This is a genomic window from Aquibacillus sediminis, assembly GCF_005870085.1.
GTDB lineage: Bacteria > Bacillota > Bacilli > Bacillales > Amphibacillaceae > Aquibacillus_E > Aquibacillus_E sediminis.
On the sequence record NZ_SZNM01000002.1, the window covers coordinates 173015 to 288357 of the forward strand.

Here is a 115343-nt window from a genome sequence, read left to right on the forward strand (position 1 = left end):
AACTGGTAGTAAGGTCCCCGCTTCAATTTACGATAAAACCAAAGATGGTAAGTTGGTCAAGGCCTGTCAGTCTCCCTCTTTGCGTTACTAACAATCAGTGGGGGAGGATAGAAAAACCTCACTGATTGAATCATTACTTTATTTTATTTAATCGACTATAAGCATCATACATACTAGTACACTACTTAACCATAGGTTTTTTTTATGATATAGTAAAAAAGGAATAAAAATGAAAAAAAGTAAGCTTAGAGAGGAGAATGTCCGATGGCTGGTCATTCTAAATGGAAGAATATTCAACGACGCAAAAACGCACAGGATGCAAAACGCGGTAAAATATTCATGCGCTTAGCAAAAGAGATTTTCGTTGCCGCGAAGGAAGGTGGCGGAGATCCAGACATGAACCCTTCGTTGCGACTTGCGATTGATAAAGCAAAATCAAACAATATGCCTAATGATAATATCGATCGAGCAATTAAAAAGGCAACAGGGGACTTAGATGGAGTCAATTATGAAGAATTAACATATGAAGGATACGGTCCTGGTGGGGTAGCCGTTATGGTGCAAGTACTGACTGATAACAAAAATAGGATCGCGTCAGAACTACGCTATGCATTTAATAAAAATGGTGGAAATTTAGGGGAAAACGGTTGTGTGGCGTTTATGTTTGATCGCAAAGGTTACATTGTCATCAATAAAGATGCAACAGAACTTGATGAAGATGATTTGATGCTTGAGGTAATCGAAGCGGGTGCAGATGAAATGGAAACAACCGAAGATAGTTATGAGATTTATACTGATCCAGATAATTTTACAGAGGTAAGAGACCAATTACGTGATAATGGGGTGTCCCTAGATACAGCAGAAATTACAATGGTACCTCAAACATATTCTCCACTAGAAGAAAATGATGTGAAGAAAATGATGAAACTAATTGATATGCTTGAGGATAATGAAGACGTACAGGATGTATATCATAATCTAGATGCAGATGAAGAGGTATTAGAGCAATTATAATGATAAGCAGTTCCTTATAAGGAACTGCTTATTGTTTTTATCCCGGATCATACTGGTAGTAACCCCTCTGATTGAAGTTTACTTTGTATTGTCTGTGGATCACGTTTCAGTAAGATGGTTGTTGCTACGACACCACTGAATCATATGAAATACCTAGACACTGTTTGTATGTGCTTACGAATCACTTCCCCCCAAGTCTTTATTCATTTTAGACAATTTTTTTATGTAGCTTATGGATAATCCTGTTATTTTTGGTCAAACTTTTAATAGGCGTTATTTTGATTATTGTTTAAAGTGAATTTCAAAATGGGGTGAATAAAATGAAACAACATCTTTTTTTAATTGTTTTATCAGCAATCTTAGTTGTCGTAGGATCTATGATTGGTGGTATCGTGCAGGCAGACGACAATGATATAAATACAGGTGATGAAGGTACTAATAAGGAGAAGAGCTCGAAACGCGATCCATTAGAGGTAGAGGTAACGTTGCAAAAAAGATATATGGACGGTGAAGTGGTCGAGGAAACACGAGAGGAAACGATTGCTTCCATGCAAGATTTTTGGGCATATTATGAAGATTGGCAATTGGTGAATCAACAAGAAGGAGAGGTAGTTTTCCGTAAGCAGATTTCTGATATTTCTCCATATCTTAAGGAAAATGGTTACTTTGGTCTTGACGACAATATTTTAACAATATTCGATGGAAAGCCAGGTGAGCAACAAGCAATACAGTCATTCTATCAAATTGAAACGAGCGAATTAGAAACATTCCAGGAAAAACAATTGCAAGATGGGATAAAAATTGAGTCAAAAGAAGTATATCAGACTGTGTTAGAAGCATATCGAGACATGGCACCAACAGAATCAGTGAATGGCTAACAACAAGTAAGCGTACCTAAGGGAATTAGGTACGTTTTTTTACGACCTCACTTATGATTATTGTTGTCAAAGTTGCTTTTTCCTAAGCTATGTTCCTAGTCTTGCAGATAATGTGACATATCAACATTGTCGAAAATTTGTTGGAAAATAACTGATGATCAACAAATTGTTTTTCCTACAACACCAGCACGTTGAATTGATAAGATTATAGAGGTATATAACTAGATAAACTGAGTTTATCTGAAATCTGTATATCTAGTTGACGTTATTTGACTAGATCCATTCAGTTGACATTAACGTCGTCAAGTCAGTTGCCTTGGTCAACTAGGTGGACAAGTGGCTGTCAACTCAGCTGATCGTACTTAAAGAATTAGAAGAAGAGAAGGAAGAAGATACATACGTCGTTAAGTTAATAAAATTATGCGAACATACGCTTGTATGGTAAAATGATAATCATGAGGATGTCGTTAAGGGAGAGAAAAAGCAAATGATAGCATATATAAAAGGAATTTTAGCAACAGTAAACGAAACGGCGGTAATTGTAGAGGCGAATGGAGTAGGGTATGAAATTTTTTGTGCCAATCCATTTGCATTTGAAGAGGATCTAGGAAAACAAGTAAGCATCCATACGTATCATTATGTTCGCGAGGATACCCAAGTGTTATATGGATTTAAAAAAACAGAAGATAAACAATTATTTTCTAAATTGTTAAATGTGTCAGGGATTGGTCCTAAAGGTGCATTAGCGATCTTATCTTCGGCAGGGGCAAATGACTTTGCTACTGCGATTGAAACAGAAGACGAGAAATTTTTGACGAGTTTTCCTGGTGTTGGAAAGAAAACAGCACGTCAAATGATTTTGGATTTGAAAGGAAAACTACCTGTAGAATTGGCACAGGTCCCAACAGAAACAGAACAAACAGGTGCGATAGGATCTCCTGAAACGAAGAAGGCACTTGAGGAAGCATTTGAAGCGATGAAAGCTTTAGGCTACTCTGATAAAGAAATAAAAGCCATTACACCAACATTGAAACAAGAAGAACATACAAATGTTGATGAATATATTCGAAAAGGCTTAGCGCTCATGATGCAAAAATAAAAAGGGAGGGATGCAGTGGTGGAAGATCGAATGATATCAAGTGAATTACAACAAGAAGATGAAACGATCGAACTGAGTTTACGTCCTACCACGTTGAAACAATATATTGGTCAGCATAAAGCAAAACAAAATCTAAGTATTTTTATCGAAGCGGCAAAATTACGGGATGAACCGTTAGACCATGTATTACTTTATGGACCACCGGGATTAGGTAAAACGACGTTAGCTTCGATTATCGCAAATGAGATGGGAGTGCAGTTTCGAACAACAGCAGGTCCTGCAATCGAACGTGCTGGTGACTTGGCCGCGATACTGTCTTCATTAGAAGCAGGCGATGTGTTATTTATTGATGAAATTCACCGTCTGCCAAGGTCTGTGGAGGAAATTTTATATCCAGCAATGGAGGACTTTTGCTTAGATATTGTGATTGGGCAAGGTTCAAGTGCGAGGTCTGTTCGGTTGGACTTACCACCTTTTACGTTAGTAGGGGCAACAACACGTGCAGGACTATTAACCGCTCCGTTACGTGATCGCTTCGGTGTTCTTAGTCGATTAGAATTTTATGAAACAAAAGATTTATGTAATATTGTGGAACGAACCTCTGAGATTTTTAATGTTTCGATTCATAAAGATGCCGCAACCGAAATTGCGCGGAGATCCAGAGGGACGCCAAGGATCGCCAATCGTTTACTAAAACGAGTGCGTGACATATCGCAAGTGAAAGGGGAAAATGAAATTTCAATTGAAACCACGCAAGAAGCGCTCGAAATGTTACAAGTAGACCCGGCTGGCTTGGACCATATTGACCACAAATTATTGTTGGGTATCATGGATGGTTTTAGTGGTGGACCTGTTGGATTGGATACGATTGCTGCTACCATTGGTGAGGAATCACAAACGATTGAGGATGTCTATGAACCTTTCTTATTACAAATGGGGTTTATTCAACGGACACCAAGGGGAAGACTAGTAACACGGAAAGCGTATGAACACTTTCATAGAGAGGTGCCAGAAGCTTGACTGGAATAGGAAAAATCTTTATTGTTATAGGAGTCGTTTTTATCATTATTGGGCTTATTTGGGGAATAGTTGGTAAGTTACCAGGTGATATTAGTTTTAAGAAGGGAAATGTTTCGTTTCACTTTCCAATCATGACTTCGATTGTGGTAAGTATCATTTTATCGCTGATTTTTTATTTGATTGGAAGGTTTCGCTAATAAAAAGGTAGGAGATAGTAGTTATGGATATAAACGATTTTGATTTTCATTTACCTGAAGAATTAATTGCACAAACGCCATTGAAGGATCGAACATCATCACGCTTATTAGTAATGAATCGTGATCAACAAACAATTGATCATAAACAATTTTCGGATGTGATTGATTATTTTCGGCCTGGAGACTGTCTTGTCTTAAATGATACACGCGTATTACCAGCAAGGTTGTATGGAAGTAAACAAGATACGGGTGGAAAAGTAGAAGTGTTGTTGCTTCATCAACAAGATGATGACCAGTGGGAAGTACTCGTGAAACCAGCGAAAAAGGTGAAACAAGGGACGGTTATTTCATTTGGTGAAGGTAAACTAACCGCGACATGTTTGGAAGAAAAAGAGCATGGAGGACGAATTTTACGATTTGATTATCAAGGGATTTTTCTTGAAGTGTTAGAGGATCTTGGAGAAATGCCGTTGCCACCTTACATAAAAGAACAGCTAGATGATCGAGAAAGGTACCAAACGGTATATGCGAAAGAAGAAGGATCTGCCGCAGCACCAACTGCTGGCCTTCATTTTACTGAACAATTGTTAGAGGAAATCAAGCAAAAAGGTGTAGAAATCGCTTTTATTACCCTTCATGTCGGTTTAGGTACATTCCGTCCTGTTAGTGTGGATTCAATTGAAGACCATGATATGCATGCGGAATTTTATCATATGTCCCAAGAGACAGCGGATCAACTTAACCGAATTAAACAAGAAAATGGTCGCATTATTTCAGTTGGAACGACGTCTACGCGAACATTAGAAACAATTGCAAGGGACCATGATGTGTTTGCGCAAACAAGTGGTTGGACAGATATTTTTATTTATCCACCATATGAATTCAAAGCTATCGATGGCCTGATTACGAATTTTCATTTACCTAAATCAACGCTTATTATGTTAGTTAGTGCTTTTGCAGGACGGTCATTTGTGTTAGAGGCGTACAAAAAAGCAATTGAAGAAAGATATCGTTTTTTTAGTTTTGGAGACGCAATGTTGATTTTGTAAAATAATAAAAATTACGGAAGAAAGGTATGGAATCTATGCCACCAATCACCTATGAATTAATAAAAACATGTAAACAAACCGGTGCTCGTTTAGGGAAAGTACATACACCACACGGTTCATTTGAAACCCCAATCTTTATGCCTGTGGGAACATTGGCTACCGTGAAGACAATGAGCCCCGAAGAGTTGGAAGAAATGGGAGCAAATATTATTTTATCTAATACGTATCACCTATGGCTTCGTCCCGGAGAAGATATTGTCCAAGAAGCTGGGGGACTTCATTCGTTTATGAATTGGGATGGATCGATCCTAACCGATTCAGGTGGGTTTCAAGTGTTCAGTTTAAGTGATCTGAGACAAATCGAAGAAGAGGGTGTTCACTTTAGAAACCATATTAGTGGTGAAAAACTGTTCCTATCACCAGAAAAAGCGATGCACATTCAAAACGCACTTGGGTCTGACATAATGATGGCCTTTGACGAATGTCCGCCATATCCTGCAGACCATAAATATATGAAAGCATCTGTCGAACGGACAAGCAGGTGGGCTGAGCGCTGTTTAGAAGCGCATGGTCGAAAAGATGTGCAAGGGTTATTTGGAATTGTCCAAGGTGGAGAATATGAAGATTTGCGTAGACAAAGTGCCAAAGATTTAACGTCAATGGACTTCGCTGGTTATGCTGTCGGTGGATTGTCAGTTGGGGAGCCGAAAGATGTTATGAATAACGTGTTGGATTTTACAACTCCATTATTACCGGATAATAAAGCCCGCTATTTAATGGGGGTTGGTTCACCTGATTCATTAATCGATGGGGCAATTAGAGGAATTGATATGTTTGATTGTGTGTTGCCAACTCGAATTGCAAGAAATGGTACATGTATGACATCAAACGGACGATTGGTAGCTCGAAACGCAAAATATGCCCGTGACTTTAGTCCGATCGATCCAAATTGTGATTGCCATACGTGTCGTAATTACTCAAGAGCGTACATTCGACACTTAGTAAAAGCAAATGAAACGTTCGGATTTAGATTAACTACTTATCATAACCTTTATTTTCTGTTAAAATTAATGAAGCAAGTACGCGAAGCGATTAGAGAAGATCGTCTTGGCGATTTCAGAGAAGAATTCTTTGAACAATACGGTTTCAATAAACCGAATGCTAAAAACTTCTAAAATAAAGGGAAAGGAGTGAAAATAGATGGAAACATTAGTAAGCTTATTACCTATTATTTTAATGTTTGTAATCTTCTATTTCCTATTGATCCGTCCACAGCAAAAGAAACAAAAGCAAGTGCGTCAAATGCAAGCGGACTTACAAAAGGGAGATAAGGTCATTACCATTGGTGGTTTACATGCAAAAGTGCATGCAATTGATGAAAACACGCTTGTACTAATCGTTGATGATGGAACTAAACTTACATACGACCGTTCCGCTGTACGAGAAGTAGTGAATCAAGATTAATCAAAATAAAAGGATTGACCCCTACAAGGTCAATCCTTTTATTTTTGTCTTTTTTAATTTGTTGTTTCATTCGAGCTAAGGTTAACCCCAACCATTCCACCAACAAGTGCTGCGATCAAAAAACCGGCATGATAAATGATTTGAGTAGTTGATAACCCAGTGTTATAACCTAAATATTGATACAATAAAACGAAAAGGGTAAAACCTATTCCAGTCCCAGCACCAAGAATCCAGCCATTTTCTTTTCCTTTAAGTCCAGCAATGAGTCCACCTATAAATAAGGCAAGTAAACTAATTACAATCGTTGAGCCATTTAAAGCAGAAGTTCCTAGTGAAGTGAAACGTAGTAATAATGAAAGGATAAAACTGGTAACTAACATAATAGCTAATACGGCAATCCATCCATATAAAAGAGCGGTAAAACGTGACTTCGCCATATAGTTCTCCTCCCTTGTTTGTCCATTTGTAACTAGCTTATTCCCTGTCTGTCCAAAATAGAATAAAATATTTTGTCCATTACTGAATATATTTATAGAGTGGTTGACTTTGTTTTTGTCAAAGCTAATTTTTCGTTTTAATGCTAAGTACTACACATAAGCTATATTATGTAACATAACCTTCGTATTTTTCTTTTTTCTGATTAAAATAAGTGTTATGCCATCGCTACGGCAGAATACTCCGCTCTCCATGGGCACGGCCTCAGGCCAACAGGATGTTGGTCACGCAGGTGTTGTCACAGGACGTGACGACCTTAGCCTACGTCCCTTTACCAAGTGGATCTTCGGCTCGTGCTGTTCCCATAGGACAAGGAAGGCTACGGTAGCGATACATCGCACGAAGAAAATTGATTTTTATATTCGAGGAGTCTCCGTATTCTGCCTTCGCTGGTATCACAATTCTCATTAATAGTAGTGTTTGGCGTGAAAGTAAACAATTTATGTCGTTCTCGGCCATGAGCAAAAAGCTTATACGTTGTTCTGAAACGCTTTAGTTATGTGTATAAAGCTTAAAAAAGCTTTATTAATAATATGCTTATTTAGATAAAGTAAAAATAACACAAAATACAATGCACTCAAGAAGCGGAGGAAATACACGGAGACTCCTACGGGAGGAAAGGCCTAGGTGAGACCCCGCAGCGAGGGACGAGTGAGGAGGCTCATCAGCCGCCCGTGGAAAGCGTAGTGTATTTCCGTAGCGTTAGTTTAGTACACATCCTATAAAGTACAGGTGAAAATAAAGTTATGTCGTATAATACAGCTTATGTGACAAAAGGAATAATCTAATATAAGCCAGACTTTATAAATGGATGGTTGCATATGTATAAAGTAGACAAGTTATTACGAGGGAAGGGGACAAGGTATGTCTGCTACCATTGCTGTTATTATTTTTATAGTTAGTTATATTTTTATCATGACTGAAAAAATTAATCGTGCGTTGGTTGCACTAAGTGGAGGGATCTTGCTTTTATTAACTGGAATCTATCAATGGAAAGATGCCTATACGAATTACATAGATTGGAATACGGTCACTTTATTATTTTCAATGATGGTTCTTGTCTCGATTACTAAGAAAACAGGGTTATTTGAATTTATTGCAATCAGCTTTGCACAAAAAGTAAAGGGAGAGCCTGTTCCTCTTTTGGTTGGTGCAGCGGTATTGACAGCTATTGGATCAGCCTTGCTTGATAATGTCACGACCGTTCTATTATTTGTGCCAATTATTTTAACGTTAACTAAACTATTAAAACTGCCTTCCTTTCCATATTTATTAACGATTGTTTTTAGTGCAAATATAGGGGGGACGGCGACCTTAATCGGTGATCCACCAAATATTATGATAGGGCAAGCTGTCGACCATTTATCTTTTCTTTCCTTTATTATCCATATGGCACCAGTTGCCATACTCCTATTTATCATTATGATTCTAGCAGTTGTATTTTTATTTCGGAATCAACTCGCCATTAAGGACAAAAATTTTGTACATGGTTTAATGGAAATGCAAGCTGATACGTATCTGAAACGAACACCGATGCTATACCAATCCATCACAGTGTTAACTTTAACCATTTTAGGCTTTTTATTGCATCCAATTGTCCATGTAGAATTAACAACAGTCGCTGCCTGTGGAGCGTTATTACTATTATTATTAACAGAAAACGAAGCAGGAACAGAGCGGGTATTTGAAGATGTGGAATGGGTCACATTATTTTTCTTTATCGGTTTGTTTATGCTTGTTGGAGGTCTTGAAAAAGTTGGTGTGATCGATGAATTAGCAAGAGGGATTATGTGGTTAACGCAAGGTGACTTGACATATACAGCTTTATTAATCTTATGGACATCTGGTATTTTTTCTGGAATCGTTGATAATATTCCATTTGTAGCCGCGATGATTCCGGTTATTCAAGAATTTCAAGCCTATGGAATGGCAAATTTAGATCCGTTATGGTGGGCGTTGGCATTAGGAGCCTGTTTGGGTGGAAATGGAACACTAATTGGTGCTTCAGCAAATGTCGTTGTTGCTGGCTTAGCGGAGGGTGCGAATCAACGGATCCCATTTATTAAGTTTTTATTATATGGGATTCCACTTGTGCTCGTTTCTTTAATTGTTGCAACAATTTATATTTATTTACGTTATTTACTTCCTTTTCAACAAACTTTATAAAGCATAGTCCCCTTCACAGTGGTCATAATAACAAATAGTATCTTGTGAAGGAAGTGACTGGCTTGGATTTGGAAGTTGGGACAATTATTTTTCGAACGATTTTAACTTATGCAGTTATTGTGATTATCTTCCGCTTAATGGGCAAACGGGAAATCGGAGAATTAAGCCTTCTAGATATTGTTGTGTTTATCATGGTTGCTGAAATGGCGGTGTTTACAATAGAAGACACAAATAATAAAATTTTGCATGCCATCATTCCAATGGTGACCTTATTACTTATACAAAAATTCACGGCGTGGCTTTCCTTGAAAAACCGAGTGTTTCGCGATTGGTTTGAAGGGAAGCCTTCTGTCATTATTTCACGTGGAAAAATAGATGAACATGAAATGAGGAAACAACGTTACAATTTCAACGATTTAATGCAACAACTAAGAGAAAATGGTACGAAAAGCATACAAGATGTTGAATTTGCCATTCTTGAATCATCTGGTAAATTATCTATATTTGAAAAGTCATCTAGTGGTGATAATGCAATCTCTCCAGACGGTTACGTGGTGCCTTTAGTTATTGACGGAAGAGTACAAAAAGGTTCCTTGCAAAACATTAATAAATCAGAAGACTGGTTACTAGCGCAATTAAAACATAAAGGGTATCCCTCGGTAAAAGAGATTTCATTTTGTTCGTTAGATAGTAAGAATCAATGGTTTATTGATAAGAAAGATGAAAAAAAATAGAGTGGTCCCAGTTCGTTTAGTATAGGGAAGGATGAAAAAAGTAATTTCTATTGACTCTTTTTATAATGATTGTTGTTACTCACTCCTTAACATAAGCTATATTATGCGCAATATCTAAACTCGAAATTACTTTGTAACATTCTGATTTGTAATAAGTGAAAAAAACAGCCGTTCCGGCAGAAAACTACGCTTTCCATGGGCACGGCCTCAGCTAACTTGGTAAAGAAAACCACTTTACCAAGTGGATCTTCGGCTCGTGCTGTTCCCATAGGACAAGGAAGGCTTCGGAAGCGATACATCGCACGAAGAAAATTGTACTTTATTTTCGAGGAGTCTCCGTCTTCTGCCTCCACTGTTGTAGCTTACTGATTAGTGATAAGTGTATATTCATAATCATTTCAGAGATTAGAGAAAACAGTATTAATTAATAAAAATAACCAACCCTAATAAAAGTTCAATGCGCACAATCAGCGGAGGAGACTCCTAAGTCCCAACGAGGCTCACCAGTTTCCACCGGAAAGCGTAGTGTATTTCCGTAGCGATCTAATAGCTTTCAACTTAAAAGGACAGTAAAAGCTAATGCGCATAATATAGCTTTTGCGTCATAAGTAACCATCTTTTAGAAAACAGCATTTCTATTAGGAAAGTTGGGCGGACATCTGATCCGTTAATGAACCAAGAAGCGTTTTTGGCTTAAAAGCGTAACAGAATGGAGATAGCGGAATAAATGTCTGTATCATATTCAAAAATACCATTACTTGAACCACTTTTAACCTAAAAAGGCTCGGATACCAAATATCCGAGCCTTTACTATACTAATTAGAACGTCATTTACAAAATTCGATTAATAAACGGCACTTGTTGAAGTTCTTCCTTGGTGATAAATCGGAATACAAATAAAAGGACAACATAAATCAATACTAGACATGTTAGCAAGCTAATGAATAGTGGTAAACTGGTTTCATATCCTGGAAAGATCCCTTTTAAATAGTTTCCGACCCAGAACGTGCTGACTAACAAGAGCCCCATTTTAACAAAATCAAGCCACGGCAATTTTAGAGAAATGACCTTTATTAAAGCACCTAAATGTAATAATGTCCCTAAGACAACGCCGACAACCATGGCGATGGCAACCCCCATGATCCCAAAGTTTTCATTCGTTGCCAGTACTATTAGGACAATGAACTTAACCCCTGTACTAATAATACTATTCCACATTGCAACTTTGGCATAATTTAATGCCTGCAGTGTTGCGTTTAGTGGATACTGGACATACAACAATAGGAAAAAAGGAGCCATTAAGACTAAGAATCGACTTGCATTACTTGTCCCATACATAAACGAAAGAATTGGAGCAGAAAATAGTGTTAAGGCGATCGTAGCAATAGCGCCAGACGCAAACGAAATTCGGATTGCTTGATGAATCCGATAATGAATTAGCTTTTTATTATTTTTTGCATCTGCTTCACTAATGTTAGGGACTAATGCTACTGCTAATGAATGCGTAATGAATGTTGGTAGAAACAATAATGGGAACGCAAACCCAGTTAATTCACCGTATTGCTTGGTTGCAACGGCGGTTTGCACGCCAGCAATTGCGAGACTCTGTGAAACAAGTATAGGTTCGAGAAAATTAGAAAAGGAACCAACTAACTTACTTCCTGTGCCAGGCAGTGCAATTTGCATTAGTTCTCTAAACGTATTTTTACTATTTTGTAAATACTGAAAAACTTTACTTCTTAATTTTAGTCGTTTCTTAATTTTAAACATATGCAACATAAATAATAGAGAGCATAGCTCACCGATAATCACAGAAATCATCGCACCTGCAGCAGCGAATTCCACCCCGTATGGAAGAAGTAATTTGACGAGAAAAGCGACACAAGAAATTCGCACAACCTGTTCAATAACTTGTGCATAGCTTTGCGGTTTCATATTTTGTCTACCTTGGAAATATCCCCGAAGTACAGATGAAATTGCACTAATCGGGACCATTGGTGTAATGGCAAGCAATGGATATAACACTCGTTCATCAGTTAGAAAATGTTGCGCAACAATTGGGGCAACTAAAATCATCCCAATTGTGAAAACGACACTGAGTGTTCCAGTTATTGCCAAAGAGATAATAAGTATTCTTTTAATTTTACGGAGATCCCCATGTGCTTCTGCTTCCGCTACTCGTTTTGAGATTGCGATCGGTAGTCCAATTTGAGTCAATGTATAGACTAAAAAAAGTGTTGGGAGTGCCATCATATAAAGGCCGACACCTTCTTCACCCATCAGCCGAGCAACAATTATCCGATTGACGAAACCTAAAAAACGTGTCACCATGCTAGCTACAATTAAAATTAATGCTCCTTGCAAAAAAGTTTGCTTGGCCATCTAGACCGACCTGCCTTCTCAAATATTTAAAAGTAATATACAATGAATGTATATGCACGAACATTGGCCAAGCATGACAAGCTTTCAAAAAAATAATGATTGAACTGCTAAGGGGGATAATACAATGGCGATAGAAAAACCAGTAAGTGAGTGGAAAAATGAAATGACACCAATATTAGAAAGTAAGGTGGATGAATTTAAATTACTAGGATATTCTAGAGCTACGTCTGATGATATATGGAATTGCTTGGTGAAAAAAGTGTGGCACGGGGATCCAAACAAACGGTTATTTGAAATTGTTGAGGACATTTTCCATTTGAGTTCGAATATTTATATGAGTTATTTAACCGTTCAAGCTTATCAAGATGACGACTTGCTAGCATCCATTGCCGCACTGACGGAAACAGAAGACGACTAAGCGTGCTGAAATAGATTGACCTCACAATTAAATGTTTCTATAATGTTTTTAGGTTCTTTTTTGTAATAAAAATTTTTTGCTCGGTCTACGATATGTATATAATAAATTAGTTGACTATAGCTTTATTACGTATGTACATAATGATGTAATGGTAGGTAGATAGAGATTAGGAGGCGCAAGACAACATGGCGAAACGAGGCAGAATCGTTGCCTTTTTTCTAATCGTACTAGTCTTTGCTGGAATGATTGGAACAACGATTACAGGAATTACGAAAGATATTAACTTAGGCCTTGATCTTCAAGGTGGCTTTGAAATTTTATACGAAGTAGAAACAGTCGATGAAGATCAAGAATTAACAACAGATGTGTTAGAAGCAACCACCGAAGCATTGCGTAAACGTGTCGATGTGTTAGGAGTTAGTGAGCCGAATTTTGACATTGAAGGTGATGATCGAATTCGAGTCCAATTGGCTGGGATTAGTGATCAAACAGAAGCAAGAGAATTAATGTCGACATCTGCTCGCTTATCATTCCGTGATGTCAATGATGTGGAATATATGGATGGTTCAGATATTAAAGAAGGGACTGCCCAACAAAATTTTAATGCAACAACGAATGAACCGGTTGTTACCTTGCAATTTAAAGATTCATCCATGTTTGGTGATGTCACACGAGAAATTATGAACAAAGACATCCAAAATCAGTTAGTTATTTGGATGGATTATGAAGAAGGGGATTCATTCGAAGAGGAAAGATTGAAAGAGAATCCTAAATTCATATCAGCACCAACATTTGACGAAGTACTTGATACACCTAATATTGAAATCAGAGGGAATTTCACCGTTGATTCAGCTCAAAATTTAGCTGATATTCTAAATGCAGGTTCATTACCGGTTAATCTGACGGAGATGTATTCTACTTCTGTCAGTGCTCAATTTGGTGAACAAGCATTAGATAAAACCATATTAGCAGGTTTTATTGGTATTGCATTGATTTTCATTTATATCATTGCAGCTTATCGATTCCCTGGTATTATTGCAACTATTACGTTAGCCATCTATATTTACTTGATTTTATTAGTATTTGAGTTAATCAATGGTGTCTTAACATTACCAGGTATTGCGGCGTTAGTATTAGGGGTTGGTATGGCGGTTGATGCCAATATTATCACCTATGAACGGATTAAAGAGGAACTCAAGCAAGGGAAGTCCGTGATGGCAGCCTTTAAAGCAGGGAATAAAAATTCACTGTCAACCATTTTAGATGCCAATATAACCACTATGATTGCAGCTGCAGTCTTGTTTATCTTTGGTACAAGCTCTGTCAAAGGGTTTGCGACCATGTTAATCATTAGTATTGTGTTAAGTTTTGTCACAGCCGTATTTGGCTCAAGATTGTTCCTATCACTTTGGGTCAAAAGTAAAATCCTAAACAAACGTCCAGGTTGGTTTGGTGTGAAGCAACAAGATATTAAAGATATTGCAGATCCTACAGAAGTTGAACCAAAGGTGTTTGGTCGTCAGTTTGATTTTGTCAGCCATCGTAAAAAATTCTTTACGATTGCGATTGTGTTAGTAACTGCAGGTGTTCTATTTTTAGGAATATTCCAATTGAATTTAGGAATTGATTTTACTGATGGTTCCCGTGTCGAAATTGGAGCTGAAAACAGTCTAACCGCTGAACAAATTGAGGAAGATTTCGAATCATTAAAGCTAACACCTGAAAATATCGTGCTATCAGGTGATAATAATGACCGAGCAGTGGCTAGATTTGATAAAGAACTAAGTCAAGATACGGTCACAGAAGTTCGAACCTATTTTAATGATGAATATGGTCAAAATCCTAATGTTAGTACGGTTTCACCTGTGATCGCCCAAGAATTAGCTAAAAATGCTGCACTTTCTGTTTTATATGCATCGATTTTTATTATTATTTACGTCACCATTCGTTTTGAGTTCTATTTTGCAATGACAGCCATCATTGCGCTGTTACATGATGCATTCTTTATCCTTGCATTGTTTAGTATTACAAGGTTAGAATTTAGTGTTACCGTCATTGCGGCGATTCTGACAATTGTTGGTTACTCGGTTAACGATACGATTGTGACATTTGATAGGATTAGAGAAAACTTAAAACAGAGGAAACGTGTGAAAAACTTCGCTGAATTAGCTAAAATTGTTAATAAAAGTTTAATGCAAACATTACGAAGAAGTATTAACACAACGATCAGTACTGTCTTAGCGGCCGTCTGCTTACTAGTATTTGGTGCATCAGCGATTACTACCTTTGCATTCGCCCTTGTCGTCGGGTTGCTAGCAGGTACTTATTCGTCCTTATTTATTGCTGCACAAATATGGTTAGTATGGCGTGGCAAGAAAATAAAAGAAAAACCGATTGTTTACGAAGAAAAGAAACAAATGGATGGACCGCAAGTTTAAACTAGCGTAGTGAAAAAGGGTCTGTTGTCCTTTCAAGTTTAATGAAAGGGTAACAGTCCCTTTTTGTCACAAGAAATATAAACTCCGAATTTGAATTAGGTATTATATAATCGCTACGGATACTCAGCTTTCCATTGGCAAGACCTTAGTTAAAATCCTTGGTAAAGAAAATCCCTTTACCAAATGGAGCTTCGGCTCGCGCTGTTCCCATAGGACAAGGAATGCTTCGTTAGCGATACATTGGACGAAGAAAATTGGGCTTTATTTTCGAGAAGTCTCCGTATTCTCCTACGCTGTTGATGCTGTTCTGATTTACGTCAGATAAAATACTTATACTTATAGCAATAACTGAATCTGAGTGCATTGTTATACATGAGAAGAGGGATTTTTGCACGTATAATTAGCAATAAGCTATAAAATTACGATGCACATAACAAGAGCGGAAATACATGGAGATATCCTGCGGGAGGAAAAGGCCTAGGTGAGACCTCTCGTGCTGTGGACGAGTGAGGAGGCTCATCAGCCGCCCAAGGAAAGTGTAGTGTATTTCCGCACCGCTATACTACCACTCATTTGGACAAAGAATGAGCGAGAAAATAAGCACATCGGAGTTTCTATCACCCCCGAACAAAAACGAATGAACCAACCTTTGTTTTTTTACAAACAATCTGGGGAAACATACACCTAGGATGAACAAGTAGGATCTTATACATTATTACTAAAGCTTGATGAAGGAGAGATGAGCATTGAAAGGACAAACCTATACGATTTTAGCCCTTGTTTTTGCGATAATTATTGCAATATTTGCTGTGATCAATGTGGAACCTGTTGAAGTGAATTATTTATTTGGAACTGGTAGCTGGCCGTTAATTCTGGTGATTTTAATCTCTGTTTTAATGGGGGGGATCATAACTGCTTCGGTAGGTGTCGTTCGTTTAATTCGACTTCAACGGGAAAATCGTTCCCTAAGAACCAAGAACCAACAATTAGAGGAACAATTAGACAGTGAACCAGTCGAAACAGAATTAATCACGGTGAACGAAGAGTTACCAGACACTGAACAATTCGAGGGAGAAACTAACAAAAAATAGTATTTGCTACCCCTGATTGACTCTAGTATAATAAGTGAGTCAGGGGTGAAATTATGTTAAAAAGTCAAGCGAACTGGAAATTTACATATACAGAACGGATTGAACAGAATGAAGGTTTGAAACGACTTTCTTTGTCCACACAAACAGAACGCTTGTTGTTGCAAAGAGGTATAAATACGCCCGAGAAAGCAGAGTTGTTTTTAAAACCTCAACTGGAACAGTTACATGCCCCTTCACTTCTAAAGGATATTGATAAAGCGTGTCAGAGGATTTTACAAGCCATTGAACAAGGTGAAAGTATTCTCGTATTTGGAGATTATGATGCGGATGGCGTGAGTTCAACAACCGTAATGGTAGAAGCACTAAGGGAGGTTGGGGCTATTTGTGACTATTATATCCCTAACCGTTTCACAGAAGGATACGGTCCAAATGAACAAGCGTTTACAGAAGCCTATAAACAAGGATATCAAGTCATTATTACAGTTGATACAGGTATTGCCGCCGTCCATGAGGCAGAGGTTGCCAAACAATTAGGAATAGATTTGATTATAACGGATCACCACGAAGTACAAGAAACCTTACCTAATGCTTATGCAATTGTCCATCCAAAATGCTCGGAAAACTATCCATTTAAGGAGTTAGCAGGGGTAGGCGTTGCATTTAAATTAGCACAACATTTATTAGGCTATTTTCCTAGTCAATTATTAGATCTAGTCGTTATTGGTACTATTGCTGACCTAGTACCGTTATTGGACGAGAATAGAGTACTTGCTTCTCATGGTTTACAAGCTATTTCCAATTCAAAGCGACCAGGAATTAAAGCATTAAGGAAACTATGTAATATTGAAGGGTCTGTTACAGAAGAACATATTGGTTTTCAAATAGGTCCTAGAATCAATGCGGTAGGACGACTACAAGACGCATCTGCTGCTGTGGAGTTGCTTTTAACAGAAGACCCTGAGGAAGCAACCGAACTAGCGCAAATGATTCAGCAATTGAACCAAGAAAGACAGAAAATTGTTGCGGACATTGCCAAAGAAGCGGAAGCGATGGTGGAGGAAGACGATACTGGTAGTAATGATCATGTAATCGTAGTAGCGAAAGAAGGTTGGAATCAAGGTGTGTTAGGAATTGTTGCTTCCAAACTTGTTCGTACTTATGATCGACCAGCAATCGTCCTCACGATTCAACCGGAAAAACAACAAGCCAAAGGTTCCGCTAGAAGTATTCCAGCCTTTGATCTTTTTAGTAATTGTATGGAGTTCCGTGATACGTTCATCCACTTTGGTGGACATGCACAGGCTGCAGGTATGACATTAACAGAAGAAAATATTGACTTATTGCGAATGAAGCTAAACCAAGCTGCCGCGTCGCAACTTACAGAGGAAGATTATAAACAAGAGTTAACAATTGATGCTACTGTTGAGGTGAATGAATTAGACTTGACAATGATTCAAGAAATTCAGCAGCTAGCTCCATTTGGAATGGGGAATCCTAAACCACTCTTCCATGTACAGGCAGTTCCATCAGAAGTACGTCAAATTGGCAGTCAAAAGAATCATTTAAAACTAAACTTCCATCAAGATGGATCATCACTAGATTGTATAGGTTTTGGTATGGGAGGTCTTTACGATTACCTGTCCCCTCAGTCTACATTTGATGCAGTTGGCGAATTAGGAATCAATGAATGGAATGGAAAGAAAAAAATCCAGTTAATGCTTAAAGATTTAGCGGTCAATGATTGGCAATTGTTTGATCATCGTGGGTCAAGACATTGGCATAAAAGTTTTCCGGTGGAACAAGTAGAGAATACATTGGCTATCCATTTTCAAGCCTTGAACGATAACACAGTTCTACCTAATGGAATTCCTTTATTGGAATATACTAGGGACAATAGGACAATGATCGAGGATAGTGAAACAAAAACATTAGTTATATTGGATTTACCAACATCATTAGATCACTTGATAGATGTATTACAAGCTCACAAACCTGAAAAAATATATGCATGTTATCGTTTGGCAGAAGGTCAATTTTTCAATTCGATTCCAACAAGGGAAGACTTTAAATGGTTTTATGCAATGGTATTGAAGCGAAAGAAATTTGATCTTTCAAGTGAAATCCAACAGTTAGCTAAACATAAAGGATGGAAACCTGGTAAAATCAAATTTATGGCACAAGTATTTTATGAATTGGGATTTGTAACAATGGATAATACTTGCATTTACCCAAGTTCCAATCCAGCTAAAAAGGATTTACAAGAAGCTCCAATTTATCAAACAAAATTAAAACAAATGGAAATTGAGGCAATCCTTTATTATTCAACTTACCAAGAATTAAAAGCCTGGTATACAGAACAAATGCAACAAGTTGGATTGCCTAAGGAGGAAGTAATTCATGGATTATAAAAAGTATGTTACAGTTGTAGAAGATTGGCCTAAACAAGGCGTTCAATTTAAAGATATTACTACATTAATGGATAATGGCAAAGCTTTCCGTTCTGCTGTTGATGAAATTGTTGCCTACTCCAAACAACGGGATATCGATATCGTTGTAGGACCTGAGGCAAGAGGTTTTATTGTTGGATGTCCTGTTTCCTATGCATTGGAAATAGGCTTCGCTCCAGTAAGAAAAGAAGGAAAACTACCACGAGAAGTCATTAAAGTAGACTATGGTTTAGAATACGGTGAAAATGTACTGACGATTCATAAAGATGCGATTAAACCTGGTCAGCGCGTGTTGATTACAGACGATTTACTAGCAACAGGTGGAACGATTGAGGCTACCATCAAGCTTGTTGAACAATTAGGTGGAATTGTCGTTGGTTGTGCATTTCTAATCGAATTAACCTATTTAAATGGTAGAGAAAAGCTAGAAGGCTATGATGTCTTAACTTTAATGCAATATTAATGGGAAAAGGAGTGCTCATCTAAAGAGTACTCCTTCTTACATGCATACCATTTGGAAAGGTATGTTTTACTTTACATCTGGCTATATTTTATTGATACTGTATAATAACATAATAACAATATGAAACTTCTTTACTATAAAAATTGGTGAAAAACACTTATAATGAAAAAAACTGATCATTTGTAAATGAGCAGTAGTAAAAGGGACAAAGGTGATTAGATGTCGAAAGAAAATATTTTGACAGCAGAAGATGTGATCAAGCAGGCCGCTCATTACTTGTCAAAGAAAGATCTTGATTTTATTAGTCATGCTTATCAATATGCAGAAGAGGCCCATAAGGATCAGTTCCGAAAGTCGGGGGAACCCTATATCATTCACCCAATTCAAGTGGCAGGCATCTTAGTGCATCTTGAATTAGATCCAGAAACCATTGCTGGTGGATTCTTGCATGATGTCGTAGAAGACACAGAGGTGACGGTGGAACAGCTGGAACATGAGTTTAATCATGAAGTAGCCATGTTGGTGGATGGCGTTACCAAATTAGGGAAAATAAAATATAAATCCAAACAAGAACAACAAGCGGAAAATCATCGAAAAATGTTCATCGCCATGGCGAAGGATTTACGCGTGATTTTGATTAAATTAGCGGACAGGCTTCATAACATGCGAACGCTTAAGCATTTACCTCCAGAAAAGCAACGGAGGATCTCCAATGAAACATTAGAAATCTTTTCACCATTAGCTCATCGATTAGGGATTTCAACCATAAAGTGGGAGTTGGAAGATACGGCTTTACGTTATTTAAATCCGCAACAATATTATCGTATTGTTCATTTGATGAAGCAAAAAAGAGCCGAGCGAGAGTATTATATCGATGAAGTCATGGGAGAAGTGCAGAAACAGTTGCAAGAGGTGAACATCAAAGCTGACTTTTCTGGACGGCCCAAACATCTTTATAGCATTTATAGAAAAATGGTATTGCAAAATAAACAGTTTAATGAGATATATGACCTATTAGCTGTTCGTATTATCGTGGATAGTATTAAAGATTGTTATGCTGTGTTAGGTATTATTCATACATGTTGGAAGCCTATGCCAGGAAGGTTTAAGGATTATATCGCGATGCCTAAACCAAACCTATATCAGTCCTTGCATACTACTGTGATTGGACCAAAAGGAGCTCCATTAGAAGTTCAAATTAGAACACAAGAAATGCATGATATTGCTGAATATGGGGTTGCTGCCCATTGGGCTTATAAAGAAGGAAAACAATTAGATCAATACAATAGCAATTCAGAAGAGAAATTAACATGGTTTAGAGAAATTCTTGAATGGCAACAAGAAACACATGACGCAGAAGAATTTATGGAATCACTCAAAGTGGATTTATTCTCCGATATGGTCTATGTGTTTACACCAAAAGGAGATGTAATTGAATTACCTGCAGGTTCTGTACCATTAGATTTTGCCTATAAAATTCATACAGAGGTTGGGAACCAAACGATTGGTGCAAGAGTCAATGGGAAGATGGAATCACTTGATTACAAGCTGAAAACAGGTGACATAGTCGAAGTAATGACATCCAAACATTCTTATGGACCATCTCAAGATTGGTTGAAAATCACGCAAACATCTCAGGCCAAAAATAAAATTAAGCAATTCTTTAAGAAACAACGACGGGATGAAAATATCGTCAAAGGGAAAGAATTAGTTGAAAAAGAAGTCCGAGCGACTGGTTTTGATCCAAAAGACGTATTAACAACGGACAATATAGAAAGAATTATGGAAAAATTCAGTTTTACTAGTGAAGAAGATCTGTATGCGGCTGTCGGTTATCAAGGAATTACAGCAGCGCAAATTGCAACAAGGTTAACAGAGAAGCTCAGAAAACAGCAACAAAAAGGTCAAGAGCTGGAACAAACATTAGAAGACGTAAAAAGTACACAATTCACACCGAAAAAGGTAAACCGAAAAGATTCAGGCGTACGTGTAGAAGGGGTCGATAATTTATTAGTTCGATTATCGAAATGTTGCAATCCTGTGCCAGGTGATGAAATTGTTGGTTATATTACTAAAGGTCGCGGGGTTTCTGTCCATCGTGCAGATTGTCCGAATATGAAAGCGGACGATGCGCAAGAACGAAAAATGAATGTAGAATGGGAAAATACGAATACGCAGACAAAACAATACCATGTTGATTTAGAGATCTCCGGTTATGATCGTCAAGGCTTATTAAATGATGTCTTACAAGCTGTCAATGAAACGAAAACCAATATCATTGCTGTTAATGGCAAATCAGATCGTAACAAAATTGCACTTATACACATCACAATTCTAATTCATAATGTTAACCATTTGCGTAAAATTGTGGAACGGTTGAAACAAATACACGAAGTATATACCGTGAAAAGAATGCTGCAATAAACCAGGTAAGGGGATATTTACAATGAAAGCTGTAATTCAAAAAGCTAAACAAGCAAGTGTAGCGGTTGAAGGTGAAACCGTTGGTGAAATTGATAAAGGGTTAGTTATATTACTTGGTGTTACTCATGAAGATACAGAAGAAGATGCCAACTATTTAGTTAATAAAATTATCAATTTAAGGATCTTTGAGGATGACGCTGGAAAAATGAACTTGTCACTAAAGGACGTGGCGGGTAGTTTGTTGTCGATTTCGCAATTCACGTTATATGGTGATTGTCGCAAGGGAAGAAGACCAAATTTTATGGCAGCAGCGAAACCGGAACCTGCCAAAACGTTGTATGAAACATTTAATCGTTTAGTGAGCGAACAAGGCGTTCATGTTGAAACAGGTCAATTTGGAGAAATGATGGATGTTAACTTGACAAATGACGGTCCTGTTACACTAATCATTGATAGTTCGGATAGATAAAAGTATAAATAAAATCAGAGTGGTTTATTTAAAGTTAACAAAAAAAGCAGTCCATAACGCATGGGCTGCCTTTTTTTATGTCATTAATAACGTTAGACTCATTACTGTATCGAGTTATTAGAACAATGCTTATTCACGAAAATATTTGTTTAATCCACTAATAATCCCTTTGGCAAGTTTCTGTTGGTAGACAGTCGATTGAATATGATTTTCCTCTGTTTCATTAGATATGAATCCTAGCTCAATTAACACAGCGGGTCGACGGTTTTCTCTTAATACTTGATAATTTTCTTGATGTGTCCCTCTATCTCTTGCGCTAGTTGTTTTAATTAACTCAGCTTGTATGTTTCGGGCTAACTGTTGGTCGTGTTCCGCATAGTAATAGGTATTCACGCCAGACGCAGTAGGTATTTCTGGTGTGCTATTGTAATGAAGACTAATAAATGCATCAGCTACTGCAGCATTAGCAACACTGGCTCGTCCACTCAAAGACATGTAATAATCTGTAGGACGTGTTTGGATGACTTCTGCACCAAGCATGTCAAGATAAGAGGCAAGTTTCTCTGCAGTTACCGTAGTATAGTGTTTTTCGTAATTTCCACTACTTCCTATCGCTCCTGCATCGACACCTCCATGCCCAGCATCAATAATAATTTTCTTATTGGTTAAACTGTTATTCTCGATTTGAGTAAATTGATGACTTCCAGGATCTACTAACCATTTAGCTATAAATGCTTGTTGGTCCTCTGATTGAATTTCATACCAATCATCCTTCAGTTGAATCACGTCAAATATTTCCCCACGGTTTGTTGAACCAACAATATCATAGCTGGTTGAAGGACCACTACGTATATTTGTGTCATCATAAAGAACGGTAATGGTTTGGGTATCCGTCTGTTCAAGTGCCTCTTGGTCTTTGGAAGAGGTGTCTTCTTGCGTCTCGTCAAAGGTAGTGTATTCGTTTGTCACCCACCCTGGACCATTTTCCAGTTGTATCTCAGTCCAGTCCCCCTGCTCGGATAAGGCTTGATAGGATTCATCTTCATGAACTTGCCCAATTACATCATAATCAAGTCCTGGACCTGAACGTACATTTAGATTATTAACATTGATGAAGACTTCCTTCGCATAAACCACAGTAGAAATGACCATACTGAAGCTAATTATCATTAAACATATTAAGACTGCTTTTCTATATTTTCTTAACAAACTCATATTTCCTCCTGTATTTGTTACATAGTATTGCACAATTTGTTCCATACTTAAAAAAAGATAATTAAATTAGATTGTGATCTTCTTTATAGTAATAAAATCAACGTTAAAAAGTCAAAGGATAAAGGAGTTGTACTAGTGAGGTTTCACCAAAAGCAAGCAAATGCCCAAATGATCTCGGATACAACTGGTGTACATGTACACAGAGCGATGGATCTAGAAGGGAAAAGCAATAGTTTGGAAATAGCAGAAGAACTTGGTGTTACAAAAAATGATATAAAAAAAATAAAAGAAAAAATGAATCGTTCTTGACAACTTGCGCATCAAACATTATGATTATAAACAATTAAAACATAAATATGTAATTTAGTATAACAAAATAGATTCACTACTGATGACGGAAAAAGTAGTCAAGAATCCACAGGAACAGAGAAAGGATACCGTGGCTGGAAGTATGCTTACCTGATGACTTGACGAAAGACATTCCTAAGGTTCTGTATCAAACCAAAGTACAGACGTCTTGCAGGCGTTAACTGTGAAAGAGGAAGTGTAATAACTTCAACTAGGGTGGCAACGCGGGTAAACTCTCGTCCCTTTATTTATAAGGGACGAGAGTTTATTTTTTTGTATCTTTAGAAGTGTGCTACTACTAGACTTGATAGATAAAATTTGATACATAATCGCAATGATTCGTTGAATATGGAGGGATACTACATGAAAGCACCTAGAGGGACGCAAGACTTATTGCCAGGTACAACAGAAAAATGGCAGTATGTAGAAGAAAAATTAGTCGAACTAAGTCGGAAATATCATTATAAAGAAATTCGCACTCCTATCTTTGAACATACAGAATTGTTTCAAAGAGGGGTAGGAGATAGTACAGATATTGTCCAAAAAGAGATGTACACCTTTACAGATCGAGGGGATCGAAGTCTGACACTAAGACCGGAAGGAACAGCTTCGGTTGTTCGCGCATTTGTGCAAAATAAACTATTTGGTTCGCCAAATCAACCAACAAAGTTATTTTACTTTGGACCGATGTTTCGCTATGAACGACCACAACAAGGAAGAATGAGGCAATTTGTACAGTTCGGTGTGGAAGCATTAGGAAGTGCGGATCCAGCTATTGATGCGGAAGTATTAGCACTAGCGATGAGTTGTTATCAAGAACTCGGTTTGAAATCATTAAAACTTGTCATCAATAGTTTAGGCGATATGGAAAGCCGAACGAATCACCGAAATGCATTGATTAACCATTTTGAACCACATAAAGAAGAGTTATGTAGTGATTGTCAAACACGCCTGCAACAAAATCCTTTACGCGTGTTGGATTGTAAAAAAGATCGAAATCATCCAGCAATGGAAACTGCACCATCGATTTTAGATTATTTAAATGACGAATCGAAGCAATACTTTGAACAAGTCAAACAGCACTTAGATCACATGGGGATTGACTATGTTGTTGATGCAAATTTAGTTCGAGGATTAGATTATTATAACCATACAGCATTTGAAATTATGAGTGATGCAGATGGATTTGGAGCTATTACAACCCTTTCAGGTGGTGGCAGGTATAATGGCCTTGTCGAGGAATTAGACGGTCCTGAAACACCTGGTATAGGCTTTGCATTAAGTGTAGAGCGTTTATTAATGGCGCTTGAAGCAGAAGGAATTGAGCTACCTATTGATGACTCGTTAGACTGTTATTTTGCCAGTTTAGGCGAAAGAGCCAGTCAAGAAGCTGTCAGCCTGATGTTTCAATTAAGACAAGCGGGTATTCAAGTAGATAAAGATTATCAAGGAAAGAAATTCAAAGCGCAGTTTAAAGCAGCTGATCGCTTACAAGCAAAATATGTGATTGTCCTTGGTGATGAGGAATTAGACCAAGGTATTGTTAACGTGAAAAAAATGGAAACTGGCGAACAAACAGAAGTTGCCATTGACCAACTTGTGTCACATATACAGAATGAATTGCAGGGAGGAAACTAACATGGAGAAAAGAACATTATCAGGTACATTGAGAAAGGAACACGTTGGTCAACAAGTAAAATTGGCTGGTTGGGTTCAAAAACGACGTGACCTAGGCGGATTAATTTTTATTGATCTTAGAGATCGTTCAGGCTTAGTTCAAATTGTTTTTAATCCAGAGATGTCTGAAGAAGCATTAAACAAAGCGGATGCTGTCCGAAGTGAATATGTGCTTGAGGTCACTGGTGAAGTTGTTGAACGTGATCCATCGACAGTTAATCCAAAGATGGGTACCGGTGAAATTGAAGTGGTTGGCCAACAAGTAGTTATTTTAAATGAAGCAAAGAACCCACCGTTTCAAATTGAGGATAATTCCGATGTTGCAGAGGACTTGCGTTTAAAATATCGTTATTTAGATTTACGTCGTGACCCAATGCAACAGACATTTAAAATGCGTCATCAAACTACACAGGTGATTCGTAATTTCTTAAATGATGAAGGCTTTTATGATATGGAAACCCCAATGCTAACGAAGAGTACGCCAGAAGGGGCGAGAGACTATCTGGTTCCAAGTCGCGTCCACCCTGGTCACTTTTATGCATTACCACAGTCGCCACAATTGTTTAAACAGTTGTTAATGGTAAGTGGGTTTGAAAAGTATTACCAGTTTGCCCGTTGTTTTAGGGATGAAGACCTGCGAGCAGATCGTCAACCCGAATTCACCCAAATTGATATTGAAACATCGTTTATGTCAGCAGATGAAATCATGGCAATGACAGAACGAATGATGAAAAAAGTCATGGCGGAAGTAAAAGGATTAGAAATCGAAACACCTTTCCCGCGTATGGAATATGCTGAGGCGATGGAACGCTTTGGTTCCGATAAACCTGATACAAGGTTTGCGATGGAACTAAACAACGTATCTGAATTAGTAAAAGATTCTGGTTTTAAAGTGTTTAGTGATGCGGTTGCATCAGGTGGGGCTGTAAGTGCACTTAATGTCAAAGGACAAGCTGCTAACTTCTCACGTAAAGATATTGATCAACTAACAGAGTTTGTCAAAATCTATGGTGCCAAAGGATTAGCATGGTTAAAAGCAGAAGGGGATGACCTAAAAGGACCTATTTCTAAATTCTTTACTGAGGCAGAGGTAGATGGTCTGAAGAGTCAGTTAGACGTTCATGATGGTGACTTATTATTATTTGTAGCCGATAAAACAAGTGTTGTGTATGACAGTCTTGGTGCATTAAGAATTAAACTTGGAAAAGAGTTAAACTTAATTGATGAGTCGAAGTTTAATTTCTTGTGGGTGACAGATTGGCCGTTGTTCGAGTACGACGAAGATGAAGGTAGATACCAAGCGGCACACCATCCATTTACAATGCCATTTACAGATGATATCGATAAACTAAAGACAAGCCCGCAAGATGTGAAAGCACAAGCATATGACCTTGTCTTAAATGGCTTTGAACTTGGCGGTGGTTCTCTACGTATTTATCAAAAAGAACTGCAGGATCAAATGTTTGAAGTCTTAGGCTTCACAAAAGAAGAAGCAGACTCACAGTTTGGTTTCTTACTGGAAGCTTTAGAATATGGTACCCCCCCTCATGGAGGAATTGCATTAGGCTTTGACCGATTTATTATGTTGCTTGCAGGAAGATCTAACCTTAGAGACACGATTCTATTTCCGAAAACAGCATCCGCATCTGATTTGCTTACAGAAGCCCCAGGAGGCGTAAGTGACAGCCAATTGGATGAGTTGCAACTAATAACAAAAAACGAATCGGAATAATGGAATAAAATGGAATGCAATTGTTGGACGTTCACTACTTGAAAACGTTCTCTATATATGCTATCCTTTCTATATAATCAAATGAACAGCCAATCCTAATGTGTTCGTCTCATTATTGACGTTTTGACCGAACATCAATAATATTGGGAGTCTGAGGTTTTCATGTGGCGTGCATGCCTCGTATATTCATTCATTGAATGAAGAGGACGCATAAAATATGGAACAGGACACCCACCTGCGAAGAGCGGGATCAAAACTCAAAGTAGAAGGGACGGCACGATTGGGATTGGCGTACTTACAAAAACCTTAGGTGATGCACCTAAGGTTTTTTATTGAGGTTTAATAGATTCCTGAAACCTGTGGCTTTGCATAAGCAAATAATAAAATAACAAAGAACTCCAACATGTACATATAAGCTATTTTATATGCATTAGTTACGTTGGCACTAATGGAAAAAAGTGGTATGAGATCGCTACGACAGAATACTCCGCTTTCCATGGGCGCGGCCTCAGCTAACTTGGTAAAGAACCCCACTTTACCAAGTGGGTCTTCGGCTCGCGCTTTTCCCATAGGAGTCTCCGTATTCTGCCTTCGCTGTTATAGTTCTCTGATTAGTGATAGATGTTTACTATAAAAACCCAAAAACTACAAATTTACTACAGGTTTGCATAACAATATGGCAATTATTAAGCAATGCACTACAAAACTTCAGAGTACTGTAAAAAGCGGAGGAAATACACGGAGACTCCCGAGGCCCGGCAAGGGTTATGCAGGCGTTGTCCGACAAGGACGGTTTTAGCCTGTGATCCTTAATTTGGCATCGGTGAGACCCCGCAGTGCGACAGCGCGAGGAGGCTCACCAGCCCCCCACAGGAAAGCGTAGTGTATTTCCGTAGCGTCTTTTTAGCACTCATAATTATTAAGGGAGGAGAAGGAGGCAATTTAGATAGTTAATGCATAAAAAATAGCTTATACGCATTACTGTTACATAGAGTATATGTTAACATGAAAAAACACGAATTCGCGCTGAACTCGTGTTTTTTTAGTTATGTGTATTTATTTAGCAACTTGCTCTAGGTTTCCGTTTTTCTCCATTCGGAAGGCTGGTGTTGATACACTATCCTCATCATCAAAGACTACCATTTTTCTTGCTCGATCCATAATTTGAATTAACACTTGATAATCTTCTTGAATCGTATTTAATTGTTCTTGTAGTTTCGTTATTTTCTTTTGTAGAGATTGATTTTCTTCTTTTAATTGTTCGTTTTCAGATTGAACCATTTCCAATGTATTTTTAGATTGGTTCGACAGCTCGTGTTCTTGTTTTAGTGTTGATAAATAATCAATCACATAATCTAAATTAATAGAACCAGCTTGTACTTGTTGTTGCTTCATTGCCGGTGTGTCCTGTCCTGATTGCTTATCAACTTGTTGGGTATCATTGTCCTCTACCTGATTTTCATTCAGCTCTTCTTTCATAGAGGAAGCAAATGACACAGGACTAGGTTGAGGGATTCTTTGTTTTTCAGCTTTTTGTTCTCTTGCTTGCGCTCGTTTCTTTTCTTTACGTTGCCTTTTTGCGATGGCAACGGCTTGTTCATAGCGTTGTCGAACTTCAGCATTCCAACGAAACCCGCAAGCGGCAGAGGTTCGATTTAGTTTATCTCCAACTTCTTCAAATGCATTCAATTGTGTACTACCTTCTCGAATATGACGTAGTACTGTTTCTGCTAAAAGTAAATCATCTTCGTGAGACCAAGCATCTTGTCTTACTTTTACCATTCTATATTCCACTCCTTTTCATTTCGCTATCACTATATGGATATAAATTCATAGAACTAGTTTGTTAAATTTTGTTACTAGTTTTAACGAATCGAAAAGGAAATATACTTAAATAATGAAATTAACTGTCATGATTTGATAATTTTTCATAAATTTGTTTGAGAGATTTTTCAAACTTACTAGATGCCTTTGGTTCATAATATCTTTTATGTTTAATCACATCTGGTAAGTATTGCTGTTTGACCCATCCACTGTCATAATTGTGTGGATATTTATAATCTATTCCGCGACCAAGTTTACTAGCTCCTTGATAGTGTGCATCTTTGAGATGTGGAGGAATGTCTCCTGTATTTCCAGAGCGAATATCACTGAGGGCATGGTCCAATGCTTTATATGCTGTATTCGATTTGGGGGATAAACATAGTTCTACAATCGCAACAGATAGTGGTATTCTTGCTTCAGGAAATCCGACTCGTTCTGCCGCTTCGACTGCAGCTAATGCTCGTGGACCTGCTTGAGGATTGGCGATTCCAATATCCTCGTATGCACAAACAACCATCCGTCTGGCAATACTATCTAAATCACCTGCTTCTATTAATCTTCCCAAATAATGTAGTGCTGCATTTACATCACTACCACGAATTGATTTTTGAAAAGCAGAAAGGACATCATAATGAGCATCGCCATTCTTATCATGTGAAAAACTTTTCTTTTGCATACATTGTTCAGCAATGTCTAAATCAATTTCAATCGTCTCAGTTTGATTGGCAGGTGTTGAGAATGCTGCTAATTCTAATCCATTTAAGGCTGCACGTAGGTCTCCATTTGCAGCATTTGCAAAATGATCCAATGCATCTTCCGTTAAAGCAAGAGATAGATTTCCTAGTCCATGCTCCGTATCGGTTAGCGCACGTGCGATAGCTTGTTTGATGGCTGTCTCATCCAATTTATATAGTTCAAAAAGATGGCAACGACTACGTATTGCTGGGTTGATAGAGTGATATGGATTGCTGGTGGTACATCCAATTAACGTAATTAAATTACTCTCTACATGAGGTAGTAAGAAATCTTGTTTTGCTTTATCAAGACGATGTACTTCGTCAAGAATGAGGACAAGTTGCCCAGACATTTTTGCTTCTTCCACAACAATTTCCATATCTTTTTTCTTGTCGACAACGGCATTTAGTATTTTATAAGGTAGTTGTAAACTTTTGGCTAACGCCATTGCCATTGATGTTTTTCCAGTGCCAGGCGGTCCGAATAAAATCATCGAGGCTAGTCGATTGGCATCAACCATTCTTCTCACCATTTTACCTTGGCCTACTAAATGATCTTGTCCAATAATATCGTCAATATCGCTCGGTCGCATGCGAAATGCGAGTGGTTTTTGACTCATCAATATATGCTCCTTTAGTCAATTAGATTTAATAAAAACTAGACGTCACTTATTGTAAGTTTGTTGTTGTCAAGTGCACATAAGCTGTATTATACGACATAATTGCCCATGACTGCCTTCCATTCTTAGTAAAGTGAGTGCTGAACGGCGCTGCGGCAATACACTACGCGCATCCTAAGGCGGCTGATGAGCCTCCTTGAAAATACAAACCAATTTTCTGCGTGCGATGTAATGCTGCCGAAGCCTTCCTTGTCCTCGCTCGTCCCTCGCTGCGGGGTCTCACCTAGGCCTTTCCTCCCGTAGGAGTCTCCGTGTATTGCCTTCGCTACTTGAGTGCATTGTATTTTGTGCAATTTGCTTACTATGTCCAAGTAAGCAAATTGTCATTTATTATAAAAAATGATTTTAAGCTTAATACACATTGCTAAAGTGTTCCAGAACACCTTATAAGCTTTTTGTTCATGACGGAGAACGCCGCAAAGTGTTGATTTTAACAGCTAACACTCACTATTAATCAGAATTGTGTTACCAGCGAAGGCAGAATACGGAGGCTCCTCGAAAATAAAAACCAATTTTCTTCGTGCGATGTATCGCTACCGTAGCCTTCCTTGTCCTATGGGGAAAGCGCGAGATGAAGATCCACTTGGTAAAGGAACGTAGCCTAAGATCGGACAACATCCTGTTGGCCCGAGGCTGTGCCCATGGAAAGCGTAGTATTCTGCCGCAGCGATGGTATATCACTTATTTCAATCAGAATAGTAGAGAGCACAATTACGAAGGTTATGTCGTATAATACAGCTTGTATGCAGGTAACAACAATCTAATAGAAAATTGAAAGAATTTGTATACTATAATTGAACTTGATTTAAGCGTACGTTTAACGTGTCAAAAATGCAAGAAACATGCTAACATGCTATAATAGCGTGTGGTAAACAAGGTAGAAAAACGAGAATTCATATTGAAACAGATAATATTTTACAAAAATATATTATAAAGTTGAATTGGATAAAACATTCGAAGTTTCAATTAAATAAGTTGATTTTATCATAAAGAGAGGTGTTAAGGTTGAAGATTTCAACCAAGGGACGGTATGGTTTGACCATTATGATTGACTTAGCTAAAAGCTATGGAGAAGGTCCTATTTCTTTAAAGACAATTGCAAAACACAATGATTTATCAGAGCATTATTTAGAACAATTAGTTGCTCCATTACGAAATGCATCCCTAGTGAAAAGTGTCCGTGGTGCCTATGGGGGCTATATGTTAGCAAAGCCTCCGACAAATATTACAGCAGGAGATATCATCCGTATATTGGAAGGGCCAATAACGCCTGTGGAGGGGATTGAAGATGAAGAACCTGTCAAACAAGCGTTATGGATAAGAATACGGGATGCGGTCAAGAATGTATTAGACACAACCACATTAAATGACTTAACTCATTTTGGTGATGATGATATCCAAGAACCTTACATGTTCTATATTTAAAATTTGACTACCCCAAAAAGGTAAACTAGAAATGAAGGAAGGATAAAAATGGATTCAATTTACTTAGATCATGCAGCAACCGCCCCTGTAAATCCGGAAGTCATTCACGCGATGGTACCAGTTCTGGAGAATACGTTTGGCAATCCTTCTAGTGTGCATCACTTTGGTCGCCAAGCACGTAGACTACTAGATAGGGCGAGAGAAACGATGGCGGCTAGTATTCATGCGAACGAAAAAGAAATAGTTTTTACAAGCGGCGGCACAGAAGCAGATAATTTAGCATTAATTGGCACTGCTTTAGCCAATCAGCATAAAGGGAAGCATATCATTACAACCGAAATCGAACATCATGCGATTCTTCATGCGGCAAATTATTTAGAAAAACGTGGGTTCAATGTAACGTATCTTCCAGTTTCTGAAACAGGTGCGATTTCTGTTGAATCGTTAGAACAGGCCTTAACAGAAGAAACCATACTCGTTTCGGTTATGATGGTCAATAATGAAACAGGTGTGATTCAACCGGTTAAACAGATAGCTGAGCTACTAAAAGAACATCAATCCTATTTTCACACGGATGCTGTACAAGCATATGGCACTTTACCAATTGATGTGAAGGATTTAGGGGTTGATTTACTAACCGTATCTTCCCATAAAATTAATGGTCCCAAAGGTGTTGGTTTTCTCTACAGTAAGGAGTCAGTGATGATGGAAGCTAGGCAGCATGGAGGCGAGCAAGAACGAAAACGACGCCCAGGGACGGAAAACGTAGCAAGTATTGTTGGATTTCAACGTGCTGTGGAATTAATGATGGAAAATAGAGAAACAATGGTGCAAACCTATGAAACGTATAAACAAACTTTTTTACAGATATTAACAGATGAGCAAGTAAAATTTTCGGTTAATGGTGAACGGGATAATGCAGTATCAACAATCATTAATCTTAGTTTCCCTGGTGCAAATGTAGAATCATTACTAACGAATTTTGATCTGTCTGGTGTTGCTGCATCAAGTGGTAGTGCATGTACAGCCGGTTCCGTTGAGCCTTCCCATGTATTAGCAGCAATGTACGGATCAGAAGATGCCAGATGTGTAAATTCGATTCGTTTTAGTTTTGGTATGGCCAATACAAACGAAAATGTGATCGAAGCTGCAAGGCGAGTTGCTATAATTGTAAAACGATTGACAACATTGTAGTATTACTAGATAATTATTAATTTGTATTCTATCTGAAAAAGGTGGGTGAACAACATGAAAGACAAAAAAGATACAAGAGTTGTAGTGGGTATGAGTGGTGGCGTAGATTCCTCTGTCACGGCCTTATTGTTAAAAGAACAGGGGTATGATGTTGTTGGGATATTCATGAAAAATTGGGACGATACCGATGAAAATGGTGTTTGTACGGCAACAGAGGATTTTGATGATGTCGTTCGCGTTTGTAACCAACTAGATATTCCTTACTACGCCGTTAACTTTGAAAAACAATATTGGGATAAAGTATTCACTTATTTCCTTGATGAGTATAAAGCAGGCCGAACACCAAATCCTGATGTAATGTGTAATAAAGAGATCAAATTCAAAGCTTTTCTAGACCATGCGTTATCGCTTGGAGCAGATTATTTAGCTACAGGACACTATGCACAGGTTCGTAAGGTCGGTGACCGCTATAAAATGTTGCGTGGAGTAGACGATAACAAGGATCAAACCTATTTCTTGAATCAACTTTCACAATCTGTTTTATCAAGGGTCATGTTTCCATTAGGGGAATTACCGAAAAAAGAAGTACGTCGAATTGCTGCAGAAAATAATCTTGCAACAGCACATAAAAAAGACAGTACAGGAATTTGTTTTATCGGTGAGCGTAATTTCAAAGAGTTCTTAAGTGAGTACCTACCTGCACAACCTGGAAAAATGGCCACATTAGATGGTGTGGAAAAAGGAAAACATGAGGGCTTGATGTATTATACAATTGGTCAACGTCAAGGATTAGGGATCGGTGGACCTGGTGATCCGTGGTTTGTTGTTGGAAAAAATTTAAAAGATAACATTCTTTATGTCGAGCAAGGTTTTGAACATGATGCACTATATTCTGACGGATTAATTGCTACCGACCTAAATTGGATTGATGGTCAACCTTTAACAGAACCGTTAGAGTGTACGGCGAAGTTTAGGTATCGTCAAAATGATAGTAAAGTAACAGTTTATCCGATAGAGAACAATAAAGTGCACGTCGTATTTGATGAAAATGAACGAGCGATCACACCCGGTCAAGCCGTTGTCTTTTATCATAATGAGGTCTGTCTTGGTGGCGGCACGATTGATGAAATTATAAAAGACGAAAAACCGTTGGATTATGTTGGATAAATCCTTCCAAGTTAATTGTGAATGTAAGGAATAACAAGAAGAGGACAGCCTTACAAACAAATCTTTTGTAGGTCTGTCCTTCCATTTTATTCACAATGTATTCAATAGATGAGGTAATACCCTAGAGGCTGAGTGGGAAGGTCCTGTGAGTCTCTACTTGCAGTAATAACAATGAATTAGTAGGGTTGAAAGAACACCCTTACTACTTGAAGTTTCGTTTTATACTTATATTAGAAAAAATTTTAATTCGGCAATGAGGTGTACAAATGGATAAAATGAAACAAGCAATGCATTTGATGCAGGAGCAAAAATTAGAAGAAGCAGCAAAGCTTTTTAATGAGGCAATTGAAGAAAATCCTGACGAACCAGTTGGGTATATTAACTTTGGTAATCTACTATTACATATGAATGATCTAACAAGGGCAGAACGTTTTTTTAATAAAGCGATTGAATTAGATGAAAGTGTCGCAACTGCTTTCTATGGTCTTGGCAATGTTTATTTTGAACAAGAAAACTATCCGAAAGCACAAGAGCATTTCCAACGAGCTATTGACCTTGGATTAAATCAGGCAGATGTCTATTTCATGCTAGGTTTAAGCTTGCAAAATCAAGACTTACAAAAATTAGCATTACCTTATTTACAGCGGGCTTACGAATTGAATGGAGAAGATGAAGCCATTGTGTTTCAATATGGCTTATCATTGGCTCAGACCGAACAGATTGAACAGGCGCAAGGAATTTTTAATAAAGTACTAGAAATGAACGATCAACATGCAGATGCCCACTACAATATTGGGGTGACATATATTTTTCAAGATAAAATCGATCTTGCCTTAAAACACTTTAATCAAGCCTTATCGATCCAATCCGACCATTTACTTGCTGCAAATGGGAAAAAGATGATTGAAGAATTAAATAAGCAAGACAATCCTGATGCATAGGGATTAAAGGAGAATTATGGAGATGGAAGATAATAACACAGTTCGTCATGATGGTTATATCAAAGGAGAGCTCATTCAAACGATTTTTATGAACGAGGATGAGCATTTTTGTATTGCCAAAATTAACATCTCCGAAACAAATGAACAATTAAAAGGTAAAGAAATTGTCGTAAAAGGTTACTTTTCTAGATTAGAACCTGGTGAAACCTATGTGTTTAAAGGGCAGTTTGAAAACCATAAGAAATTTGGTCAACAATACCAAGTCCATCAGTATCATCGTTATATTCCAACCGATGAGGAAGGGTTGGTTGCTTATTTATCTAGTGATCTTTTTTATGGAATTGGCAAGAAAACTGCAAAGAAAATTATCGAACAACTAGGTTTAAATGCTATATCTAAAATATTACAAGATGCCGATGTTTTAACAGAAGTGCGAGGATTATCACGTGAAAAAGCTGAACAACTACACAAGGATTTAAAAGAACATCAAGGGTTTGAACATGCAGTTGTTGGACTATCTAAATATGGATTTGGTTTGAAAATGGCACAAAAAATTTATCAATTCTATAAAGATGAGGCACTTGATGTATTAGAGAGAGATCCGTATCAATATGTTTTTGATATTGAAGGCTTCGGCTTTCAGCGGGCTGACGAAGTTGCCAAGCAAAATAACTTACCGATGAATCATTCAAGTCGAATTCAAGCAGCTTGTGTCTATGTTCTCCAGCAAAGTATTCAAGATGGTCACGTATTCCTTCCATTAGAAAAACATCTTCCACTAGCTGAACAGTTGCTACAAGGTCAGAAAATGGGGATAAGTTTCGATAATATTTCCCAAGAAATACTCCAACTTAACACAGAAAAAAAGGTAATTGTAGAAGATTCTAACATCTACTTACCTTCTTTATACTATGCGGAGAGCGGCTTTTGTACACAGTTGCAGCGGATTTTCGCGCATGATATGGACGAAGAAATACCTGCGGCAGAATTGTTGAAAATTGTCGGATTGATTGAAGAAGAAGAGACGTTAAGTTATGGAAAAGAACAATATGAAGCGATTGAACGGGCGCTCCGTTCGAAAGTGATGATTTTAACTGGTGGTCCTGGTACTGGGAAAACAACAGTTATTAAAGGAATTATTAAAGCCTATGCCCAAATCCATGATCAATCATTAGACCCCGGTGACTATGATGACGATCAAGTGTTCCCGTTTGTGTTGACAGCACCAACTGGTCGGGCTGCTAAACGAATGAACGAATCGACAGGTCTTCCAGCGGTAACGATTCATCGATTATTAGGGTGGAACGGGCATGAATCATTTGAAAAAGACAGTGAGAACCAGTTATCAGGCAAATTATTAGTAATTGATGAGTTTTCAATGGTAGATATATGGCTAGCGAATCAACTATTCAAAGCTATCCCGAATGATATGCAAGTTTTAATTGTTGGCGATGAGGATCAACTACCATCTGTTGGACCTGGTCAAGTACTAGCAGATTTGATGGCAAGTGGTGAAATTCCTTCGGTAAAGTTAGAAGAGGTCTATCGTCAAAAAGAAGGATCAAAAATTATTCAACTAGCACATGAAATAAAAAATAACGAATGTGGCAATCATTCACTAGAAAAAGAACATGATTTTAATTTTATTGCCTGCCAAGAAGGTCAAGTAGTAGATGTAATCAAACAAATTGTAGAACGTGCACATTCAAGAGGGATTGATTTACGTGACTTACAAGTGTTGGCACCAATGTATAAGTCAACAGCGGGAATCCACCGTATTAATGAAGAAATTCAACGATTAGTAAACCCAAAAACAAAAACAAAGCGTGAAATCCGTTTTCGTGACACGATTTATCGTACTGGTGATAAAGTGATTCAGTTAGTTAATCAGCCGGAAGATGGTGTGTTTAATGGAGACATTGGTGAGATTGTAGCTATTTATGAAGAAGATGAAGCCGGTGAGCAGAAACAGCAAATCGTCGTGTTGTTTGATGAAAAAGAAATTGCTTTTGAAAAAAAAGATTTAAATAATTTAATGCATGCCTACTGTACTTCTATTCATAAATCGCAAGGTAGTGAGTTTCCAATTGTCATTTTGCCTGTAGTACCAGGATATCGGAGAATGTTACGAAAAAATCTAATATATACTGCGATTACAAGATGTAAAAAATCGTTAATTTTATGTGGTAATAAACAGGCGTTTTTAAATGGCGTAAGAGAAGAAGATACCAATCAAAGATACACCAACTTAGATCAAAAAGTATCTGAGATGTTCACAGCAACAATCGGTTCACCAACTACCAATGGTGAGGAAGAAGAACAGTTAAACTCTTTAGAAGAGGAAGAAATTGAAAGTGAAGAGGAAGGGGAAGAGTTATCCCCTTATGACTTTCTTTAAAAACAGTTTTCGATTATCGAAAACTGTTTTTTTAGTAAGATTTGATGCTTTAAAATCGTTATTGTTAATAGGATTTCTGATGTAACCTTTGCTGTGAATTGAGACGGTTCCACATTTCGTTATTTAGCAAAATCACCCCATTTTAGCGGTAGAAGTGGATTCTCATTCCGCTATTCTTCCCCTTCCTGTTAAGACGAATGGTATAGTTTTCTGACAAAAGCATTTTCAAAAAAACAAGTTTCCTAGATATGTATAATTCTAGCTTGGTTAGGGCATCCTTTTAGTAAAATTACGAAACGGTAAGGAGTTGCTTTATCTATGCATTGCCCTAATTGTAAGGGAAAGAATATTGGGAAAATAGGGAATCAACAATTTTATTGTTGGAACTGTTTTATTGAACTTTCTTTATTCAATGGCGTACTAAACGTCCATCAAGTTGAATTGGATGGATCATTAAGTTCACTAAATGATTTATTTTCAGAGGATGAACGAACACCGCAATGGGAGCAATTTGGGAGTTGAATAAAGGAAGCAAGCGCTTTTTATATCATAATTCTATATTTTTAAGATGGTGATTCCTTGTCAGCAGAGAGGTTGGCAAGGTTTTTCTTCTTAGGGGGAGTACAACTTATGTTTAAACAAAAATCAATGAGGATATTATATTGGATAATAGTTGGCATATTAACGTTTCTATTTCTTTATCTATTAACGATTTTATTCCCGTTTTATCGTTCTTTTTTTTCCGTTGTAATGAAAATACTCACACCATTCATTATCGCGGGCTTAATAGCTTACTTATTGCATCCTGTTGTAGAGAAGTTACATGAACATAAATTTCCAAGGTGGCTGGCCATTATCGGTATTTACCTATTGTTTTTTGGTGGAGTCGGTTATGGGGGCTATAAGTTATATCCTTTAGTGATTCATCAGTTAAGAGATTTAAACGATAATTTGCCTCAATTTATCGACATGTACCGAAAAACGATTTATGGCGTATATGAAAGCACTTCATTTTTGCCTGAAACCGTTCATGATCGCATGGATGAATTTTTTATTGAAATGGAAGAAAAAATAGGCACTATATTAACGAACAGTGTAAAACAATTAACAAAAATCATGGATGTTATCATTATCATTGCGGTGATTCCAGTACTTGTTTTTTATATGTTGAAAGATTTTAACCTGATTAAACGTGCGATTTGGAAATTAACACCGAAGAAATACCAAGATGATGGAAAAGAACTTGCCAAAGAAATAGATGATAGTTTAGGACATTATATTCGTGGGCAATTACTTGTTTGTTTCTTTGTTGCCTTAACGTCTTATGGTTTGCTTTGGTTTATTGATATGAAATACCCATTAGTGCTAGCACTTACAATGGGAATTACCAACATCATTCCATATTTTGGACCGATTCTTGGGGCAATTCCCGCTGTTATTATTGCTTTTACCGTATCCATGAAAATGGTTGTGTATGTGATCATTGCAGTGTTTGTTGTACAAATTGTCGAAGGGAATTTATTATCTCCGTTCATTGTTGGGAAAAGTATCAACATCCACCCGATTTTAATTATTTTTGCTTTATTGGTAGGTAGTGAAATAGGTGGAGTCGTTGGGATGATTGTTGCGGTCCCATTGTTATCGATCATAAAAGTGATTATCATGCATGCCAAGTCATTTAAAACAGGTGAGGAACATTGACTTTTTAACAAAAGTTATCTATAATATCGCATAGAATTAACGTTTAAACGCAATACGATGAAGAACATGAGTACATAACAGACCATTTAAAGAGAGGAACTTCCTAGGCTGAAAGAAGTTCTAAATGAAGGGTTATGGAAGCTAGTTTGGAGTGCGGTAAAGTCGCCGGTTGTGCCCCGTTATAGGCATATAAAGATGATGGAAACAATCCATAATCAGGGTGGTACCGCGATTAACTCTCGTCCCTGCTTTTATAGCAGGGACGAGAGTTTTTTTGGTAGATTTCATAACAGTTTATCCCGGTGCAACCGTCCGTAAGACTCCCACTTCAAAACATGAAATGAAACGGCAGTGTTTAAGTGGGAGTAAACGGACGTTAACACCCGGCTTTGGTTCAACTAACACTCAGTGTGGAAGACCAAAAACCCCTACTGAGTGAAGATTCACTTTATATAAAAATTAGGAGGAAACAAGATGAAGCAATTAACTTCAGCAGAAGTAAGACAAATGTTTTTAGACTTCTTTAAAGAAAAGGAGCATAGAGTGGAGCCAAGTGCATCGCTTGTACCGAAAGATGATCCGACATTATTATGGATTAATAGTGGTGTCGCAACATTAAAAAAATACTTTGATGGCCGGGTGATTCCTGATAATCCTCGACTTGTTAATGCGCAAAAATCGATTCGTACCAATGATATTGAAAATGTAGGGTACACGGCACGTCACCATACCTTTTTTGAAATGCTTGGTAACTTTTCAATTGGTGATTACTTTAAAGAAGAGGCAATCGAATGGGCGTGGGAATTTTTAACAAGTGATAACTGGATTGGTTTTGACTCATCAAAATTAGCTGTAACGGTTCACCCAGAAGACGATGAAGCCTACCAACTATGGAAAGAAAAGATTGGGTTATCTGAGCAACAAATCATTCGTCTAGAAGAAAATTTCTGGGATATTGGCGAAGGACCAAGTGGACCAAATACCGAGATTTTCTATGATCGTGGGGAGAAATACGGGAATAATCCGAACGATCCCGAATTATATCCAGGCGGAGAAAATGAGCGTTACCTTGAAATATGGAACCTTGTATTTTCTCAGTTTAACCATAACCCAGATGACACGTACACACCCTTACCAAAGAAAAATATTGATACAGGGATGGGACTTGAACGGATTGTTAGTGTAATCCAAGATACACCAACAAACTTTGAAACAGATTTATTTTTACCGGTCATTAAAAAGACCGAACAATTTGCTAACGTTACATATGGTCAAACAACAGAGCATGACACAGCATTTAAAGTGATTGCCGATCACATTCGTACCGTAACATTTGCGATTGGAGATGGTGCTCTACCGTCGAATGAAGGTCGGGGATATGTTTTAAGACGTTTGCTACGTCGTGCCGTACGTTTTGCAAAACAAATTGGGATTGAAAAACCGTTTATGACTCAATTAGTTCCAACCGTTGCAAATATTATGGTTGACTTTTATCCTGAAGTAGAGAACAAACAAGACTTTATAAAAAATGTAATCCAAACAGAAGAAGAACGTTTCCATGAAACATTGGCGGATGGGTTAGCAATTCTTGCTGATATATTGGAATCAGAAAAACAAAAAGGAAGTAACGTGTTTCCAGGGAAAGAAGTTTTCCGCTTGTATGATACCTACGGATTCCCGAAAGAGTTAACAGAGGAGTACGTCCAGGAAGCTGGCTTTACGATTGATGAAGCAGGTTTTGAACAGGAAATGAAAAAACAACGTGATCGTGCGCGTCAAGCACGGCAAAAAGTGGATTCCATGCAAGTTCAAGAAGGGGTTCTTAGTGAAGTAGAAGTGGAAAGCACCTTTGTTGGATATGATCAATTACAAACGACGACAACAATCGTCGAGATGATTAAAGATAAAGATTTTGCAGACGTTGCACATAAAGACGATGAGGTGTATGTCATTCTAGAACAAACACCGTTTTATGCAGAGAGCGGTGGGCAAATTGCGGACCATGGTTGGATTTATACCGATAATGGAAAGGGCTTTGTGAAAGATGTTCAAAAAGCACCTAAAGGACAAAATTTACACCGTATAGTCGTGGAAGAAGGAACATTGCAAAAAGGCGATTCGATCCGTGCTGAGGTGGATACGCAGTCCCGTTCCTTTATTGTGAAAAATCACACGGCAACACACTTACTTCATCAGGCACTAAAAGATGTTTTAGGTGATCATGTCAACCAAGCAGGTTCACTTGTTGCTACAGACAGATTGCGCTTTGACTTTTCCCATTTTGGTTCCATAACCGAAGAGGAACTTCAGCAAATTGAAACAATTGTCAATGAGAAAATTTGGGAAAGTATTCCAGTAACCATAAATCATCACTCAATCGAAGACGCTAAACAAATGGGTGCAATGGCACTGTTTGGAGAGAAATATGGTGATGTCGTTCGCGTGGTAAAAGTGGGCGATTATAGCATCGAATTATGTGGTGGTTGCCATGTATCGAATACGGCTGAAATTGGTCTGTTTAAAATAAGTACGGAAACTGGTATTGGTGCAGGAACACGACGGATCGAAGCAACCACTGGTAAAGGTGCTTATCAAGTACTAAGTGGAAAACAAGAAATACTAACAGAAGCTGCTAAATCCTTGAAAGTTGCCGAAGAAAAGGTTCCAAGCCGAATTGAAGGACTTTATCAAGAACTAAAGGAACTTCAACGGGAAAAAGATTCACTAAGTGCGAAAATCTCTAATATGGAAGCTTCTTCTATTTTAGATGATGTTCAAGAAATAAATGGTGTTTCGTTACTAGCTAAACAAGTAGATGTACAAGATATGAATCAATTAAGGAATATGGTCGATGATTTAAAACAGAAATTATCTTCAGGAATTATTTTGTTAGGTGCTGTTAATGGCGGTAAAGTACAATTAGCCGCAGGTGTGTCAAAAGATCTAATTGACCAAGGCTATCATGCAGGGAACCTTATAAAAGAAACGGCCAAACGCTGTGGTGGCGGTGGTGGCGGTCGCCCGGATATGGCGCAAGCAGGTGGTAAAAATCCTGAGCAATTAGCAGACGCATTAGCCTATGCAACGTCCTATGCGGAAAGTCCAGCATAATTTACATTTTTATTCTAGCGAACAATGTATTATACTAGATAGATGAACTAGTTGTTATAATGCTGTCGGCAAATTTAAAAGTGGGGTGTTTCAAAATGGGATCCATGGATAAAACAATGAAATTCAATTTTTCAGAAGAACCCTATGAGGATGACGTCAACGAGATCTTATTAACGGTATATGGTGCGCTACGAGATAAAGGGTATAATCCAATTAATCAAATTGTTGGTTATCTTTTATCAGGTGATCCTGCATATATTCCACGACATCAAGATGCTAGAAACTTGATCCGGAGAATTGAACGAGATGAAATTATTGAAGAGCTTGTTCAATATTATTTGGACAAGCATAAAGAGGCTTGATAATGAAAAAAATTGGTTTAGATGTAGGAGAAAAAACAATCGGTGTAGCGATCAGCGATGCATTCGGATGGACGGCTCAAGGATTAACCACGATCAAGTGGGATGAAAATGATTACCAAACCGCAATGGAGGAGTTAAAATCCATTATATCAGAGCATGATATTAAAGAGGCAGTGGTTGGACTACCTAAGAATATGAATGGAACGATTGGTGAGAGAGGGGAAGCTTCGCAAAGATTTGCACAGTTTCTTCAAGATCAATTTGATCTAACTACTGTACTTTGGGATGAACGCTTAACAACAATGGCGGCGGAACGTGTTTTATTAGAAGCGGACATGAGCCGAAAAAAGCGAAAAAAAGTGATTGATAAAATGGCTGCTGTGATGATTTTACAAAGCTATTTAGATGCAAAACAATAAAAGGAGGTGGCAAATCATGCCATTAGAAGAAAAAGAACGAATTATTATACCTGGAGATAACGGTGAAGAACATCTATTTGAAGTTTTATTTACATTTGATGTAGACCAAACAGGTCATTCATACATTGCTGTTGTTCCAGTGGATCAAAAGGATGAAGAAGAAGTAGAAGTATTTGCTTTCCGTTATGAAGACAAAGCCAACGAAGACGATCTCGCCCTATTCCAAATTGAATCGGAAGAAGAGTGGGAAATGGTGGAAGAAATGCTAAATACATTGCAAGACGAGGAAACCAATTAATTTTAAATACTTTAAAGCCTAACTTCGAATCATATAAGGAGTTAGGCTTTTTTTATGATTTGCAACATGCTGTTTTTCCTAAATGGTTGCTCATGCATATAAGCTGTATTATACGACATAACCTTGTAGTTTGCTTTATACTATTCTGATTGGAATAAGTGTTATACCAACGCTACGGCAGAATACTACGCTTTCCATGGGCACGGCTTCAGCTAACTTGGTAAAGAAAACCGCTTTACCAAGTGGATCTTCAGCTCGTGCTGTTCCCATAGGACAAGGAACGCTACGGCAGCGATACATCGCACGAAGAAAATTGGTTTGTATTTTCGAGGAGTCTACGTATTCTGCCTTCGCTGGGATAAGTTCTCTGATTCGTAGTAAATGTAATACGATATAATTTAAAAAATAGATTGCAATGTTGTGTTAACGTGCCTTTAACAATAAAAAAGGTATATTTGATATTTATTAAGCAATGCTCTATAAAACTTCAGGCCACCGGAATCAGCGGAGGAAATACACGGAGACTCCCGTGGGACTAGTGGCATCGGTGAGACCCCGCAGTGAGGGACGAACGAGGAGGCTCACCAGCCCCCCACAGGAAAGCGTAGTGTATTTCCGCAGCGATCTATTAGCACTCATCCTTTAGAGGATGTTGAGGGTTATGTCGTATAATACAGCTTATGCGCATTAAATTAATGTATAAACATAGGAAAAAAAACGTTGATTTAAAGAAATTGTCAATAATGATAGAAATTTTGTAGTTTTTTGTAGTATAATATATCGGATGAAAGGAGTAGTATTATGTCGGATTCGAATGATAATCAACCTAACACCAATAAATCAAAACAAGAGCATGGCAACGATGTACAACAACAATTGCAGGAACGTGGTTATGAAGCCAGTCTTGTTCGAAAAATTGTGTCCATTGTTTTAATCGTGTTAGTAACAGTTATTGTCGTTGGTGGAGTTTCTGCTTTTTTATATATAAAATCAGCCTTAGAACCCGTCGATCCTGATGATGATCGTGAAATAAATGTAGAAATCCCTTTAGGATCATCTTCTTCAAGAATAGCCAGTCTTTTAGAGGAAAACAATATTATAAACAATGCGACACTTTATCGTTTTTATATTAAATTTAATAATGTTGCACAGTTCCAAGCGGGGGAGTATACGTTATCCCCATCAATGACGTTGGAAGAAATCACCGACTTGCTGCAAGAAGGAAAAGTGTTACAAGATCCAGTACTTCAAGTCACGATTCCAGAAGGAAAAACGATAGAACAAATCGCAGAACTGTACTCCGAAAAAGCAAATATTGATAAGCAAGCTTTTTTAGATAAACTAAGTGATGATAACTATATCAAAGATCTAATGGAACAATATCCTGCAATCCTTACAGAAGATATACTTGATCCAGATATCCATACACCATTAGAAGGTTATTTGTTTGCATCGACTTATCAATTTTATGAAGAAGAACCTAGTGTGGAAACGATCGTTTCTAAAATGTTAGATAAAACAGAAGATATTCTAACACCGTATTTAAACGATATAAATGCACTAGACAATTTGACGGTTCATGATGTGGTTACATTTGCTTCCTTAGTAGAGAATGAAGCAAGGTCAATTGATCACCGTAAAAGAATCGCAGGTGTTTTTTATAACAGACTAGAAGAAGGAATGAAATTACAAACAGATCCAACGGTAGCCTATGCACTTGGAGAACACCTTGATCGTACTTTATACGATCACTTGGAAGTGGAATCCCCATATAACACGTATCAAGTTGAGGGATTGCCGGTAGGACCAATTTCTAATTTTGCAGAGAATTCCATTCAAGCTGTTATTGAACCAACCGAAACAGAAGCAATGTATTTCTTATATGCAGATGGTGAAATCTATTACTCCGAAACATATTCAGAACATCAACAAAAAATAGCTCAGTACCGCAATGGTTAGAAAAAGAAAAAGCAGGGAATTGCGTTTGATTCCATTCCCTGCTTTTTAGTTTGTAAGGATTTACTTTGTCTGAAGGGAGCATATGTTAGTGGATCAACAGCTAGAACATTATCTATTAGAAACACTCGATCCGAAAGCGGAGTGGGAAAAAGAATTAGAAGACTATGCAAAGGCGAATCATATACCAATTATGGAGCCATTAGGGATTAATTTTTTGCAGCAAATGGTTCGTTTAAAAAAACCGAAAAGGATCTTAGAAATTGGGACGGCTATTGGATACTCCGCATTACAAATGGCGACAGCTTATCCTAAGGCTTCTATTGTAACAATTGAACGAGATCAAATTCGTTACGATGAAGCAGTCAAAAATATTAGGAAACTGGATAAACAAGAGGATATAACCGTTTTATTTGGTGATGCATTGGAAATAACTAATCAAGTGGAACAATATGGGCCATATGATTTACTTTTTATTGATGCAGCTAAAGGACAATACCAACGTTTCTTTGAAATGTATAATCAGTTCTTAACTGAGGATGGTTTGATCATCTCAGATAATGTATTATTTAAAGGACTTGTTGCAGATACGTCACAAGCGGCGAATGATCGCATTAATAAATTAGCAAAAAAAATAGGCCATTACAACGAATGGCTGATCAACCATCCTACATACAAAACAACGATTATACCGCTTGGAGATGGCATTGCAGTTAGTGTGAAAAGATAGTGACAACAAAGGAGAGCAGAACGTATGGACAATGATAAACCAGTTGTAATTGGTGTTGCAGGAGGATCTGGATCAGGGAAAACCTCTGTTACTAGGTCAATCAGTCAACGATTTGCCAATAAATCAATCCTTGTTCTTGAACAGGATTATTACTATAAAGACCAATCAAACCTACCTTTTGAGGAAAGGTTAAACACAAATTACGATCACCCTTTTGCATTTGATAATGATCTTCTTTATCAACATGTTCAGGACTTAGTTAATCATAAACCAATTAAAAAACCGATTTATGATTATACACGCCACACCCGTTCCGAAGAAGTAGTGCATGTTGAACCAAAAGAAGTCATCATTTTAGAAGGGATTTTAATCTTGGAAAATCCAAAACTGTTGGATTTAATGGATATTAAAGTGTATGTTGATACAGATGCGGATGTAAGAATTATTAGAAGAATGCTACGTGATATTAAGGAAAGAGGCAGAACCATTGATTCTGTAATTGAACAATATACAAACGTTGTACGCCCGATGCATTTGCAATTCGTGGAACCAACCAAACGATATGCAGACATCATCATCCCTGAAGGCGGTCAAAATCATGTAGCCATTGATATTATGGCAACCAAGATTCAAACAATCTTAAATAGTAAGACATTTTAGTAAGAATGTATTGAAAAATGATTGAAAATCTGCCATAGTATTTGTTAGTAGTTTCGAATACCTCAGATCCATTTTTAAGATTGACCTGAGGCAAACGGTGGCGTAGGAATCATATTATTATTTTGATGATACCTATGAATAACAATACAACGGTCGAAATATTGTCAGGATCAAAGGAGTGTAAGGATATGGCAACAGAAAAAAGCTATTATATGACCCAGGAAGGGTTAGAGAAATTAGAGAAAGAATTAGAATACTTAAAAACAGAAAGAAGACAGGAAGTTGTTGAACGTATAAAAATTGCTCGCGACTTCGGTGACCTTTCAGAGAACTCTGAATATGATGCAGCTAAAGATGAACAAGCTTTTGTTGAATCAAGAATTGTTCAAGTTGAAAACATGATTCGCAATGCAGAAATAATTGAAAGTGATAATGAAAATCCAGATGTAGTATCACTAGGTAAATCGATAACTTTCACCGAATTACCAGATGGTGAAGAAGAGACATATACCATTGTAGGGAGTGCAGAAGCAGATCCATTTGAAGGGAAAATTTCGAATGATTCGCCAATCGCCAAAAGTCTAATAGGCAAAAAAATTGGTGATAAAGTAACTGTCCCAACCCCAGGTGGCGACATGGATGTTGAAATTAAAGATGTAAAATAATTAGAAAAAGCTACTTTACGAATAACCATTCGCGAAGTAGCTTTTTTTAATTCTAAAAATACGATTGTTAATGAACATAAGCAGTATGATACGACATAACTTGGCTCTATTATTTTCTTACATTCTGATTGAAAGAAGTGCTCTACCATCGTTCCGGCAGAATACTACGCTTTCCATGGGCACGGCCTTGGGGCAACACGATGTTGGTCACGCAGGCGTTGAACGCGTGTCCGTGGCGGTCTTAGCCTACGTTCCTTAATCCACAAGTGGATCTTCAGCTCGTGCTGTTCCCATAGGACAAGGAACGCTACGGCAGCGATACATCGCACGAAGAAAATTGGTTTGTATTTTCGAGGAGTCACCGTATTCTGTCTCCACTAAATGATGTTTTCTGATTAGTAATAGATGTATGCCTGTTAAACAATGCATTTTGTATACTCACTCTTTGAGTGCTGTCAAGTTGTAAAATACCTTTTTTTATTCGTTCGAAATAGACAAACGAATGGATTCATTTTTCTTATGTTGTAATCAATAGCTATTATTTTGTTTTGTTTAATTAAGAAATATTCAATAAAACTTCAGATCACACAAACAGCGGAGGCAATACACGAAGACTCCTACGGGAGGAAAGGCCTAGGTGAGACCCCGCAGCGAGGCTCAACAGCCGCCCGTGGAAAGCGCAGTGTATTGCCGCAGCTACTTTTAAAGCACTCATCTTTTATAGAAAGCGGTGAGTTATGTCGTATAATACTGCTTATATGAACAATTGATTAGGTAAATGCGGTTATACGCTATGTTTATTCTCCTACCCATTAGTAAATAATGGAATCTGAGGTGGGAGTCATGAAAATTGGTAGAGTGTTTACACTAGCAGGATTATTAATCGCCATTTTTTGTTTTTTAGTTTATAAATTAATGGACATCCAATTAATATCAACAGAGGAATATGGACCAGAACAAGTAAATCTTTTACAAAAAAGTGTGGAGCAAAGAGCTTCTGAAATAACCTTAACAACTGGTAGAGGAATGTTTATAGATAAAAATGAACAGCCGTTAAATCACTATGTTGCAAAAGATATTGTAATATTTCCGTTTGTTCAAGCAATCGACCTTTCAAGTAGTCTACGAACTGCTTTTACCAATGTGCAATCTAATTGGTTGCAATTGGTAAAAGAAAAGGATTCCCCTATTTATTTATCAGATATAACAGAAAAACCTCTTGATGCGCAACTATTTGATCTTGTTAACAAGGAACAAATACCTGGAATTATTGTGGTGGAAAGAACGTTTGAAAATCAAAACAAATTAGCAACCCATCTGCTTGGATTGGTCCGTCAAAATTCAGAAGAATTTAGCAAACGATACGGGAACAACGAATCCAACCAGATTGAGCCACAACCAATAGGGATATCTGGTCTTGAAAAAACATTCGATTCATTTTTAGTATCTGAAGATAGTGATAAAAAACTTCAATACCACGTAGATGCTAAAGGTAATCCTTTGTTAGGGATGAATCTTCGGTATAAAGGAAATGATGATACTTTTTATCCATTAAAAGTACAAACGACAATTGATGCTGCTATACAACAACAAGCAGAGGATATAGTGGACCAACACCAGTTGCAGAAGGGAGGAGTCATTGTATTGGATGTAGATACAAGAGAAGTGCGGGCAATGGTGTCACGTCCTTCTATCAATGAGTCTAATCCATATCATGAAGACAGTGTTAAGAATCAGATGATTACGGCACAATACCCGGGTTCTATTTTTAAAATAGTAGTTGCTGCTGCTGCAATGGAACATGCAACAGACAAGTTACACCAACAATTCGATTGTGATAAAAATTTATATGGAGATGCTCCTGCAAGTCGATCATTAGGGCTTCTAACATTTGAAGAAAGTTTTGCCCAAAGTTGTAATTTTACATTTGGTCAACTTGCCCAAGACCTTATTAAAAAAGAAGAGACAATGCTTGAAGAATATGCAAAAAAGCTAGGGGTTTTAGGACCTGTTGGCTGGCAAGGAGATGTATTTCATTTTAACGATTTTAGGCAACTGCCTGAGGAAGAAGCAGGCAAAATTTGGGGGAATGAACAAGATCGCTATGTTAACCGGGCAATTATACAAACAGCGATTGGCCAAAAGGAAGTAAAGCTTAGCCCATTAGCGGTAGCGAACATGGTGGCGACCATTGCCAACAATGGTATCAAAAGGGAAGTGAAAGTTGTAGATAAGCTGTTGTATAGCAATAATACAACAATGGAAAATTTTACAGATCAAACCAATCTAGATAATCGAATTGATAAAGAAACCGCTGTTCAATTAAAAGAACTTATGGAAGAGGTTGTAACGAGCGGGACTGGCCAAAGGTTTCATCCTTTATCTGTTGCGGGTAAATCTGGAACAGCTGAAACTGGTAAAAAAGATCAATTGAACCATTGGTTTGTTGGATATTTCCCAATAGACGATCCGCAATATGCCATGGTTGTTGTAGATCTCGAGCAATCCAGTTCCGATGCTAAGAACTATGATATTTTTCATGATATGGTAGAACAATTATTAGATAAAGAAAGTTAAAAGGTCTCCATTAAGATGTTTTGGAGACCTTATGATTATATTGAATATATGGATAATTCGTTAATAAAACATTCTTATAAAACTTTTCCTTGTTTGCAGAAATAACAAAATCGAAAACTACTTTTTCAGGTACGTCGGAGAATTCGATAATATTACCATTAAATAAATAAAATTTAAATACACTTTCCTTTTTATCATAACTTACATCTTCAAACGAGGATAATGCCCATAGAGAACGGTCAAAACGAACTATTTTCAAATTTTCTACCTCCTTACAGGATTGCGATATATCTTTATTAGATATTTATGTTGCAAATCCTTCACATATGCCAAAACTAGTAACAGTTCGACAAAAAAGAATTCAATTCAATGGGAAACATTGGTTCCAAAAAGGAAACATAGTATAATATAATAAGAAATAAAGGGAGGGGGAATAAAAGTGTCTGATGAGTTTAACACATATACAAGAGTAAAACGTTATGATAAAAAAAGAAAAAGCACTAAGGTAATCTCTTGGCTGCTTGTACTTGGCAGCTGTTTGATACTCGGATTGGTTGGTATTTTTGTATTTGGTGATAATGATAATGGTCAAGCAATCAACGAACAGGAAAATAGTGAGGAAAATCAACCAGATTCAAATGAAGGAAGCACTAGCTCTGCGGGCGATGACCTATCAGAAACGAACCCAGAAACAGAAGCAGGCCTAGATGACCACCAAGAAGGTGAGGGGGAGGAACCTTCACAACCTGAAGGGAATCAATCAGATGATGTAACCCTTGAAGAAGTACCGTCAGAAGATGACAATGTAATCGAAGCATACATAGGGGACTGGGAACCAATTGAGACAGAAGTAGAATTGCCTTTTGAAATACCTTGGGATGATTGGGATGAGGATTCACAAAGTTGGCAAGAGTTATTGATGGCAATTGAACAAGTGACAGGATTGACTGAGGAAGATAGGATCGTATGGTGGGTGACAAGTGATGGGCCACAAAATGTAGTTGCTACGGTAACGAACCGCACAGAATCAGAAATATATCGAGTATATGTTTCATGGATCGAAAACCAAGGCTGGGCCACAACAAAGGTAGAGATTTTAGAAGAAAATGATCAAAATCCTGAATATACGAATGAGAATGATCAAGATGAACAACAGGATGTAGAAGAATAATTGACCAACGAATGATTGACACAATAAGGAGGAAAAAGTTTTGGCAATTGGAATTATTGGAGCAATGGATGAAGAAATACACTTATTAGAACAAAACATGGTAGGGCAACAAAAACAAGAAATAGCAGGTTGTTTGTTTATTCAAGGTAAGTTGCATGAAACAGACGTAGTGTTGTTAAAATCAGGAATTGGAAAAGTAAATGCAGCAATGGCAACTACTATATTGCACCAAAACTATCAACCCGAATACGTTATAAATACAGGTTCTGCGGGAGGGTTTGCCAGTCAATTAGATGTAGGTGATTTAGTTATTTCAACGGAAGTTACCCATCATGATGTTGATGTTACAGCATTTGACTATGTATATGGTCAAGTCCCAGGTATGCCACCTACATATAAAGCAGATGTAGCATTAATTAATCAAGCAATGGAGGCAACGAAAAAATTAGATAATGTGAAAGTGGAACAAGGATTAATCGCAACGAGTGATTCCTTTATGCAAGAGGAAAGCCATGTTGCAGTTGTTCGCGAAAAGTTCCCTACTATGTTAGCAGCAGAAATGGAAGCAGCAGCAATTGCACAAGTGTGTTATCACTATCAAACACCGTTTGTAATCATCCGTGCACTTTCAGATATCGCTGGTAAAGAATCTTCCATTTCATTTGATGCATTTCTTGAAAAGGCAGCAACAAATGCCGCAACATTGATCATGGATATGATAAAACAATAGCGAGTTACCAGCATTTACATCCCCTCCATTCTCCAATAGTATGTTATCATGCAACTAGGAGAGAGGGGAAATGACATGGAAGAACAATCTACAAAAATGAAACAAAAAATTAAAGATTATAGTAGATTTCTAATAACATTACTGATTCTTAGTGTGTATTTCTATTTAGGGATGATTATTAATACATTTCTTGTTCCTTCCGAACAAAGCGGATTACTAATTATTTTAATGTTATCAAGCTTAAGTTTTGCAGGCTTGTTTGCTTTTCTAATCTCAAAATGGAACAAACAGTTAAAACAATTAATTGAACAATAAAACCTCTGATTTATTTTAAATCAGAGGTTTTATTGTAGTATAGACTATTGCAGACGTATGGGAAAATAAATGTTTTTGTCCATCTAGGTCTTTCCTGTAACTTGAGTTGCTAAAAAGCAAGATGGACCGTTTTCTGGCCGAGTTGAATGATCATTTATTTACAATCAATGATTTAAACATAATTATAATAGTAATAGCCTCCACCAAGGATGAGTAACAGTATTAATAATACGATTAGTAGTCCGAAACCGAAGCTATTTCCACCACCATATCCTGGATAGCCATAATGGTAGTATCCAGGGTATTGGCTATAATACGGATTATACGGATAACCCCAATAGGACATTAGCATTCACCCGCCTTTAGGTTGTTTACTATATTGTATGTTGTAGTCTGTTGTGTGTTTGGGTAAATGTCTAGTTGTTTTCTTTCTCTTTTCGATAGTATTCATGAAAGATTTTCATTAATGCCCGTTTTTCAATCCTGGAGACATAGCTACGAGAAATGTTGAGTTTTTTAGCAATTTCTCTTTGGGTTAAATCATCATCATTATTTAGTCCGTAGCGGCAAATGATCACTTCTTTTTCTCGTTCATCTAATACGCCTAAATATTCTCTAATTTTAGCTACTTCCATATTTAATTGAATATACTCGATGACATCCTCATTTTCTGATTGTAGGATATCGATTAGGCTAATTTCATTTCCCTCTTTGTCTTGCCCAATTGGATCATGTAAGGAAACATCTTTTTTCGTTTTCTTTAATGCGCGCAAATGCATCAATATCTCGTTCTCTATACAACGCGCCGCATAAGTAGCTAATTTTGTCCCTTTACCACTAGAGAAACTTTCAATCCCCTTTATCAACCCAATGGTGCCAATCGAAATCAGGTCTTCGGTATCTTCCCCAGTATTTTCAAATTTTTTAACGATATGAGCAACCAATCGCAAATTATGTTCAATTAACTTATCTCGGGCATTTTCATCGCCTTCCTGCATCTTTTCGATGTAAGCAGCTTCTTCTTTCGGTGATAATGGCTGTGGAAATGCATGATTCTTTACATAGGATACAAAAAACATGGTTTCTTTAATGAGTAATGCAATCGCACTTAATATACTAGACAAGCACAAGCACCTCCTACAATGTGGGCTATTGCCTATAGTTCCACTTTATGTTGATATCTGTAGAAATGTGCCTGTACAATCCAAAAAAATTAATAAGAATTTTTCTGCCGGACTGATGGAAGTTTCCTCCTATCAAAAGATAATAAAGTCAAACATTTACTTATTACGGATTTATTTGATAAGATGACAATATCCATGAAATAATCTCCTTTTTGTAAAAGTTACGGATAACGTGGATAAGACTTTTACAATAGGAGATTTTTTTATGGGATTAATGGAAAATTATTCATCTATTTGTGAGGCTAGTGTATAGAAACTTCACTCTGTGGGGGGCTCTTCCACCACTGAGGTGTTCATTGAACGAATCGGGGTGAAAGCGAAAGTTAACTCGACTTAAACATTTTCGTTTCCTATCATGTTTTGAAGTGGAGTCTTACGGACAGTTGCAAGGGGATAAAAACAAAGATCATCTAGTTAAAGGTAAAGAAAAGCTCGAATATTCAGTGGCGGTATATATTCATTCAGATATAATTATGTAATTGTATAAATTGGACATATTATCAATATAAAATGCGAATAAAAAACTCTTGCCCATTAAAAAGAATGGCAAGAGTTCGACAATTTTTAAGGTGTTTCTGTATAATGTACCTCGATTAGCTAGAGTATTGTATTTCTTTTAGGAGTGATCTTCGTTGTATTTCTTCTTCAATTAATTGGATGAATTCCGGGCTTAAATCTAACTCATTTGCTTTGTGATAGGATTCGATTAAAAGTTCATCTGATAAATATTCCATAGTCGTCCCTCCATTATTGGAAGTCCTTCATTGCGCCTTTGAAAAGGGAATGAAGTAATCTTGAAAAGCTATTAATAATGTACCATGAATACATGGGAGGGACAACCTGATAGTTATCTACAGTGGCTTGTATATAACTTGTGAGCAAAAAGTGGAAAAGAAGAAGAAAAGTTGATGTAACAAGCGGTATTTTGTGAGTAAAGTTATCCACAAAAAGAAAAGTGTTGCAATTTGTCGAACGATTTCTTGTAATTTTTTGAACTTGACTGCATAAAAATAGTAATTTTTAGTAGTTTTTTTTGAAACTAACAGCTAAATTGTTTATGATGAGTAAGGAGAAATTGGAAACGGCTAAACAGTATTGAGGTGAGGTAGTCATTGTTGAAAAGATTTTTACCTAATGAACATGTGAAAACTGTCTTTCACATTGAACCAGAAGAGTTAAAGCAAAGAGGCATAAAAGGAATCATTACTGATCTTGATAATACGTTAGTTGCTTGGGATGTTAAAGATGCAACACCAGATATTATAAAATGGTTCAAACAAATGGAAGATCACAACATTAAAGTAACCATAATATCAAATAATAAGGAAGAACGTGTTCGGATTTTCTCTGAGCCTTTAGCAACTCCGTTTGTTTTTAGTGCACGAAAACCACTTACAAAGTCTTTTAAAAAAGCTGCTAGAGAAATGAATTTGAAAAAAGAAGAGGTTGTAGTGATAGGTGATCAAATCTTAACGGACGTGCTAGGGGGGAACCGTGCAGGGTTTCATACAATTTTAGTAGTTCCAATCGTACAAACAGATGGTGCGTTAACGCGGATAAATAGGCGGATTGAACGAAGAATATTAAGTTGGATGAGAAAACGAGGAATGCTGACTTGGGAGGAATAGAAATGGAAGAGATAGTATGTCAAGGTTGCGGTGTTCCGATTCAATCAGAGGAACCAAACCAAGCTGGATTTGTACCTAAATCCGCATTGGACAAAGAAGATATTATTTGTAAAAGGTGTTTTAGGTTAAAACACTATAACGAAGTTCAAGATGTTGCATATACAGACGATGACTTTTTGGAAATGATTAGTCAAATAAGAAATACAGAAGGACTTATTGTTAATTTAGTCGATATCTTTGATTTTAATGGAAGTTTTATTAACAGCTTGCAGCGGTTAACGGGATCGAATCCGATTATCCTTGTTGGCAATAAAGTAGATTTACTACCTAAATCAACGAATAAGAATAAATTAAAACAATGGTTAAGAAAATCAGCGAAGGATTTAGGTTTAAAGGTAACGGATGTTTTTCTCATATCTGCAGCCAAGGATCGGGGAATGGAAGAATTACAACAAGCAATCGAGTCCTACCGAAATGGAAAAGATGTGTATGTGGTAGGTAGCACGAATGTAGGGAAATCCACTTTTATTAATCGTTTAATAAATAAAACAACGGGAGTTCAAGATGCGATTACTACTTCCTATTTTCCTGGTACTACGTTAGGGTTTATTGATATTCCTTTAGATGAAAGGACTTCTTTGTTTGATACACCTGGTGTGGTGAACCGAAATCAAATAGCGCATTATATCTCGGAGAAGGACATAAAAGTGATTACACCTAATAAAGAAATTAAACCAAGGACGTTTCAACTGAATGATGGCCAAACATTATTCTTTGGAGGATTGGCGAGACTTGATTTTGAGAAAGGACCTAAACAACCGTTTGTTTGTTATTTTGCGAATGGCTTGTCGATCCACCGGACGAAATTGGAAAATGCAGATGATTTATATGAAAATCATCGTGGGGAAATGTTATCACCACCAAGCGAGGATAGCTTGGAGTCGATACCACCACTTACAGCACAATCTTTACGGATTACGGAAGCAAAGACCGATATTGTGTTCCCTGGATTAGGTTGGGTGACATTACCGAGTGGGGAAGCGACGGTTACCGTACACAGTATTAAAGGGGTTCCAGTTACGATTCGTAGATCGTTAATTTAAAGGGGGAGAGCAGATGGACTTAAAACTAGGGTTAATCGGTTATCCGATAAAGCATTCTTTGTCACCATGGATTCATCAGCAATTTATGGATACCTTAGGAGTAGAAGGTCGGTATGACTTATATGAAAGTCCACCAGAGCAACTAGGGGAAACAATCAATCAATTACGAGATCAACAACTAGATGGTTTTAATATTACGGTACCATATAAACAGAAAATCATCCCGTACTTAGATGAACTGGATTCAGATGCGAAGGAAATTGGTGCAGTGAATACAGTTGTTCAAACCAATGGTAAGTGGAAAGGATACAATACTGATGGAGCAGGGTATGTACGCTCTGTGAAACAATCCTATCCCAACCTTTTCGCCCCTAATCACCGTGTATTAATTCTTGGAGCAGGTGGTGCAGCTAGAGGGATTTATAGAGCTTTAGTGCATGAAGCTTTTACAACGGTAGATATTGCAAACCGAACGTTAGAACGTGCGGATGATTTATTAGATTTAAAAACAGAGGATGTGACAACGAATATTCTATCGTTTAAAGATGCGGAACAAGCATTAAGTAAGTATGATTTCATCGTTCAGACAACATCTGTTGGGATGAAACCAAACGTAGAAGATCAAATTATTTCGTTGGAACAGTTAAAACCAAATACAATCGTTAGTGATATTGTTTATCAACCACTACTAACTTCTTTTTTGAAAGATGCTAAACAACGTGGCGGGTTGATTCATCAAGGACATACAATGTTGTTATATCAGGCGCAATTGGCATTTAGACATTGGTCAGGTGCGAGTGTGCCGGCACAGGATATTTTAATTGAATTAGAAAAAAGATTGTGAGGGAAAGCATCATGCTAACAGGTAAACAAAAAAGATTTTTACGGTCAAAAGCACATCACTTAAACCCAATTTTTCAAGTTGGGAAGACAGGTGTTAATGAAAATATGATTATTCAAATAAATGAGGCATTAGAAAAAAGAGAACTAATCAAGGTAAGTATTTTGCAAAACTGCATGGAGGAAAAGGATGAAGTTGCAGCTAGTCTAGCAGAAGGAACGAATGCTGAAGTTGTACAAATAATCGGTAATATTATCGTTCTATACAAAGAATCAGAAGATAACAAACAAATTGTCTTACCATAGTTAATCAGTCGTAAAGGGGTAGTGTATGAAGAAAGTTGGTTTATTAGGGGGGACGTTTGATCCTCCGCATTATGGACATTTATTGATAGGTGAAGAAGTGTACAATAAGCTTGATCTTGATGAGGTATGGTTTATTCCATCATTTGAACCTCCACATAAAGATAAGGCAACGACAAGTGCTAGCAACAGGATAGCAATGGTAGAAGCGGCTATTCATGATAACCCACACTTCAAATTGAATACAATTGAAGTGGAGCGTTCCGAAAAATCCTATACGATTCATACAATCGAAGTATTACAGGAACAATATCCTAATATAACGTTTTATTTTATTATTGGTGCGGATATGGTCGAATATTTACCTAATTGGTATGATATTGATCGCTTAATGGAAAAAATTAAATTTGTTGGAGTGAAGAGAGCGGATTACCAATTAAACACGGACTATCCCGTTATCGAGGTAGATATTCCTGGTTTAGAGATTTCTTCGACTTTAATTAGGGACCGAATAGCTCAAGGGGAATCAATCAACTATCTTACACCGCCTCAAGTGATTGACCTCATTAAGGAGGCTCAGTTATATGGAAAGAAATGAAGCGCTAGCATTAGTGGAACCACATTTAAAAGCCGTTCGGTTTGAGCATACGAAACGAGTAGTGGATACTGCAATCAATTTAGCGGAACAATATGGGGTAGATAAACAAAAAGCAGAACTTGCAGCTGTTTTTCATGACTATGCCAAGTACCGTGATAAGCAAGAAATGCAACGGTGGATTGAACAAGAAGCCTTACCAAAAGATTTATTAGATTTTCATCATGAATTATGGCATGGTCCTGTCGGGGCGCTGCTTGTGAAGCGAGAAATTGGGATAACCGACCAATCGGTATTAGATGCGATTCGTTGGCACACAACAGGTAGAGCGAATATGACACCATTAGAGAAGGTTGTTTTTTTGGCAGACTATATAGAACCAGGTCGAGATTTCCCTGGAGTAGGAGAAGTTCGAGACCAAGCGAAACAAGATTTGGATAGAGCTTGCTGGATGGCTTTGAAAAATACAATAACTTTTTTAATGAGTAAAGATGCGACAATCTATCCTGATACATTTCATGCTTATAATGATTTGTTACGTGTTGTAGAATAAATGCAAAAGGATTTATCCCACCTTAACAAGCAGAGATAATGAAATAGCCTCTTCAATAAATAGTAAAGAATCGAAGAAGGTGAATGGTGAATATACTACTTGTAAAGGTCTAATTCGGTAAACTAACCACTATTGGATAAAGAACTCCCACTAATGGAAGTTTCACTTTATGTTATTGGAGGGAAATATTGAGATGGATAGCAAACAGTTGGCACTAGACATTGCAAAGGTATGTGACGATAAACGTGGAGAAGATATTGTACTGTTAGATATGAATGATGTTTCGATAATTGCAGATTATTTTTTAATTTGTCAAGGTTCTAATGAACGGCAAGTTGAAGCAATTGCAAGAGCGATTAAAGATGAAGCAGATGAACAAGGGATTGATGTGAAACGCATGGAAGGATTCGAACATGCAAGATGGATCTTAGTCGACTTGGGTGACATTGTTTGTCACATATTCCATAAAGATGAAAGAAATTACTATAACCTTGAGCGATTATGGGGAGATGCACCAGTCGTCGAAATTAATGAATTGTAAGAGGGATGAAACATGTCTTATGCAAAAATGGCGCAAGTATATGATAGTTTAATGGAAGACGCTCCATATGATGAATGGACAGAATTTGCCATTCACATGTTTACTAAATATGGTAATGGTGATGTCCGAAACGTAATCGACTTAGGATGTGGTACCGGTCAAATAACGACTAGGTTAGCACAAGAAGGATACGATATGAGTGGTGTTGATCTTTCTGCAGATATGCTAACATACGCCCAGCATCATGCCTTAGAACAACAAGTATCTATTAAATGGTTTCAGCAAGATTTACGTCAGTTGCAGGGTTTTCATGGATTTGATGCAGTGATTAGTTTCTGTGATGTCATCAATTATATAACCAATGAAGAAGATGTAAAACAAGTATTCAAGCATGTCAATAGCATGTTGGAGATGAACGGTTTATTTTTATTCGATGTCCATTCTATGGCCCATGTAGAAAATGATTTGAAAGATCAAACATTTGCGGAAGTTTATGATGATTTGTCCTATATTTGGTTATGCCAACCAGGGGAACATGAAGGGGAAGTCCATCATGATTTGACCTTTTTTGTTTTGGATGAGTCGCAATATGATCGGTTTGATGAAAATCACCAGCAACGTACATATCCTGTTCATGTATATAATCAGTGGTTAATAGACAATGGATTTGAAGCAAAAGGTGTTTTTGCTGATTTTTCTGTCGATCAAGTGCAGTCTGATGGTGAACGTTTATTCTTTGTCTATGAAAAAATTCGAGAAAGCGAATAAGCTTCTCGAATTTTTTACATAGATAAGCAGGAATTTGTTGGTTAGCGTCGAATTTTATATTTAAGTAATAACAATTAGTTTTTGCGTTCGAGTTGTGCACCGATTTTAGTAATATCTTCAAAATATTTTGTGTGGGTGGCGTGGATCAAATGTGGAAACAATTCTCCTAACTCTACTTCCATGGCTTTAATACCTTCACCAGTAACCCCACCTTTGACACATACTTTATCAATTAATTCTGGTAATGTGTAATGTCCATCTTCTAAGAGTTTTCCAAAACCAATAAACATTTTTTCAGTAAGTTGTGTGGCGAGTTCCTGATCAATATCTGTTTCCTTGCAGGCGGTATCGATATAATGTTGTGCTAAATAACCAAAAAATGCAGGGCCACAAGATACCATATCCGATGCCATTCGTGTTACATTATTATCAATAATTTCAGGTGTGGAATAAAGACGGCTGCTTTGAAGTAAGTAGCCTTTCATTTCTTTTGTTATTTGCTCACCAAAAGAAACGAGCGTAATTCCTGCTAAGGCACGGTTTGTGATACTTGGGATCATCCTGGCTACTTGACATGGAACTACTGATTCTAATCGTTCAACAGAAAAAGGGCTGGTGATGGAAACGATACATTGGTCTTTACTTAGTTGGTCTCTTAGTTTTGTTAAGAGAGGATAAATCTCAAGTGGCTTTACACAAATATAAATAATATCTACCTGTGATACTAATTGCTCTGCAGTTTCACAGACATGGAGGTTTGGATATTGTTGTTGAATGGTGTATGCCTTATCGATCGTTCTGTTTGTAATGTATAATTGGTCCTGTTCAATTACATTCGATGACAACCATGCATCAATTAATACTTGCCCCATATTTCCCGTGCCGATAACTCCCCATTTCATAGTAGCTTCCCTCCAATTTACCGCTTTTACAACTACATTGTATGAAGTACTTGTTGAAGTTATGAAAGGATGTGACTTTATCATTGGATTGGCTCAAGAAAAATTGGGTATTGTTAATGATTATTGGTGGCTTAGTTGTTTCATTACTCGTTCAAATCATGCAGACAGATAAGTTCGTAGATGATAATTTAGAGGAGATTCCGGAAGAGGTTGATCAATTTGCGCGAGAGGAGGAAAGTGATACAGAGCAAGCGGAAGTATCTAAAGAACCCCAAAACATATTTATCGATGTAAAAGGTCAGGTGAATCAACCTGGCGTGTATCAAGTAGAAGAAGGTAAGCGTGTGCGTGATCTCATTCAAATGGCGGGAGGATTTACTGAGGAGGCTAATCAACAATTTGTTAATTTGGCGCAAAAGGTGGTTGATGAAATGATTATTTTTGTGCCAAAGATTGGGGAAGAGGTAGGAGAACAAACTATAGCTCGACCAACTTCTGAAAAGGATGGGCTAGTAGATATCAATTACGCAACGAAAGAGGAGATCACGTCCCTATCAGGAATAGGAAGCGTAAAAGCTACAGCAATTATTAACTACCGAGAAGAGAATGGTTTGTTTCAATCGAAACAAGATTTATTACAAGTAAATGGGATCGGTCAGAAAACATTGGAAACTATTGAGGAAGCTATAACTGTTCGCTAGCTTATTGACTTGTCTACAGACCAGCGGTACACTTGATTTAAAAAAGGGAGCGGTCAGATTGGAACGAATTTCTTGGGATCAGTATTTTATGGCACAAAGTCACTTGTTAGCTTTAAGGAGTACGTGCGAACGGTTAATGGTTGGTGCTACAATTGTTCGTGAAAAACGAATTATTGCTGGAGGCTATAATGGTAGTGTATCAGGTGGAGTGCATTGTATTGATGAGGGGTGTTATGTAATCGATGGACATTGTGTTCGTACGATCCATGCAGAGATGAATGCATTGTTACAATGTGCTAAATTTGGTGTGGCAACACAAGGAGCAGAAATTTATGTAACACATTTTCCTTGTCTCCAATGTTGCAAGGCCATTATACAAAGTGGTATTCAAACGGTTTATTATGCAGAAGACTACAAAAATAACTCCTATGCTGTTGAATTATTCAAAAATGCTGGTGTTCATGTTGAAAAAGTAGAATTGAATCAAGTAACAATTAATCTAGTTGATGGACAGGAACCTGTAGACAATAAATAATAAGGAGTTGGTTAAGTGGTGAAAGGGTATTGGCATATTGTTTCCTTATCTGTCGTAGTAGCTTACTTAACCATTTCTTTTAACACGCTCATCATACTGATTATTTTTTGTGTGTGGCTGTATTGGATGTTTCAACAGAAACGGTTAAAAATTTTACCGGTTATATTATCTGTTCTAATGTTACCATTATCCATGTTGAATTTTCATCAAGCAACGGCTTCTATAAATACGAATCAAGAACCTTCACAAGTAGAACAGTTTAATGGAAATATCATTTCCCCAATTACAGAAACGGACCAAAAGGTTGAATTTGTTCTAAAAGATACCCAACAACGAAAGCTCTTGTTAACCTTCTTCAAAAATTCTTATGATGAATCCACCCCATTGTCCACAGCAAAGCACGGTGCAGAATGTAGTGTGAAAGGTAAACGAAGCGAAGCACCTTCCAGTCGAAATCCTAGTCAATTTGATTACCGCAACTATTTAAAAAATCAAGCGATTGCCTACCAAGTTTTACTAAAAGATCCAAACGATATCTCATGTGACGGAGCATCATTGTTAAGTAACATTTATCAGTTGCGTTCCAGACTAATTGCATATGTCTCTGATTCTTATAGTACGTTTACAGCAAGTTGGATCCAGGCGCTTTTGTTGGGGGACGATTCGAACCTTGATGAACAAATGGTTGAAATTTTTCGCCATTGGAATTTATCACATTTATTAGCAATATCGGGGTTACATGTTGGATTAATTGTTGGAATCGTTTATTTTATGTTAGTTAAGTTTGGATTGGTGACAAAAGAAAAAGTAGAATGGGCCATGCTTTTGATGTTACCTTTATATGCGATCTTAGCGGGTGGTGCACCATCGGTTTGGCGATCCAGTCTAATGACTGTATTTGGTTTATTACTATTAAAATGGAAGGGGAAGCAGAATGCTACAGATATACTAAGTATTGTTTTTTTATTATTACTCTTGTTCAACCCATTAATGATTAACCATTTGGGATTTCAATTTTCATTCTTAGTCACCTTTGCGATCCTGCTTTCAAAAGAGTGGTTACAGTCAAATACATCCAAGATGTTTCTGCTTTTAAAAATAAGTTTGCTAAGTCAGATGGTTTTGTTGCCTCTTCAAGTATTCTACTTCTATTTCATAAATCCAACTGCTATTTTTATAAATTTACTTCTTGTTCCGTATTTTACTGTTATCATTATACCATTTGTATTGGTTTTACTAATTGTTTCCATTGTCATCCCTGTTATAGTCCCGGTAGTTGATAAAATTTTTTTGTACATTCATCAAACAGTTTTAGGGGGACTAGAGATAGTAGATCAATTACTTTTTTATCCGTGGGTGTTAGGTCAGTTTCCAACATATATCATGCCTTTTTACATCATTACTTTTGTATTATTTATGGGAGGCTTGATCAAACAACAATATAGACGAGCATTTCAGTATGGAACAGCACTTATCTTCACTCTAATCATTATTTCCTTTCAACCTTATGTGGTTGGGAAAGGGAATGTGACGATGTTAGATGTTGGACAAGGAGATTGTTTTATTATTGAACTTCCGTATAGGAAAGGAGTTATCGTTATAGACGCAGCTGGAGCTTTAAGTTCTGATTTTGTCACACCTTCAGATAAAACTTATACCCAAATTATTAAACCGTATCTATATTCCAAAGGTATTACAAAGATTGATGCTTTAATACTTTCTCATCAAGACAACGATCATGTGGGAAGTGTACCATATTTATTAAATGATTTTCAGATCAATCAATTAGTTATTAGTGATTATGCTTCAATACCTAAGGAGACAATGACTTTAATGCGAAAGCAACCTATACAAGTGAAAACTGTTCAATCAAATAATATTATAAATGTAGGTGAACAAAACTTTTATGTATTGCATCCTGACCACGATTATCAGGATACTAACAATAATTCAGTTGTCGTCTTTACAGAAATTGGTGGTTTACGTTGGTTGTTTACGGGGGATATAAGTAAACAAATGGAAGCAAACATCGTGGCGGCCTATCCTAAGTTAGATATTGATGTGTTAAAGGTGCCTCACCACGGGAGCAACACTTCAAGTTCAGAATTACTTCTTGAACATACCACACCATCTGTTGCATGGATTTCAGTAGGTATGGATAATCGTTATGGACATCCAGATAATGCTGTTATAGATCGTTTTCGACAGCAAGGAGTTCTCATTATGCGCACAGATCTTCGAGGGGCTGTTCAGTATAAATTTTCCCAAGATAAAGGAACATTTTTTCAATATTTACCATAGTATATCGTGTAAAAGGATTAGACAACAAAGACTCGGGCGTTATGGCTAGATGTAACTGTAGGTCAGAGAGCTGAAGTAAGTTGTACTACGGTTTTAACGCCACGCCAATGTGGTTATTATACAATGGTGTATAATCTAGTAAAAATTGTAATCTTTAGACCAAAAAAAAGAGACTGTGTCCAACAGTCTCCCCCCCTTATTGTTTATGATCCAATAACGTCAAAGATCACACCAATGAAGAATATAGCCATGAAAAAGACAAAAGAGAAAATAAAACCTAAACCAGAATCAATTAAATCATGATTTTTTGATTGTACATCTTTTTCAAACTCGTTCACAATACCCCTCCTAATTTTCAGTTTTAGTATAAGTGATCTTATGTAAAAAATCCACTGAAATAAAAAATTTCTTCTTTAATATTTACTTACCTTGATTAGCAAGACTTTACATCCATAATAAAAGACAAAAGTGGTCAATCTATAAGTGAAGCAAAAAATATCGCTTAAAGGGTTGGGTCCCGGGACGATCTTTTAGGCGTTGATATAGATTGTTGGGGGGAGTAGTGATGGCTACTTCCTCCCTATTACAATAAATTATATAGAAAGGAAATGCAACTTTTAGCCACGGATTTCTTGCACAAATGTTACTTTCGATTTACGATAGGATATATTCTAATTTGAAAGTAAAGAGGTAGATCATGAGTTATTTTGATATCATAAACAAAATGAAAAAAAAGCAATTTTCACCTACTTATTTATTTTACGGGACAGAATCATATTTAATACAAGAACTAAAACAACAGTTGGTTACATATGGATTGTCTGAACAAGATCGTGATACCAATATTTCAAGTTATGATTTAGAAGAAACATCGATTCAAGATGTGATTGCTGATGTGGAAACCTTCCCGTTTTTTGGTGAGCGGAAATTAATCTTTGCTTATAACCCAAGTTTTTTAAAAGCGAAGCCTGACAAAACTGCTATTGAGCATGATGTAAAGGCGTTGCAATCTTACTTAATTCAACCTGTTGATTTTTCTATCTTAATTTTCATTGCCCCATATGAAAAATTGGACGAACGAAAAAAGCTAACCAAACTTCTAAAAAAAGAGGCTGAATCTGTAGCCTGTGAACCTATAAAGGAATGGGATATAAATAAATGGATTGCACAGATGGCAAAGGAATTACACGTAACAGTTGCAGAGGATGCGTTTGAATTGTTTGCACAAGGAATTGGTACAGACCTGCTAATGCTTCATAAAGAACTTGAAAAATTAGCTTTGTATGTAGGAGAAAATAATGTCATTACCAAAGAAGTTGCTGAATCCTTGTTATCACATTCTGGCAATACGTCTGGTCTTAAGTTAGTTGATGCAGTCATAAATAAAGATTTAAATCATGCGATTCGCATCTTTAAAGATTTAGAAAAAGCTAATGAAGATGCGATTCCATTAATTGCATTGTTAGCTTCCCAATTTAGAACCATTTTGCATGTGAAACTGTTAAAACAAAAAGGTTATGGTCAAAATCAAATGGTCCAACAATTAAAGGTGCACCCTTTTGTTGTAAAAATGTCAATTAAAAGAGAGAAAAATTTTACATTTCAGGAATTACAAAAAATGTTAGATATTTTTGCAGACACCGATGCAAAAATAAAGCAAGGAAAAGTGGATAAGGGACTCGCCTTTGAGTTGTTATTATATAATTTAATTCACTCCAGACAGCAAGAAAAAACGCGGGCATAGGTGAATCCTCTTGTACAAAAATAAAAATTGAAACGTAAAAGACGCATGGGTCCTGTGAGTAACGGGTTCGGTTTTTGAGTACAAAATACAAAATAACACACCAAATAGCAGTCCAATTAAAAAGCAAATTGGACTGCTTATTTTTATTGATTTTAAAAGGATTTTCAATAAAATAAACGCAAATTAACATTGAATTTCACACCGGTTTAAGTAAGATGACACAACTTATTGTCACCCATTGATTTCATGTGTTAGATTTACGATCTGTAGTTTTTACCAAGGCTGAGTATGGAAATAGGGTCCGTTACGAATACAGGAGAAGGGGTCTCGTACGCCCGTTATTCCACAGGACAAGGAAAGCTTCAGAGTGTAACATCGCACGCAGAAAATGGGCTGGATTTTCAAGGAGTCTCGCCGTTTCCTTCCCCCTTAATGATAATTAAGAGTAACGGACCCATTAATAAAATCCTAATAGTCTTTCTGATTAAATGAGAAAAAATCCATAAATGTACAATACATGGGTCTTCTTCCTCTCAACAATCAGAACACATTTACAGCGTAGGCAGAATACGAAGACTCCTTCGGGAACAGCACGAGCTGAAGATCCACTCAGAAGCGATCTTCTTCTGAGTTAGCTGAAGCCGTGCCCGTGGAAAGCGAAGTATTCTGCCGAAGCGGTCGTATAACACTCGATTTATTAAGAGTGAAAGAAAGCAAATCTATGCAAAAATTTCTAAACGTTTTTTAATGCCAATTATATTGTGATTTTAGTTGTTATTTCGGTTGCTAAATATATTGCGTTTCACTCTATTATTTGTAATTTTGTACCCCAAAATAGAACGGTTTATCCTGTGACGTCGATGCGTTTTTCTATTATTAAGTACCTTTGGAGATTTTATTGCTTTTCTTATGTCGTAGTTGATGGAAACTCTGACTTAATTTTATAAGGGTTTGAGGCGGATCCTCATTCCGTTAATTAGCAAAATGCACCCATTTTAGAGACTAAGCGGTTTCTCATTCCGCTATTTGCAATTTTTCTAGCTATTTTCTCCTCTTTTCCCCCTAATAGCGGAATCACGAACCGATTGCATTTACTTTTTGGATCTTTTTCTTGAAATAACGGAACCACGGACCGTTTCATCTATTGATACGGTTCCACATTCCGTTATTAAGTAAAATCGCGCCGTTACGTCTGATTCTAGTCAATTGCGACATAAATCTTATAGAAAAAGCAGACTTAAAGTTAATAACAAATAAAAAACGACCCTCTAATAGGATCGTTTGGTGTTGGTCATAAGTAAGCTAAATGTTTATGCGCTTAGTTCATTAACTTTTTTAGCTAGGCGAGATTTTTGGCGGTTCCCTTTATTTTGATGGATAAGGCCTTTTTGTACCGCTTTGTCAATTTTTTGAACTGCTGTTTCTAAAGCAGACTTTGCGTTTTCCGCATCTTTGCTTTCAACAAGGCTTTCCACGCGTTTGATTTGCGAACGCATATCCGTTTTGATTGAAATGTTATGCGCACGGCTATCATTACTTGTGCGAACACGCTTAATTGCAGATTTAATATTTGCCATTTTTTTCACCTCCATCGTAAAGCATCAAACTAATCCTTCATTTATAAGCAACTTTAGATCTACCAACATGAAGTTAATTGACCTAAGTTACGCAATACTATCTTTCTGCACGCTTCTGATAGTAGAACAAAAATCATTGTATCAAAGAGTCATCAAGTTTTCAATAGCTATCTTAAGCATTCATGTATATATTTGTATGATTTTGATATAAAAAGGCAATTCTAATAGTAACAAGGGAGGAATAATCATGGTAGACGACGCAAAAAAGTTTCAAGTGCGCACGGATTTAGCCGTTGAAGCGAAAGATATGTATGTAGAAAAGGAGCAAACAAACCAACGAGAAATTAAAGGGGTGAAAGTACAAGAAAAAGAGGATGGTGAAGTTCGGGTCACCTATGTTCAAATTGATGAAACAGGTGCGAAGGCTTTAGATAAAAAACCAGGTAATTACATTACTATCTATTCAGAAGGTGTAAAAAAAATGGATACACCATTACAAAAGCAAACTGCAGAAACCTTTGCTAAAGAACTAGGGCAACTGTTAAAGAATCAAAAATTACCAAAAAATGCTAAATGTTTAGTTGTTGGTTTAGGGAACTCGAATGTAACACCAGATGCGTTAGGTCCAATGGCTGCGGAAAAATTATTGGTGACTAATCATTTATTTAAGTTGCAGCCGGAGTATGTGGATGATGGTTATCGACCAGTATCATCTATGACTCCTGGTGTTATGGGAGTGACAGGGATTGAAACGAGTGACATGATTCATGGTGTGATTGAAAAGACAAAACCAGACTTTGTTATTGCGGTTGATGCGTTAGCTTCAAGGTCTGTTGAGCGTGTTAATGCAACGATCCAACTATCGGATTCTGGCATCCATCCAGGTTCTGGTGTAGGAAATAAACGGAAAGAACTGAGCATGACGACACTAGGTATCCCGGTGATTGCAATTGGTGTTCCGACTGTTGTTGATGCGGTAACAATAACAAGTGACACTATTGACTTCTTACTTAAACATTTTGGTAGAGAGTGGAATGAACGCGAAAAACCATCGAAAGCTCTAACACCTGCCGGGATGAATTTTGGTTCAAAAAAATTAACGGACGAAGACCTTCCAGATCAAGACCAAAGAAAAATGGTGCTCGGTATGATTGGTGAATTAACGGAGGAAGAAAAACGAGCGTTAATTAAAGAAGTTTTAACACCGTTAGGACATAACTTGATGGTAACACCAAAAGAAGTCGACGGATTTATGAAAGACATGGCTCACCTAATTGCAGAAGGTCTAAATGCAGCCCTCCATGAAAATGTGAACTTAGATAATTTTGGCTCTTATACAAGATAATGTATAAGAGCCTTTTAATAATAAATCTCATTTTATTAAAAAGTAGTAGGTAATTCAATAATCTTTCTAAACCTTTTTGGGAAAAATTATAGTTCATTACTGCGCATTTGCTGTATTATGCGACATAACCTATTAGTTTGCTTTCTACTATTCTGGCTGGAATAAGTGTTATACCATCGCTACGGCAGAATACTCCGCTTTCCATGGGCACGGCCTCGGGCCAACAGGATGTTGGTCACGCAGGCGTTGCTACAGGACGTGGCGACCTTAGCCTGTGTTCCTATATTCCCTGCAGGATCTTCACCTCGTGCTGTTCCCATAGGAGAAGGAAGGCTTCGTCAGCGATACATCGCACGAAGAAAATCGGTCTTTATTTTCGAGGAGTCTCCGTATATTCTGCCTTCGCTGATATAAGATTTCTTATTAGTGATAGATGTAATACTATAAATTAAAAATAAAGAATTTACTGTAAGGTTATGTTGCAACATGCTAATAAACATAAAAAGATATAGTATATGATTTTATTAAGCAAAGCACTAAAAAACTTCAGAGTATCGAAAAAAGCGGAGGAAATACACCGAAGACTCCTGCGGGACTAATGGCCTCGATGAGACCCCGCAGTGGGACGAACGAGGAGGCTCATCAGCCACCCGCGGAAAGCGTAGGTGTATTTCCGAAGCGCCGTAAAGCACTAACCTTATTGAATGGATATGTGCAGTTATGTCGCATAATACAGCTTATATGCAGGTGAAAACAATCTTTAATAAATGAGTCTTGCAAAAACAAGTATAAATAAAAAAACTCATCGTTCTACTTTCTGGTTTTCTATCATAGATTCTAGTAGACATGATAGATAGGGGTAGAAAGGAATGAAACGATGAAGTTTAAATGGAATGGTTTAGTAGAGCAACGTCAACGTATAATGGCAAAAATCAAGCCTTGGTATAAAAAAATAACGGCATTAACAGCAAGTATTCTAATTTTGTTTTTCGTAATTGGTGTGTTAACTACCATTCAACCAGGTTATCGTCTATCTTCTTCTACCATCAATGATTGGACAAGGCAGATAGCAGGTTCTTCCTTTTTACATTTAATGCAGATGGAAAATAGGGCGCTGGGGTTGGCATATCCTGAAGATGCAAAGTCAATTGAAGTATCGGAATTAGTTTTTGAGATGGCAACTAGTTTAAAACCAAATGATCCTAGAAGTTTACTAGGACGAGAGCTTCCAGGTTTTAATGCCTATGATAGTAAGATAATTGTTGCGGGTGAGGGAACGGATTATACTAATTTACCGATTGAATCTTCTGCTCCTTTAGATGTTGTGTTAGAAGATAGAGATGTGAAAGATGAACCAGAACCATCTAAACCAGACAAACAACCCGATGACGATCAACCGACAACAGGTGACCGCGACGTTGTTTTTATCTATAATTCACATAACCGTGAGTCATTTTTACCGCATTTAGATGGTGTATCAGACGCAGACCATGCACACCACTCTGAATTAAATATTGGTCGAGTTAGTGAAAGGTTGGAAGAAGGCTTGGAAGCAAATGGAATTGGAACACAAGTTGACCAAACAGATGTAATGAATATTCTTAACGAAAAGGGATGGGAATACTGGCAATCATACACAGCGTCCAAACCGATTGTTGAGGAAGCATTAGCTTCAAATACAAACATTCAATATGTATTTGATTTACACCGGGACAGTATTGACAGAGAACATACGACGACAACAATTGACGGCAAAACATATGGTAAGTTGGCATTTGTGGTTGGAGAAGACTATAAGAATGAAAAGAATTTACAGTTTGCAACAATGCTACATGAAAAAATAAAAGAAAAGTACCCAAGTTTAACTCGAGGGGTTATTCAACAGGGCGGACAAGGGAACAATGGTGTATATAATCAAAACTTGAACGATAATTCGATATTAATAGAAGTTGGTGGCGTTGATAATAGTTTAGAGGAATTGTATCGAACGGTTGATATTTTAGCTGATGAATTTAGTGATTATTATTGGGATGCGGAAAAAGTACAAGGGAATCAATAGAGGTGGATGAGATGGCGAAATTTATCATTACTTTGTTAATCATGATCATTTTATTTCTTGGTGGTGTATTATTTGGTATCGACCAAGCGAGTGAAGGGGTAACATCCGTAAGAGGATATACCGATTCAACCGTGGAAAAGGCTGTAGAAACTAATAAAACAGAACAAGGGGCCCATCAAGTAAAAGTGATGGGCCGGGATTTTCAACAAGTTAACTTAGAAGAAAAACAACAGGAATACGAACAAATGGAATCTTCGCATTTTATCCAAACGATAGCAGGTGGTTTAGAACATGGGGTGCAGTGGTTCTATAATAAAATGATCATCTCTGTTTATCAGTTAGTTCAAGCGTTTTTCTAATGATGTTTGTGAGTCTTGAATATAATAATGTTTGTCACCTTGAACTTAGTAAGTGTCGGATTGTCCTCAAGTGATTGAATAAGTAAGAGTGGATTCGTGATTCACCTAGAATTGGTAAAGTAGGGAAGAACGACAGAAGTATGTCCTTTATATTGAATCTTGATGGGTAGACTGCTATAATCAATGCTAGTATGTTGCGGGTAAAAATAGGAGTGATCACCATTGACGAAAAGAAATCAAAGTAGAGTCCGAAACTTTTCCATTATTGCACATATTGATCATGGGAAATCAACGTTAGCGGATCGAATTTTAGAAAAAACAAAAACTCTAACATCACGAGAAATGAAGGAACAGTATTTAGACGGAATGGATCTAGAACGTGAACGCGGTATTACGATAAAATTAAATGCCGTACAGTTAAAGTATCAGCAAGAAGGTGGAGATGAGTATTTATTCCATTTAATTGATACCCCTGGTCACGTCGATTTTACATATGAAGTATCACGTAGTTTGGCGGCTTGTGAAGGTGCCATTCTAGTAGTGGATGCTGCTCAAGGTATTGAAGCACAAACCTTAGCAAATGTTTATTTAGCATTAGATAATGATCTTGAGATCATTCCTGTCATTAACAAAGTTGATCTACCAAGCGCTGATCCTGAACGAGTCAAGCAGGAAATCACCGATGTAATTGGTATTGACGGTGACGAGGCCATCCTTGCTAGTGCTAAGTCGGGGATTGGTATTGATGAGATTTTAGAACGTATTGTTACAGATATTCCTGCACCATCCGGGGAATCTGAGGAACCTTTAAAAGGGTTGATCTTTGATTCATTATATGATCCTTACAAGGGTGTTATTGCCTATGTGTGTATCAAAGAAGGTTCGGTTAAAGTCGGAGATAAAATTAAAATGATGGCAACCGGTAAAGAGTTTGAAGTGAATGAGCTTGGTGTTTTTAAACCGAAACAAGTACAACAAGACGAACTGACGGTTGGTGATGTAGGTTATTTGACGGCATCAATTAAAAATGTTGGGGATTCTCGTGTTGGTGATACCATTACACTAGCCAAAAGACCTGCAGCAGAACCGTTGCCAGGGTACCGTCGCTTAAACCCAATGGTGTTTTGTGGACTCTATCCGGTTGATGCAAACAATTACAATGATTTGCGAGAAGCGCTAGAGCGTCTTGAATTAAATGACTCTTCTTTACAATATGAAGCAGAGACATCACAGGCTTTAGGATTTGGGTTCCGTTGTGGCTTTTTAGGCTTGTTGCATATGGAAATTATTCAAGAAAGAATTGAGCGAGAATTTAATATTCAATTGATTACAACAGCACCAAGTGTAATTTACCAAGTAATTAAGACGGATGGCGAAGAATTATTAATTGATAATCCATCGTTTATGCCTGATAATCAATCCATTCAAGAGGTGCAAGAGCCCTATGTGAAAGCGACCATTATGGTTCCAAATGATTTTGTTGGTCCTGTCATGGAAATTTGTCAGAAAAAACGTGGCGACTTTATCGATATGCAATATTTAGATGAAGTACGAGTAAATATTGTTTATGATATTCCACTCTCTGAAATTGTGTATGATTTCTTTGATCAGTTAAAATCACAAACAAAAGGGTATGCGTCGTTTGATTATGAACTGATCGGATATAAAACATCGAACCTTGTGAAAATGGATATCCTGTTAAACGGTGATACGATTGATGCATTATCGTTTATCGTGCATAGAGACTTCGCATTTGAACGAGGGAAAGCAATTGTAGAAAAACTGAAAAAACTGATTCCACGCCAACAGTTTGAAGTGCCAGTACAAGCAGCAATTGGTAATAAAATTGTCGCTCGTTCCAATATTAAAGCATTGAAAAAGAACGTTTTGTCTAAATGTTATGGCGGAGATATTTCTAGAAAAAGGAAACTTCTTGAGAAACAAAAAGAAGGTAAAAAGCGTATGAAAATGGTGGGATCAGTTGAAGTTCCACAAGAAGCATTTATGGCAGTTCTAGAAATGGATGACGATAGCTAAGGCAACGAGAAAACCCTTGTCATAAGTGACAAGGGTTTTACTAATATAGCTTTTTAGCATGGATTTTTATTCGGTGCAACCGTCCGTGAAGACTCCCACTTCAAAACATGAAGTGAAAAGTGAAACGGAGATGTTTAAGCGGGAGTAAAACGGACGCTAACACCCCAAATGGTTTAACTATCGCTCAGTGGGGGGAGAAAAAGAATCCTTCATTGCGTGAAGTTTCACTTTAGCCCAAATACACACAGATAAAAGGAGTTTTAAAAATGGTATCATCTGTATATATACACATCCCATTTTGTCAGCAAATCTGTCATTATTGTGATTTTGTGAAATTTTTCTATGATGAAAAGATGGCTGATGAATACCTTACTGCGTTAGAAAAAGAAATTTCCACCTCAATTAAACATCCGAAACAGCAAGTGAAAACAATTTTTGTTGGTGGGGGAACCCCTACAGCATTAACTAATCGACAACTAGAGACTTTATTAGAAATGATTGATACCCACTTTGATGTTCAGCAGTGTCAAGAATATTCATTTGAAGCGAATCCAGGTGATTTGGATGAGGGTAAGGTTAAGTTATTAAAAGCATATGGTGTATCAAGAATTTCGATGGGGGTCCAAGTATTTGATGATCAAATGCTAGAACAATTAGGAAGATTGCACCGAATTCAAGATGTGTATGAAAACGTCAATTCACTTACAAAACATGGATTAACAAATATAAGTATTGATTTAATCTTCAGCCTACCGAACCAGACTGTAAGTCACTTTGAACGGACATTAGAAGAGGCGCTTCGTTTTAATTTACCTCATTACTCAGCTTATTCTTTGCAGATTGAGCCAAAAACTGTTTTCTATCAACGTCATCAAAAGGGGAAATTACACAAACCACCACAAGAAGATGAAGCGGCAATGTACGAAATTTTAAGAAATCAAATGAACAAGCATGGGAAGTTACAGTATGAGATTAGCAACTTTGCGGAACCAGGGTTTGAAAGTTTACACAATTTAACGTATTGGAATAACCAGTATTATTATGGTTTTGGTGCAGGGGCTCATGGCTATTTGCCAGGACAAAGGATAATAAATATCAGACCATTTCCAGCCTATGTAAAAAAAGCTAATCAAGATGGACAACCGATCTTGCATGTTGAAGAAATTAATAAAAAAGAACAAATAGAAGAAGAAATGTTTTTAGGATTACGAAAACTAGAGGGTGTGTCCAAGTCGCAGTTTCAATCTAAATATGCCATGTCCTTAACAGATCTTTACCGAGAAGAGTTGAACTACTTAAAACAAAAAGGATGGGTAACAGAAACGGACGATTTTATTCGCTTATCTGAGGATGGTTTGTTATTTGGTAATGAGGTATTTCAACAATTTTTATTGGACGATAATTCTTTAGAGCTTTCGCGTTGACAACTTATATAGATTTTGATAATTTATTAATAGAATTAGCACTCGATGACAGTGAGTGCTAACAGAGGTGATCATCGATGTTATCAAATAGACAACTACTCGTTTTACAAGTTATTATTGATGAGTTCATCCACACAGCACAACCAATAGGTTCGCGAGCTATTTCCAAAAAAGATGAAGTATCGTTTAGTTCAGCAACCATTCGCAATGAAATGGCCGATCTTGAAGAAATGGGATTTATTGAGAAAACTCACTCATCTTCAGGTAGAGTTCCATCTGAAAAAGGATACCGTTTCTATGTCGATCATTTATTATCTCCGTTTCGGCTGTCCAATACGGATGTGGATATCATTTCTGATGCGTTTGCTAAAGGGATGATTGAATTTGAACAAGTGGTTCAGAAGTCAGCTAAGGTTTTGTCTGATTTAACGAACTACACATCAATTATTTTAGGACCTGAGGTATTTGATACGAAACTAAAGCAATTACAGATCATTAGTTTATCGAACCAAACAGCTGTTGCAATATTGGTGACAAATACTGGACATGTAGAACATCGATCCTTTAGTGTCCCTGCTAACATTCAATCAAGTGACCTTGAGAAACTTGTGAATATTTTAAATGATCGTTTAGTTGGTGTGCCAATCGTTCAGTTACATGAGAAGCTGTCTGATGAACTCACTCACTTGTTACACAAGTATACAAGCGATTTTGACGCTGCATATCACTATTTAAAAGGGGCATTGTTTGATCAACAATCAGTCCAATTATATGTTGGTGGAAAGACAAACATCTTGATGCAACCTGAATTTAAAGACGTTGAGAAGATTAGATCCCTTTATTCGATCATTGAGCAGGAGGAAGAAATGGCAGAGTTGTTACGTTCGAACAAGGATGGCATGAATATTATGATTGGCCATGAGAATAAAATCGATGCTATGCAAGACTGCAGTTTAATTACAGCAACATACTCATTAGGAGACCAACAAATGGGTACAATTGCATTGCTCGGACCGACAAGGATGGAATATTCTCGGGTTATTTCTCTGGTTAATATGTTATCCAAACAGTTAACAAATACGTTCCATTCATGGTATTAAACGGTGTGTTTGCGGACATAATTAAAAAGTGGTGGGGAAATTTTTCCCATCCATTCTATTTGCCTGGATAAAGCCACATAAACGAAGATGGGATGAAATAAACAGTTAGAGAACGTATGGATAAAGTTTTTTACTTAAGTCTGTTGTAAAAAATGAATTAAAATACTTTTAAAAAAATAACGATTCGTGTTATATTCATGAATGGTTTAAACGGAAGATTCAAGGAGGTGACAATCTTGGAAGAAAACAACAAAGTACAAGAAGAAAATACAGAAGAAACTGTTAATGAGGAAACAGAACAAGAGGTTGTTGAAGAAACAGAGCAAGAGTTAGTGGATGAATCTAACGAGCAAGAAGGTCCCAATGATTCTGAAATCGAAGCTTTAAAACAAGAAAAAGACGAAATCTACCAACGATTGTTGAGGATTCAAGCTGAATATGATAATTTCCGTAAACGTACGCAAAAAGAAAAACAAGCGGATCGTAAATATAGATCACAGGCGATCGTGACAGAATTATTACCTGTAGTGGATAACTTTGAGCGAGCACTACAAGTTGAGGTAGAAGACGAAGCAGCTGCTAGTTTTGTAGATGGTGTGAAAATGGTATATCGCCAGCTAAAAGATGCCTTAGAAAAAGAAGGTGTGGAAGAAATTAAAACGGTAGGCGAAGAATTTGACCCTAATGTACACCAAGCAGTCATGCAAGTGGAAGACGATCAATTTGAATCTAATGTTGTAGTAGAAGAATTACAAAAAGGGTTTAAATTGAATGAACGGGTTATTCGCCCAGCAATGGTAAAAGTAAATCAATAATTACATATGTCGTAAAGGAGGAAGTTAGTCATGGGAAAAATTATTGGAATTGACTTAGGAACAACAAATTCATGTGTAGCTGTAATGGAAGGTGGAGAATCAAAAGTTATCCCTAATCCAGAAGGTAACCGTACAACCCCTTCCGTTGTAGCTTTTAAAAACGGAGAGCGTCAAGTAGGGGAAGTTGCAAAACGTCAAGCAATCACAAACCCAAATACGATTATATCTATCAAACGTCACATGGGTACTGATTACAAAGTAGAAATAGAAGGTAAAGAATATACACCACAAGAAATTTCAGCCATTATATTACAACATATTAAATCCTACGCGGAGGATTACTTAGGTGATACAGTAGATAAAGCTGTTATTACAGTGCCTGCATACTTTAACGATGCGGAGCGTCAAGCTACGAAAGATGCTGGTAAAATTGCAGGTCTTGAAGTAGAGCGTATTATTAACGAACCTACTGCAGCAGCACTTGCTTATGGTATTGATAAAGGGGACCAAGACCAAACAGTACTTGTTTATGACCTTGGTGGTGGTACATTTGATGTATCAATCCTTGATATTGGTGAAGGTACATTTGAAGTAGTTGCAACTGCAGGTGATAACCGTCTTGGTGGGGATGACTTTGATGAAGTAATCATCGACCATATGGTTGCAGAATTCAAGAAAGAAAATGGCATTGATCTTTCACAAGATAAAATGGCATTACAACGTTTGAAAGATGCAGCTGAAAAAGCGAAAAAAGACCTTTCAGGTGTAGCGCAAACACAAATTTCACTACCATTTATCACAGCTGGTGAAGCTGGTCCATTACACTTAGAAATGAACTTAACTCGTGCGAAATTTGATGAGTTATCTTCAGATCTTGTGGAACGTACAATGGGACCAACTCGTAAAGCATTGAAAGACGCTGGAATGAACGCAAGTGAGATTGACAAAGTTCTTCTAGTAGGTGGGTCTACTCGTATTCCTGCAGTACAAGAAGCGATCAAGAAAGAAACTGGTCAAGATCCATCTAAAGGGGTTAACCCAGATGAAGTAGTAGCATTAGGTGCTGCGATCCAAGGTGGTGTATTACAAGGTGATGTAAAAGATGTTGTGCTTCTTGACGTTACGCCGCTATCTCTTGGTATCGAAACAATGGGTGGTGTAACTACAAAACTAATTGAACGTAATACAACGATCCCAACAAGTCATTCACAAGTATTCTCAACTGCTGCCGATAATCAAACAGCTGTTGATATCCATGTGCTTCAGGGGGAACGTGAAATGGCTCAAGATAACAAAACACTTGGCCGTTTCCAACTAACGGATATCCCACCAGCACCACGTGGCGTACCACAAATCGAAGTTTCGTTTGACATCGACGCAAACGGTATTGTGAACGTGCGTGCAAAAGACATGGGTACAAACAAAGAGCAGTCCATCACGATCAAGTCTTCATCAGGTCTTTCTGATGAAGAAGTAGAACAAATGGTGAAAGACGCAGAAGAAAATGCAGAAGAAGATAAGAAACGCCGTGAAGAAATCGAACTTCGTAATGAAGCGGATCAAATGATCTTTACAACAGATAAAACGATCAAAGACCTTGGCGACAAAGTAACAGATGATGAAAAACAAAAAGCAGAAACTGCAAAAGATGAGTTGCAAAAAGCTCTAGATGAAAATGACATCGATCAAATTAAAGAAAAGAAAGAAGCATTAGAAGAGCAAGTGCAAGCTTTATCTGTGAAACTTTATGAGCAAGCACAAGCAGATGCCCAAGCAGCTCAAGGTGCTGAAGGTGAAGCGCAGCAAGGCGATGACGTTGTAGATGCTGACTACGAAGAAGTAGACGACGAAAAAGAAAAGAAGTAAGTAGAAAAGCGAAACAGGGTTGAACAGATGCGAAACGCATAAGCAAAACACTGTAATGTCCAAGTACTTTGGACATGGAAGTGGATTGCTTATGTCGCGAGCATCTACCCTGTAGAGCTAGACAAAGAAAAGCGAAACAGGGTTGAACAGATGCGAAACGCATAAGCAGACCGTATAAATAGCAATTCATTAAAGTCAAAGTCAGGATCTCCTTGACTTTGGCTTTTTTACTAAAGCCTTGCCTATTTTAGTAGTTGCTCTAATCGACACATTTGCTATATAATGCGACAGTAACTACCAGCATACTACTAGAAGAGTATTTTAAGTTTGTTTACAATAACTCAAATTGTTGCGCATTATATAGCCTTTGTGTTGAATAAACAATCTATTGTAAAATGGCTTTATGCCAATATACATGTATACTAGTTGATGAAATGATTTGCTCAAAAAAAGCAATTAATGTTAATATGAAATTTATGTCTATGAAATAGAGTCGGGAGAGTGATCGTTCAGTGAGTAAACGGGACTATTATGACATTCTGGGTGTTTCTAAGGATGCTTCAAAAGATGAAATAAAGAAAGCATACCGAAAATTAGCTCGAAAATATCACCCAGATGTTAGTGAAGAAGAAAATGCATCGGAAAAATTTAAAGAAGCAAAGGAAGCGTATGAAGTTTTAAGTGATCAACAAAAGCGTACGCAGTATGATCAGTTTGGTCATGCGGGTCCACAAAGCCAAGGATTTGGTGGAGGTTTCGGTGGCGCCGAAGACTTCGGTGGATTTGGTGACATTTTCGATATGTTTTTTGGTGGCGGTCGCAGACGTGATCCGAATGCACCTAGGCAAGGGGCAGATTTACAATATACAATGACCTTAGAATTTGAAGAAGCAATATTTGGCAAAGATACTGATATTGAGATTCCAAAGGAAGAAACCTGCGAAACATGTGATGGGTCTGGTGCAAAAGCTGGAACAAGTCCAGAAACATGTAGCCATTGTAATGGATCTGGTCAATTAAACATGGAACAAAATACGCCATTCGGTCGTGTGATTAATAAAAGGGCATGCCATTATTGTCAAGGAACTGGTAAATTTATTAAAGATAAATGTAATACATGTGGTGGTGCGGGTACCGTTAAGAAACGTAAGAAAATTCATATTAACATTCCTCAAGGTATTGATGAAGGGCAACAAATTCGTGTGCCAGGACAAGGGGAACCAGGTGTGAATGGTGGTCCAGCAGGTGACCTGTATGTTGTTGTGCAAATTAAGCCGCATGAGTTTTATCACCGTGAAGGAGATCACATCTTCTGTGAAATGCCGCTTACGTTTCCTCAAGCAAGTCTGGGTGATGAAATTGAAGTGCCAACCGTCCATGGTAGAGTGAAATTAAAGATCCCTGCTGGTACACAAACTGGAAAAACTTTCCGTCTGAAAGGGAAAGGTGCACCAAATGTTCATGGTCGTGGACAAGGCGACCAACATGTGAAAATACGCGTTGTTACACCAACTAACTTAACCGATAGACAAAAAGAACTATTACGTGAATTTGGAGAAATCAGCGGCAGCCAACCAGCTGATGAACAAGAAGATGGTTTTTTTAAACGTGTAAAAAGAGCTTTTAAAGGTGAATCTTAAGAATGTGTGAGCAAATAAGAGACGTTACCTTAGTGTAACTGTCTCTTTGTTTGTACGCCCTGCAAATTCATTTCACAGCATTAGTATATTGTTCTGCAGGGTAAAAAAATATGAAATGAGTTGATTTTTTTGAAGTGGTCTGAACTATGTATCCATACCACCAATGAAGCAATTGAACCAATTTCGAATATTTTACATGAAGCTGGAGCAAGCGGTGTCGTGATCGAGGATCCGAAGGACTTAGCTAAAGAATGGGATACGATGTTAGGGGAAGTGTATGAACTGAACCCTGATGATTACCCTGAAGAAGGGGTTTATGTGAAGGCGTATTTACCATTGAATAGTTTTTTAGGAGAAACGGTTGATGCAATCAAGCAGTCGATCAATAATTTACTGTTATTTGATATTGACCTAGGTCGAAACAAAATTACCGTAAGTGAAGTGAACGAAGAAGATTGGGCGACAGCTTGGAAAAAGTATTATAAACCAGTAAAAATATCAGAAAAAGTAACGATCACACCTACGTGGGAAGAGTACACGCCTGTTTCAAGTGATGAAGTTATCATTGAATTAGACCCAGGTATGGCGTTTGGTACAGGTACCCATCCAACCACCGTGTTAAGTGTACAAGCGCTTGAACGGTTTGTTGAAGAAGGTCATACTGTTATTGATGTAGGGTCTGGCTCTGGGGTCCTTAGTATTGCTTCTGTTAGGTTAGGAGCAAAACAGGTCTATGCGTATGATTTAGATGAGATTGCTGTAAAGAGTACGACGATTAATGCGAAATTAAACAAGGTAAATGAGCAGATTGCGGTTAAACAAAATAATTTACTTACTAATGTTGAGCAGCAGGCAGATATTATAGTCTCCAATATTTTGGCGGAGATTATTTTACGTTTCGAAAAGGACGCATATCGATGTTTAAAGCCTGGTGGAGTGTTTATCACGTCTGGAATTATTCAAGCAAAAAAACAAGCCGTAAAAGAAGCATTGGTTGCTGCGGGATTTGAAATTGTAGAAATGAATCAAATGGAAGATTGGGTCTCCATCATTGCTCGAAAACAATGAAGAAAGCAGGTGCCATACATGCAGCGATATTTCATTCCTGCCGATCTTTGGGAGAAAGGTAACCGTGTAATCGTTACAGGTGATGACTTCCATCATATTGTTCGTGTTATGCGCATGACCGAAGGCGATCGCATTATTTGTAATCACCCTAATGGACAAGCGGCCATATGTAAGATTGCAACGATAGATAGTGATAGTATTACTGCCACGGTTGTCGAAGAGTTAAACGAACAGGTGGAATTGCCTGTTCCTGTTACGATTGCACAGGGACTACCGAAAAGTGATAAACTAGACTTAATCTTGCAAAAAGGAACAGAACTAGGTGCATCACGTTTTATTCCTTTTCAAGCTAAGCGGTCGATTGTCAAATGGGATCAAAAAAAAGCAGCTAAAAAATTACAACGAATGAATAAAATTGTAAAGGAAGCTAGTGAACAATCCCACCGTAATCAGATCCCATCGGTCACTTCTATAATGACGGTTCAACAGTTAATAGATGAAAGTAAGTCGTACGATGTCAAACTGTTCGCTTATGAAGATGAAGCTCGATCCGATCATTTTCGTCGATTAAGTGATGTACTTAATGATGTTAATGAGTCACAATCGATCCTAGCATGTATTGGGCCAGAAGGTGGCTTTTCACCGGAAGAAGTCGGTGCACTTAAAGATGCAGGGTTCTTATCGGTTCGACTTGGACCTAGAATTTTAAGAACGGAAACAGCTCCATTGTATTTGTTATCAAGTATTTCTTATCATTTTGAAGAATTGAGGTGATGGATATGCCTACAGTGGCATTTCATACATTAGGTTGTAAAGTGAACCATTATGAAACAGAAGGTATTTGGCAAAAGTTTAAAGAACAAGGGTACGAACGAGTGGATTTCGATCGTCAATCCGACGTTTATGTCATTAATACTTGTACCGTAACCAATACTGGAGATAAGAAAAGTAGACAAGTAATCCGTCGTGCAGTGCGTAAAAATCCAGAAGCGGTAGTGTGTGTAACTGGTTGTTATGCGCAAACTTCACCCGGTGAAATAATTGAGATTCCTGGTGTAGATGTGGTAGTAGGGACACAGCATCGTGAGAAGATGATTGATTATATTGAACAACACCAACAAACGCGTCAACCAATTAACGGTGTTGCAAATATAATGAAAAATCGAGTGTTTGAAGAAATGGATGTACCGACTTTTTCTGATCGAACACGTGCATCACTTAAAATTCAAGAAGGATGTAATAACTTCTGTACATTTTGTATTATTCCGTGGTCCCGTGGATTATTACGTTCTAGAGAGCCAGAAAATGTACTCAAACAAGCGCAGCAACTTGTCGATGCTGGTTATAAAGAAGTTGTATTAACAGGTATACATACAGCAGGCTATGGGGAAGACATGAAAGACTACAATTTTGCCCAATTATTAAGAGATTTAGAGACAAAAGTAGATGGATTGAAACGAATTCGTATATCGTCTATCGAAGCTAGTCAGATCACTGACGAAGTAATCGAGGTGTTAGACCAATCGAATAAAATTGTTCGACATCTACATATTCCACTGCAATCAGGCTCAGATACTGTGCTAGAACGGATGCGTCGGAAGTATAGTGCTTCCTTTTATAAAGAGAAAGTTGATAAAATCAAACAAGCCCTACCTGGTTTGGCGATCACATCTGATGTGATTGTAGGATTCCCAGGTGAAACAGAAGAGGAATTTATGGAAACATATCGTTTCATTCAAGAGATTGGTTACTCTGAATTGCACGTATTTCCATTTTCCAAACGAACTGGTACGCCAGCCGCTAAAATGGAGGACCAAGTCGAAGATGATGTGAAAAATGACCGCGTTCATCGTTTGATTGAGTTGTCGGACCAACAAGCTAAAGAATATGCATCTAGATATGAAGGGGAAGTGTTAGAAGTAATCCCTGAAGAGCAATCCGATGAAAATGGGGAAGATATGCTTATCGGTTATTCAGATAACTACCTAAAGGTTAAGTTTGAAGGCAGTAAAGAGATGATTGGTAAGATCGTACGTGTTAAATTAACAAAACCTGGTTATCCTCTTAATGAGGGGCAATTTGTCCGTGTGATGGATCAACCTCACAGAAATGATCAAATGGAACTAACTTCACAGTAAGTTACTATAAAATAAAACCTCCAATTCGTTTTCATTATACGAATTGGAGGTTTTATTAGCTTGTAAATTTTTTCTTTCCATGAATACGTGTAATGAAATTTTCGAATCTATGTATAAAAGGTAAAAATAGGAGTAGAGATGCGACATTGAATAGGACAGAGATATGAGCCAATTGTTCCCTTGGGTGAATGGATAACTGTTTAGCAATCTCTGTTAGTAAATCTAAAAATGGAAGAAATGCTACTACGCCGATAATGTTAAACCAAATGTGGGCCATTGCGACCAACTTTGCTTCATTTTTAAGTCCTATGGCAGCAATATAGGCTGTTATACATGTTCCGATGTTTGCGCCAAGCATTATGGCAATAGCCGGTGCTAAATTAATTAGCCCCTCATACAAGAAACTCATTGTTATACCAATTGTAGCGCTGGAGGACTGGATCACGCCGCTAACAATAGTTCCGACAATTGCTCCAATAGATGGTTGTTGTTCTGCGTGCTGGATAGCATCATTTACAATTGGCATTGGTGAAATAAGATTCGCCAATGATTCAAACCCATCTAAGGCTACAAAGATCGAACCAAGCCCAGCAAGAATTGCCCCTATACCAAATAGCAATCGATGTTTGGTTAACAATAACATAGAGCCGATGATAATAAAGGTAACTTCTGGCACATAATCAGAAATTGTCATCATCTCACCAGTTATCGTCGTACCTATATTAGCCCCTAATAACACACCTAATGATTGTTTAAATGATAATGCACCGACGCTTACTAGACCAATGGTTAAGATCATAACTAATGAACTGCTTTGTAAGATAGCGGTGGTTACGGTACCAGTCAAAATACCAAGGTAGATATTTTTTGTGAATGTAGCTAAAAAGCGTTCCATTTTTTGATAAGAAAGTTGATACAGACCTGCACGTAAAATGCTCATCCCTAAAAAGAATAGTGTTAAGAAAACAGCCGTTAAAGTAAATAAATCTGCCACGTTGTTCACCTCTATACCATTGTATGGACAAGTTTCGTAAACATGAGTGGTTTTTTAGCTTTGAACAATTAGCTGCTTTTCCAAGAAAGTTGTTATTGCGCATTAGCTGTATAATACGACATAACCTCTCATTATTTTGCTCTCTATTATTCTGATTGAAATAAGAGATATACTATCGCTACGGCAGAATACTCCGCTTTCCATGGGCACGGCCTCGGGCCAACAGGATGTTGGTCACGCAGGCGTTGCCACAGGACGTGGTGATCTTAGCCTACGATCCTTAACACATGGGATCTTCAGCTCGCGCTGTTCCCATAGGACAAGGAAGGCTGCGGCAGCGATACATCGCACGAAGGAAATTGGGCTTTATTTTCGAGGAGTCTACGTATTCTGCCTTTGCTGGTATAAGTTTTCTGATTTTTAATAGATGAAATACTTTATAAAATTAACAAATAACGGATCTAACGCAAGATTGTGTTACAACAAGCTAACATAAAAAGCACATTTTATGATTTGTTATAAGCAATGTAATATAAAACTTCAAAGCACTACAAAAAGCGGAGGAAATACACGGAGACTCCCGTGGGACTAGTGGCATCGGTGAGACCCCGCAATGAGGTACGAATGAGGAGGCTCACCAGCCCCCCACAGGAAAGCGTAGTGTATTTCCGCAGCGCTGTTCACCACTCATCTTGTTAAGATTAGATGGAAGTCATGTGAGGTTATGTCGTATAATACAGCTTATACGCAGTAATGAGCTTAGTTTCTTGATAGGTTGATATATATGAAGCTTGAAGGTAGGAGGTGTGGGAGAACAGGGACACGTGAATAAAAAATAAAAAATTCATCATAAAATAAGTTGACCAGAATCATCCCTTATATTATAATTATCAACAGGCATATGTATGGTACATATGTCGTTATAAACTGTTGTATGCTTCGGAGGGAGGGAAATTAGCATGTCAAACACAACTCGCGTTCGTAAAAACGAGTCTCTTGAAGATGCTCTTCGTCGCTTTAAGCGCAGTGTATCTAAATCTGGTACATTGTCTGAATACCGCAAGCGTGAATTTTATGAAAAACCTAGCGTTCGTCGTAAGAAGAAATCAGAAGCTGCTAGAAAGCGTAAATAATTACAAGTTCAACGAATAACGTTGTTAACCTTTAAAGAGGGTGTAGAAAGAAAATGTCATTATTGCAACGTCTAAACCAAGATATGATCCAGGCCATGAAGAATAAAGATAACCTTTCCAAAACGGTTATTCGTATGGTGAAATCGTCGATTCAGAATGAGGCAATCAAACTTGGAAAAGACGAATTGTCTGAAGAAGAAGAACTCACTGTTTTATCAAAAGAATTAAAACAGCGTAAAGATTCCCTCCAAGAATTTAAAGAAGCTGGACGCGATGATCTTGTAGAAAAGCTTGAAGATGAAATTAAAGTTTTACAAGTATATATGCCAAAACAGCTTTCAGAAGAAGAGCTTGAAGAAATTGTGATTGAAACAATTAAAGAAGTTAATGCTGATTCTAAAAAAGAAATGGGTAAAGTAATGAGTGCTCTAATGCCTAAGGTTAAAGGTAAAGCTGATGGCTCTAAAGTTAATCAATTGGTACAGAAACATTTATCTTAATCCTATAAGTATTGACTAAGATCAAGAAATTATTAACAGATAGACCATGTTAATAATAAAAGATCCCTTGTCACAGTGGTGTGGCAGGGGATTTTTAATATCTCTTTTTGTTATTTATTACATAATACGATAAAATGAAGTGAAACCATAAGCAATGTAATAACGTATACCTTTATTGTGGAAGGAGGGTAGTAGTGAAAAGACTTATTACGTTTTGGATCTTATTGATTAGTCTTCTCTCAATTGTATCTTTTCCAAATAAAATCATAACTGCTGAATCCAATGGAGAAGGGAAGCTCGTTCACGTGATACCGATTGAAAATGAGGTGGAACGTGGATTGAACGCTTTTTTAAATCGAACAACGGAAGAAGCGATTGAAGCGAATGCAGATCACATTATTTTTGAGATTAATACTCCTGGTGGAGAAGTAGCTGCAGCTGGAGATATAGCTAATCTTATTCAAAGTTTAGAAATTCCTAACACGTCCTTTGTTACGGTTAGGGCTGTCTCTGCTGGGTCGTATATTGCGTTAAACACAGATAATCTTTATATGAAACCGCAAGCTCGAATGGGTGCGAGCGGTGTGATTACTTCGGATGGAAACGCTGCAGATAAAAAAGCACAATCTGATTGGTTAAAGGCAATGACCGCGGCTGCTGAATCGAATGGGAGAGATCCGATTTATGCGGAAGCAATGGCAGATGATTCGATTGACTTGGAAGAATATGGTGCTCCAGAAGGTGAGTATTTAAGTCTTAGTGCAAATGAAGCATTAGAAGTAGGATATGCTGAAGGCGTTGTTAGCCATCGCACCGCACTGTTAAATGACTTAGGATTAAGTAATGCAACGATTGTAGAGGCGGAAGTGACGCCTGCAGAAGGAATCGCACGTTTTTTGACGAATCCTGTAGTTGTGCCGATTCTTTTGTCACTTGCGAGTATTGGTTTAATTGTTGAATTATATTCTCCAGGTTTTGGTATTCCAGGTTCAGTTGGATTAGTATCATTAGTATTGTTTTTCTATGGACATATTGTGGCCGGACTTGCTGGTTATGAAGCGATTATTTTGATCGTATTAGGTATTATAGCGATCATTGCTGAATTGTTTGTTCCGGGCGGAATTCTTGGTATTGTAGGTATTGGTGCAATTATTGGTGCCTTATTTATGTCAACTGATGATATGGGGCATATGGCAATGAGTATTGGTATTGCTGTATTATTGTCGATTATTGTTTCCGCTATCCTGTTCAAAATATTAGGATTGGAGCGGGGATTTTTCCGACATATTATTCTCAAGGATGCAACAACAACAGAACAAGGGTATGTGTCATCTGATAATCGACTAGAATTGATTGGTTTGGAAGGTAAAGCGGTAACTCCTCTACGTCCGTCAGGTACAGCTATATTTGGTGATGAACGCTTGGATGTCGTATCAGAGGGTGGTTTTATTCCGAGTGATGCCACAATAAAAATTGTGAAAACAGAAGGATCTAGAATTGTTGTAAGAGAAATCAACAGAGAAAATTAAATTTATTAGGAGGTACATTATGGGTTATGAGGAACTTTTACCGATTATTGTAATCGGACTTATTTTAATTGCAGTAGCTATTTTACTAACATTTATTCCAGTAATGCTCTGGATTAGTGCACTTGCTGCAGGTGTACGTGTTAGCATCTTTACACTTGTTGGGATGCGACTTAGAAGGGTTGTTCCAGCGCGTGTTATCAATCCATTAATTAAAGCACATAAAGCTGGTTTAGCTGTTAACACCAATCAGTTAGAAAGTCACTATCTAGCTGGTGGTAATGTCGACCGCGTGGTCAATGCACTGATCGCTGCGCAGCGTGCAAATATTGAACTAAGCTTTGAACGTTGTGCAGCAATCGACCTAGCAGGTCGTGACGTACTTGAAGCAGTTCAAATGAGTGTTAATCCGAAAGTCATTGAAACACCTTTCATTGCCGGTATTGCAATGGATGGTATCGAAGTAAAAGCAAAAGCAAGAATTACCGTAAGAGCAAATATCGACCGACTTGTCGGTGGTGCTGGGGAAGATACTGTTATCGCACGTGTTGGTGAAGGTGTCGTAAGTACGATTGGTAGTTCGAATACACATAAACAAGTATTGGAAAATCCTGACTCTATCTCACATAATGTGTTAAACAGAGGATTAGATGCAGGTACAGCATTTGAAATTTTGTCGATTGATATTGCGGACGTTGATGTTGGTAAAAACATTGGTGCGATCTTACAAACAGACCAAGCAGAAGCAGATAAAAATATTGCTCAGGCGAAGGCAGAAGAACGTCGTGCGATGGCTGTTGCAAAAGAACAAGAAATGGTCGCAAAAGTACAAGAAATGCGTGCTAAAGTAGTGGAAGCAGAAGCAGATGTACCACTTGCGTTAGCAGAAGCGTTACGGTCTGGAAATATGGGTGTTATGGATTATATGAACTATAAAAACATTAACGCCGATACAGATATGCGTGATTCCATCGGAAAAATTTCAAAAGACGATGAGGAAGAAGAAGACCAATAAATGGTTAACTCCTTAGAAAGGAGGGGTTCTGATGGATGAATTGATAGGGGCAATTCTCCCTATTTTGGCTGTTGTTGCATGGTTATTTGGGTCATTTAAGAATGATGAAGAAAATAAAAAGCCAACAAAAAAGCCGAATCAGCCTAGACCAAGACCAACTCCCACTCCATCAGGAAGTGGACAAAGGCAAACAACCACTAGTGAACCGAAAGTTGAGCCTAAATCAACGGTTCAACAGTCGCAACAGCAACCTGTTGATACTAGAACAAAATCGTACTATGAGAAAAAACAAGAACAAATAGAAAAGTTAAAAGAGCAAGTTGCCCAAACGAGTGAAATCACCAAAGAAGATTCGATCCATGATGCAATTAAAGAAGAGAGTACACCTAAAGCATATAAGAAGTATAAATCGAATCGGAATTCAAATTTGTCAGTAGCAACTAAAATCAACAAAAAAGGGTTGGCTGAAAGTGTGGTAATGTCAGAAATCTTAGGCCCACCTAAAGCAGTAAAACCACATCAGAGTGTTTTGCAGATGAGAAAAAATAAAAATCAATAAATACTAGAAGCCTTTGTTATTACATAGTAATAACAAAGGCTTCTTTTTGTAGAAAAGCAATGCAAATTCCCCAGTTTTTAAAGATTTTACTGTTCTGATCTTTTCTTTGGATTCATACATATGATGTGAGAGGGGGCATCTTTGATGAATAAGTGGCAACGACGAATTGGAAATTGGTTAACAGAACATCTTGAATTACCTTCTGATGTGATCCTCGAACTTCCAAGAATAACAACGATTGGAAAAATTCATGCATATATTGAAAATCACCGAGGACTAATACTTTTTTCTGATAATGAATTACGATTGAAAATGGAATATGGCTATCTAAAAATTACTGGAAAAAATTTCGTCCTAAAAATGATGCTACCAGAAGAAATTCTTCTAGAAGGAACGATTAATGACATACAGTTTATCGATCATTAACTGGTTTACTTGGGGGAGGCAATTATGAAGGAAACACAGGGAGTTTTTTTAACCGGATATGTGACCGTTAAAGTGATTGGACATTATCCAGAATTGTTTTTTGATGTTTGTGCGCGAAAAGGGGTAACGGTTTGGAATATAAAGAAAACAAGTAAAACCGAATGTGAGGGGAATATTCGGTTGAGAGATATTCCGCTATTGAAGAGTGTTCGACGGAATACGGTCTATAAGGTGACATTTGTACATAGGAAGGGAATCCCATTTCTTTCAAAGAGATTTTTGTCACATAAACCATTAATAATTGGATTATTTCTAAGCATGTTTTTTGTTTTGTTCTTATCAAACATTGTATGGGATGTAAAAGTAAAGGGGGTGCACCCAGAAATAGAAAAAAGAATTGTGGACCAATTAAATGAATATGGGATTCAACCAGGTGCAATGAAATTTAAGATTGACCCTCCAAGCCAGATTCAACAGCAACTACTGAACGATATTCCAGAATTACTTTGGGTTGGTGTAACGGAAAAAGGGACAACCTATCATTTAGAAGGTGTAGAAAAAACTGTTGTGGAAGAGGAAGAAACAAATGGTCCGAGAAATTTAGTAGCAGCAAAAGATGGTGTGATTGTTGACATGTACGTTTCGAAAGGAAGACCAGTGGTACAAGTTAACGATTATGTTGAAAGAGGGGATCTACTTGTTTCAGGGGCATTAAGGGAACAGCAAAATGAAGAGGATGAAGATAGTGATGAAGAAAAAAAGGACGAGCAACAACAAGTTGTTTCTGCAGAGGGAGAAGTAATTGCTAAGACTTGGTATGAAACAGAGGTGAATATTCCTTTAAAAACGAATTATGAAGTATTAACTGGTGAAAATAAGTACAAATACTTTTTAAAATTTGCTTCCGTTTTTATACCAATATGGGGGTTTACGGATCCTGACTTCGACCAAATACAAACTGAAGTTAATGAAAGGCAATTTAAGTTTCTAAAATGGGATTTGCCGATTTCCTTTGTGGAACATAATGTTCAAGAGAAGACCAACTTAAGTGATGAACGATCAAAAGAGGTAGCTGTTAAAGATGGCATTGAACAAGCGAAAACTGATCTACAAAAACAGTTAGGCCCAGATGCCAAGATAAGTTTTGAAAAAGTTTTGCACGAAAGTATAGACAGTGGTAAAGTAAACTTAAACCTTTATTTTACAGTAGAGGAAGATATTGTAAAAATTCAACCTTTATCTCAAGGAGATTGATTATGACAGAAGATTTGAAAACCATTGACTTACATTTAGAAGATCCAAGTGAAGCGCTAAGCTTATTTGGGACAGAAGATAAACATCTAAAGCAAATTGAGCAACAATTAAATGTGTCGATCGTTACTCGTGGGGAAAAAGTAAGTGTAACTGGAAGTGATGAGGAAGTACGTTTAATTGAGGAGATTTTGCTAGCTCTATTACAAATTATTCGGAAGGGTTTAACGATTACCGAACGTGATATTGTCTATGCCGTTGAATTGGCAAAAAAAGGTAAAATAAAACAATTTGAAACATTATTTGAAGACGAAATAACCAAAAACGCCAAGGGCAAATCCATACGCGTGAAAACGCTTGGACAACGGGATTACATTACAGCGATAAAAACGCATGACCTTGTGTTTGGAATTGGTCCCGCTGGTACTGGTAAAACCTATTTGGCAGTGGTAATGGCAGTTAATGCATTGAAAAAAGGGTTAGTGAAGCGAATTATTTTAACTCGCCCAGCGGTTGAAGCTGGGGAAAGTCTAGGTTTCTTACCAGGGGATTTAAAAGAAAAAGTTGATCCGTATTTACGACCACTTTACGATGCATTACATGATGTTTTAGGAAATGAGCATACACTGAGACTAATCGAGCGTGGAACAATCGAAATTGCTCCACTTGCATATATGCGTGGTCGTACACTTGATGATGCATTTGTTATCCTAGATGAAGCACAAAACACGACACCAGCCCAAATGAAGATGTTTTTGACACGTTTAGGATTTGGTTCAAAAATGGTGATCACAGGGGATATAACTCAAGTCGATTTACCAAAAGGAGTACAATCAGGGTTAAGAGCTGTAGAAACACGTTTAGCAAATATCAAAGGAATTGAATTCACTTATTTACAACAGTCTGATGTTGTTCGTCATCCTCTAGTTCAAAAAATAATTGACGCTTATGAAGATATGGAATAAGTGATTCTTGATAATAAGATCCATTATTGGGTCTTATTTTTTGCTTTTTAACCCCTTTTTGATAAGAGGATTGTTATTGTATAAAAACTGTATTATACGACATAAATTTGCGTTCCTTTAAAAGATGAGTAATTCAAAGTAGCTGCGGCAATAACACTATGCTTTGGGGGCCGAGGTGAAGATCCACTTGGTAAACTAAAGACCGTAGGCTAAAATCGTCACGGACACGTGAGCAACGCCTGCGTAACCAACATCCTGTTGGCCCGGGGTCGTTCCCATGGAAAGCGGATTATTCTGCCGTAGCGATGGTATAAGACTTATTCCAGCCAGAATAGTAGAAAGCAAACTAATAGGTTATGTCGCATAATAAAGCTACTACGTAATAAGTGAAAACAAAGATTAAAACATTTTAAATTGGATTAAACGGAAGGTAGAAGGGGGGGAGAGCAAGGTATATATAAGTTATATGTCATCATACAAGGTTTGTAATCCATTGTTGCGTAAATATGGTATTATAGTAGGGGAGGAGGAGTCGTAATGAAGGTGAACTGGTCGAAATTTTTACATATGATAAAATTAAGGCGACGGTGGCTTCAAATTGGTATACCGGTTTTTGCTTTAGTCATTATTTTCTTCATACTAACGTTCTCCAATGTTAATATGAAAACATATGATATTGAAAAATTTAGTAATGCAAAGGAAACGATTCGCTCACCAATAACAATAGAAAATAAACAGGAAACAGATCGGAAAACGAGAGAAGCAGTTCAAGCGGTAGGGGATCGTTATAGCATTTCCAGTGAAGTAACACAAGAACGGGTAGCGTATGTGAATGAACTGTTTGAGGCTGTATCAAAGCAACAAGAAAGAAATGAAGAATTGGAATCACAAGCGGAAGGTGATTCTACCGATCAAACGAACACCTCACCTTTATCCACTGAGGAAAAGGTTCAGCAATTACAACAATTATTAAGTCCAACTATAATAGAAGAATTGGACAAACAACCACTACAAAAAGTAATCGAATCTGATGAAAATGAGCGTGCTTTAGCTCGAGAATTGTTAACAACCACACTATATGATGTCATGAATGAGGGCATAAGGACAGATGGAGTATCGACAGCGGTGAGTAATGTAAAACAAAAACTACGCTACTCGAGTCTTGATGATTCATTAAAAGATGCTCTTTATGATATAACAGAGTTTGCGATAGTTGAAAATTCTTTCTTTGACTCAGAAAAAACAGATGAAGCACAAAAACAAGCAATTAATAATGTCGAACCTGTCATGATCCAAGCAGGAGAAGTCATCGTTAGAGAAAATCAAACGATAACAAATGAGGTATATGAAGATTTAGCGCTTGTTGGCTTATTAAATGAAGATCAAAATTTTTATCCGGTCATTGGATTAGTGATTTTTATTTTGTTAATTAGTGGCATGTTGTTTTATGAATTGTATACATATGCAAATAAAAGGGAATTAGATAAAGGTAAAATTATTGCTGTCGTAGTTATTAGTGTTCTAATGGTGGCAATGATGAAATCGATTAGTTTGTATACCACATCAATCAGTCAGTTGTTCTTTTTGGTGCCAATCGCGACTGGTGCAATGTTACTCAAAATCCTACTTCATGAGCGTCTAGCAATCGTATTATCTGTATGTTATGCCTTACTAGGCAGTGTGATTTTTAATGCTGAGATTCCTGGAACACTGAATATGGAAGCTGGTATCTATTTGTTATTTAGCCAAATGGCTGGCATTATGTTCTTGTATAATGTAAAGGATAGAATAACGATATTGAAAGCTGGAGCAGGAACTGCAGTTGTAAATACATTAACAGTTGTTTTGTTTTTATTATTGGCTTTTGAAAAATATACCGTTACAGATACGTTAATGTTAAGTGGATATGGAATAGGAGCAGCATTTTTATCTTCAGTTTTAACGATCGGTTTATTACCAGTTTTTGAGTCGGGATTGGGAATACTATCAGATACAAAATTATTGACTTTATCAAGTCCGAATCACCCACTTCTTCGTAAAATTTTAACAGAAGCACCGGGTACCTATCATCATAGTGTGATGGTGGCAAACCTTAGTGAGGCTTCTTGTGAGGCTATTGGTGCAAATGGATTATTGGCTAGAATTGCTTCTTATTATCATGATTTAGGGAAAACCATACAACCTCATTATTTTATTGAAAATCAAATGGGAATTAAGAATCCGCATGATTTTCTTGATCCTAAACAAAGCGCAGAAATTATTATCAATCATCCGTATGACGGAGCGAAATTATTGAAACAGTATAAAATACCAAAAGAAATCATTGATATAGCAGAACAACACCACGGTACTACATTGTTAAAGTATTTTTACTTTAAAGAAAAAAACATTCAGAGTCATGTTAATGAAGTAGATTATCGATATCCAGGCCCTAAGCCAAGATCTAAAGAGGCAGCTATTATTTGTATTTGTGATTCTGTGGAAGCAGCGGTTCGGTCTTTGAAAGAGCCAACGAAAGAAAAAATAGATCAAATTGTAACATCCATTATGAATGACCGATTAATGGATGGTCAGTTAAATGAAAGTTCGTTAACATTTAGAGAACTTGAATCGATTCATCAAGCTATTAACGAAACGTTGAATGGTATTTTCCATTCTAGAATTCAGTACCCAGAACAAAATGTGAAGGAGGCAAACTAATGCAAATTGACTTTCAAGATGAAACGAAGCAAGTAGACATAAAGGATATCGATATGATTGAGCGTTTACTCTCTTTTGCAGGAGTACAGGAAAATGTTGACGAAGATGCGGAACTATCTGTAACTTTTGTTTCGAATGATGAAATACAGGTGATAAACCGTGATTATCGACAGATTGATAAACCGACAGATGTCATCTCATTTGCACTAGAAGAAAAAGGTGAAGGAGAATTAGAGGTTGTTGGTGCAGATCTTCCAACTGTACTAGGTGATATCATTATTTCAATCGATAGAGCAAAGGAACAGGCGGTTGATTACAATCATTCGTTACAACGGGAGTTAGGATTTTTATCCTTGCACGGTTTTTTGCATTTGCTAGGATATGACCATATGGAAGAAGCGGATGAGAAAAAAATGTTTAAACGACAAGAGGATATTTTAAATGCCTTTGGACTCGAGAGGGAATAGGAAGCGGCTTGTTGGTTTTAGCTGTGCGATTAATGGTCTTAAAAACGTCTTTCGACATGAAATAAACTTTAGAATTCATTTGTTGGTAGCTGTCTTAGTTATTTCCTTAGGAGCAATTTTTCGAATAACACAATTGGAATGGATCGCAATATGTTTAACGATAGGATCAGTATTAGCGTTCGAAATGATGAATACAGCAGTGGAACGAGCGATGGACTATTTATCTCCAGAAATACATCCATCAGTTGGATTGGTAAAGGACATTTCTGCTGGTGCAGTATTTATTACAGCCATTAATGCAGTCATCGTTGGAGGAATTATTTTTATCCCTAAACTTATCGGCTTACTTTTGTAATCTTCTAAAAAGACCTTTGAGAAGATGAAGTGTTAATGAACATAAGCGGAATTATACGACATAAATTTGCATTCCTTTCTGTCTGATTTTTATATGTATTAAACAATCGTTCCGGCAGAATACTCCACTTGGACTAGTTTTCTGATTGAGATAAGTGATTGGACCATATAAAGACATTCATTTGATACACTATTCTTAATCCAACAGCTTCTAATATATAAAATTTTTTAGGCCAATTTCTACAAAAATTCAGGGCACACGAATTAGCGGAGGCAATACACGGAGACTCCCGAGGCCCGACGAGGGTCATGCAGGCGTTGTCAGACAAGGGCGGTTTTAGCCTGTGGTCCCTAATTTATCATCGGTGAGACCCCGCAGTGAGGCACGAACGAAGGAAGGCTACGGCAGCGTTACATCGCACGCAGAAAATTGTTCTTTATTTTCAAGGAGGCTCACCAGCCCTCCATGGAAAGCGTAGTGTATTGCCGTAGCGACTTTTAAGCACTCATCTTTTAGAGGAAGTGGCGAGTTATGTCGTATAATACACCAAATGCACACTAAAGTTTATAAAAAAATATATATTTATGCCCAATGTGATTATTGCAGGTGGGCAGTACGTGAGTTTTTATCCCTTGTTTCTTCGATAGAACAAGGGATTTTTGCTCGAATATCTTACAGAAATATTCCAAAAATTTTATGGAAGTTTTGTCGAAAGTATGAAAGTGAAATGTATTTTATAGTAAAATAAGAAGTAACATAGCAGAAACGACACTACAATGGAGGATACAACATGGAAACAAACTTTAAATCAGGATTTATATCGATCATTGGACGACCAAATGTAGGAAAATCAACTTTTATGAATCGCGTGATCGGACAAAAAATTGCGATTATGAGCGATAAACCGCAAACAACAAGAAACAAAGTACAAGGTGTATTAACCGAAAAAGATGCTCAATTCATTTTTATTGATACACCTGGTATTCACAAACCAAAACACAAACTTGGTGATTTTATGGTGAAGATTGCCGAGAATACGTTAAACGAAGTTGACGCGGTTTTATTTATGATTAATGCAGAAGAAGGATATGGTAGAGGTGACCAATTTATTCTTGATCGATTGCAAAAAGTAAATAATCCAGTATTTTTAATTATTAATAAAATTGATCAAGTGCACCCAGATCAACTTTTACCTCTAATCGACGAGTACAAAAACAAATTTGAATTTGAAGAGATCATCCCAATCTCAGCTCTAGAAGGAAATAATGTTGACCATCTTTTACAAGTAGTTAAAAGCCACTTGCCAGAGGGGCCGCAATATTATCCAGAGGATCAAGTAACAGATCATCCGGAACGGTTTATTATTAGTGAGTTGATAAGAGAAAAAGCTCTGCAATTGACTAGAGAAGAGATACCACATTCCATTGCAGTGGTTATTGATAACATTGAAGAGCGTGAGAATGAAAAACTATTAGTGCAAGCAACGATTGTTACAGAACGGAAATCACAAAAAGGCATTATTATTGGTAAACAGGGTTCTATGCTTAAAGAAATTGGAAAAAGGGCAAGACGAGATATTGAGGCGTTATTAGGAACGAAAGTGTATTTAGAATTATGGGTGAAGGTGCAAAAGGATTGGAGAAATCGTCAACAACAATTAACAGAGTTTGGGTTTAGCAACGAAGAATATTAGTATACTTGGTAATTTTTTATACTCATTACTAAGTCAAGATTAGGACATTCTATTAGTAAGCAAGATAAAATGTACTAAAGAAAGGTGGGGTTTCTTGTGATCGACTTGTCTTGGAAAGTATTTAGTCAAACAGGAAACATTGAAACCTATTTATTGATGAAGGAACTTGAAAATGTATATGATGAAACATTTCATTCGAAAAATGAGGAAAAGGAATTAAAAGAGTTAGATACACAAATGTGAATATAATTGGAATCAGGTGAAAACGTTGTTCGAAAAAGTAGAAGGAATTATTTTGCGAACACATGATTATGGGGAAACACATAAAATAGTCAATATTTTAACAAAGGAAAAAGGAAAAATAGGTGCAATAGCAAGAGGCGCGAAAAAACCAAAAAGTCGAATGGCTGCGATAACGCAGCCATTTATACATGGTTCATTTTTAATTCAAAAGGGATCCAGTTTAGCAACATTACAACAAGGTGAAGTGCTCACATCGTTACGTAAAATTAGAGAAGACATTATTAAAACAGCATATGCAACCTACATAGCCGAATTGACGGAGAAACTTGTCGATGAAAAGCAACCGGATTTCTTTTTGTATAATCAACTATTTCAAACGTTACTATTTATTGCGGAAGATAAAGATCCAGAAATATTAGCAATCATTTATGAATTAAAAATGTATCAGAAGAATGGTTTTGCCCCCCAAGTAGATCATTGCGTTAGTTGTCAAGGGGAATTTGATCGATATGTTTTTTCTGTTTTAGAGGGTGGTTTGCTATGTACGAACTGTATGCATATTGATCCCAACTCTAAAGCATTGCCGCCCAAACTAGTAAAGTTGTTACAGGTTTTCTCATCAATTGATGTTGCTAGGATTGGAAATATCTCCGTTAAGCAAGAAAACAAACGTTTGCTCCAACAATTAATGGACGCATATTATGAACAATATGGTGGTTATTTTATTAAATCGAAAAAGTTTCTTAAACAATTGGACATGTTAAAATGAGATACTATTGACAAACGATTAAAATTTCAGTAAGATTTTAGTTAAATTTGACACGTATTGCAATGATAGAGAGTAGTACTTAACCTCTTCTTTTTAAGAGAGTCCAGGATGGTGGAAACTGGATAAAGAAGGTTTAAGGAAGGCACTCTTGAGCAGGTTGGTAAAAGTGGCTAACTTATTAGAGTTAGCAAATAGGGTGGAACCGCGGAAATCCCGTCCCTATGTCTTATTAAGACATAAGGACGGGATTTTTTGTATTTGAGAATAGATTAAATGGAGGTTTAACAATGACGATTCAAGAAATGATTTTAACCTTGCAAAAACACTGGTCAGATCAGAATTGTATATTAATGCAAGCGTATGATGTTGAAAAAGGTGCAGGTACGATGTCACCGATGACACTATTACGGAGTTTAGGGCCAGAACCATGGAATGTTGCATATGTCGAACCTTCCCGTAGGCCAGCAGATGGTCGTTATGGGCAGAACCCGAATCGTTTGTATCAACATCACCAATTCCAAGTGATTATGAAGCCGTCTCCTGAAAATATTCAAGAATTGTATCTCGATTCATTAAAAGCTTTAGGAATTGATCCTTTACAACATGATATTCGGTTTGTTGAAGACAACTGGGAAAACCCAACCCTAGGTGCAGCTGGATTAGGTTGGGAAGTTTGGTTAGATGGCATGGAAATTACCCAATTTACTTATTTCCAACAAATTGGTGGATTAGAAGCAAACCCTGTTGCCGTTGAAATTACATATGGAATTGAACGACTTGCTTCTTACATTCAAGATAAAGAAAATGTATTTGATTTAGAATGGACACATGGCGTAACGGTAGGAGATATTTTCTATCAACCTGAATATGAACACTCAACTTATACTTTTGAAGAGTCAGATACAGACATGTTATTCAATTTATTTAGCACGTATGAACAGGAAGCGAAGCGAATCATGGAAAAGGGACTTGTTTTCCCTGCTTATGATTATGTTCTGAAATGTTCCCATACCTTTAACTTGCTAGATGCAAAAGGTGTGATTTCTGTTACCGAACGTACTGGTTATATTGGAAGGGTGCGAAATCTTGCACGAGCAATTGCAAAAGCCTATGTCGAAGAACGGGAACGTTTAGGATTTCCAATGCTAAAAGGGGAGGCTGTCACTGATGAAAACAACTAATGTACTGTTTGAAATAGGACTAGAAGAAATGCCTGCTCGTTTTTTAAACGATGCACAAAAACAGTTAGAGCAAAAAACACGCGATTGGTTAACCGAATTACGTATTCCGTTTGAAAAAATTAAAACCTATGTTACCCCAAGAAGGTTAGCCGTTGTTATAACCGAAGTTGCAGAGAAGCAACACGACATAGAAGAAGAGGCAAAAGGTCCCGCTAAGAAAATTGCATTAGATGAAGAAGGGAATTGGTCGAAAGCTGCAATCGGGTTTACAAAGGGGCAAGGCAAAAATGTCGAGGATATTTATTTTAAAGAATTAAAAGGTATAGAGTATGCTTATGTCAATAAATTTATTGAAGGGAAACAAACGAAAGAATTATTACCAGCTTTTAAAGATGTTATTTTAAGCTTAACGTTTCCTAAAAATATGAGATGGAGTAATCACAATTTGCGGTTTGTTCGTCCGATTCGCTGGATGGTAGCCTTGAATGAGCATGAAATTATTCCATTTGAAATAACAGGTGTTCCTACAAACAACGAGTCACAAGGTCATCGTTTTCTAGGGGAACCAATCGAGATCTCTTCTCCTTCAACCTATGTGGATCAATTAAAACAACAATATGTTATTGTGGATTCAGATGAACGAAAGGACTTGATTTTACAAGGAATCAAAGCACTAGAAGGGAGACAAAATTGGAAAGTAGTGGTTGACCAAGATCTTCTTGATGAAGTTAGTCATTTGGTTGAGTTTCCAACTGTATTTTCTGGAGCATTTAGTGAAGAATTTTTATCTGTACCTGAAGAAGCGTTAATCACTTCGATGAAAGAACATCAACGGTACTTTCCAGTGAGAACCCAAGATGGAGAACTACTTCCTAACTTTGTCGCGGTGCGAAATGGGGATGACCATCACCTTGAGACAGTTTCCAAAGGGAATGAAAAAGTGTTAAAAGCTCGTCTTTCTGATGCACGTTTCTTTTATGAAGAAGATCAAAAGCATTCAATCGAAGAAAATGTGAATAAATTAGAAAAAATGGTGTTTCAAGAGAAATTAGGAACGATTGCTGATAAAGTAAGACGTACAATCACGATTACGAAAAAGCTTTGCTCGTTATTACAGTTAGACGAACAAACAACTAAGAATGCTGTTCGTGCCGCTGAAATAAGTAAATTTGATTTAGTAACGAACATGGTCAATGAGTTTACAGAGCTACAAGGTATCATGGGTGAAAAATATGCAATCCTATTTGGTGAGAATCAACAAGTTGCTAAAGCTATTAATGAGCATTATATGCCGCGTCATGCTGGTGGAGAATTGCCTGAAACGGTTGCAGGTTCTGTTGTTAGTATTGCGGATAAATTAGATACGATTGTTGGTTGTTTATCTGTAGGTATTATTCCAAGTGGTTCACAAGATCCATATGCATTAAGAAGACAGGCGCTTGGAATTTTACAGATCATCAATAATCAAGCGTGGGATGTGAATGTAGATGAATTGTTTGCCACTACACTAGAGGTTTATCAACATACCGATATTGAAACAAGTGATTTGAAAGAAGTCGCAGAAAGTATTAAAGAATTCTTTACGTTACGAGCATCTTATATTCTAAAAGATCAACAAGTGGACCAAGATGTTAGGGATGCAGTGTTAGCTAGTGGAATCGGTAATGTTGCTTTTACGATTGCGAAAGCTAAACAACTAATGGAAAAGCGTCATGATTCATCCTTTAAACCAACACAAGAGGCATTGGTAAGGGTGCTTAATATTGCAGCTAAGGGTGAGGATACAGGTATTGATCCTCAATTGTTTGAGAATAAACAAGAACAGGAGTTGTTTGATACTTTCCAGACAGTAAACACCACGTATCAAAAGTGCCTAAATAATCATTTAGCTGATGAAGCATTGCAACAGCTTACAACATTAACTAGTCCAATACATGAGTTTTTTGAACATACGATGGTAATGACGGAAAACGATAATTTAAAAACCAACCGTTTATCATTGTTAAACCAAATTGCGGATATCATCTATGCATTTGCTGATTTAACGAAAATACAATGGAAACAGCAACAGTAATTGCTGTTTCCATCTGTATTTGAACAACAGGGGGGAATACTTATGGATAAACTGATAACCTATGTCGTATCTGACTCAGTTGGAGAAACCGCAGAATTCGTCATTAAAGCTGCATTGAGTCAATTTATTTTAGATGAAGAATATGAGATTCATCGAATCCCCTATGTCGAAAATAGTGACATTCTAAAAAAAATAGTTGCACAGGCAAGTACGCAAGGAGCAATTATTGGTTTTACACTTGTAGACCCAGTTTTTAGAAAACTACTATTAAGTGAAGCTAAAAAGTTGAATGTAGAATGTATAGATATTATGGGGCCAATGATGGAAGCGATGGAGCGAGTGTTTAACCGAGCACCGAAACTGGAACCGGGATTAGTTCACCAGTTAGATGCGGACTACTTCAAACGTGTGGAAGCAATCGAATTTGCTGTTAGATACGATGATGGTCGTGATCCGAGAGGTATTTCCCAAGCAGATATTATTTTGATCGGTGTGTCTCGTACATCTAAAACACCGCTTTCTCAATATTTAGCTCATAAACGACTCAAAGTAGCGAATGTACCGATTGTTCCAGAAGTAGAACCGCCGAAAGAACTATTTCGAATCGACCCTTCCAAATGTATTGGCCTTAAAATAAGTCCGGAAAAATTAAACGATATACGAAGGGAACGGTTACGAGCATTAGGACTAGGTCCACAAGCGCATTATGCAGATATGAAACGGATACATCAAGAAATTTCTTACTTTGAAGAAATCATTAAAAAGATTGGTTGTCCTGTAATCGATGTGTCGAATAAAGCTGTCGAAGAGACTGCTAATGTAATTGTTAATATGATGAGGGAATGAGTTATAAGAGAGGCTCTTACTTGTACTTTAGTAAGAGCCTTTTTGTCGTTTCACAACTGTATGTTTAATGGGAAAATCCAGACTAAAGAACGATATACCAAAATGAAGAACTTGAGCTTAACCGCCAAATAAGCTTGAAAAGTAGAATAACGGAGGGGGGTACCGGGCCGGACGAAATAGCACTTTTTTGAAAAAATACCCCAAAATCACAAAAAAACTTCAAAAAAAGTATAGTAATTTAGTTTTTTTTGTATTATAATTATTTTTTGTGAAAAAATGTTTCTATATAAACCTTTTTGCATACATATGATTATTCAGAAAAGTGGAACATTTTACTCACTAGAAGGAATCCGCTTCTATTTATCGAATTAATGACTATAATCAGAATATATGCAATTCAAATTTATTGCTATGAAAGATGATTTTAGTTAAGGAGGTATATTGTTAATACATGTTTATCTATCATGCTTTTTAGACAACAATATACAACAAGACTAATTTTTATTTTTGAAAAAATGTCGAATCATGAAGGGTTTTCTTTATCTTTATAGAATATAAAGTATAAGATATGGTGATTTTCATGCCTGGTCAAATTCCAGAAGAAACGATAGAACAAATTCGAAAGTCAAATGACATTGTGGATATTGTTGGTGAATATATTCAATTAAAGAAACAAGGTCGAAATTATTTTGGATTATGCCCATTTCATGGTGAAAAGACACCATCGTTCTCAGTTGCGCAGGATAAGCAGATTTTTCATTGTTTTGGCTGTGGTAAAGGTGGGAATGTCGTCACTTTTATCATGGAAATCGAAGGTTATTCCTTTTACCAAGCAATTACCTATCTAGCTGAAAAGAGTGGGCAAGAACTCCCAGAACAAATTCAACAAAAAAATGAACATCATAGTAGTGAACATCAAGATGTTCTAAAGGCTTATGAATGGTTAACTAAATTATATCATCATTTGTTAAGACATACAAAAGAAGGTAAAGAGGGGTATCATTATTTATTAGATCGAGGTTTTACTGACGAGATTATAGATGCCTTTCAATTAGGTTTTTCGCCTAAATCCAAAGACTTTGTTGTCCAGTTTCTAGAAAATAAAGGATTTCATCGTCAGACAATGGTGAAAGCCGGTGTTTTGACAGCAAATGAAGAAAATGATGTAACAGATCGTTTTCGTGGCCGTGTCATGTTTCCTATTCGAAATCATACAGGGAAATGTGTAGGTTTTGGTGGTAGGACGATTACAGACCAGCAACCGAAATATTTAAATAGTCCTGAAACAGAATTGTTCCAAAAAGGAAAACTGTTGTATAACTTTGATTTGGCTCGTCCGCAAATTCGTGCTAAGTCCGAAGCGGTCTTATTTGAAGGGTATATGGATGTTATTTCAGCTTATCAAGCTGGTGTTACCAATGGCCTTGCAACATTAGGTACGTCGATTACAGAATCACAAGCCAAGCTAATCAAGAGGTATGTCGATACGATCATCATTTGTTATGACTCGGATCAAGCTGGTATTCAAGCCTCACACAAGGCAGCCAAATTGTTGAAAAAAGTTGGTTGCACGGTGAAAGTTGCAAACATGCAACACGGGATGGACCCTGATGATTATATTAGAGAATATGGTGCAGACCGATTTAAAAAAGAAGTCATTGACCTAAGTGATCCGTATATGACATTCCTGATGAAATATATCCGAAAAGATTTTAATCTAAATCTAGAAGGAGATCGCATACAATATGTTGAAAATGTACTTGATGAACTTGCACAAATTGACAAACCTGTCGAAAGAGAACACTATCTTAAAGAGTTAGCAAATGATTTTGATTTATCTTGGCAAACATTAGCGCAAGAGATTAGTACGCGAAGGCAAAAGGTGGGTGTTCAGCAGGATAAGCCAAAACAAACGAGCCATACTAACATTATAACGAAACCTGTTAAAACTAAAAAGTTATTACCAGCTTATCATAATGCTGAAAGACAGTTGATAGCCTATATGTTGACGGATGTTACGATTGCTGACAAAGTCAAAGAAGAATTAGGTGGTGCCTTTAATGTTGATGAACATAAAGTAATTGTCACCTATTTATATGCTTTTTATGAAGAAGGGCATGAATCGAATATTAGTCAGTTTATCGAATTTCTTCCAGACCATGCTACAAAAGAATTAGTAGTACAGATTGGTATGATACCTATCCATGATGACATCACGTCTCAGGAAATAAATGATTATATCCGAACCATTTATTTAGAGCAAAGTGATAAAGTGAAAATAAACCAGTTAAAAGCTAAACAAAAGGAAGCTGAGCGGCAAAACGACCCTGTTAAAGCAGCTCAAATTGGTATGGAAATACTAGAAATTCAAAGGCAATTAAAAAACTCTAATCATTGATATAGAAGTAAGTTGGAAGGAGGGGGACTCATGGCAAATAATAAGCCATCAAGTTCTAAAGAAACAAATAATGAACTAACTCTTGAACAAGCGAAAGAACAATTATTAGAGTTAGGTAAAAAACGTGGTGTGTTAGCTTATGAAGAAGTTGCAGAGCGTTTGTCTAGCTTTGAATTAGAATCCGAACAAATGGATGAATATTATGAGTACCTAGGGGAACAAGGTGTTGAAGTGATTGGTGACTCTGAAGAAGACCCAAGTATGCAACAGCTTGATAAAGAAGAGGAATTTGACCTAAACGATTTAAGTGTACCATTGGGGATAAAAATCAATGATCCAGTTCGTATGTATTTAAAAGAGATTGGACGTGTTGATTTATTATCTGCTGAAGAAGAAATCAATTTAGCTAAACGAATCGAAGAAGGTGAGGAAGAAGCCAAACGTCGCTTAGCTGAAGCGAACTTACGATTGGTTGTAAGTATTGCAAAGAGATATGTTGGGCGTGGTATGCTGTTCCTTGATTTAATTCAAGAAGGGAATATGGGCTTAATAAAAGCTGTTGAAAAGTTTGATCATAGTAAAGGTTACAAATTTAGTACGTATGCAACATGGTGGATCCGTCAAGCGATTACACGTGCAATCGCAGACCAAGCAAGAACGATACGTATTCCTGTACACATGGTTGAAACCATTAATAAATTAATTCGTGTTCAAAGACAATTGCTACAAGATTTAGGACGTGAGCCAACTCCTGAAGAAATTGCAAAAGACATGGAATTATCCCCAGACAAGGTAAGGGAAATATTAAAGATTGCCCAAGAACCTGTATCTTTAGAGACACCAATTGGTGAAGAAGATGATTCACACTTAGGTGATTTCATTGAAGATCAAGAAGCTACATCTCCATCAGACCACGCTGCATATGAGTTGTTAAAAGAGCAGTTAGAAGATGTATTAGATACGTTAACAGACCGAGAAGAAAATGTTTTACGCTTGCGTTTCGGATTAGATGACGGACGTACTCGAACGCTTGAAGAAGTTGGTAAAGTCTTTGGTGTAACGCGAGAACGTATTAGACAAATTGAAGCCAAAGCATTACGTAAATTACGCCATCCAAGCCGAAGTAAACGACTAAAAGATTTTATGGAATAGATATAAAAATAGCTCAGTCATTGTAGTTCGCAGTGGCTGTGCATTTTTATTTTTTCTTCTTGATGGAGTTGACATGATGACAGAAGAGAGAAAGCGCACCATTATAAATGAAATAAAGTATTGGAAACAACATAATCTATTACCAAGCCATTATTGTGATTTTTTACTTGCCTTATATTCTGAAGGGCAGGATATCTTAAATGATGATAACGTTTCACCCAATAACTGGTCCATTAGGTATACAATCATCTTGTTTGCTGATTTGTTGATGTTATTATTAACTTTCTTTGTCATTTATTTTACTCAATTAGCAACCGTAATGCAAATTGTGTTTATAGTAATTTTGACAACAATATCGTATTTTCTTTTTTGGTATTGGAAGAAGGAAAACACAAAGCTATTGCATTATCTGATGATTATTTTTTTATTCCATATATTTTTGGATAGCGTTTTCATTTCGGGGCTTGTTTCATCAATGACATGGGTGTTTTACGCCGTTTTTTTATTAAATTGTCTTGTCTGGGTCATGATAGGTCGATTAAAAAAAGTAATTTTTTTGACTATATCTGGTATTATTGGGATAATCTTATTATTAGTTATCATTTTTATCTAAAATTTATTAGAAATGTAATACCTTTCCCTTTTATCTTAGTGTAAATTACAGTAAAATAAGGGTAGTTTTGGAAGTATTATCTAAATTTTTAGTACAAAAGGGGATACATAAGGAGGAAGTGAAAACATGAAAAGGAACCCAGTTATTCCTTATGCAATGATCGCGGTTTTGGGGATACTAGCTATGATTATTTTATCCGTGATAGGTCTTAACCAACAAGAAGAAATTGCTCAAGGTGATGGGGAGCAAACAGAAGAAGCGGTTAGTAGTCCAGAAGAAATAGCACAAGCAAGCTGTGTGAGTTGCCATGGGGGAAATTTAGAAGGTGATTTTGGACCTGATTTGACAACAATTGGTAGTAAGTATACCGAAGAAGAGTTATTAGACATTATTCTTAACGGTATTGAAGGAACATCCATGCCAGGGGGGACTGCTCAAGGTGAAGATGCTGAAGTGTTAGCGGAATGGCTAGCAGAACAGAAATAAAGTAAAGGTTAAAGCTTTCTGATTAGCTCAGAAGGCTTTTCTTTTTAATATGCTCAAGGAGGACAAGTCATCAATGAATGGAAAAACATTATCAAAACGCTTGGAATTAGTTGCTTCATATCTAAATGAAAAGGGAGTATTTGCTGACATTGGTTCTGATCACGCTTATTTGCCATGTTATGTTTGTTTGCGTGATCCCAAAATTGCTGCAATTGCTGGAGAATTAAATGAGGGGCCTTATCAGAGTGCCCGAAGTACTGTACAAGAACTTGGTTTAGAAACACGTGTCGAGGTAAGGAAAGGAAATGGGTTGGAAGTAATACACCCAAACGAAGTGGATCAAGTTGTGATTGCAGGTATGGGCGGAGCGCTCATAGCGGACATATTAGAACAAGGGAAAGATAAGTTAGGTAAAGTTGAACGAATAATTACACAACCAAATGTTGATGCGGATGCCTTGCGCAGATGGTTTTACTATAACAATTTTGTTTTGATAGATGAACAAATTATTGAAGAATCAGGACATATATATGAAGTGCTAGTTGCCGATGCTGGAAAAAAACCAACTCCTTATTCAAAATATAATTTACAGGCAGAACTTTTATTTGGCCCTTTTTTGATGAAACAAAAGTCAGCTCCCTTTATTAAAAAGTGGAAAATAGAAAAGCAAAAACGCGTACATGCTTTGGAACAAATGGAAAAAGCAAAAGTCCCAAATCAAGCAAAGATGAATCAATTTCAATCAGAAATAAAAACAATTGAGGAGGTTATCGGCAATGACTAAAAACATATTAGTAAAAGACCTTGTGAATTGTATGGAAGCATGGGCTCCCAAATCACTTGCGTATGAGTGGGATAATGTAGGGTTACAAGTTGGTAACTTAGAAAAACCGGTCGAAAAAGTGATGGTAACATTAGACGTTTTGGAAAATGTTGTGGAGGAAGCGATTGCTGAAAAGGTGGATTTGATTATTGCGCACCATCCTTTACTATTTCAACCATTAAAACAAATTGATACAACAACCCCTTCTGGGAAAGTTATCCAAAAGTTGTTAGCCCACCAAATTGCTGTTTATGCAGCGCATACAAATCTAGACATTACAAGTGGTGGTGTAAATGATCTGTTAGCTGAAAAGCTTCATCTACAAGACACGGACGTTCTCATAAAAACAGGGCAGCAAAAATTATATAAATTCGCTGTATATGTTCCTGCAACACATGCAGGCACCTTAAGACAATCATTAGGGGACGCAGGAGTAGGCCATATTGGCAATTATAGCCATTGTATGTTTAAAACGGATGGACAAGGTTCTTTTAAACCTTTAAGTGGAACGAATCCATTTATTGGCAAACAGGGCGAACTGGAAGAAGTGGATGAAGTAAGAATAGAAACAATCCTAACAGAAGATCAGCAGTCACTCGTTTTACAAGCGATGAAGGATGCACATCCTTATGAAGAGCCAGCTTATGACTTATATCCTTTAGTTAACAAAGGGGAATCAGTTGGATTAGGAAGAATTGGTACGTTAACGGATTCGATGTCCTTAAGGGATTTATGTGACTATGTGAAAGAACGATTAGATATTACGGCATTACGTGTGATTGGTGACCTTGAGCAAACAGTAAACAAAGTGGCAGTACTTGGCGGAAGTGGTAAAGGGTTTATAGAACAAGCAAAACAAAAGGGTGCTGACGTGTACATAACAGGTGACATGACCTATCACGATGCACAAGATGCATGGCAGATGGGGTTAAATGTAATTGATCCAGGCCATCATGTTGAGAAAGTGATGAAACAAGGTGTGAAGCATTATTTGGATCAAAACCTTGAGAACGACTCTGTAAAAGTTATTGTATCCAACGCAAACACAGAACCATTTCAATTTTTATAAAATTTATGGCGCATTTTACTTTCCAAAGACGATCACCAGATTCTTATGGCTTCCAAACAAAATGAAAGAACGGTAAATTTTATTGCGCAATAGCTTTTAGTGACAGTCAGTAAAAATAAGACTGCTTTGGTAGTTTGGGCCAAGAGCAGTCTTTCCAATGGTTCACGCTTTCTTTTTTGCTTTTACTTTAGGTAGAATTTTGGATTGTTGGATGGTTGATTGCTTCGACCATGTCGATTCATTATTCCTATCATATTGCTCAATAAACTTAATGACTTCTTTTGTTATTGGGGTGGGTGTGGATGCGCCAGCGGTTACAGCAACTTTCCTTACATCTACCAACCAATTTAAATCGATTTCACTAACATCTGCGATTCGGTATGCTTCTGTACCGGCAATTTCTTTCGATACTTGTGCTAAACGATTCGAGTTATTGCTTTTTGGGTCTCCAACTACAAGGGTAAGGTCCGCTTCTTTTGCTTGTTCAGCCACAGCTTCTTGTCTTACTTGGGTTGCCATGCAGATTTCTTGCACCATGTCTGTTTGTGGATATTTTTCTTTTACTTTTTGCATCACATCATAAACATCCCATTGACTCATAGTTGTTTGATTGGTAACAAGAATTTTGTCATGATTTAATTGAAGTTGTTCTACGTCTTCTTCTGTTTGTACTAAGTGGACATCATTTGGAGCAACACCAACCGCTCCTTCTGGTTCGGGATGGCCCTTTTTACCAATATAAACGACTTTATAGCCTTGTTTTACTTTTTCGCGAATAAGATCGTGTGTACGTGTAACATCAGGACAAGTGGCATCAAGAACTGTTAATCCTTTGTCACGTGCTCGTTGTTTTACTTCAGGAGAAACACCATGGGCTGTAAATATAACGGTTCCATCATGGATCTCTTCGAGTAAATCTGCACGATTTTTTCCATCGAGTGTAATGACACCTTCTTCTTTAAAGGCTTCTGTTACATGGGAGTTGTGAACAATCATTCCAAGTATATATATAGGTCGAGGTAAATTAGGATCTTTGACAGCGTTTTGTGCAATTACCATGGCATCGACAACTCCATAACAGTAACCACGCGGAGCAATTTTAATAACTTCCAAATTAGTTCCCCCTCATTCAAATTCTGTATGTTTCTAGGGCATCAGTATCATTATAAAGGTAAAACTAAATGATGACAAAGATAATTACGAATAAACAAGTGCATTTTTGAAGATTTGCACCTATAATAAGAAAAGTACCAATATATGTTAGTTAAAGGAGTATATACATGAAGAATCATCAATTTAAACAATATGCTTTAAAACCAGTTGTGAATGATGTGATCGATCAGCTTGGCTTTTATGAGCCGACACCAATCCAGCAGAAGGTAATCCCAGCTGCATTACGCGGTGAAAGTATTATTGGACAATCACAAACTGGATCAGGGAAAACCCATTCGTATTTATTACCGTTATTTAATCAATTAGATGAGGATATAAAAGAAGTGCAATTTGTTGTAACAGCACCAACGAGAGAACTTGCGACACAAATATATGATGAAGTGAGAAAATTAATTGATTATAGTGATCAACAATGGTCCGCAAAGTTAATCATTGGTGGAACAGATAAGAAAAGAATGATCGATAAATTAAAGGAACAACCTCAAATTGTGGTGGGCACGCCTGGCAGAATTCTAGATTTAATCGAAGATGGTGTACTCGATATCTATTCTGCTAAAGCTTTTGTAGTCGACGAAACAGATTTAATGTTGGATTTAGGTTTGATTAAGGAAGTTGATCAAATTTTAGTTCGAGCTAATCAAGCTATTCAGCTCATGGTATTTTCTGCAACTATTCCAGAACGGCTGCAACCATTCTTGAAGAAATATTTATCCAATCCATCTTATTTTAAGATGAATGATGAAGTGATCTCACCAGAAAAGATGGAACACCGATTAGTACCACTTAGACACCGAGAACCAGCTGAAATGATCTACCGTATTACAGGTGTGATTCAACCGTATTTAGCGATTATTTTCACAAATGGTAAAGAACAAGCAAATAAATTGGCGCGTGAATTAACGGAAAAAGGTATGGAAGTAGGTTTAATTCATGGTGGCTTAACACAACGAGAAAGAAAACGAGTGCTAAAAGATATTCAAAATTTAAAATACCAATATATTGTTGCAACCGATCTTGCTGCTAGGGGTATTGATATAAAGGGTGTCAGTCATGTTATTAACGCCCAAATGCCAAAAGAAGAGGAATTCTATATTCATCGAGTAGGACGAACAGCGCGTGCAGGGATGGAAGGTACAGCGATTAACCTTTATTCTGATGATGACCTTGCATTAGTAGAGCGTTTAGAACGTCGAGGATTAACATTTGATAGTTACGACATTTCTAAAGGAGAATGGAAAGAAACCAAGTCATGGAATGAGCGTAAAGCAAGAAAGAAACAAGAATCAGAGGTTGAGCAAAAAGCATGGAAACAAGTGCGTAAACCTAAAAAAGTAAAACCAGGTTATAAGAAAAAGATGAAAAGACAGCAACAACAGGTGAAGAAGAAAATGAACCGAAACAATAAATTCAAAAAATAAAAACTACTATGCTACAATGGCTTTTAAGACAAAGAGAGAGGTGTTTGATTTGAAAATTGGTTCTCATGTTTCCATGAGTGGGAAGAAAATGTTAGTAGGATCGAGTGAGGAAGCGGCATCCTATGGTGCTAATACATTTATGATCTATACAGGTGCCCCGCAAAACACAAGAAGACGTCCAATTGAGGAATTAAATATAGAACAGGGGCTACAACATATGCAAGAAAATGGTATTGCTGACATTGTTGTCCATGCTCCCTATATCATTAATATTGGAAATACAGCAAAAAAACCTACATTTGAATTGGGTGTTTCATTCTTACGAAGTGAAATTGAACGAACACAAGCAATTGGTGCTAAGCAAATTGTGTTGCATCCTGGTGCGCATGTTGGGGCTGGAGTCGATAAAGGGATTGAAAAAATTATCGAAGGATTAAACGAAGTGCTAACTCCAGAACAAGATGTGCAAATCGCTTTAGAAACGATGGCAGGTAAAGGAACGGAAATTGGTCGTACTTTTGATGAATTGGCTAAAATCATTGATGGTGTGACACTTAATGATAAATTATCTATTTGTTTAGATACATGCCACGTTCACGATGGTGGATATGATGTAGTAAATGACTTTGATGGAGTTCTGGATGAATTTGACCGTACTATTGGGCTAGATCGTTTAAAAGTCATTCATGTGAATGATAGTAAAAATGATCGTGGGGCACATAAGGATCGCCATGAGAATATTGGGTTCGGTTATATTGGTTATGATGCGTTGCGATATGTCGTTCATCACCCACAATTAAGTGAACTGCCGAAGATTTTAGAGACTCCTTATGTTGGGGAAGACAAAAAGAATAAGAAGCCACCATATAAATTTGAAATTGAAATGTTAAAAGGGAATGAATTTATTTCCGAATTGAAAGACAATATTGTGAATCAATAAGAGGAATACTCATAAGCGTTTCTATGCTTATGAGTATTTTTTTTTAATCAAACCAGGACTGTACACCATAATCCTTAATTAATTGGTTGAATAATTTTTGAGCTTTCTGAGCAGTTTTTATATCGGTGATTTGAGCTAATTTTTTAAAAAACTGCATGCGATCTTTTTCATTTGTAGGATTTAAATTCGTATTTTTTAGGTAAGCAGAGATCTGTTTTGCTTGTTGTTCTGTTAGAGGTATTCCATATTCCTCGCCATAATCAAGTAAATCGCTTGGATGCACTTGTTTTAATTTTTTTTGAATCATTTGCTGTACAAAACTGTTCATATTTCCATAACCCCTTCATCGTATGTTGTTATGATAGCTTATGAACTGTATTTGTTTTTTGTTCAAAATTTTATTCAAAAGGGATTTCTCTAGTCGTTATCGAACGATTAGACCGATAACATCCAATAAATACCAGTTGATAGAGTAAGTGGTATCGGTTGAATTGTTTGTATAAGTTCGGTATGATATGTTGCTGTAGATTAAAAAGGATATATCTTATCAAGATAAAGGAGGGTTTGTTGTTGAGTAAAGTTTCAAATTTTGTATTTGTTTTTATCTTATTTTTTATAGGGTTAAGTATTTTTGCAATTATTCAATTGAAACAACAACAAGCATTACAAACTGAGAATGATCAGTTACAACAAGAAAATGAACGATTACAAGCACAAACAGAATATATGGAAATGGAAACTGATGAGGAAAAGGATGCTGAAAATGGCTATCAAAATTGGCAAACTTTAGAACAAGTAGCGAATGATTTAGTTGAAGCAAGCGAAGGGAAGTTCAAAAAGACGTGGGCGCTTTACCTTGCTAGAGAATCACAAAAATTAAATGTAGATCCATACATAGCTTTCGAGCTATTAAAAGTGGAAACAGGTGGGGATTTCGATCCAAATCTTATTGGACCAGAAACACCATACGGACGAGCGCATGGAATGGCGCAATTTATGAAAAATACAGCCCCATGGATCGCCGATATGGCTGGTTTGCCATATGACGATGAATTGTTATATGACCCATATTATTCGATTCATTTATCGTTAGTGTATTTAGACTTTCTTTTTGGTCAATACCAGAATTGGGATGAAGTGTTGACGGCGTACAATCGTGGTATGGATGGATTGGAAAATTATAAACAACTAAACGGTCATGCTGAAAGCACTTATGCGATAACGATTCAAGAAAATGCAGATTCTTATGAGTCTGTCGTCATGAACGAGGTAAGAATTTCTAATGTTAACTAATTTTTCTTCGTAATAAAATGAGACAAGTTCATATACTATAAAGGCACCTCGACAAAGAAAGTGAGGGTTTAACCATGGACGAATCGTATCGTAATGAAAGAAACGAGGAAGTCGAAGAAGCCCCAAAGTTTGGGGAAGATGTAGAACCCAATGAAATCACTGGAAATCAAGCAGGTGCTCAACGGCCGATCATTGAAGACGAAGAGCTTTATTCCTTAGATGAAGCATATAAAAGGGATGAAGAAGTTGCGCAAGAGTTGACGGCAACTGACTTCAATAGGCCGATGGAAACCGATGAGCAAGAAACGGAAATGAAAACGGAAGTAAATACTGGTATGGGCTGGCTTGCGCTTGTGCTTGCTGCTTTATCATTTTTCGTTATGCCAGTTATTTTAGGTGCTGCAGCGGTCATTTTCGGTTTTATTTCAAAACGTCGAGGTGCAGATACGCTGGGTAATACCGCGATTGTAATCGGTGCTATATCGATTATTGTTTCCTTATTTATAGCACCATTTGTCTAACTGTAAAGAGCTGGCTTTCTGCCAGCTCTTTACTCTTTACACATTTTGCTCTTCTTCTTTTTGTTTTGCCAAGTATTCCTCTGCTATTTTGTCAACTTCAATTTTAAGTTCATCTACCATTGTTTCCTCGGGTACTTTACGAATGATTTCCCCATGTCTAAATAATAATCCTTCACCACGAGCACCAGCAATACCAATATCTGCTTCTCTTGCTTCTCCTGGTCCGTTAACAGCACAACCTAGAACAGCTACTTTTATTGGTGCCTTGATGGTTGAGATGTATTCTTCGACTTCATTTGCTATTTTTATTAAATCAATCTCAATTCTACCGCAGGTCGGACACGAAATTAACGTTGCAGCATTGGAAGATAGTCCAAATGTTTTTAATAACTCTCTGGCTACTTTAACCTCTTCAACAGGATCTGCACTTAAAGAAATTCTCATGGTGCTTCCGATTCCTTTACTTAATATCGCTCCCATACCTGCTGCACTTTTTATGCTGCCAGCAAATAATGTTCCTGATTCAGTAATACCTAAATGTAATGGGTATTTAATAACTTCTGCCGCTTTTTCATATGCTTCAATAGCTAAATGAACATCGGAAGCTTTAAGGGAAACGACAATATCATGGAAGTTTAAATCTTCTAAAATTTTAATATGATGTAAAGCGCTATCGACCATGCCGTCCGCCGTAGGATAACCGTGTTTTTCTAAAATATGTCGTTCGAGTGAACCTGCATTGACCCCAATACGAATTGGGATACCTTTTTCTTTTGCTGCACTTACAACAGCCTCAACTTTTTCTCTTTTTCCAATGTTACCAGGATTAATTCTTATTTTATCCGCTCCACCTTCAATTGCTTTAAGTGCTAATCGATAGTTAAAATGGATATCAACTACTAAAGGAATATTAATTTGTTTTTTTATTTCAGGAATCGCATCTGCAGCACGGTCATCAGGACAAGCAACACGTACAATTTGGCATCCAGCATCTTCTAAGCGCTGGATTTGTTCAACTGTCGCCTTTACATCATGCGTTTTGGTTGTTGTCATTGATTGAATCACAACTTCGTCTTTTCCTCCAACCATTACATTACCTACTTTGACCGGGCGTGTATCTTTTCTTTGCGTTAAAGCCATACATGAATCGCTCCTTTTTCGTTTTAGACCAGAAGACTCCCGCTTTTGTATTGTGCAAGATTTAACCAAAATAAGGGACCCGAATCGCCTTTTTACTCAGCGAAACACATGTTCTAGTGGTAAAATACTATTATATAGATTGCTCATGGAAAGTTGAAGATTTGGGTGATGACAAGTAATTCGCCTATATCGTGAATCTTCAACGTACAGCTATGC

General features: G+C 37.2%; 106 protein-coding genes, 1 other RNA gene and 3 other annotated features. Of the genes, 91 read left to right on the top strand and 16 right to left on the bottom strand.

All coding sequences use genetic code 11. The features are described 5' to 3' along the window. The first annotated feature begins 264 nt into the window (after nt 1-264). The 8 genes from FCI53_RS02645 (at nt 265) to yajC (ending at nt 6721) form a co-directional block, all read left to right on the top strand. Nucleotides 265-1014, top strand: coding sequence for a YebC/PmpR family DNA-binding transcriptional regulator (locus FCI53_RS02645; RefSeq protein WP_138415568.1), 750 nt, complete (start codon nt 265-267; stop codon nt 1012-1014). Between the two features lie 320 nt (nt 1015-1334). Then, entirely contained in the window at nt 1335-1892 is a 558-nt protein-coding gene (locus FCI53_RS02650; RefSeq protein ID WP_138415570.1) for a BofC C-terminal domain-containing protein, read from the top strand. Nucleotides 1893-2379: 487 nt separating this feature from the next. Beyond that, nucleotides 2380-2991, top strand: coding sequence for a Holliday junction branch migration protein RuvA (ruvA, locus tag FCI53_RS02655; protein WP_138415572.1), 612 nt, complete (start codon nt 2380-2382; stop codon nt 2989-2991). 18 nt (nt 2992-3009) lie between these two features. Further along, nucleotides 3010-4011, top strand: a complete 1002-nt coding sequence (gene ruvB / locus FCI53_RS02660; RefSeq protein WP_138415574.1) for a Holliday junction branch migration DNA helicase RuvB — start codon at nt 3010-3012, stop codon at nt 4009-4011. Then, nucleotides 4008-4208: a DUF2905 domain-containing protein gene (locus tag FCI53_RS02665; protein WP_138415576.1), complete on the top strand. Its 201-nt coding sequence runs from the start codon at nt 4008-4010 to the stop codon at nt 4206-4208. The genes ruvB and FCI53_RS02665 overlap by 4 nt, the downstream gene beginning before the upstream one ends. A gap of 23 nt (nt 4209-4231) precedes the next feature. After that, complete coding sequence (queA, locus tag FCI53_RS02670) at nt 4232-5257, top strand: tRNA preQ1(34) S-adenosylmethionine ribosyltransferase-isomerase QueA (RefSeq protein ID WP_138415578.1); 1026 nt, start codon at nt 4232-4234, stop codon at nt 5255-5257. A gap of 35 nt (nt 5258-5292) precedes the next feature. Beyond that, entirely contained in the window at nt 5293-6432 is a 1140-nt protein-coding gene (tgt, locus tag FCI53_RS02675) for a tRNA guanosine(34) transglycosylase Tgt (protein WP_138415927.1), read from the top strand. Nucleotides 6433-6457: 25 nt separating this feature from the next. Beyond that, entirely contained in the window at nt 6458-6721 is a 264-nt protein-coding gene (gene yajC, locus FCI53_RS02680; RefSeq protein ID WP_138415580.1) for a preprotein translocase subunit YajC, read from the top strand. A 53-nt stretch (nt 6722-6774) separates the two neighbouring features. Here the strand turns inward: yajC and FCI53_RS02685 are convergent, their stop codons facing one another. Continuing rightward, on the bottom strand, nt 6775-7158 hold the full coding sequence (locus FCI53_RS02685) for a TIGR04086 family membrane protein (RefSeq protein ID WP_138415582.1): 384 nt from the start codon (nt 7156-7158) through the stop codon (nt 6775-6777). A 922-nt stretch (nt 7159-8080) separates the two neighbouring features. Between FCI53_RS02685 and FCI53_RS02690 the strand changes: the two genes are divergently transcribed. Continuing rightward, the gene (locus FCI53_RS02690) at nt 8081-9382 is read left to right on the top strand and encodes an ArsB/NhaD family transporter (RefSeq protein ID WP_138415584.1); all 1302 of its coding nucleotides are present in this window, start codon (nt 8081-8083) and stop codon (nt 9380-9382) included. 62 nt (nt 9383-9444) lie between these two features. Next, nucleotides 9445-10116, top strand: coding sequence for a DUF421 domain-containing protein (locus FCI53_RS02695; RefSeq protein WP_246049988.1), 672 nt, complete (start codon nt 9445-9447; stop codon nt 10114-10116). A gap of 831 nt (nt 10117-10947) precedes the next feature. On the opposite strand, the gene spoVB is transcribed toward FCI53_RS02695, so the two are convergent. Continuing rightward, a complete protein-coding gene (spoVB, locus tag FCI53_RS02700; protein WP_138415587.1) occupies nt 10948-12498 on the bottom strand; it encodes a stage V sporulation protein B in 1551 nt (516 codons plus the stop codon). 124 nt (nt 12499-12622) lie between these two features. Between spoVB and FCI53_RS02705 the strand changes: the two genes are divergently transcribed. From FCI53_RS02705 to dtd, 7 genes are all read left to right on the top strand, one after another. After that, nucleotides 12623-12916 (top strand): post-transcriptional regulator, encoded by a 294-nt coding sequence (locus FCI53_RS02705; protein ID WP_138415589.1) that lies wholly within the window; start codon nt 12623-12625, stop codon nt 12914-12916. Nucleotides 12917-13101: 185 nt separating this feature from the next. Continuing rightward, a complete protein-coding gene (secDF, locus tag FCI53_RS02710) occupies nt 13102-15354 on the top strand; it encodes a protein translocase subunit SecDF (protein WP_138415591.1) in 2253 nt (750 codons plus the stop codon). Nucleotides 15355-16100: 746 nt separating this feature from the next. Next, nucleotides 16101-16445 carry a LapA family protein gene (locus tag FCI53_RS02715; RefSeq protein ID WP_138415593.1) on the top strand — a complete coding sequence of 115 codons (345 nt, stop codon included), beginning with the start codon at nt 16101-16103 and terminating at the stop codon, nt 16443-16445. A 53-nt stretch (nt 16446-16498) separates the two neighbouring features. Continuing rightward, nucleotides 16499-18853 carry a single-stranded-DNA-specific exonuclease RecJ gene (gene recJ / locus FCI53_RS02720; protein WP_138415595.1) on the top strand — a complete coding sequence of 785 codons (2355 nt, stop codon included), beginning with the start codon at nt 16499-16501 and terminating at the stop codon, nt 18851-18853. Further along, complete coding sequence (locus FCI53_RS02725) at nt 18843-19355, top strand: adenine phosphoribosyltransferase (RefSeq protein WP_138415597.1); 513 nt, start codon at nt 18843-18845, stop codon at nt 19353-19355. Before recJ ends, FCI53_RS02725 begins: the two co-directional genes overlap by 11 nt. Before the next feature lie 219 nt (nt 19356-19574). Next, nucleotides 19575-21779, top strand: coding sequence for a RelA/SpoT family protein (locus FCI53_RS02730; RefSeq protein WP_138415599.1), 2205 nt, complete (start codon nt 19575-19577; stop codon nt 21777-21779). A 22-nt stretch (nt 21780-21801) separates the two neighbouring features. Then, the gene (dtd, locus tag FCI53_RS02735; RefSeq protein ID WP_138415601.1) at nt 21802-22248 is read left to right on the top strand and encodes a D-aminoacyl-tRNA deacylase; all 447 of its coding nucleotides are present in this window, start codon (nt 21802-21804) and stop codon (nt 22246-22248) included. A 129-nt stretch (nt 22249-22377) separates the two neighbouring features. Here dtd and FCI53_RS02740 read toward each other — a convergent pair whose 3' ends face one another. Continuing rightward, nucleotides 22378-23457: an N-acetylmuramoyl-L-alanine amidase family protein gene (locus FCI53_RS02740; protein ID WP_171038034.1), complete on the bottom strand. Its 1080-nt coding sequence runs from the start codon at nt 23455-23457 to the stop codon at nt 22378-22380. Between the two features lie 141 nt (nt 23458-23598). Here FCI53_RS02740 and FCI53_RS21295 point away from each other — a divergent pair, with 141 nt between their 5' ends. The 4 genes from FCI53_RS21295 (at nt 23599) to ssrS (ending at nt 27511) form a co-directional block, all read left to right on the top strand. Beyond that, nucleotides 23599-23772 (top strand): hypothetical protein, encoded by a 174-nt coding sequence (locus tag FCI53_RS21295; protein ID WP_171038035.1) that lies wholly within the window; start codon nt 23599-23601, stop codon nt 23770-23772. A 73-nt stretch (nt 23773-23845) separates the two neighbouring features. Continuing rightward, nucleotides 23846-24058: a binding site (T-box leader), on the top strand. Nucleotides 24059-24174: 116 nt separating this feature from the next. Beyond that, complete coding sequence (hisS, locus tag FCI53_RS02745; RefSeq protein ID WP_138415605.1) at nt 24175-25449, top strand: histidine--tRNA ligase; 1275 nt, start codon at nt 24175-24177, stop codon at nt 25447-25449. A gap of 1 nt (nt 25450) precedes the next feature. Beyond that, on the top strand, nt 25451-27220 hold the full coding sequence (aspS, locus tag FCI53_RS02750) for an aspartate--tRNA ligase (RefSeq protein WP_138415607.1): 1770 nt from the start codon (nt 25451-25453) through the stop codon (nt 27218-27220). 89 nt (nt 27221-27309) lie between these two features. Further along, nucleotides 27310-27511: non-coding RNA, 6S RNA (ssrS, locus tag FCI53_RS02755), on the top strand. 765 nt (nt 27512-28276) lie between these two features. Here ssrS and FCI53_RS02760 read toward each other — a convergent pair. Further along, nucleotides 28277-29002, bottom strand: coding sequence for an RsfA family transcriptional regulator (locus tag FCI53_RS02760; RefSeq protein WP_138415609.1), 726 nt, complete (start codon nt 29000-29002; stop codon nt 28277-28279). 121 nt (nt 29003-29123) lie between these two features. Further along, on the bottom strand, nt 29124-30398 hold the full coding sequence (locus FCI53_RS02765) for a replication-associated recombination protein A (RefSeq protein ID WP_138415611.1): 1275 nt from the start codon (nt 30396-30398) through the stop codon (nt 29124-29126). A 1065-nt stretch (nt 30399-31463) separates the two neighbouring features. Here FCI53_RS02765 and cymR point away from each other — a divergent pair. The 16 genes from cymR to FCI53_RS02850 all read left to right on the top strand — a co-directional run bounded on the left by cymR (nt 31464) and on the right by FCI53_RS02850 (nt 50062). Next, nucleotides 31464-31883 (top strand): cysteine metabolism transcriptional regulator CymR, encoded by a 420-nt coding sequence (gene cymR, locus FCI53_RS02770; RefSeq protein ID WP_138415612.1) that lies wholly within the window; start codon nt 31464-31466, stop codon nt 31881-31883. A 48-nt stretch (nt 31884-31931) separates the two neighbouring features. Then, nucleotides 31932-33077 carry a cysteine desulfurase family protein gene (locus FCI53_RS02775; RefSeq protein ID WP_138415614.1) on the top strand — a complete coding sequence of 382 codons (1146 nt, stop codon included), beginning with the start codon at nt 31932-31934 and terminating at the stop codon, nt 33075-33077. Nucleotides 33078-33131: 54 nt separating this feature from the next. Further along, nucleotides 33132-34244, top strand: coding sequence for a tRNA 2-thiouridine(34) synthase MnmA (mnmA, locus tag FCI53_RS02780; protein ID WP_138415616.1), 1113 nt, complete (start codon nt 33132-33134; stop codon nt 34242-34244). A gap of 266 nt (nt 34245-34510) precedes the next feature. Beyond that, complete coding sequence (locus FCI53_RS02785) at nt 34511-35185, top strand: tetratricopeptide repeat protein (protein ID WP_138415618.1); 675 nt, start codon at nt 34511-34513, stop codon at nt 35183-35185. A gap of 22 nt (nt 35186-35207) precedes the next feature. Beyond that, nucleotides 35208-37583, top strand: coding sequence for an SF1B family DNA helicase RecD2 (gene recD2, locus FCI53_RS02790; RefSeq protein ID WP_138415620.1), 2376 nt, complete (start codon nt 35208-35210; stop codon nt 37581-37583). 318 nt (nt 37584-37901) lie between these two features. Then, nucleotides 37902-38105 carry a DUF2797 domain-containing protein gene (locus FCI53_RS02795; protein ID WP_138415621.1) on the top strand — a complete coding sequence of 68 codons (204 nt, stop codon included), beginning with the start codon at nt 37902-37904 and terminating at the stop codon, nt 38103-38105. A gap of 108 nt (nt 38106-38213) precedes the next feature. Next, nucleotides 38214-39284: an AI-2E family transporter gene (locus FCI53_RS02800; protein ID WP_138415623.1), complete on the top strand. Its 1071-nt coding sequence runs from the start codon at nt 38214-38216 to the stop codon at nt 39282-39284. Nucleotides 39285-39332: 48 nt separating this feature from the next. After that, nucleotides 39333-39534, top strand: a binding site (T-box leader). 224 nt (nt 39535-39758) lie between these two features. Further along, nucleotides 39759-42395, top strand: a complete 2637-nt coding sequence (gene alaS / locus FCI53_RS02805) for an alanine--tRNA ligase (protein ID WP_138415625.1) — start codon at nt 39759-39761, stop codon at nt 42393-42395. Between the two features lie 95 nt (nt 42396-42490). Next, on the top strand, nt 42491-42757 hold the full coding sequence (locus FCI53_RS02810; protein WP_138415627.1) for an IreB family regulatory phosphoprotein: 267 nt from the start codon (nt 42491-42493) through the stop codon (nt 42755-42757). A gap of 2 nt (nt 42758-42759) precedes the next feature. After that, nucleotides 42760-43176, top strand: a complete 417-nt coding sequence (ruvX, locus tag FCI53_RS02815; RefSeq protein WP_138415629.1) for a Holliday junction resolvase RuvX — start codon at nt 42760-42762, stop codon at nt 43174-43176. Nucleotides 43177-43192: 16 nt separating this feature from the next. Beyond that, complete coding sequence (locus FCI53_RS02820; protein WP_138415631.1) at nt 43193-43474, top strand: DUF1292 domain-containing protein; 282 nt, start codon at nt 43193-43195, stop codon at nt 43472-43474. Nucleotides 43475-44275: 801 nt separating this feature from the next. Beyond that, a complete protein-coding gene (gene mltG / locus FCI53_RS02825; protein ID WP_138415633.1) occupies nt 44276-45433 on the top strand; it encodes an endolytic transglycosylase MltG in 1158 nt (385 codons plus the stop codon). Between the two features lie 82 nt (nt 45434-45515). Beyond that, on the top strand, nt 45516-46160 hold the full coding sequence (locus FCI53_RS02830) for an O-methyltransferase (protein WP_138415635.1): 645 nt from the start codon (nt 45516-45518) through the stop codon (nt 46158-46160). 24 nt (nt 46161-46184) lie between these two features. Continuing rightward, entirely contained in the window at nt 46185-46820 is a 636-nt protein-coding gene (gene udk, locus FCI53_RS02835) for a uridine kinase (protein ID WP_138415636.1), read from the top strand. 188 nt (nt 46821-47008) lie between these two features. Further along, nucleotides 47009-47485: a transcription elongation factor GreA gene (greA, locus tag FCI53_RS02840; protein ID WP_138415638.1), complete on the top strand. Its 477-nt coding sequence runs from the start codon at nt 47009-47011 to the stop codon at nt 47483-47485. A gap of 843 nt (nt 47486-48328) precedes the next feature. Further along, a complete protein-coding gene (locus tag FCI53_RS02850; RefSeq protein ID WP_171038036.1) occupies nt 48329-50062 on the top strand; it encodes a peptidoglycan D,D-transpeptidase FtsI family protein in 1734 nt (577 codons plus the stop codon). 10 nt (nt 50063-50072) lie between these two features. On the opposite strand, the gene FCI53_RS02855 is transcribed toward FCI53_RS02850, so the two are convergent. Further along, nucleotides 50073-50321, bottom strand: coding sequence for a hypothetical protein (locus FCI53_RS02855; RefSeq protein ID WP_138415644.1), 249 nt, complete (start codon nt 50319-50321; stop codon nt 50073-50075). A 180-nt stretch (nt 50322-50501) separates the two neighbouring features. Here FCI53_RS02855 and FCI53_RS02860 point away from each other — a divergent pair, with 180 nt between their 5' ends. The 3 genes from FCI53_RS02860 (at nt 50502) to FCI53_RS02870 (ending at nt 52278) form a co-directional block, all read left to right on the top strand. After that, nucleotides 50502-51233 carry a YrrS family protein gene (locus FCI53_RS02860; protein ID WP_171038037.1) on the top strand — a complete coding sequence of 244 codons (732 nt, stop codon included), beginning with the start codon at nt 50502-50504 and terminating at the stop codon, nt 51231-51233. A 40-nt stretch (nt 51234-51273) separates the two neighbouring features. Then, nucleotides 51274-51963, top strand: a complete 690-nt coding sequence (mtnN, locus tag FCI53_RS02865) for a 5'-methylthioadenosine/S-adenosylhomocysteine nucleosidase (RefSeq protein ID WP_138415649.1) — start codon at nt 51274-51276, stop codon at nt 51961-51963. Between the two features lie 75 nt (nt 51964-52038). Continuing rightward, on the top strand, nt 52039-52278 hold the full coding sequence (locus FCI53_RS02870; RefSeq protein WP_171038038.1) for a YrhC family protein: 240 nt from the start codon (nt 52039-52041) through the stop codon (nt 52276-52278). 172 nt (nt 52279-52450) lie between these two features. Here FCI53_RS02870 and FCI53_RS02875 read toward each other — a convergent pair whose 3' ends face one another. The 3 genes from FCI53_RS02875 to sda all read right to left on the bottom strand — a co-directional run bounded on the left by FCI53_RS02875 (nt 52451) and on the right by sda (nt 54196). Continuing rightward, a complete protein-coding gene (locus FCI53_RS02875) occupies nt 52451-52624 on the bottom strand; it encodes a sporulation protein YjcZ (protein WP_138415653.1) in 174 nt (57 codons plus the stop codon). Nucleotides 52625-52694: 70 nt separating this feature from the next. Then, a complete protein-coding gene (gene sigK / locus FCI53_RS02880; protein WP_138415655.1) occupies nt 52695-53402 on the bottom strand; it encodes an RNA polymerase sporulation sigma factor SigK in 708 nt (235 codons plus the stop codon). 653 nt (nt 53403-54055) lie between these two features. Next, on the bottom strand, nt 54056-54196 hold the full coding sequence (sda, locus tag FCI53_RS02885) for a sporulation histidine kinase inhibitor Sda (protein ID WP_138415657.1): 141 nt from the start codon (nt 54194-54196) through the stop codon (nt 54056-54058). 378 nt (nt 54197-54574) lie between these two features. On the opposite strand from sda, the gene FCI53_RS02890 reads away from it, so the two are divergent. The 8 genes from FCI53_RS02890 (at nt 54575) to FCI53_RS02925 (ending at nt 59793) form a co-directional block, all read left to right on the top strand. Continuing rightward, entirely contained in the window at nt 54575-55090 is a 516-nt protein-coding gene (locus FCI53_RS02890) for a YqeG family HAD IIIA-type phosphatase (protein WP_138415659.1), read from the top strand. Nucleotides 55091-55092: 2 nt separating this feature from the next. Then, on the top strand, nt 55093-56193 hold the full coding sequence (gene yqeH, locus FCI53_RS02895) for a ribosome biogenesis GTPase YqeH (protein WP_138415661.1): 1101 nt from the start codon (nt 55093-55095) through the stop codon (nt 56191-56193). Nucleotides 56194-56206: 13 nt separating this feature from the next. Beyond that, entirely contained in the window at nt 56207-57037 is an 831-nt protein-coding gene (aroE, locus tag FCI53_RS02900; protein ID WP_138415663.1) for a shikimate dehydrogenase, read from the top strand. An 11-nt stretch (nt 57038-57048) separates the two neighbouring features. Then, nucleotides 57049-57339, top strand: coding sequence for a ribosome assembly RNA-binding protein YhbY (gene yhbY / locus FCI53_RS02905; RefSeq protein WP_138415665.1), 291 nt, complete (start codon nt 57049-57051; stop codon nt 57337-57339). Nucleotides 57340-57364: 25 nt separating this feature from the next. After that, the gene (locus FCI53_RS02910; protein WP_138415667.1) at nt 57365-57934 is read left to right on the top strand and encodes a nicotinate-nucleotide adenylyltransferase; all 570 of its coding nucleotides are present in this window, start codon (nt 57365-57367) and stop codon (nt 57932-57934) included. Beyond that, nucleotides 57921-58484, top strand: a complete 564-nt coding sequence (gene yqeK / locus FCI53_RS02915) for a bis(5'-nucleosyl)-tetraphosphatase (symmetrical) YqeK (RefSeq protein ID WP_138415669.1) — start codon at nt 57921-57923, stop codon at nt 58482-58484. The genes FCI53_RS02910 and yqeK overlap by 14 nt, the downstream gene beginning before the upstream one ends. A gap of 193 nt (nt 58485-58677) precedes the next feature. Continuing rightward, nucleotides 58678-59025 (top strand): ribosome silencing factor, encoded by a 348-nt coding sequence (gene rsfS, locus FCI53_RS02920; RefSeq protein ID WP_138415670.1) that lies wholly within the window; start codon nt 58678-58680, stop codon nt 59023-59025. A gap of 12 nt (nt 59026-59037) precedes the next feature. Further along, nucleotides 59038-59793 carry a class I SAM-dependent DNA methyltransferase gene (locus FCI53_RS02925; RefSeq protein ID WP_138415672.1) on the top strand — a complete coding sequence of 252 codons (756 nt, stop codon included), beginning with the start codon at nt 59038-59040 and terminating at the stop codon, nt 59791-59793. Nucleotides 59794-59867: 74 nt separating this feature from the next. Here the strand turns inward: FCI53_RS02925 and comER are convergent, their stop codons facing one another. Continuing rightward, a complete protein-coding gene (gene comER / locus FCI53_RS02930; protein WP_138415674.1) occupies nt 59868-60695 on the bottom strand; it encodes a late competence protein ComER in 828 nt (275 codons plus the stop codon). A gap of 83 nt (nt 60696-60778) precedes the next feature. Between comER and FCI53_RS02935 the strand changes: the two genes are divergently transcribed. The 3 genes from FCI53_RS02935 to FCI53_RS02945 are packed head-to-tail and all read left to right on the top strand — an operon-like array spanning nt 60779 to nt 64232. Further along, complete coding sequence (locus tag FCI53_RS02935) at nt 60779-61396, top strand: helix-hairpin-helix domain-containing protein (RefSeq protein ID WP_138415676.1); 618 nt, start codon at nt 60779-60781, stop codon at nt 61394-61396. 58 nt (nt 61397-61454) lie between these two features. Beyond that, complete coding sequence (locus FCI53_RS02940) at nt 61455-61931, top strand: ComE operon protein 2 (RefSeq protein ID WP_138415677.1); 477 nt, start codon at nt 61455-61457, stop codon at nt 61929-61931. 15 nt (nt 61932-61946) lie between these two features. Then, nucleotides 61947-64232 carry a DNA internalization-related competence protein ComEC/Rec2 gene (locus tag FCI53_RS02945; protein ID WP_138415679.1) on the top strand — a complete coding sequence of 762 codons (2286 nt, stop codon included), beginning with the start codon at nt 61947-61949 and terminating at the stop codon, nt 64230-64232. Nucleotides 64233-64435: 203 nt separating this feature from the next. On the opposite strand, the gene FCI53_RS02950 is transcribed toward FCI53_RS02945, so the two are convergent. After that, nucleotides 64436-64570 carry a YqzM family protein gene (locus FCI53_RS02950; protein ID WP_138415681.1) on the bottom strand — a complete coding sequence of 45 codons (135 nt, stop codon included), beginning with the start codon at nt 64568-64570 and terminating at the stop codon, nt 64436-64438. Between the two features lie 359 nt (nt 64571-64929). On the opposite strand from FCI53_RS02950, the gene holA reads away from it, so the two are divergent. Further along, the gene (gene holA / locus FCI53_RS02955; protein ID WP_138415684.1) at nt 64930-65976 is read left to right on the top strand and encodes a DNA polymerase III subunit delta; all 1047 of its coding nucleotides are present in this window, start codon (nt 64930-64932) and stop codon (nt 65974-65976) included. Between the two features lie 1310 nt (nt 65977-67286). Here the strand turns inward: holA and rpsT are convergent. Continuing rightward, nucleotides 67287-67553 carry a 30S ribosomal protein S20 gene (gene rpsT, locus FCI53_RS02960; protein WP_138415686.1) on the bottom strand — a complete coding sequence of 89 codons (267 nt, stop codon included), beginning with the start codon at nt 67551-67553 and terminating at the stop codon, nt 67287-67289. A 247-nt stretch (nt 67554-67800) separates the two neighbouring features. Between rpsT and gpr the strand changes: the two genes are divergently transcribed. The 12 genes from gpr to mtaB all read left to right on the top strand — a co-directional run bounded on the left by gpr (nt 67801) and on the right by mtaB (nt 83404). Then, nucleotides 67801-68898 (top strand): GPR endopeptidase, encoded by a 1098-nt coding sequence (gene gpr, locus FCI53_RS02965; protein WP_138415688.1) that lies wholly within the window; start codon nt 67801-67803, stop codon nt 68896-68898. 877 nt (nt 68899-69775) lie between these two features. Continuing rightward, complete coding sequence (gene spoIIP, locus FCI53_RS02970; protein WP_246049989.1) at nt 69776-70957, top strand: stage II sporulation protein P; 1182 nt, start codon at nt 69776-69778, stop codon at nt 70955-70957. 11 nt (nt 70958-70968) lie between these two features. Continuing rightward, nucleotides 70969-71316 (top strand): DUF3679 domain-containing protein, encoded by a 348-nt coding sequence (locus tag FCI53_RS02975; RefSeq protein WP_138415690.1) that lies wholly within the window; start codon nt 70969-70971, stop codon nt 71314-71316. Between the two features lie 222 nt (nt 71317-71538). Further along, nucleotides 71539-73353 carry a translation elongation factor 4 gene (lepA, locus tag FCI53_RS02980; protein ID WP_138415692.1) on the top strand — a complete coding sequence of 605 codons (1815 nt, stop codon included), beginning with the start codon at nt 71539-71541 and terminating at the stop codon, nt 73351-73353. Between the two features lie 266 nt (nt 73354-73619). Further along, nucleotides 73620-74777 (top strand): radical SAM family heme chaperone HemW, encoded by a 1158-nt coding sequence (gene hemW / locus FCI53_RS02985; RefSeq protein ID WP_138415694.1) that lies wholly within the window; start codon nt 73620-73622, stop codon nt 74775-74777. A 77-nt stretch (nt 74778-74854) separates the two neighbouring features. After that, nucleotides 74855-75877 (top strand): heat-inducible transcriptional repressor HrcA, encoded by a 1023-nt coding sequence (hrcA, locus tag FCI53_RS02990; RefSeq protein WP_138415696.1) that lies wholly within the window; start codon nt 74855-74857, stop codon nt 75875-75877. Between the two features lie 236 nt (nt 75878-76113). Next, nucleotides 76114-76692 (top strand): nucleotide exchange factor GrpE, encoded by a 579-nt coding sequence (gene grpE, locus FCI53_RS02995; RefSeq protein WP_246049990.1) that lies wholly within the window; start codon nt 76114-76116, stop codon nt 76690-76692. Between the two features lie 30 nt (nt 76693-76722). After that, on the top strand, nt 76723-78558 hold the full coding sequence (dnaK, locus tag FCI53_RS03000; RefSeq protein WP_138415700.1) for a molecular chaperone DnaK: 1836 nt from the start codon (nt 76723-76725) through the stop codon (nt 78556-78558). 512 nt (nt 78559-79070) lie between these two features. Further along, complete coding sequence (gene dnaJ / locus FCI53_RS03005) at nt 79071-80198, top strand: molecular chaperone DnaJ (RefSeq protein WP_138415702.1); 1128 nt, start codon at nt 79071-79073, stop codon at nt 80196-80198. A gap of 129 nt (nt 80199-80327) precedes the next feature. Continuing rightward, a complete protein-coding gene (gene prmA, locus FCI53_RS03010; RefSeq protein WP_171038039.1) occupies nt 80328-81266 on the top strand; it encodes a 50S ribosomal protein L11 methyltransferase in 939 nt (312 codons plus the stop codon). Nucleotides 81267-81284: 18 nt separating this feature from the next. Next, complete coding sequence (locus FCI53_RS03015) at nt 81285-82040, top strand: 16S rRNA (uracil(1498)-N(3))-methyltransferase (RefSeq protein ID WP_138415706.1); 756 nt, start codon at nt 81285-81287, stop codon at nt 82038-82040. A gap of 5 nt (nt 82041-82045) precedes the next feature. Then, nucleotides 82046-83404: a tRNA (N(6)-L-threonylcarbamoyladenosine(37)-C(2))-methylthiotransferase MtaB gene (gene mtaB, locus FCI53_RS03020; protein ID WP_138415708.1), complete on the top strand. Its 1359-nt coding sequence runs from the start codon at nt 82046-82048 to the stop codon at nt 83402-83404. 55 nt (nt 83405-83459) lie between these two features. Here the strand turns inward: mtaB and FCI53_RS03025 are convergent, their stop codons facing one another. Then, complete coding sequence (locus FCI53_RS03025; RefSeq protein ID WP_138415710.1) at nt 83460-84398, bottom strand: Na/Pi symporter; 939 nt, start codon at nt 84396-84398, stop codon at nt 83460-83462. Between the two features lie 959 nt (nt 84399-85357). On the opposite strand from FCI53_RS03025, the gene rpsU reads away from it, so the two are divergent. From rpsU to FCI53_RS03145, 23 genes are all read left to right on the top strand, one after another. Beyond that, nucleotides 85358-85531, top strand: coding sequence for a 30S ribosomal protein S21 (rpsU, locus tag FCI53_RS03035; RefSeq protein WP_067837072.1), 174 nt, complete (start codon nt 85358-85360; stop codon nt 85529-85531). Nucleotides 85532-85584: 53 nt separating this feature from the next. Beyond that, complete coding sequence (locus FCI53_RS03040) at nt 85585-86031, top strand: GatB/YqeY domain-containing protein (protein ID WP_138415714.1); 447 nt, start codon at nt 85585-85587, stop codon at nt 86029-86031. A gap of 194 nt (nt 86032-86225) precedes the next feature. Beyond that, a complete protein-coding gene (locus tag FCI53_RS03045; protein ID WP_138415716.1) occupies nt 86226-87560 on the top strand; it encodes an NfeD family protein in 1335 nt (444 codons plus the stop codon). A gap of 19 nt (nt 87561-87579) precedes the next feature. Continuing rightward, a complete protein-coding gene (gene floA / locus FCI53_RS03050; protein ID WP_138415718.1) occupies nt 87580-88572 on the top strand; it encodes a flotillin-like protein FloA in 993 nt (330 codons plus the stop codon). Nucleotides 88573-88603: 31 nt separating this feature from the next. Then, nucleotides 88604-89131: a hypothetical protein gene (locus FCI53_RS03055; RefSeq protein ID WP_138415720.1), complete on the top strand. Its 528-nt coding sequence runs from the start codon at nt 88604-88606 to the stop codon at nt 89129-89131. Nucleotides 89132-89275: 144 nt separating this feature from the next. Further along, nucleotides 89276-89557, top strand: a complete 282-nt coding sequence (gene yqfC / locus FCI53_RS03060; protein ID WP_171038040.1) for a sporulation protein YqfC — start codon at nt 89276-89278, stop codon at nt 89555-89557. Between the two features lie 24 nt (nt 89558-89581). Continuing rightward, a complete protein-coding gene (gene yqfD, locus FCI53_RS03065; RefSeq protein ID WP_138415724.1) occupies nt 89582-90811 on the top strand; it encodes a sporulation protein YqfD in 1230 nt (409 codons plus the stop codon). Between the two features lie 2 nt (nt 90812-90813). Then, complete coding sequence (locus FCI53_RS03070; protein WP_138415726.1) at nt 90814-91773, top strand: PhoH family protein; 960 nt, start codon at nt 90814-90816, stop codon at nt 91771-91773. Nucleotides 91774-92310: 537 nt separating this feature from the next. Continuing rightward, nucleotides 92311-94473 (top strand): HD family phosphohydrolase, encoded by a 2163-nt coding sequence (locus FCI53_RS03075; protein ID WP_138415728.1) that lies wholly within the window; start codon nt 92311-92313, stop codon nt 94471-94473. After that, nucleotides 94473-94940, top strand: coding sequence for an rRNA maturation RNase YbeY (ybeY, locus tag FCI53_RS03080; RefSeq protein ID WP_138415730.1), 468 nt, complete (start codon nt 94473-94475; stop codon nt 94938-94940). The genes FCI53_RS03075 and ybeY overlap by 1 nt, the downstream gene beginning before the upstream one ends. Beyond that, nucleotides 94915-95295 (top strand): diacylglycerol kinase family protein, encoded by a 381-nt coding sequence (locus tag FCI53_RS03085; RefSeq protein WP_138415732.1) that lies wholly within the window; start codon nt 94915-94917, stop codon nt 95293-95295. Before ybeY ends, FCI53_RS03085 begins: the two co-directional genes overlap by 26 nt. Before the next feature lie 790 nt (nt 95296-96085). Further along, complete coding sequence (gene era, locus FCI53_RS03090) at nt 96086-96988, top strand: GTPase Era (protein WP_138415734.1); 903 nt, start codon at nt 96086-96088, stop codon at nt 96986-96988. A 96-nt stretch (nt 96989-97084) separates the two neighbouring features. Next, entirely contained in the window at nt 97085-97231 is a 147-nt protein-coding gene (locus FCI53_RS03095) for a YqzL family protein (protein ID WP_138415736.1), read from the top strand. A 16-nt stretch (nt 97232-97247) separates the two neighbouring features. Then, entirely contained in the window at nt 97248-98000 is a 753-nt protein-coding gene (recO, locus tag FCI53_RS03100) for a DNA repair protein RecO (RefSeq protein WP_342774157.1), read from the top strand. A gap of 53 nt (nt 98001-98053) precedes the next feature. Beyond that, nucleotides 98054-98224: a binding site (T-box leader), on the top strand. A 63-nt stretch (nt 98225-98287) separates the two neighbouring features. Beyond that, entirely contained in the window at nt 98288-99181 is an 894-nt protein-coding gene (gene glyQ / locus FCI53_RS03105; protein ID WP_138415740.1) for a glycine--tRNA ligase subunit alpha, read from the top strand. After that, nucleotides 99168-101255, top strand: a complete 2088-nt coding sequence (gene glyS, locus FCI53_RS03110) for a glycine--tRNA ligase subunit beta (protein ID WP_138415742.1) — start codon at nt 99168-99170, stop codon at nt 101253-101255. Before glyQ ends, glyS begins: the two co-directional genes overlap by 14 nt. 42 nt (nt 101256-101297) lie before the next feature. Beyond that, nucleotides 101298-102101, top strand: a complete 804-nt coding sequence (locus FCI53_RS03115) for a pyruvate, water dikinase regulatory protein (protein ID WP_138415744.1) — start codon at nt 101298-101300, stop codon at nt 102099-102101. A gap of 580 nt (nt 102102-102681) precedes the next feature. After that, nucleotides 102682-104499, top strand: coding sequence for a DNA primase (gene dnaG / locus FCI53_RS03120; protein WP_138415746.1), 1818 nt, complete (start codon nt 102682-102684; stop codon nt 104497-104499). A 30-nt stretch (nt 104500-104529) separates the two neighbouring features. Then, nucleotides 104530-105651: an RNA polymerase sigma factor RpoD gene (gene rpoD, locus FCI53_RS03125; protein ID WP_138415748.1), complete on the top strand. Its 1122-nt coding sequence runs from the start codon at nt 104530-104532 to the stop codon at nt 105649-105651. A gap of 76 nt (nt 105652-105727) precedes the next feature. Continuing rightward, nucleotides 105728-106264 (top strand): hypothetical protein, encoded by a 537-nt coding sequence (locus FCI53_RS03130; RefSeq protein ID WP_138415750.1) that lies wholly within the window; start codon nt 105728-105730, stop codon nt 106262-106264. Nucleotides 106265-106390: 126 nt separating this feature from the next. After that, nucleotides 106391-106750 carry a cytochrome c550 gene (gene cccA / locus FCI53_RS03135; RefSeq protein ID WP_138415752.1) on the top strand — a complete coding sequence of 120 codons (360 nt, stop codon included), beginning with the start codon at nt 106391-106393 and terminating at the stop codon, nt 106748-106750. Between the two features lie 73 nt (nt 106751-106823). Further along, nucleotides 106824-107534 carry a tRNA (adenine(22)-N(1))-methyltransferase gene (locus FCI53_RS03140; RefSeq protein ID WP_246049991.1) on the top strand — a complete coding sequence of 237 codons (711 nt, stop codon included), beginning with the start codon at nt 106824-106826 and terminating at the stop codon, nt 107532-107534. Next, nucleotides 107527-108642, top strand: coding sequence for a Nif3-like dinuclear metal center hexameric protein (locus FCI53_RS03145; RefSeq protein WP_138415756.1), 1116 nt, complete (start codon nt 107527-107529; stop codon nt 108640-108642). Before FCI53_RS03140 ends, FCI53_RS03145 begins: the two co-directional genes overlap by 8 nt. 162 nt (nt 108643-108804) lie before the next feature. Here FCI53_RS03145 and FCI53_RS03150 read toward each other — a convergent pair whose 3' ends face one another. Beyond that, nucleotides 108805-109755 (bottom strand): 4-hydroxy-3-methylbut-2-enyl diphosphate reductase, encoded by a 951-nt coding sequence (locus tag FCI53_RS03150; protein WP_138415758.1) that lies wholly within the window; start codon nt 109753-109755, stop codon nt 108805-108807. 167 nt (nt 109756-109922) lie between these two features. Between FCI53_RS03150 and FCI53_RS03155 the strand changes: the two genes are divergently transcribed. Further along, complete coding sequence (locus FCI53_RS03155; protein ID WP_138415760.1) at nt 109923-111233, top strand: DEAD/DEAH box helicase; 1311 nt, start codon at nt 109923-109925, stop codon at nt 111231-111233. A 16-nt stretch (nt 111234-111249) separates the two neighbouring features. Next, complete coding sequence (locus FCI53_RS03160; protein ID WP_138415762.1) at nt 111250-112173, top strand: deoxyribonuclease IV; 924 nt, start codon at nt 111250-111252, stop codon at nt 112171-112173. Nucleotides 112174-112216: 43 nt separating this feature from the next. Here the strand turns inward: FCI53_RS03160 and FCI53_RS03165 are convergent, their stop codons facing one another. Further along, nucleotides 112217-112501, bottom strand: coding sequence for a DUF2624 domain-containing protein (locus FCI53_RS03165; protein WP_138415763.1), 285 nt, complete (start codon nt 112499-112501; stop codon nt 112217-112219). Nucleotides 112502-112743: 242 nt separating this feature from the next. Between FCI53_RS03165 and FCI53_RS03170 the strand changes: the two genes are divergently transcribed. Together FCI53_RS03170 and FCI53_RS03175 are read left to right on the top strand one after the other, a co-directional pair. Next, entirely contained in the window at nt 112744-113466 is a 723-nt protein-coding gene (locus FCI53_RS03170; protein ID WP_246049992.1) for a transglycosylase SLT domain-containing protein, read from the top strand. A 74-nt stretch (nt 113467-113540) separates the two neighbouring features. After that, nucleotides 113541-113987, top strand: coding sequence for a DUF4190 domain-containing protein (locus FCI53_RS03175; protein WP_138415765.1), 447 nt, complete (start codon nt 113541-113543; stop codon nt 113985-113987). A 36-nt stretch (nt 113988-114023) separates the two neighbouring features. Here FCI53_RS03175 and ispG read toward each other — a convergent pair whose 3' ends face one another. Then, on the bottom strand, nt 114024-115127 hold the full coding sequence (gene ispG / locus FCI53_RS03180) for a flavodoxin-dependent (E)-4-hydroxy-3-methylbut-2-enyl-diphosphate synthase (protein WP_138415767.1): 1104 nt from the start codon (nt 115125-115127) through the stop codon (nt 114024-114026). Between the last annotated feature and the right edge of the window lie 216 nt (nt 115128-115343).

Bases quoted from the DNA above. Each gene is read 5' to 3' on its own strand.
- FCI53_RS02645 (WP_138415568.1), top strand. From the start codon at position 265: ATGGCTGGTCATTCTAAATGGAAGAATATTCAACGACGCAAAAACGCA.
- FCI53_RS02650 (WP_138415570.1), top strand. From the start codon at position 1,335: ATGAAACAACATCTTTTTTTAATTGTTTTATCAGCAATCTTAGTTGTC.
- ruvA (WP_138415572.1), top strand. From the start codon at position 2,380: ATGATAGCATATATAAAAGGAATTTTAGCAACAGTAAACGAAACGGCG.
- queA (WP_138415578.1), top strand. From the start codon at position 4,232: ATGGATATAAACGATTTTGATTTTCATTTACCTGAAGAATTAATTGCA.
- tgt (WP_138415927.1), top strand. From the start codon at position 5,293: ATGCCACCAATCACCTATGAATTAATAAAAACATGTAAACAAACCGGT.
- yajC (WP_138415580.1), top strand. From the start codon at position 6,458: ATGGAAACATTAGTAAGCTTATTACCTATTATTTTAATGTTTGTAATC.
- FCI53_RS02685 (WP_138415582.1), bottom strand. From the start codon at position 7,158: ATGGCGAAGTCACGTTTTACCGCTCTTTTATATGGATGGATTGCCGTA.
- FCI53_RS02690 (WP_138415584.1), top strand. From the start codon at position 8,081: ATGTCTGCTACCATTGCTGTTATTATTTTTATAGTTAGTTATATTTTT.
- spoVB (WP_138415587.1), bottom strand. From the start codon at position 12,498: ATGGCCAAGCAAACTTTTTTGCAAGGAGCATTAATTTTAATTGTAGCT.
- FCI53_RS02705 (WP_138415589.1), top strand. From the start codon at position 12,623: ATGGCGATAGAAAAACCAGTAAGTGAGTGGAAAAATGAAATGACACCA.
- secDF (WP_138415591.1), top strand. From the start codon at position 13,102: ATGGCGAAACGAGGCAGAATCGTTGCCTTTTTTCTAATCGTACTAGTC.
- recJ (WP_138415595.1), top strand. From the start codon at position 16,499: ATGTTAAAAAGTCAAGCGAACTGGAAATTTACATATACAGAACGGATT.
- FCI53_RS02725 (WP_138415597.1), top strand. From the start codon at position 18,843: ATGGATTATAAAAAGTATGTTACAGTTGTAGAAGATTGGCCTAAACAA.
- FCI53_RS02730 (WP_138415599.1), top strand. From the start codon at position 19,575: ATGTCGAAAGAAAATATTTTGACAGCAGAAGATGTGATCAAGCAGGCC.
- dtd (WP_138415601.1), top strand. From the start codon at position 21,802: ATGAAAGCTGTAATTCAAAAAGCTAAACAAGCAAGTGTAGCGGTTGAA.
- hisS (WP_138415605.1), top strand. From the start codon at position 24,175: ATGAAAGCACCTAGAGGGACGCAAGACTTATTGCCAGGTACAACAGAA.
- aspS (WP_138415607.1), top strand. From the start codon at position 25,451: ATGGAGAAAAGAACATTATCAGGTACATTGAGAAAGGAACACGTTGGT.
- FCI53_RS02760 (WP_138415609.1), bottom strand. From the start codon at position 29,002: ATGGTAAAAGTAAGACAAGATGCTTGGTCTCACGAAGATGATTTACTT.
- FCI53_RS02765 (WP_138415611.1), bottom strand. From the start codon at position 30,398: ATGAGTCAAAAACCACTCGCATTTCGCATGCGACCGAGCGATATTGAC.
- FCI53_RS02775 (WP_138415614.1), top strand. From the start codon at position 31,932: ATGGATTCAATTTACTTAGATCATGCAGCAACCGCCCCTGTAAATCCG.
- mnmA (WP_138415616.1), top strand. From the start codon at position 33,132: ATGAAAGACAAAAAAGATACAAGAGTTGTAGTGGGTATGAGTGGTGGC.
- FCI53_RS02785 (WP_138415618.1), top strand. From the start codon at position 34,511: ATGGATAAAATGAAACAAGCAATGCATTTGATGCAGGAGCAAAAATTA.
- recD2 (WP_138415620.1), top strand. From the start codon at position 35,208: ATGGAAGATAATAACACAGTTCGTCATGATGGTTATATCAAAGGAGAG.
- FCI53_RS02795 (WP_138415621.1), top strand. From the start codon at position 37,902: ATGCATTGCCCTAATTGTAAGGGAAAGAATATTGGGAAAATAGGGAAT.
- FCI53_RS02800 (WP_138415623.1), top strand. From the start codon at position 38,214: ATGTTTAAACAAAAATCAATGAGGATATTATATTGGATAATAGTTGGC.
- alaS (WP_138415625.1), top strand. From the start codon at position 39,759: ATGAAGCAATTAACTTCAGCAGAAGTAAGACAAATGTTTTTAGACTTC.
- FCI53_RS02810 (WP_138415627.1), top strand. From the start codon at position 42,491: ATGGGATCCATGGATAAAACAATGAAATTCAATTTTTCAGAAGAACCC.
- ruvX (WP_138415629.1), top strand. From the start codon at position 42,760: ATGAAAAAAATTGGTTTAGATGTAGGAGAAAAAACAATCGGTGTAGCG.
- FCI53_RS02820 (WP_138415631.1), top strand. From the start codon at position 43,193: ATGCCATTAGAAGAAAAAGAACGAATTATTATACCTGGAGATAACGGT.
- mltG (WP_138415633.1), top strand. From the start codon at position 44,276: ATGTCGGATTCGAATGATAATCAACCTAACACCAATAAATCAAAACAA.
- FCI53_RS02830 (WP_138415635.1), top strand. From the start codon at position 45,516: ATGTTAGTGGATCAACAGCTAGAACATTATCTATTAGAAACACTCGAT.
- udk (WP_138415636.1), top strand. From the start codon at position 46,185: ATGGACAATGATAAACCAGTTGTAATTGGTGTTGCAGGAGGATCTGGA.
- greA (WP_138415638.1), top strand. From the start codon at position 47,009: ATGGCAACAGAAAAAAGCTATTATATGACCCAGGAAGGGTTAGAGAAA.
- FCI53_RS02850 (WP_171038036.1), top strand. From the start codon at position 48,329: ATGAAAATTGGTAGAGTGTTTACACTAGCAGGATTATTAATCGCCATT.
- FCI53_RS02870 (WP_171038038.1), top strand. From the start codon at position 52,039: ATGGAAGAACAATCTACAAAAATGAAACAAAAAATTAAAGATTATAGT.
- FCI53_RS02875 (WP_138415653.1), bottom strand. From the start codon at position 52,624: ATGTCCTATTGGGGTTATCCGTATAATCCGTATTATAGCCAATACCCT.
- sda (WP_138415657.1), bottom strand. From the start codon at position 54,196: ATGGAATATTTATCAGATGAACTTTTAATCGAATCCTATCACAAAGCA.
- yqeH (WP_138415661.1), top strand. From the start codon at position 55,093: ATGGAAGAGATAGTATGTCAAGGTTGCGGTGTTCCGATTCAATCAGAG.
- aroE (WP_138415663.1), top strand. From the start codon at position 56,207: ATGGACTTAAAACTAGGGTTAATCGGTTATCCGATAAAGCATTCTTTG.
- yhbY (WP_138415665.1), top strand. From the start codon at position 57,049: ATGCTAACAGGTAAACAAAAAAGATTTTTACGGTCAAAAGCACATCAC.
- FCI53_RS02910 (WP_138415667.1), top strand. From the start codon at position 57,365: ATGAAGAAAGTTGGTTTATTAGGGGGGACGTTTGATCCTCCGCATTAT.
- yqeK (WP_138415669.1), top strand. From the start codon at position 57,921: ATGGAAAGAAATGAAGCGCTAGCATTAGTGGAACCACATTTAAAAGCC.
- rsfS (WP_138415670.1), top strand. From the start codon at position 58,678: ATGGATAGCAAACAGTTGGCACTAGACATTGCAAAGGTATGTGACGAT.
- FCI53_RS02925 (WP_138415672.1), top strand. From the start codon at position 59,038: ATGTCTTATGCAAAAATGGCGCAAGTATATGATAGTTTAATGGAAGAC.
- comER (WP_138415674.1), bottom strand. From the start codon at position 60,695: ATGAAATGGGGAGTTATCGGCACGGGAAATATGGGGCAAGTATTAATT.
- holA (WP_138415684.1), top strand. From the start codon at position 64,930: ATGAGTTATTTTGATATCATAAACAAAATGAAAAAAAAGCAATTTTCA.
- rpsT (WP_138415686.1), bottom strand. From the start codon at position 67,553: ATGGCAAATATTAAATCTGCAATTAAGCGTGTTCGCACAAGTAATGAT.
- gpr (WP_138415688.1), top strand. From the start codon at position 67,801: ATGGTAGACGACGCAAAAAAGTTTCAAGTGCGCACGGATTTAGCCGTT.
- spoIIP (WP_246049989.1), top strand. From the start codon at position 69,776: ATGAAGTTTAAATGGAATGGTTTAGTAGAGCAACGTCAACGTATAATG.
- FCI53_RS02975 (WP_138415690.1), top strand. From the start codon at position 70,969: ATGGCGAAATTTATCATTACTTTGTTAATCATGATCATTTTATTTCTT.
- hemW (WP_138415694.1), top strand. From the start codon at position 73,620: ATGGTATCATCTGTATATATACACATCCCATTTTGTCAGCAAATCTGT.
- hrcA (WP_138415696.1), top strand. From the start codon at position 74,855: ATGTTATCAAATAGACAACTACTCGTTTTACAAGTTATTATTGATGAG.
- dnaK (WP_138415700.1), top strand. From the start codon at position 76,723: ATGGGAAAAATTATTGGAATTGACTTAGGAACAACAAATTCATGTGTA.
- FCI53_RS03015 (WP_138415706.1), top strand. From the start codon at position 81,285: ATGCAGCGATATTTCATTCCTGCCGATCTTTGGGAGAAAGGTAACCGT.
- mtaB (WP_138415708.1), top strand. From the start codon at position 82,046: ATGCCTACAGTGGCATTTCATACATTAGGTTGTAAAGTGAACCATTAT.
- rpsU (WP_067837072.1), top strand. From the start codon at position 85,358: ATGTCAAACACAACTCGCGTTCGTAAAAACGAGTCTCTTGAAGATGCT.
- FCI53_RS03040 (WP_138415714.1), top strand. From the start codon at position 85,585: ATGTCATTATTGCAACGTCTAAACCAAGATATGATCCAGGCCATGAAG.
- floA (WP_138415718.1), top strand. From the start codon at position 87,580: ATGGGTTATGAGGAACTTTTACCGATTATTGTAATCGGACTTATTTTA.
- FCI53_RS03055 (WP_138415720.1), top strand. From the start codon at position 88,604: ATGGATGAATTGATAGGGGCAATTCTCCCTATTTTGGCTGTTGTTGCA.
- yqfC (WP_171038040.1), top strand. From the start codon at position 89,276: ATGAATAAGTGGCAACGACGAATTGGAAATTGGTTAACAGAACATCTT.
- yqfD (WP_138415724.1), top strand. From the start codon at position 89,582: ATGAAGGAAACACAGGGAGTTTTTTTAACCGGATATGTGACCGTTAAA.
- FCI53_RS03070 (WP_138415726.1), top strand. From the start codon at position 90,814: ATGACAGAAGATTTGAAAACCATTGACTTACATTTAGAAGATCCAAGT.
- FCI53_RS03075 (WP_138415728.1), top strand. From the start codon at position 92,311: ATGAAGGTGAACTGGTCGAAATTTTTACATATGATAAAATTAAGGCGA.
- ybeY (WP_138415730.1), top strand. From the start codon at position 94,473: ATGCAAATTGACTTTCAAGATGAAACGAAGCAAGTAGACATAAAGGAT.
- FCI53_RS03085 (WP_138415732.1), top strand. From the start codon at position 94,915: ATGCCTTTGGACTCGAGAGGGAATAGGAAGCGGCTTGTTGGTTTTAGC.
- era (WP_138415734.1), top strand. From the start codon at position 96,086: ATGGAAACAAACTTTAAATCAGGATTTATATCGATCATTGGACGACCA.
- glyQ (WP_138415740.1), top strand. From the start codon at position 98,288: ATGACGATTCAAGAAATGATTTTAACCTTGCAAAAACACTGGTCAGAT.
- glyS (WP_138415742.1), top strand. From the start codon at position 99,168: ATGAAAACAACTAATGTACTGTTTGAAATAGGACTAGAAGAAATGCCT.
- FCI53_RS03115 (WP_138415744.1), top strand. From the start codon at position 101,298: ATGGATAAACTGATAACCTATGTCGTATCTGACTCAGTTGGAGAAACC.
- dnaG (WP_138415746.1), top strand. From the start codon at position 102,682: ATGCCTGGTCAAATTCCAGAAGAAACGATAGAACAAATTCGAAAGTCA.
- rpoD (WP_138415748.1), top strand. From the start codon at position 104,530: ATGGCAAATAATAAGCCATCAAGTTCTAAAGAAACAAATAATGAACTA.
- FCI53_RS03130 (WP_138415750.1), top strand. From the start codon at position 105,728: ATGACAGAAGAGAGAAAGCGCACCATTATAAATGAAATAAAGTATTGG.
- cccA (WP_138415752.1), top strand. From the start codon at position 106,391: ATGAAAAGGAACCCAGTTATTCCTTATGCAATGATCGCGGTTTTGGGG.
- FCI53_RS03140 (WP_246049991.1), top strand. From the start codon at position 106,824: ATGAATGGAAAAACATTATCAAAACGCTTGGAATTAGTTGCTTCATAT.
- FCI53_RS03145 (WP_138415756.1), top strand. From the start codon at position 107,527: ATGACTAAAAACATATTAGTAAAAGACCTTGTGAATTGTATGGAAGCA.
- FCI53_RS03155 (WP_138415760.1), top strand. From the start codon at position 109,923: ATGAAGAATCATCAATTTAAACAATATGCTTTAAAACCAGTTGTGAAT.
- FCI53_RS03160 (WP_138415762.1), top strand. From the start codon at position 111,250: ATGGCTTTTAAGACAAAGAGAGAGGTGTTTGATTTGAAAATTGGTTCT.
- FCI53_RS03165 (WP_138415763.1), bottom strand. From the start codon at position 112,501: ATGAACAGTTTTGTACAGCAAATGATTCAAAAAAAATTAAAACAAGTG.
- FCI53_RS03175 (WP_138415765.1), top strand. From the start codon at position 113,541: ATGGACGAATCGTATCGTAATGAAAGAAACGAGGAAGTCGAAGAAGCC.
- ispG (WP_138415767.1), bottom strand. From the start codon at position 115,127: ATGGCTTTAACGCAAAGAAAAGATACACGCCCGGTCAAAGTAGGTAAT.